We start from the raw sequence: 99,507 nt of genomic DNA on the forward strand, positions 1-99,507 counted from the left end.
TCGTGTGTCAGGTATGCGGATATAGCGCCAATGCCGATATCAACGGTGCACGTAACATTTTAGCGGCAGGACATGTCGTGCTTGCCTGTGGAGGGAGGGTGCAGTCAGGCCGCCCGTTGAAGCAGGAACCCACCGAGGCGAGTCAGGCCCCGGTCTGAACGCGGTAGGGATCCCCGTCTTTTAGGACGGGGAGGATGTCAAGAAAAGGATAGTAAACGCTATCAACGCCTTTTCCTTCAAAAAATTGTTCGGGGTCTTCAAACGATTCCAGTGGTGCATTCCAGGTCACTGGAAACATATAAGTCTTGTCTTGTACCAGACCGCCAGAATCATATTTTTTTCTAGGATCATTGCGGGTTCTTCCATCATTTTTAAATAACGAACTATGGCCCGCACTAAAAACTTCATCAACGTATTTTTTTAAAATCCACGGGGCTTCCATCCCCCAACCCGGCATCTGATAAATAATGCTATCCGCCCAAAGAAATTTATCCAGCATAAATCCATCGCAGGGAAATAACAAAAAATCCACGCCATGGCGTGGATTTTTTGGGTGCCCGAAGACAAAAGAAACGATTAAACGTTAAACAAGAAGTTCATGACATCACCATCTTTAACGATATATTCTTTTCCTTCTGCGCGCATCTTGCCGGCTTCTTTCGCGCCTTGCTCACCTTTGTAAGTGATAAAATCGTCAAACGCGATGGTTTGGGCACGGATAAAGCCTTTTTCAAAGTCAGTGTGGATCTTGCCCGCCGCCTGTGGAGCGGTTGCACCGACAGGAATAGTCCAGGCACGTACTTCTTTCACGCCCGCAGTAAAGTAGGTTTGCAGGTTCAGCAGTTGGTAGCCCGCGCGAATAACACGGTTCAGGCCCGGCTCTTCCAGCCCCAGCTCAGCCATGAATTCTTCACGGTCGGCATCTTCCAGTTCTGCGATATCCGCTTCAATGGCAGCACAAACAGGAACAACAACCGAACCTTCGTTTTCCGCAATGGCACGGACGGTATCAAGGTGTGGGTTATTCTCAAAGCCATCTTCATTGACGTTGGCAATGTACATGGTGGGTTTCAGGGTCAGGAAACTCAGGTAACGGATCACCGCTTTTTCTTCTGCGCTCAGGTCTAAAGCGCGCAGCATACCGGCTTGTTCAAGGTGAGGAAGGCATTTCTCCAAAACGTCCAGTTCTGCCTTGGCGTCTTTATCGCCACCTTTGGCTTTCTTCTGTACACGCTGGATGGCGCGTTCGCAGGTATCCAAATCAGACAGCGCCAGTTCGGTGTTGATAACATCAATGTCAGAAGCAGGATCAACCTGACCAGAAACGTGAATGATATTGTCGTTTTCAAAGCAGCGTACCACATGGCCGATAGCTTCTGTTTCACGGATGTTGGTCAGAAATTGGTTGCCCAGACCTTCACCTTTCGAAGCCCCTTTTACCAGACCCGCAATGTCCACGAATTCCATCGTGGTTGGCAGTATGCGCTGGGGTTTGACAATCTCAGCCAATTGGTCAAGACGTGGGTCTGGCATCGGCACAACGCCTGTGTTTGGCTCGATAGTGCAAAACGGGAAGTTTGCTGCTTCGATACCTGCTTTGGTCAGCGCATTGAATAATGTAGATTTCCCAACGTTAGGCAGGCCAACGATACCGCATTTGAATCCCATAAATTTATCACCTTAGATCACTTATAAACCAACGGACATATGCCTGTCGGTGAGTTATACAAAATTGGCGCCATTATACACGCAATAATCGGCTGTGCCACGCACTCCCAGCTAGGCGCTGGCTTTAAAGGCATGTAGGCGGTTAATCGCCTTGGACATACCATCTTTGATAAGGATGTCAGTACAGCGCAATGCTTCATCAATGGCATCGTCAATCAGTTTTTGCTCACTGGCAGGAGGCTTGCCAAGCACAAAACCCACGACTTTGCTCTTGTCACCCGGATGGCCGATACCAACACGCAAGCGATGAAAGTTGGGGTTATTGCCGAATTTATTTTGGATGTCTTTCAAACCATTATGACCGCCATTGCTGCCACCCAATTTCATTTTTGCCACGCCGGGCGGTAGGTCCAGTTCATCATGGGCCACCAGAATCTCGTCTGGTTGGATGCGGTAGAATCCTGCCAGGGCAAGGACTGATTTACCACTGAGGTTCATGAACGTCGCCGGTACTAGCAGGCGAATATCTTGCCCACTGACGTTGATGCGGGCGGTATAGCCAAAAAATTTACTCTCTTCTTTCAGAGACTGGTTATGGCGTTGTGCTAACAAATCGACAAACCATGCTCCGGCATTATGTCTGGTCTGTGCATATTCAGCTCCAGGATTTGCCAGGCCAACGATTAATTTTATGTTACTCACTGTTTAGATTCGCTTATTGGCAATAGAACAAAAGGGGGATAGTTTACCGATCTCAAGGCTTGAGTACAAAACTCATTAATCGTGTTCTTAATAAATCTTATTTCAATAAAATGTAAAATATTAGGTCTAAATTTATACAGCTTGTGATCAAGGCCGCAATAACCTTTTAAATTTAAAGGCTATAATCAATATACAAAGAAGATAGTGACTTTCGTGCTTTTGAGTTCGTGGTTTTTACGCATTGGCGTTCACAAAGCGTTCACAAAAAGTATTGGAGGTGGGTTATGGGACGTAAACAAGCGTTTATTTTCGGTAATATTCTCATGGGATTGGGAATGGCGGCGATGCTTATCAGTTTAGCTTATATATTATTCAGCCACATTTTCAATTTTGGGTATTCAGAATTACTTTCAGGCAGTGCATTAATGGGATTATTCCTCGGTGCATTTATTTGGCTGGCTGGCGCCAGTGTGGGTGGCCGGGAACAGGTTACTGACAAATATTGGTGGCTGAAAAATTACGATGCGCGTTATCGCCGTAAAAAACATCGGCATTCGTAATTATTTCATGGGGTCTTTGACATAACTTGTTTTAAATAAACTGTCTTAAATAGATTGTGTTACATAAATTGTTGCATGTAGACGTGCTTCACAGATAAAAATTCTTCAATGAGTAGAGAATAAGGCGGCAATGTATTACCGCCTTATTCTTGCTTGTTAATTTCCTTTCGCATTTTTCCCTCAGCTTACCCAAAGTTAGCTATCTCAAAAACTGACATTGAAACCGAAGCTGAAATTATAGTTATTATCCGGGGAATTGTCGCTTTTTTCATGTGATACGGCGGTGAATGCATGAAAATTATTGGTCAAATTGGCATTAACCCCAACCGTGTATTGAACGTGGTTTCTATCCTGTTTTTGTCCCGGTTGGACAAAACTGGTTTTGGTCCAATTGATTGCGCTGCGAACAGTATAGCTCTCGTCATCGAATTGATGATTGAACAGAATAGAGGCATAAGGATTGAAACGCCCCAATTGAGTATCCACCCGCCAACCGATAGAACCCACTTTGGAATTATAGCGCTGTTCTCCAAAATGCATGGACGTACTATTTTTGCCTGATTCACGATAGCCATTGATAGTTCCTTTGTCCCAGGCATACTGCACGATTGGGCTGGTGGACAAATAGGGGGTGACAGGGATATTCCAGCCTGCGGTAATATGGGCTCCCCACTGTTTACCTGTGGTTGAACCCGTCTCTCTGCGGGTGGCACTGCCAAGCTGGATGGCACGGGTCAGGCTGTCATAGTGGGTGCGTGAATAATGCAAATCACCATTCACCCAGCCGTTGTCATCGTAATTCCATTGTGTATAAGCTGTCACGACATGAGCCGTGGCTGAATAACTGAAATTAGAGGTTGCATCCTGTTCATTTCGATAACGTGAAAGGGTGACGCCTAATAGTAGATTATCAGTCAGTTGATAATCGCTACCCAATACGAGGGTCGTATTGTTATTGCCGGTATAACCGCCGAATACGCCTATTTTTCCTTGGGCATGATGGCCATTGCGAAGTTGTTGCAAATGTCCATCAAGTGAGCTGAGCGTGTTTGTGACGGGAATTCGATTGATAGAGTTTAAGGCTATCACTTGTAGCGGGGCGTTATAGATCGACATAATGTACTGACCGATTATCTTATGTGCCGCCGGTGTCGGGTGAAATTCATCAGAAAACAAGTATGACTGGCTGTTATCAAAATCGGGATCGGAAGAAGAGCAATGCATGGCAGCAAACAGGTCTGGTGGACAGGCATAGCCCAGAGTATTGGAGAAACCATAAATGGTGGGATTCTCAATCACTTCCCGTAATAAGCCGTTGATATCAGCACGCAGGATATTACCATCACCAAGCTGTTCGTCTTCCTTTCGGTTGAACTCATCAGAAAATTCGGAAGCCATTTTGCTATTTTTATTATAGGCATCAAGTAGTTGACGGTAAACTTCTTTCGCTTTATTGGGGTCTTGGGGAGAGTTTTTGTCGGCAATCTGTTTAAAAACGCCTTCGATAATTTTATTCCGGTATTCGTTATTTGGGGTAGGGTATTTGTTGATGGCTTGATGAACTTGTTTTATCGTATTATCGATCTCTTTCTTAGGTAGTCCTTTTTTTTCCAAAGCCGCCCGAAGTACGGCCTCTAAAATTTTTGGTGTTATACCCACATCGGGAACATTAGGTACAATGACCAATCCTGCCCCAGCCTTAAGAAGTTTATTGACCTGCGATGCGGCGTCGGCGGCGCCATAATTGATAAAATGTTCCTTGCCACCACTTGCAAACTGTTTCAGGGCATAGGCAATATTATTGCCCCCCACCCAATGTATGTACACACCATTAGGATCAGCCCGTCCAGAGTGAGCTTTCAGATAATCATCAAGTTGTTTTTCCGTGGAATTAACAAAAAAATCCGAGGGATCTCCTGCACCATTAGTCGTAGCCCCTCCATACGCATAATTAGTACCACCACGTTCAGATGGGATTAATTTTTTTCCAGTGAGTTTGTCTGCTATATACTCATCATAGAGTTCGGAGTCTTTTCCATCTGTTGTAAATCTCCCAATATTTCCCCCATCACTTAAACTATCACCAAAAACATAAACATTATTGTAGGCATGGACATGGGTAGTAAAACTTAATAAGCATGCTGCTGTGGCGGGGATTAAAAAAAGTGCTCTTTTCATTTTTTTCTCCGGGAAAAAATAGTTCGCTATTTTTATGTCAGCCCAACACCATGAATTAAAAATAAATTTTCTTATCTATATTATTTGGTTGCAGGCTGATTTCATCCTGATACTACTTTTGTCTACCTATATGGAAGTTCAACCTGATGTTAAAATGTGTCTGCGAATGCTCAATGGAGAGAAAATAAAAACGCAAGGCAGTAGGATGATTGCCTTGCGTTGCTTATCGAGGGTCTATTTCTGTTTTTTAGAAGGTCAATTTACATCGATTTATTGCGACAGAATTAGAAACTGGCGTTAATACCTAAACTGAAATTGTAGTTAGGATCTTGAGCACTGCCGTCATGACGAGTGACGGAAGCAAATCCACGCAGGTTATTGAAGAGTTTCGCGTTCACGCCGACGGTGTATTGGCGCCAGTTGGTGCTCTGTTTGCCACTCTCCTGCACAAAAGAAGTTTCGCTGGAATTAATCGCACCGCTCAGTTTATAGTGGGTATCACCAAATTGGTGATTGAACTGGATGGAGGCGTAAGGATTGAAGCGTCCCAGATGGGTATCCACCCGCCAGCCCACGGTTCCCACTTCAGACGTATAGTTTTGATCACCAAAATGCATGGAAGCGCTGCTGTTATCGGGTTCACGATAGCCATCAACTTCACCTTTGCTCCAGGCATACTGTACGATTGGGCTGGTGCTCAGATAGCTGGTGACAGGGATATCCCAACCTGCGGCAATACGCGCTCCCCATTGTTTACCTGTGGTTGAACCCGTTTCTCTGCGGGTGGCTTCACCAAGCTGGATGGAACGGGTCAGGCTATCATAGTGGGTACGTGAATAATGCAGGTCGCCACTCAGCCAGCCGTTGCGGTAGTAATTCCACAATGTGTAGGCTGTCAGAACATGGCCACGGCCTGCATAAGTGAAGTCAGCCGCCGGCGTGCGTTCATCTTTATAGTTAGAGTACATGCCACCCAACAGCAGGTTATCCAGCAACTGATAATCGCCACCCAGGGTAAAGGTTTTGTTCTGGCTGCCCGTGTAGCCACCAAAAATACCGATCTTACCCTGTTCATTGCCGCCGTTGCGCAGTTGTTGCAGGTGACCGTCAAGGGAAGAGAGCGCACTTTTAACCGGCGCACGGTTAACCTGATTCAGGGTCATGACCTGAAATGGCGCATTGTAAATAGAGACAATATATTGACCCATTATCTTGTGTCCCAACGGCGTTGGGTGGAAATCATCAGAGAATAGGAACTGTTTGTCTTTGGTAAATCCTGAATCGTTGGAGGAGCATTTATCGGCGCTTTTGCCTTGTTCACAGGCATAACCTAACGTGTTTTGGATGCCATAAATAGTCGGATTTTCTATAACTTCTTTCAGCAAGCCATTGATATCAGCGCGTAGGATATTGCCACCATGTTTGCTGATTTTTTTATCGACTAAATCGTTATAAGTGTTAGTGCGTTCTGAAGCCTCTTTGCTGATTTTTCCATAGCCTTCTGTGAGTTCTTTTTCAATCGCTTCAGCAGAAGCCCCCGGAATTAATTTCGCCCCTTTTTCTGCCAGCCCATGGAAAACTTTTTTTAATGCAAAATCACGCGCTGCCCCATTGGGGATTTCATATTTATTAATTTCTGCATGAATGCCTTGTAAAATAAGGTTGACATTATCTTCGGGGATACCTTTGCTTTTCAATCCTTCTTTTATCATGTTTTCCATCAGCTTAGGTGTTATTCCTACATTAGGAACGTTAGGCACGATAATCAGTCCGGCACCTTTTTCGATCAGTTCATTAATTTGATTGGCTGCTGCGGTCGCGCTGGTATTAACAATGTTATAACCCTGCCGAGGATCTTTCTGACCAGCAATGAGGGCGTAGGCAAGGTCATTACCACCTACCCAATGAATATAGATGGCATTGGAGTCGGCTTGCTGATCATGAGCATTCAGGTAGGCTTCTACTTGTTGTCTGGTATTTTTCCCGCCTTTAATGTATTCAAGAGCTGTCGCCCCACCCTGAGCATAGTTAGCACCATCCTTTATGCCTATGAGTTGACCAATATAGTCATAATATAACTTACTGGTTGTACCATCTGAGGTATATCTTGTTTTACCATCGGTCAGGCTATCACCGATATCCACGAGCTTGTCATAAGCATTGGCATTAGAAATGGCATTGATTGAAAGCGCTAACAGTGCAGGTGTGAATAAAAATGCCTTTTTCATTGGCATTCTCCTTAAGAAGTTGTTTTTGTTATTAATCAGCCTCTCGTCTCTGCATAAAAAGCATTCTGAGACGCTGAGTGTTTGGTTATTTAAGTCAATAAATATCAGGCAGTTAACTTCATGATCATGGCTGCCAGCAATTAAGTATGGTTCCCTGTTATCGATATTCCATGTTGCTGCTGATTTTTTATAAATAATGTGATGTCAGAATACCCAATGCTTGAAGACTTCCTAAAATAGTCTGATGAATACTCACTCGTAAGTTAGTAGATTCAGACTAAAAAGCGCTGACTTTATTTTTAATACTGGTTGCAAATATATTAGATAAATTTATTTTTCAAGTTAGGAGATAATACCTGTCTATTGATACAATTTTGTGACGCGAGAAAATGAAAAAACCTGTCGCCATCAGGTTTTCAGCAGGTTAGCAGCAACAATTCAATGACACCAGCATTGTGAAAGGGTTTGATAACTGGACGTACCAGATGGTTTGGCGTGTTGGTGAGAAATTAATTTCAGTCTGAATGTAAATTCATCATTTTTCTTTATTAAGAAAAATTCACGATAACTTAGTTAAATTGTTGATAATATTAATTATTAACTCAGTTTTTCTATTTATCGATGTTATTAGTTATTAATAAAATAGTAAACCAGGTATATAAAATAAACAGAAAACCCCGTTACTGCGGATGCAGTAACGGGGTTTTGCAAGCAATGCGTTATTTAATCATTTGAATAAGTTAGCGCTTAATATTTACGCTAAGGCTTAAACATTAGTGTTCAAACATCGCAGAGATGGACTCTTCATTGCTGATACGACGAATAGCTTCAGCAAGCATGCCAGACAGTGTCAAAGTACGCACTTTGTTCAACGCCTTGATCTCATCAGACAGAGGAATGGTGTCGCAGACAATAAATTCATCTATCACTGAGTTCTTGATGTTTTCTACTGCATTACCAGAGAAGATAGGGTGGGTAGCATAAGCAAACACCCGCTTCGCTCCGCGCTCTTTCAATGCTTCAGCCGCTTTGCACAGTGTGCCGCCTGTATCGATCATGTCATCAACCAGAACGCAATCGCGGCCAGCAACATCACCAATAATATGCATCACTTGAGAAACGTTTGCGCGTGGGCGACGCTTATCAATGATAGCCATATCGGTATCGTTCAGCAGCTTGGCAATCGCACGGGCACGGACAACACCGCCGATGTCTGGGGAAACAACGATAGGGTTTTCCAGATCTTGCTGGAGCATATCTTCCAGCAGGATTGGGCTACCAAATACATTATCAACCGGAACATCAAAGAAACCCTGGATCTGTTCGGCGTGCAGGTCAACCGTGAGAACACGGTCTACTCCAACGCTGGACAAAAAGTCCGCGACAACTTTGGCGGTGATAGGTACACGAGCTGAACGAACACGGCGATCCTGACGGGCATAACCGAAGTAAGGAATAACGGCAGTAATACGGCCAGCAGAAGCACGACGTAGCGCGTCAACCATAACGACTAATTCCATCAGGTTGTCGTTGGTTGGAGCACAGGTGGATTGGATGATGAAAACATCACCACCACGTACATTTTCATTGATTTGAACACTGACTTCACCGTCGCTGAAACGACCGACGGCAGCGTCTCCCAGGCTAGTGTACAGGCGGTTGGCAACACGTTGTGCTAGTTCAGGTGTAGCATTACCAGCAAAAAGCTTCATATCGGGCACGGGATAAACCTCAGGCTTGCGTCCAGAGAGATATTGTTGACCAATCAAACAAACATTGCTCATTGGGTCAATAACACGAGTATATCCCAGAGCGGAATGTATGCAACGGAGAAATGTTAACGCCACGCGCAACAAAGCCCTGCATCCACTCTGGGGCTAAATTTAACACCTTACGGGCTGATGCTTCGGATTCGAACTCGCCGAAAACACATGCACCAGTTCCGGTCAGGCGTGACGGTGCGTATTCTAGCAGCCATAAAAGAAGCTGTTCAACCTCACGAAAACGTTTTCTTGCAATTGGTTCACAATCATTTGCAAACGGTGCCTGTAATAATGCGGGCAGAGCACGAATCGGAGAATTTCTTTTTAATTCAGGATCTGTGAAGATTATCGGGGTTGCTATCTCAATTCCGGGGTGAGCGACCAAAAACCATTTCTCTTCCGGTGAGGCGGGCTGGAGTTTTTCCCCAATGCCTTCGGCGAAGGCTGCGTGACCTTTGACAAAGACGGGAACGTCAGCACCCAGACTGACTCCCAACTGCGCCAGTTCGTCATCGGACAGGTTAGCCTGCCAATGAGCGTTCAGGGCGACCAATATTGTTGCCGCATTGGAAGAACCGCCCCCCAAACCGCCCCCCATCGGCAGACATTTATCAATTTGAATGTCTGCCCCCAGACAGGGCGTTCCGGGTTGAGAACTTGCAGGGTGATTGTGTAATCTGCGCTTGTGTAATAAATGCGCCTGCAATAATCGGGCAGCACGCACGATCAAATTATCATCATGGGCTACGCCTGCAACCGGGGTCAGCAAACGGATCTGATTATCTTGGCGGGGGGTGATGGTTATTTCATCGCCATAATCCAGAAATTGGAACAAGGTTTGTAATTCGTGGTAGCCATCGGGACGCTGCCCTGTGATATACAAAAATAAATTCAATTTTGCCGGGGAAGGCCAGGTCAAAGTCATTATTGAGTCGTCCAGTTATCCATCTTTAGCTTTATGCGGTTTTTTCCTTGAGTCAGCTCCAGGCGATTGGGTAAGGCTGGGATCGTCGAGGTATCATATCCCTGATAATTGACCTGCCATCTTTCCCCTTTTTTTCGGTCACTGACGGATTTAAGCAGGTAATTGGCGTCGAGCTGAAAATCTTTGGCATCACCGGGCAAACCAATCATCCAACTTTTAAGATTATCCAGCGGGATATTCATATTGGTAAGCTGATAAATTAAAGATTCAGGGTCATCACTGAGGTACTTCTTACCATTATTGTCAGTGAGCTGAACGCTGTTTGGCTCAACGAATAATTCCAATTCTGTCGTACCCAAGGGATTTAGCAGCAGTAATTTATAATTGTCAGGTGAATATTGTTGCCAGAAAAAACGAGCATAAACTTTTTTTTCATCTGCCAGATAAGCAAAAGCGCCTCTGGTCTGGTAATGCTCCAGCTTTTGCAGTTGCTGTTTGCGGGCATGCCATTGCGGGCTATCCGCTGAACCGGTGCCTGTGAGCGGTTGTGTGACGGTACAGGCAGTCAGTAAGACACCGGAAAGGGGAAGCAGGCGGAAAAAAGAAAATATTTTCATACGGTAACCCTTGGCAATAGGAGAGTTTGACACTGGCAATTCATTGGGAAATTTTTTGAGCAATCTATTGGTAGAGGATGTGCCATCCAAGTTTATAATCAAGGGACTAATTTAGCGAAAATTTGGTAAGAATTCTCAAATAAATTATCGGATAACTGTCTGATTGACTTTTATTGCATTGACGCATCAAGTAAAATGCCCAGCCAATGAGAGTCCTTATGAAGGGTGTGAGTTTATGAGAATAGTTATTAATATCATCATGAATCTGATCCCCGTGATAACTCAACGCAGTTAACATGACTTTATTAGCACTGGGTATCAACCATAAAACAGCCCCTGTTTCTTTGCGTGAACGGGTGGCCTTTTCTCCTGACACGATAGGGCTTGCTCTTGATGACCTGCTCCAGCAACCGCTGGTGCGGGGTGGTGTCGTTTTGTCAACCTGCAATCGCACCGAACTTTATCTCAGTGTAGAACAGCAAGATAATTTTAAAGAGCAGTTAATTCATTGGCTATGCCGCTATCATCAGCTTAATCCTGAAGACGTGAAAGCCAGCCTCTATTGGCATTTAAATGATGATGCGGTCAGCCATTTGATGCGAGTCGCCAGTGGCCTCGATTCTCTTGTATTGGGAGAACCGCAGATTTTGGGGCAGGTGAAGAAAGCCTTCGCTGAGTCGCAAAATTACCAGTCTTTATCGGGTGAGCTGGAACGCTTGTTCCAAAAATCTTTCTCAGTGGCCAAACGGGTCAGAACAGAAACTGAAATTGGTGCCAATGCCGTTTCCGTGGCGTTTGCCGCCTGTACGCTTGCACGGCAAATTTTCGAATCTCTTTCTCAACTGACCATTTTGCTGGTGGGGGCAGGGGAAACGATTGAACTGGTCGCCCGTCACCTTAAAGAACACGGGGTGCATCACATGATGATTGCCAACCGTACCAAAGAGCGGGCGCAGATACTTGCCAGCGAAGTGAATGCGGAAGTCATTTCCCTGCCGGACATTGATACCCGGTTGGCTGAAGCCGATATTGTGATCAGCTCCACCGCCAGCCCATTGCCGATTATTGGAAAGGGAATGGTTGAACGGGCGTTGAAGTTACGCCGTAACCAGCCGATGTTGTTGGTAGATATTGCGGTTCCCCGTGATATTGAGCCGGATGTTGAAAAATTAAGTGATGTTTACCTGTACAGTGTTGATGACTTACAGGCCATCATCCAGCAAAACCTCGCCCAACGTAAAGCCGCAGCGGTGGTTGCAGAAGGGATTGTGCAACAAGAGAGCAGCCACTTCATGGATTGGTTGCGTTCTCAGGGGGCAGTTAATACAATTCGCGAATATCGAGAACAGGCAGAGAAAATCAGGGCTGAAATGACGGCAAAAGCATTGATGTCCATCAAGCAAGGGGCCGATGCTGAACAGGTCATTAACCAATTGACTCACCAATTGACGAATCGTCTGATTCACACACCGACTAAATCTCTCCAACAGGCCGCCAGTGATGGCGATTTGGAACGCCTGAATCTATTACGGGACAGCCTTGGGCTGGATCATAACTAACCCTATCCTAAATAAGGTCTGATATTACGAATGAAGCCTTCTATTGTCGCTAAATTGGAAGCATTGCAAGAACGCCATGAAGAAGTTTTGGCTCACCTCGGTGATGCGGAAGTGATCACTGATCAAGAGCGTTTTCGTGCATTATCAAAGGAATACGCTCAACTTACCGATGTGACCAACTGTTTTAAAGCCTGGAAAAGCGTGCAGGATGATATCGGAACAGCCGAGATGATGCTTGATGATCCCGAAATGCGGGAAATGGCGCAGGAAGAACTCAAAGACGCAAAAATTCGTAATGAAGAATTGGAACAGCAACTCCAGGTGCTGTTATTGCCTAAAGATCCGGATGATGAACGCAATTGTTTCCTCGAAGTCCGTGCCGGAACCGGTGGGGATGAAGCGGCCATATTTGCCGGGGATTTATTCCGCATGTATAGCCGTTATGCAGAATCCCGCCGTTGGAAAGTGGAGATCATGAGCGCCAGTGAGGGTGAACATGGTGGATACAAAGAAGTGATTGCGAAAGTTTCTGGTGAACACGTTTACGGTCACTTGAAATTTGAATCAGGTGGTCATCGCGTCCAGCGCGTACCGGAAACGGAATCTCAGGGACGTATTCATACCTCTGCCTGTACGGTCGCTATTCTGCCGGAAATTCCGGAAGCCGAATTACCGGACATCAGCCCCGGCGATTTGAAAATTGATACTTTTCGTTCTTCCGGCGCGGGTGGGCAGCACGTCAATACCACTGACTCTGCAATTCGGATTACCCACCTGCCAACAGGCATTGTCGTAGAGTGTCAGGATGAGCGTTCCCAACATAAAAACAAGGCCAAAGCGATGTCCGTGCTTGCTGCGCGCATCCGGGCTGCCGAGGCACGAAAACGTCAGGAAGCGGAGGCTTCTGAGCGCCGCAATCTGCTGGGTTCCGGCGACCGTTCAGATCGCAACCGTACCTATAACTTCCCACAAGGACGAGTGACCGATCACCGTATCAACCTGACGCTATACCGTCTTGAAGAAGTGATGGAAGGTAAACTGGATATGCTTATCCAGCCTATCATTACCGAATATCAGGCAGATCAGCTATCCGCATTGTCAGAGCAGGATTGATGAATTATCAACATTGGCTCCAACATGCGACCAGGCAGTTGACCGAAAGTGACAGTCCTAAACGTGATGCAGAAATCCTGCTGCAATATGTCACAGGGCGCTCCCGCACTTATTTAATCGCCTTCAATGAAACGCCTATTTCATCGGCAGAAGCTCATCAGCTTGATGCGTTGCTGGCGCGCCGCATTCAGGGGGAGCCGATCGCTTACATTGTGGGTGAGCGTGAATTCTGGTCGTTGTCGCTTGCCGTATCCCCCGCGACCTTGATCCCGCGTCCTGATACGGAGTGCCTGGTTGAAAAGGCACTGGAATTGTTACCTGATTTACCGGCACAGATTTTGGATCTGGGTACGGGAACCGGGGCAATTGCATTGGCTTTGGCCAGTGAACGACACGACTGTCACATAACCGGGGTAGATATTAACCCGGATGCCGTCGCATTGGCGAAACACAATGCTGAAAAAAATGCGGGAAAACTGTCTTTTCACAATGTGAATTTTTTGCAAAGTGCATGGTTTTCTGCGGTGGGAAACCGACAATTTGATATGATTGTCAGTAATCCTCCGTATATTGATGAACGTGATCCTCATCTGCGTACAGGCGATGTCAGGTTTGAACCGGCCACGGCATTGATTGCTGCCCAGAAAGGCATGGCAGACTTGCAGGCCATTGTGGAGCAGGCTTGCCGCTTCCTGTTACCAAACGGATGGCTATTATTGGAACATGGCTGGAAACAGGGGATCGTTGTCAGAAACCTATTTTTGGAAAACGGTTATCAACAGATAACGACTTTTCAGGATTATGGTGGTAACGAACGTATTACAGTAGGTCGATGGAATAAAGATGAAAACCATAGTTAATTATGAATTCAATAGTGCCTCCCTGATTGACGGTATTATTCTAATAACACGGGCCATTCGTCCTGATTTTCCTCAAACGTTGGTGACTGAACAGTTAGCTGCCTTGGTTGAAGAAGCCCGGCAGAAACTCGCCTCCATTACCGACACTAAAGTAAAATTGCAGTCATTATTGACACTTTTTTACCGCGAATGGAAATTCGGCGGGGCAAATGGGGTGTACTGCTTGTCTGATACCCTGTGGTTGGATAGTGTCCTGCGTTCACGCCAGGGCGCTCCCGTGGCGTTGGGGACCGTATTTTCACATATTGCTCAGGCGTTGGCTTTGCCAGTACAGCCGGTAATATTTCCGACACAGCTCATCTTGCGGATTGATTTAGTGGATGAACCTGTATGGTTTGTTAATCCCATGAATGGCGATACGCTGAACGAACATACACTGGATGTCTGGCTGAAAGGCAATATTGGCCCGACTATTCGTCTGGAAAAGAAAGACTTACAAGAAGCTGACAATATCAGTCTCGTGCGAAAAGTCACTGACACCATCAAAGTTTCTTTAATGGAAGAGAAAAAGATGGAACTGGCACTTAAGGCCAGTGAAATTGTGCTGATGTTTGACCCCGATGACCCGTATGAAATCCGCGACCGGGGGCTTATCTATGCGCAGCTCGATTGCAATCACATTGCTGTCTTGGATTTGAGTTATTTTGTGGAGCACTGCCCTGAGGACCCTATCTCAGAAATGATAAAAATGCAGATTAACTCCATTGAGCAGAGAATGATCGTCCTACATTAAATCGCATCATGAGACGAAATTTTTTTGCCCCTGATTTATTGTTATGGATACAGCAAATTTATTTGCCCTTAATTAAGAGAAGGTATAAGCATGCAACAGAAAGTGGTTAATATTGGTGACATCAAGGTCGCAAATGATCTGCCTTTTGTACTGTTTGGTGGTATGAATGTCCTTGAATCACGGGATTTGGCCATGCGTATTTGTGAGCATTATGTGACCGTAACGCAAAAACTGGGCATTCCTTATGTTTTCAAAGCCTCTTTTGATAAGGCTAACCGTTCTTCGATCAGTTCCTATCGCGGGCCGGGTTTGGAAGAGGGAATGAAAATCTTTCAGGAGCTGAAACAGACTTTCGGCGTAAAAATCATCACTGATGTGCATGAACCTGCGCAAGCCCAGCCGGTTGCGGATGTGGTTGATGTTATCCAGTTGCCCGCTTTCCTTGCCCGTCAGACCGATTTGGTTGAAGCGATGGCGAAAACAGGCGCCATTATCAACATCAAAAAGCCTCAGTTCGTCAGCCCGGGTCAAATGGGCAACATTGTCGAGAAATTCAAAGAAGGCGGCAACGATCAGGTGATCTTGTGTGACCGAGGCAGCAACTTTGGTTACGACAATCTGGTGGTTGACATGCTGGGCTTTGGTGTCATGAAACAAGCCACCCATGGCGCTCCGGTGATTTTCGACGTGACGCATTCATTGCAGTGCCGTGATCCGTTTGGTGCCGCTTCCGGTGGTCGCCGTGCACAAGTCTCTGAACTGGCTCGTGCGGGTATGGCGGTAGGGATTGCGGGTCTGTTCCTTGAATCTCACCCTGATCCAGAAAATGCGCGATGTGATGGTCCATCCGCATTGCCATTGGCAAAACTGGAGCCATTCCTGATGCAGATGAAAGCGATTGATGATGTGGTGAAAAATTTCCCGGAGCTGGATACCAGCAAATAATCACTGAATCTGTCGGGTTTTTCTGATAAACGGTTACAGGGTAAATGACCTGTAACCGTTTTTTGTTTCGCCGAAGTACTCAGGCTAAGCGGGATCTATTTCTTGCAACGCCTTGGATAAAGTGGCATAAAAACTCAATTGCCCTTCAATCGGTTCGATTTTGGCTCGTGCCAGTGTTTTCAAAGGCTGAAAGGAGATATCGCACACAACAATGTGTTTTTCTTGGCCCATCTCCCGGACAAAGCCCTGAAAGGCGTGCAGACCGCCCGCATCCAGAACCGGAACCGCATCCCACTGCATAACAATAGCTTGATAGTCGGCTCCTGTTTCTTTCAGTTCCGCAAAAATACGCTCTGCGGCGGCGAAAAACAGCGGGCCGTTAATGCGCACAACCAGCAAACCTTTATCATGACTCGTTGACGGAGAAAGGCTGATCCGCGTCATGTTGGCAATTTTGCGCATAAACAGGAGTGAGGCCAGCACAATGCCTATTGTGATTGCCACGACCATATCAAACAGAACCGTCAATGACAGGCACAGCAACATGACAATAATGTCGTCTTTGGGGGCACGACGGATTAAATCCACAACCTTATGGGCTTCACTCATATTCCACGCCACAATCAGCAAAATGGCTGACATTGCCGCCAGTGGGAGATAAGAGAGCATCGGGGCGAGAACCAACAGTGTCAATAATACCAGCAGAGAATGAACAACTGCCGCAATCGGAGAGGTCGCACCTGCCCGGACATTGGCGGCTGAACGGGCAATAGCGGCCGTTGCGGTGATCCCGCCAAAGAAAGGGGCGATAATATTACCCATGCCCTGACCCATCAATTCACTGTTGGAATGATGTTTTTTCCCCGTCATTCCATCCAGAATAACGGCACACAGCAGGGACTCAATCGCCCCCAACATGGCCATTGAAAAAGCAGCCGGCAACAGGGCGGATACGGTATCCCAGCTAATGTCAAAAGCATGGGTATCGGGCAAATTCCACGGCAGAACAAATTGAGGAAGAATGGGGGGAATTCCCTGACCGAGTGTCCCATCTTCCAGCGTATAGCTGAATGATGAACCAATGGTTGCCACATCATGACCCAACAGGTGCATGATCCCCATAACCCCCGTGCCTGCAATTAAAGCCGGTAAGTGACCCGGTAACTTCAATCCCAGTTTTGGCCAAAAAATCAATATCAGAAGCGTGGTTAAACCGATGAGTGTATCGCTGAGTTGCCATGAAGGAAGTGCCTGGGAGAGGGCAATCACCTTATTAATATAATTTTCCGGCACATGTTCCAGTTTCAGGCCGAAGAAATTCTGCACCTGCATGGTGGCGATAGTTATTGCGATCCCAGAAGTGAATCCCAGAGTGACAGACAGGGGGATGTATTCAATAAGCCGGCCAAAACGCGCCAATCCCATGACGAGCAAAATAATGCCTGACATAAAGGTGGCGATGAGCAGACCACTCAGGCCAAATTGCTGTGAAACCGGATAGAGGATCACCACAAAAGCTGCCGTTGGCCCGGAAACGCTGTAGCGAGATCCTCCGGTGATAGCAATGACAATCCCGGCAATGGCCGCAGTATACAGGCCATATTGTGGTGCAACACCACTGCCGATTGCCAGAGCCATTGCCAGCGGGATCGCAATAATTCCCACCGTGATCCCCGCAATCATGTCTTTGATAAAACGGTGAAAAGAGTAAGTTTCTTTCCAACAGGCGTCAATCAACGCACTAAATGGACGTATCCCCTTAATTTTACGACTATTCATTGAAATAAAAACCAAAAATAAGACATCAAAAGATGATCTGGAAAAGGAGATGCCAGCATATCGCGTTTGTCAGTTCAGAAAGGTGTTATATGTCATAAAGTTAACTAATAGATTAACGAAATTGTTTTTCCCATTGTGCAAGGACATCCCGGTGTGTCTGCCTGAACGTTACGTGGGGTCTGGCTTGACGCAATAGATTGATAACGTCGGCAATAGCATATTCAGGATGCTGTTTCAGCAACCATGCGGCCACAACCAGTGCACTACGGGACAATCCCAGTGTGCAATGAATGAACACCCCACCTTTTTGGTGCAGATTATCCAGCGTACAGACGGCGGATTCTAGTGCTTCAGGCATGATCGGCAGTAAATCGATTTGGGGCAGGCAAACATAATTTTCTGTATCGTCGTCTGGTCGCCGGTGCCACTCTGCTGTCATATCCAGCACACTGACCGTATGGGTTGATTGGATGGTTGATTTATGCGGCAAACAGCCAAGAATGATCCCTTCTGCGATTTGATTATAAGGTGCGCTTTTTCTCCGAAACCAAAGATAGGAGAACCAGGCACCCAATTGATAGGGTGCCATTAGCCAGCGCGCAGACAATGACATGCGGCCATCTGATTGCTTTTGAAACACTGAACTTCCCAATCCAGCGTAGCCGAGAGTGACCATCAATAATGATATGGCCGGCCACAACAGGAGCCAGAACGCGCCACCTAATCCACATGCCATGAGTGCAAAAAACAGGCTTCCCACAGCATAATAACCAACTAATTTTCTGGCATAGCTATCTTGGCTTGGCTGCCAGTGCCAGCGGTGTGAAATGGGCAGCAGGTAACTGATCACCACACCCACGGCAAAACCGGTAATCACATCAATAAAATGATGTTGCCAGGTCGTGAGAACCGATAACGCAATGAGGGCAGACCAGATATGCAGCAACCCGCGCCAATAACCGTGCAAGTGGGCTGAATAACGCAACCAGAGCAACCATAGCAGGATAATATGTAAGGAAGGGGCTTGGTTATACGGCAGATCAAACAGTTCCAGTTGATCGAATAACCAGCCAAAAACGCTGTCAGTCGCAGGACGGGAAAACGAAAATTTCAGCGGGAATAGCAGGAACCCAAGACAGGCAATCAGTGATGCTGTCACTAATCGCCAACCGTGAAACCATTGTTCACGGCGGCGGGTGCAGATAAACAGCGATACCCCGTAAAACACATCGATACTCCAGTAAGGAATAATCGTCCATGACCAGAAAGGGATCTGATGTTCCCAACCGAACACCATAACGTCCACATCGTCCCTTTGCGCCGTGAATTGATTGACTTGCCCATAGGTCATAAAAAAGAACGGCGCGAGAAACAACAGCCAGACAGCGGCGGTTAGCCACAAACGGGGGCGACTATCGTGGGGAAGTTTGGTCGGGTGTTTCATCCAGTTATTCTCAACGTTGGACTTTCTTGGCGATCGATACGGTGAAAATGCCCCAGTTATCCGTTAATTGGTACTGTTTCTCAAAACCGGCGGATTCTACCAGCGCATCCATTTCTCCCTGAGTCCGTCGGCGCATGACCCACGGCTGATTTTCCCGATGGCTGGGAAGAACACGGGCGATCACTTCAAGTTGTGGATGCCAGGGTTGCCCGGTATATATCAGGTAACCATTTTCTGCAATGGCCTCAGCAAGACCGCAGAGAGAATCCCTGATCAGCGTATTGTCGGGAAATAATTCATAAAGACCGGAAACAATGCCCAATGTTGGTGTTGGCGTAATGGAAGCAATGCTTTCAGCATTAAATGCATCGCCGATAACAAAACGGATTTTATCTGTGAGATTACGTTCTTCAATATACGCTTGCCCCTGACTGACATTGAGTTCGCTATAATCCCTTAACAAAACGGAATCAATTTTGCTGAAATCATTGATTGCATCAAGAACATAGCGCCCATGCCCGGCAGCGATATCAACAATATGAACGGGTTGGTTTTGTTGATGCAAATAACGAATGGCCTGACGGATTAATGTTTCCATATTGACCTTGCGTTGCCGTATGCCGCGCCAGCCAATGTTGCCCCTGAGATAGTGTTGATCCACGATACGCCCCCAGACTCCCCGGCCTTGTGGTTGATCGCGGTAGACATAATCCAGTGTGGAGCCGGAATCAAAACCTGTCTCAAGACCGAGGCGAATGCCTTCGGAAGCCTTGCCCCAGCGTGTACTCATCGCCTTGCGCATCAATTTATAGCTGAGGTTTTTGGGGCATAGACGGGGTAACGGAAGCATTAATTCACGAAATTCGTCAGCGGTATGGCTCCAGGTATCTTCATGGCGGTAATCATGTTGATGACGTGGGATTGCAAAAACGCGCTCAATAAAAGGACGTATTTTGTCGAAGACTAAATGGCGATCTTTTTCACCCAGCGTATCGTGGTAGAACCCTTCCATGACATGCTTCTCTTTAATCGGGGTATTCAGCCGCTGGTAAAATTGATGCTGCGGTTTATGGTGTACGACATAATCACTCCCAGAAATAACGAGTTGAGTTGGCAACGTTATGGCGCTGGCATCTTTTACCACGCGCTCTGAGGTTTGATAAAGTTCCAGCAGAATATTGACGGCAATCTCGCGAGTAATGAGTGGATCATTATCATAGGATGTAACGCGGGCTGCATCGTGAGTCAGGAATTTGGCTTTGACATAGGAATTGACAAAAAACATCCCCTGTACTTTTTGCATTAATCGCAAGCCTGCTACCGCAAAGGGGACATACAGTTTGATATCAAATGCAGGTGCGGCGAGGATCATCGCCCGGATTTTTGGCGCGTAATCATGTACCCAGGCAGACACCAATACTGCGCCGACACTTTGCCCAATCACCACAATATTCTCCATTGCGATGGCGTAATGGGCGGCAATAAATCTCACAAACTCATCGACATCACGAATCGACGTCCCCATTGATGGGCTATAACCTCGTGGCCCTTCTGTTTTCCCGTGTCCACGGGCATCCCATGCAAACATCGGCACATCAGGCAGAGCGAGTTCGTCAACAACATGTTGGATTCGCCCTGAGTGCTCATGACCACGGTGAAAAATGATAATGGCTTTCTCAGCCTTAGCCTGTTCTTGTGGCCAATAACGGTAAAACAGGGAAGCCGAATCTGATGTGGTGAAATAATGTTCTTCAGCAATCCGATGATTTGATGGCTGTGTTTTCGATAAATGAGTCATGTTAATGCCTTATTTGGACAGTGTTTTTTCAGCCAGCCTGATTTCACGTAAGGCTTTAACGATACGCTGATAGCACGTTATCAAGAGCAGAATGCTTATGAGAGGAAATAAATAGTGGCTCCAGCTCAAGGTGGAAGGGAAAATGGCAATCATCAAGCCATAAGTACCGAAGACAAAAGCCCGGTCACTTTTTCCCATTGGGCCGTCGTAGCGCCGTGATGCGCCAATGGTTTGCGCCAAAACGCCGATAAATTCTGTCAGGATAGTCAGAAATAAGATAATCAGCAGACCCGTACTACTGACATTAGGCAGAAAACAGAAGGGGAGATAGAGTGCGAGATCGGAAATGACATCCCCAAGCTCATTATAAATAGCCCCTAAATCAGATTGCTGGTGGTGTTCCCGTGCCAGCATTCCATCAATCGCATTCAGTGCCATGCGGATGAAAAGAACAACCGGCAACAACCCATAGAGAGCGAAAGAAGGAAACAGGCTTAATAATAAACCCACCGCGATTGATAAAAACATCGCTCCCAAGGTAACTTGGTTGGCGGTGATCCCCTGTTTGTGCAAAGAAATGACGATAGGACGTAACAGATCCTGAAAACGAGGTTTAAGATTATAGATGGTCATCTTGTCCTAAGTTCCTTATAGGTCAAATTATCATCATTATTAATAAAATAAAAAAGGTAAAAAGGCAACCCAATAAAGATAACTTATCTTGACGATCAAGAAATTATTGAATTAATTAATGTGTTATTAGAAGTGATGATAATCTTACGGGTTTTGGTGAACAGGTTGGTTAATATTAAGGATACAAGGCATTGTCCAGGGCACAACGTTTGTTATCTCTTATGGAGATTTTGCGCAGCTATCATTTTCCTGTACAGGGCAAAGTGTTAGCACAAAAATTAAACATCAGTTTAAGAACCGTTTATCGGGATATTGCCACCTTACAGTCTCAAGGTGCAATCATTGAAGGTGAAGCGGGCATCGGCTATGTTTTGCGACCGGGATTTGTCCTGCCACCACTGATGCTAACGCAAAATGAAATAGAAGCCTTAGCCTTGGGCGCAAGTTGGGTCGCCAAACGTGCAGACTCCCAGTTAAAAGCCTCCGCAAACAGCGCAGTAAACAAAATTGCGGCCGTCATCCCCGCAGAATTAAAGCAATTTTTGGAGACAAATTCATTATTAGTGGGGCCTGCTTCCACGAACATTCAGCCTTCCATTGATATTCCGCAAATACGGCGGGCAATCAGTCACCGGCATAAAATTACCTTCACGTATCTGGATCTGAAAGGCAATCATTCCAAAAGAACGATATGGCCATTTGCGTTGGGATATTTTGAAAATATCAGTATTGTCATTGCGTGGTGTGAATTACGGGAAGCACTCCGTCATTTCAGGTCGGATAGAATGAGCGATTTACAGATAGAAAAACAGTGTTATCCCCGTTCAAGACAGTCATTGCTGAAGGAATGGCGGGAAACAGAAAAAATACCCCATTAGTGACAATATGGCTGATGAAAGACTGCTGACAAAAACTGTCACACCGAATTGCTACCCTACGGGCACGTCATATTTCGAACCGCCATCTCACTGTGGGAGTTTTTCATGTTAACCCTAACTTTTTCGACATCGGTAAACGCAAAACCATCTCAAATCTGGGCACATTATATTGATTTTAATTTGCGGAAAAAATGGGAGATTGATCTCGAATATCTTGAATTTGAAGGTGAAATTAAAACCGGGCAATACGGCAGAATGGGATTAAAAGGCATGCCTGAGATCCGTTTTTATCTTGCGAAGATTGAAGTGAATAAAGCGTTCACCGATCAGGTTAATCTGCCACAAATGGGAATATTAACTTTTTGTCACCAAATTTTGACCGCTGAAAACAGCATGGCAAACCGCATTCAGGTTACGGTGACTTTTGAGCCTGAAGAGAGTATTCCGAATGCTCAGGTGGAACGTTTTTTTAAACAGGTGACAAAAGATCTGGTTGAAACGACATCACGGCTTAAAGCTGTTGTTGAAGCCAATCATATTGAAATAAATTGTTTTAAAACAAATGAAAAAATCGATTCCATCTTGGTTAAACCTAATCTTCAACTGATTTATGTCTCAGATATTGAGCGTTCTACGATTTTTTATAAAACACTTTTCAATGCTGAACCCCTTTTTTCCAGCCCCCGTTATGTGGCATTTTCTGCGGGTCAAGTGGCAATCTTTGCTATCTGGAGCGGAGGCATAAAGCCTGATAGCGCGGTTCCGCGTTTTTCTGAAATTGGCATTATGTTGCCGTCCAACGAAGACGTTGAGCAACTTTTTGAAAGATGGCAAAACAACCCAAACATTGAAATTAAGCAGGAACCTTATACTGACGTTTTTGGCCGCACTTTCCTGGTGAAAGATCCTGATGGTCATACTATTCGAGTGTGCCCCTTGGATTAAGGTCAATGAAGGAGATATTGTTTTATGTCCGTTGTTTTTTGATTTGCAGTCAACAAAAATTGCCCTTTGGAAGACGACGGATTGATATTAAGGGAGTGATTACATAGGTATAAATTGACGTTTATTTTATCTGGTTCAATGTATTCATTATATTGATAGCAAACAACATTTACTGATTGTAACTAATTCATATATAAATAGACATCTCATGAATAATGTTTTTATAGTGACTATGGTAAATAAATATGAATAATAGTATTTAATTTAAACTGTTATTCATATTGTGATCAATATGATAAGGGTAGATGACATGTCAATTTTAACTATTCTTAAAGGTACTCCTATCTGGGTTTGGATTTTATTTATTTTTCTCGTTAAACGGGGTTTCAATGCGTTATACGATAGGGAAATGAGAATTGAACGATTGTTTTTTATGCCAATAGTGTTTTTTATCTGGGCTGTTTATAACGTATTGAATGAGAAAATATATTTAACCCCTGCATTATCAATGCTTGCTCTGGGTATATTCGTGGGTGGTGTTATTGGATGGGGGCTATGGAGTCGTCAGCCCAGATTAAGAGCAGGAAGTAAGAGTGGTTTAATTATCCGATCAGGAACGCCTTTGACTTTGATCCTGATTCTTTTGGTTTTTATCGTTAAATTCATTATTTCTGTCATGTTGAATACGAGTTCTACACTATCACATTCTTTTAATTTTAATTTGCTGTTTGGTTTTGTCAGTGGCTTATCTGCCGGTGTTTTTTGGGGAGGAACTCTTAATTTATTTACTCATTATCATAAAAATAATTCAAAACAGATGCAGTGAGATAACGGTATGTTTGAGAACGGAATAAACGCAAAAAAGCCTGAACATGAGTTCAGGCTTTTTCACAAAATATGGCGGTGAGGGAGGGATTCGAACCCTCGATACGTTTTCACGTATACACACTTTCCAGGCGTGCTCCTTCAGCCTCTCGGACACCTCACCGAATTTTGTTGTTGCAGTATTCCATCGGAATATTTTCTGCAATATGCCAACCGTTTTTAATCGGTCAGACATTAAAAAAGCCTGAGCGTTTTGTTCAGGCTCTTTCATAGAATATGGCGGTGAGGGAGGGATTCGAACCCTCGATACGTTTTCACGTATACACACTTTCCAGGCGTGCTCCTTCAGCCTCTCGGACACCTCACCGTATTTTGTTGTTGCGGTCAATTAAATTGAATTCATCGCTGCAACGGGGCGCTACTATAGGGAAAAGCAGGGCGGGCGTCAACAGGCTTATAACGATTTTTTCCGGCTTTTTGACTGATTAGACAAATAAAAAACAATCTGTGTGCTTGGTAATCGGTTATGAAAGGGAAAGTGCTTTTTTTTTTTGCAACGGATCATCACAAATATGTTAAGCAGATAACATTATTAATATTTTCATCCCCGTCTTTCTACCGGACGCTTGCAACCTTTCGGCAATGGGTTAACCCTATCATAAAAACAAAAAGGAAAAAGATTTTATGAACATCATTTTTTTTCACCCTTCCTTTACTTTTAATGTTGATAAATGGCTCCAGGGAATACAGGCCAGATTACCTGAAGCCAACGTCCGGCAATGGGTTCATGGTGATGATGCCCCCGCTGATTATGCGCTGGTTTGGTTGCCACCCTATGAAATGTTAGCGGATCGTCAGGATATCAAAGGCATATTTTCACTCGGTGCGGGTGTGGATGCGGTCCTCAAACAAGAATTGGAAAATCCGGGTATGTTGCCTGCGGGGGTTCCATTAATACGCCTTGAAGATACGGGCATGGCCCGGCAGATGCAGGAATATGCTGTTGCTGCGGTTTTATACTATTTCCGTCGTATGGATGAATATAAACAATATCAGGGGCAGCGTGTGTGGAAGCCAATGGCTCCCCATCATCGAAAAGAATTTGTTATCGGCGTTTTAGGGGCAGGGGTTTTAGGGCGTAGCGTTATTGAAAAATTGCGGGAATTTGATTTCAAGGTTCGGTGCTGGAGCCGTCGCCCAAAACAAATCGATCAAGTGGAAAGTTTTTACGGAGAAGATCAACTAAGTGATTTTCTTTCTGAATGTAAAGTATTGATTAATATTCTGCCAGATACACCAGAAACGCAGGGTATCCTCAATTTTTCTTTGTTTAGTCAATTAAAATCAGGTTCCTATATCATTAATATGGCGCGGGGTGCCCAACTCGTCGAACAGGATTTATTGGTTGCCATTGATGCCGGCTTTGTGACGGGAGCAACACTTGATGTCTTTGTTAAAGAGCCATTGTCCGATCTTCATCCTTTCTGGACTCATCCCCGCATTAATATTACACCGCATATTGCGGCAATTACCCTTCCCGATGAGGCGATGGATGTCATCTGCGAAAATATCCGACGGATCGAAAAGGGTGAGGCACCCACCGGCCTTGTTGATATAGAGCGCGGTTATTAACAAGGTGCTTTACAGCAAGGCAGGCGATTAGGGACAATAACAGTTATTTATTGTTTAGGTGAGTTACTTGGATTGGATGAAGTCATGAACGAATTTTCTATTGTTTGCCGTATTTTGGGAACACTGTTTAACCGTGCACCACAAGATCCTGTTCTGCAACCTTTAATTACCATGATTGCTGAAGGGAAATTGAAACAGGCGTGGCCTTTGGAACAGGATGAAGGGTTGGATCGGTTACAGAAAAACAGCGAATTGTCGGTGATTGCAGCGGATTATCAATCTCTGTTTAGCGGAGCATCTGCGGACGTAGCGGTTTGTCGTTCTGATTATACTGATGAAAAGGAAAGTGAAGTCCGTCAGTTTTTAACGGAAAGGGGGATGCCGTTATCTGAAGCCCCGGTTGATCAATTCGGCTCTCTGTTGTTGGCGGCGTCATGGCTGGAAGATCAGGCGGCAGAAGACGAAGTTCAGGCGCAAATTACGTTGTTTGATGAGTACTTGCTGCCGTGGTGCGGGCAATTTCTCGGTAAAGTGGAAGCTCATGCAACCAGTGGTTTTTATCGGACGTTAGCGATTGTGACACGCGAAGCATTGCAAGCGTTGCGTGAAGAGCTTGAGTCTGCGTGACAATGTCACGTTATCGTTAAATGATGGGCAAAATAAAGGCAATTTATTAATTAATAAATTGCCTTTATTATATTATCGGTAATGAAAATTATTTATCAGTCAGACCGATAATCAATTGCCCGGGTTTAACTTCCAATCCTTTGGCTAATTTTGCCGCCGCCGCTTCCGCTTTGCTTTTTTCCGGATTCAGAACATAAACCGGATGAGTATCAAAAAATTCACTCAAAGACGTATTCAGATAAGGCATCAACGCCTTAACCGGAGCGGCGGCCTTTTCTGGGGTGGTCTGATAGTCTACAATTTCCAGCCCCTTAATGAAGATAGCCCCTTTTTCTGCATCAAATATCGGTTTCGCTCTCATCGTCAGTTTCATATCAGCCTGAATCGCTCCCAGCAAAGTGGTCAGTTGAACCTTGGCCTGAGTGGACAGTTCAATTTTTTCCGGATCCTGACGACCGACCTGACTGGTTAAATCACCCAACGTGATGTTGGCTTGAGCTACCCCTGAGATCTTGATTTGCTTCTGATAATGAACTTTTTTTAATAAATAGTCATTCAGTAAGCCTTCGCTGATGCTGACTTCCTTGAATTGATCACAGCCACTGATTAAACCGACCAGTACCAATACTGCCCCTAAGAAAAATCTTCTCATATTGTCTCCTTTTATTTTCAACGGGCAGATTTTACCTCATTTACTGCACAATTAATGTCTGTTGATAATGACGGGTTCGATCTTTTTCTGATTGAACTGGCGATGTAAAGCATAAATGGTGATTAAGCCCGCTAATCCCAGCAAAAGCCACGGCAATTGCGGTATATTCAGGTTCCGGCCCGTATCATAGAGCCATCCACCGCCGGTGTAACCGAATGCGCCACCCAGTGCCAGCCCCAATCGGCTGAATCCCATATAACTGCCACGAGCGCGTGGATCAGCCAGTGAAGCACTCAATGTTTCACGGGCCGGCTCTGCGGTTATCATGCCCAGATAAAATAAGCTGATTAAACCAAATAAGAGATGTAACTGGCTGACCCAACCGATGGGGAACATGCAGAGACTCATTAAAAACAGACCCGCCATCAAACGTTGTTCTTGCCGGAAATATTTTTCACTCCAGCGGGCGATAGGATAGAGCAGGGTCAGGGAAATCACCGCTTCAATGGCATACATCCACTTAACGGCCGCCGCAGTGCCGGAAATTTCATGGATAATGATCGGGAACATCAACATGACTTGAACTGATAAAATAAAATAACCGGTTAATGTCAGCACATAGTAAAAGAAGCGCCGATCTTTAATGACCCGCCTCATGCCCTCTTTGATCGGCGTGCGGATGGTTGAAATGCGGTATGCAGGTAAAAACCATGCATTAAATAAGGCGGTGAGTACAAATATGGCAGCCCCAATCCAGCAGACGATAGTGAAATCATATTGTAGCAACCAGCTTCCTATCAGCGCACCCACGACGGCTCCGGCACTATCCTGCATCAACAGCAGTGAGTAAAAACGCCCGCGTTCATGGGGGCGGGTCAGTTTAATGACCAATGCTGCCCTTGGGGGGTCGAAGAGCGTGCCCCCCAATCCCGACAAAACACAGGAAAGAAGCAGTATCCAAGGCTCAGAAGCGATTGCCATCAGGGCGAAACCCAGTGCCCGCAATAACATCCCCGAAACAATCATGGGCTTGGCCCCAAACTTGTCTGCGATAGCCCCACCAAAAATACCCAACCCTTGTTGTACTAACTGGCGCAGACCCAGCGCAAGGCCCACAATTACGGCGGCCCAGCCAAGTTGTTCGACGAAACGAATAGAAATTAAGGGAAAAACAACGAAAAAGCCTAAAACGACTAATAAATTATCGAATAAAAGAAAATATTTACCCAAGCTACGTGCTTGTGAAACTAATGACATTTTGCACCATTAAAATAGGAAAAATAAATATGATTTTTAGTTATTTTGGACTCAATTGGATCGTTAAGATAGGGGAGGTATAGATGATATTTTTTTATCGTAGGGGGGTGATAATCATTGCCATAACAGCTAAATTACTGAAGGGTTTTTCAAGATAAAGATCAGGAGAAAGCATGTTTGGTTATCGTTCGACGTCACCAAAAATTCGTTTTATCACGGATAGGATGGTCGTTCGTTTGGTGTATGAACGGGATGCTTATCGGTTGGCTGAATATTATGCAGAAAATAAAGATTTCCTTAAGCCGTGGGAGCCAGTAAGGGATAATAGCTTTTATCAACCTTCCGGCTGGACAAATCGACTGAACTCTATTGCCGAGTTACAAAGGCAGGAGGCGACATTTAATTTTTTATTATTGGATCTGGATGATAATGAAGTAATGGGCGTGGCCAATTTCACCAATATTATGCGTGGAGCATTCCATTCCTGCTACTTAGGCTATTCTTTAGGTGAAAAATGGCAGGGGCAAGGGTTAATGTATGAAGCATTGCAGCCGGCAATTCGCTATATGCAGCGCCATCAAAAAATGCATCGAATTATGGCTAACTATATGCCACATAACCATCGCAGTGGAAACCTGCTTAAGAAGCTGGGTTTTGAACAAGAAGGTTACGCCAAACACTACTTAATGATTGATGGTATTTGGCAAGATCATGTATTGACGGCGCTGACTGACGATTTATGGGGGAAGGTCAGTTTATGAATTTCTAGGAGAGCAGGGAAGCGCATGGAGGGTTTCTGATCCCGGTCTGGTTTGCAGATTGGAATTGTCCGTGAATTGGAATTGAAACTCACCTTGCACCAGAGATACCCGCAACTGATGATATTGCTCATCACGGGCACCGGCAGAAAGCAGTTGCTGGCTGATTTGCGGTAGCAGGGTATTTGTCAGGATAGCATCAACCATGCGCCCACCCGATTCAATTTCTGTACACCTGCTGACGATATGTTCTACCATTGCATCATCGAATGTGGCGGTAATGCCATGATTTTCCAATAGACGTTTTTTAATCCTGCCTAATTGTAGATGCACAATATTGGTCATCACTTCATTACTCAATGGATAGTAAGGAATGACCAGCAATCGCCCCAGCAGGGCGGCAGGAAACACGGTCAATAATGGCTTACGTAACAGCGTACTGAGTGTTTCTGGATCTGGAATATCGGGCACCGTGTCCTGTTGGATACAGAGTGAACTGACTAAATCAGCACCGACATTCGAGGTCAGGATAATGATGGTATTGCGGAAATCGATGTGGCGACCTTCACCATCTTCCATCCAGCCTTTGTCAAAGACCTGGAAGAAAATCTCATGGACATCGGGATGGGCTTTTTCTATTTCATCCAGCAATACCACGCTATAGGGGCGACGACGGACGGCTTCGGTCAACACCCCGCCTTCCCCATAACCGACGTAACCCGGAGGAGCACCTTTTAAGGTAGATACGGTGTGGGCTTCCTGAAATTCACTCATATTGATGGTGATCAGGTTCTGTTCGCCACCGTATAGCGTCTCTGCGAGGGCGAGGGCGGTTTCCGTTTTACCCACCCCAGAAGGGCCACATAACATGAACACACCGACAGGTTTGTTGGGATCATCCAGTTTGGCGCGTGAAGTGCGCACCCGTTTTGCAATTAACTCTAACCCATGATATTGACCAATGACACGTTGACTGAGTGTGTCAGCTAACTGTAATACGGCCTCAATTTCGTCTTTTACCATGCGGTTGAGGGGAATGCCTGTCCAGTCTGAAACCACCGAAGAAACCACGTTGTGGTCTACGGCAGCAAAGATGAGAGGTTCTTCTCCTTGTAATGCTTTTAATTGTTGCTGTAACTCCGACAGTTCAGCGTGCTTTGCTGCAAAATCTTCGTGTTGTTTTTTATGTACCTCATATTGCCCTTCGTGCATTTCGTATTGCCCTTCGTGCATTTCATATTGCCCTTCGTGCAATTGAGTGCGCAGATCAATGATTTTATCGATCAAGGCAAGCTCTTGTTCCCAGCGTTCTTGCAACTGGACGCGCTGTTCTTCTAAAGTCGATAGTTCACTGAAAATGGCTTCTGCACGGTGTTGATCGCCGATGCCCAGTTTGGATTCTCGTTCGGCAATCTCCCGTTCAATGTGCAATGCCTCTATGTGGTGACGGCAATTTTCCAGTTGTGGTGGCTCTGCATGTTGGCTGACGGCAACTCTGGCACATGCGGTATCCAGCAATGCCACCGCCTTGTCCGGCAACTGGCGGGCAGGGATATAGCGATGAGAAAGGTGTACAGCCGCTTCAACGGCTTCATCCAGCAAGAGCACATGGTGATGCTGCTCCAGGGCATGAACCAGACTGCGCAGCATCAGCAGTGCCTTGGCTTCATCGGGTTCATGAACCTGAACCACCTGAAAACGGCGGGTTAGGGCAGGATCTTTTTCAATATATTTTTTGTATTCAGACCAAGTGGTGGCACCCAGAGTGCGTAACTGACCGCGTGCCAACGCAGGTTTTAACAGGTTGGCGGCATCTCCGGTTCCTTGCTGCCCGCCCGCCCCGATTAAGGTATGGATTTCGTCAATGAACAGGATGATTGGAATGGGGCTGGATTGCACCTCGTCAATTACCTTACGTAAACGAGATTCGAACTCGCCTTTGACGCTGGCACCGGCCTGCAGCATCCCTATATCCAATAGCCAAAGCTGAACATTGCGTAAAGGGGGAGGCACTTCCCCTGACACAATCCTCAGCGCCAATCCCTCAATGACTGCGGTTTTTCCGACTCCGGCCTCACCTGTCAGTAACGGATTGTTTTGGCGGCGACGCATCAGAATATCAACGATCTGACGAATTTCTTCATCGCGCCCTGAAACGGGATCAATTTCCCCGTTGCGCGCGCGGGCTGTCAATTCTTGACCATATTGTTGTAGTGATGATGATGGCTGTAGTGATGATGGTAGCGATGCGGTTTCCTGTGTATTGATGAAGGGTGAAGTACTGGTCTGGGATTCATCGCTGTCGCTGCAAATTTCATTGAAATTATCGAGCAACGTATCTGCATTAATCCGGTCAAACTGGGGAGAAATGGCTCTCAGCGTATTGCGTAAGTTGAACGTTTTCAATAGGCCGATCAGTAAATGTGCACTGCGAATTTCATGAACGCCGAATTTAAGCGAACCATAGACCCAAGCGCGTTCTACCGCGTTATCAATATGTTCTGAAAGATCAGAGATGGCACTTGCCCCGCGTGGCAGGCGATCCAGCGCGGTCACAATATCATGGGTCAGTGTGGATTCATCCAGCGCAAAGTGACGGATAAGCTGCTGTAGGTCACTGTTTTGTTGCTGCATCAGTTGATGCAGCCAATGGACTAATTCGACATAAGGATTGCCGCGCAGTTTACAAAAGGTGGTGGCACTTTCCAAAGAGGTGAATAGAACACGGTTGAGTTTGCCAAAGAGCACAGAGCGACTGATTTCTGACATAGAGTATAATCCGTAGGCTATCGTTGACAGTGATTGCGTTTATGGGAATTCTGAGTGATAGAGCAGATCGCCGCGATGGGCGGGGTGTTCAATGTTACCCAGCCAGCTATTCAGACCCAATTTTGTCGGTTCTGATAGCTGAATGCCTTTCACATCAGACTGATGGAGTGTTAATCGGACATCCCATGCGTATTCGATCCCCAGATATTGATAAACCCAGTCACGCAATTGTTGTGATTTAGGCTCTCCCGGCAAAAACATGTTGTATTCAGCCAGGCTCAACGGGCCTAATTCAATGCGGAATTTATGTTGAATATCGTAGAGTGCGGTGCCTAAAAAGGCGGATTTGCCCAAACGGGGCATATTACGTCCTGCTTTTAATTGGGCCTGATCTTGTCTTTCTATTTTTAGCCATTGAGGAATATTCTGCACAATTTTCAGCGGAATATTGAAATAGCTGAAGAGTATTTTTTCCAACCCTTCTGCGCTATGTCCTTGGCGGGATAGATGCCCGGATAGTGAATAACGGGCATGATCACTAATCGTGTCTGTTTTTTGCTGGGCGGGCAGTCCCATCCCTGTCAGGCAGGCGAGATAATGGCAAAAGTGTTGATTATCCTGACGATCCAGAGAAACAGTGGGTTGGGCGTTAGCCCAAGCGCGATAGAACAGCAGGATGAGTCTATGGTGGAAAACATTGGTAAAGGCGTTCAGGGTCGCGTCTTGATAATTATATTGTCGGGCATAGGCATATTCGGTCAGATGTAAGGGTAATGGTCCATTGGGACCGAACAGACCAAAACTGTAAATTGACATGTCATGCAGTTTCGAGTTTTCCCGTGGTTTGACTTCCGCAATGGTGGAGGGGGCGAAAATCATGGACGCTTTTTGCCCTAACCGCAGGCGATCATATTTCGGCAATGGGGCAGACCCAAGCCTATAATATTCCCCGGATTGGGCATCTATGCGGCGTAGGGTTTGGAATAGATCGAATTTCCAGGGGGCCTGGGTGAGTTTCTGCCAAAAATCATCGGGTAAACGACAGATCCGATGAATGGAGAGGGATTTTTTTTGATTCATATGCATTTTTTGTCTTTCTATAGCAATTTATTGTTTATATCAATTTATTGTTACCCATACGCGCAGGCCAAAAACCGATATTGCCACGTTGCTGGCTATACAGGGTCATTTCAGTAAAAGAATTCATGGTGACCAGACGTGAGAAGAGCCTTTCCAGCACGCTGCCCAACAGCCACGGGCTGGTTCCTGCAAATTCTTGTTCATTCACTTCCAATCGAATGCTGACACCTCTGGCAAAGACGATCGGGCCGGGTTCAGGAACCCGTCGATAGATAGTTTTTAATGAACAATGACGAATGCCGTTAATCTGCCGGGTGATGGCCGGATCGGCCAGATTGGCGTACAGGCTCAACAATTGCCGTAGGGCCTGCGTGCCTTCCTCATCATCTTTGTCCATGAAATGGGAGTAGTTAAGTTGAAGTTGACTGATTAACTTCCATGAAGTTGAACCCTGTGCCAGCGCAGGGCGTGGCGCGGTTGGTCTTTTGAGAAACACAATTTTTTCGATGGGAATGGAATCCAGCATGGCAAAACTGTCGATATCTTGCTGGCGCAATATCGCCGATAGATCTCGGTTGGTGCACAGGGTATCGGCGATCAGAAATTTCAGTTTATTGGGCCATGGGGCATGTTGTTCATCAACAATAGAGACAAAGGTTTCTGTACCGATATAACTGGATCGGGTGCCGTAATGACGGGCATATTCAGATAAAATGCGGGGATCGCGCCGCAAAGAAAAATAAGCGCCATAGTTGCCTTTATCATCACTGAAAGTAGACCAAAAAGGTCTGAATGTTTGTGTCTCTTTGCGGGTATTATCAACGCCGTGCAGACGTTGTACCGAAAATATTTCGTAATCCAGAGGGCGGGTATTATCGACAACCAGATGATATTCATTGGAACTTTCTTCTAATGTGACTCGTTCAGTGACTTTGGGAAATAAATTAATCACAGGTGTGCTGTTTAAAGCCAAATAAGATGCATCAATCAGGCGTTCCAGATCGGCATCGACCTTCTTCAAAAGCAGTATCAATTCAAATTCATTCTCTTCTTCGGTCTGTTTCAGTAAAGATCCCATGCCACTGATACTGAAAAATTGAAAACGGGCCGGAAGAGCAAAATATTCCTGCAGTTGCCGGTAGCCACTGAAATTACGCGGATCGTTAGGTAACAATGATTGTTCATCCTCAAATCCCTCATGCTGTGGGAAGATATCAGGCAAAACCTGATATCTGGGATTATCGCCCAGCGTCTTGCATACAATGCCAACAGAATGCTCCATCATCAGTTCCAACAATTGCTGAGATTGAATATCCGGCCCTGAAAGGAAAAAGACCAGTTTGTTGAGATCCAGCTCATTGAGGAAGAATTTTTCCTTGCATTTGAGATGAATGCGCAGGGCACTGACAGCACCATATTGGTGAAGGTTTAATGCCACCAACGGAAGGTTGGCAGGAATTTTGCCAAGTTCAATATGTTGCAGGTGCAGGGGCTGTAAGGTGACATCCTGGGTTGTGGCATAGTGAAAAGTAATTCCCTCCTTTTTCAACGTCTGGCAGTGCATGATCGTTCCGCGCGGCACTAAAAATCCGTGGCTGATATCCCCTTTGCTGGTGTCAGGCTGGAGTTCAACGATCGCCATTGAAGGGGTCGGAGACAGATAATTGGGATACAGCATCTCCAGTAAATGTCCGGAAAAGTGCGGAAATTCCGCATCCATTTTCAATTGGATACGGGAAGTCAGAAACGCAAAACCTTCCATCAGACGTTCAACATAAGGATCGACAACGTCGATGCCATGCATGCCCAGACGATTGGCGACTTTAGGATAACGTTCGGCAAATTCTTTGCCCATTTCACGTAAATACACCAATTCGCGGTTGTAATACTCAAGTAGTTTACTGTCCATAACCCCTCCGGTCGTTTTTTTGGCCTAACGTTATCCGGCTTCTCTGATAGTGAAATAACCGTTTTCCAGATCTATATCACTGCGGAATAAGAATTCGAGTGGCCAGGGAACACACCACAAAAACCCTTTTATTTCTATGGATAAGGTGTTGTACAGCGTCAATGAATGGGTATCGGAAATACAATTCACTTCAAGTTCATCGGGTATGATACGGGGTTCGAATATATGAATGGCGTTAATGATTCTATATTGGATGTCTTCCCACTCTATTCCAGATAGGTATTTACCCGCCAAGGGAGTCACCCCAAAGTTATAAACTGAGCGGCGAATTTCCGAAAATGGGCTGAGATCTTGTTCCGATTCACTGTTGATACTATTGAGCAACCACTGTAAATCCCTCAAGACACTTTGTCGTAGGGTGCTGTGTGACAGAAGGCCGTTGTTAATCACCTCTTGTTGTTTATCAGGTTCATTATCGGTGAGTTTATCTAACAGAAAAGGCTGCATTCTATCTTTGGCAGTAACGCGTGCTGTGTTACTTCGGCTACGATAACCGCCATGCAGCAAAGTGATGTTGTCGTTCATGGGTTACCTATTGGTCGTCATAATGGTGGGGAGCGGTAATGAAAAAAGGGTGATAAGTAAACCCGATGTTATTTAGGGTTTCTGCCTTGGGCATTGTTATACCGGCTCACTTCTGCATCATAGGCTTGCAGGAAAGTTTCACCGAACAGAATAGAATCTTGTTCAGATTCACTGGCGGTTGTCAGGTAATATTGAGTGAGGTAATCCCACATTGAGGCTTTGTAGGTCGATGATAACGACAAACGCGGCAGGCAACCTTCGTCCCGGGCTTTTTGTTCAAGAACAGCGGGGTGGAATAAGTGCAATATATCTGCTGTGGTGGCACGCATCCCCGCAATTACACCCAATTGGTGAGCCTGCAATTCGTCCAGGATATCTTGGGTGGCCTGTTCCAGTGGCATAAACCCCGGCATATGCCCCCCAAATGCCAGCGCCAAAACAGACTGACCAGAAGGTAAAAGTTTAAAGGGATTACTGGTATCTGATTGAGTCTGGATCATGTCTGCATTGGCTTTATGCTTAAGCTGGTTACGTGAGGCATTGAGTAGCAGAATGCCTTGGGATAACTGACTGACCAGTCGCCCCAGTTGGTACATGTTGTGTTCATCAAATTGCAGTTTGTGAATACCTTTCAGCCCCATCCCCTCCAGCAAGGCCGCCAGTAGTTTCCCCCTCAATAGAGTTTCATCGTTTTGATGGTTATGTTGAGAATGGTTATGTTGAGAATGATGAGGGTGAGTTTCCTTGATGAAATTTTGTGCCTGACCGGGTTCCTGTCTGACCTTTTCGGGTTCGAAAAATGGGGGCAAAGAAGATGCCGGAGCCACAGGGGGTGTTTTAATCGGCGCTGGTGGTGTGGTTTTAACCGATGTGTTTTTAATCGATGTGTTTTTGATCGATGTGTTTTTGATCGATGTAGATACAACGTGCGGCTCAGAACTCAATTGGGGTTCAGGGCAGGTTGTACCATGATCCGGAGAACTCAAGGGTACGGCATTGTTCAGCATCATATCCAGAGGATCCCCCTTTTGGACATGTTGTGCAGGCTTGATATGCGGGTCAGCAAACAGCGTCAGTGGGTCAACCTCCTTTTTGTCATCATCTTGATTGCCATATTGTTCACGGCCTTGCAACCATTCACGGCCTTGCAATAAGGTCGTGGGGGTTTGGTCATTCAGAATATTTTCTTGTTGGAAAGCCGTATCTGAATTGAACATGGGAATGGGATCTGTAGTCCGTAATTGCAGGGCTTCAAGGCCGGTTGTCGCCTCAATCTGTGCCAATGGGTCAATCGGATTCCGCTCCTTATACTGTTGTCCTTCTGCCAGAGGGTGGTTATCGTTTAATTCCGGTGTTGCCTGATGCAAATTTGAGGGGGGCAATGTGCCGGGGGGAGTAAAAACCTGTTCAAGATTATCCCAAACTTCGTTGGGAATGTCTGATTTATTAGTCGTTGGCGGTTGTTCATTATGGGTAGCCGGAGGGGAAACCGGCGCGGGCGAACTCTGGTCAATATTCATGAGCTGAATCTGATAGTGACCGATACTCAGCCTATCCCCCTCGCGGATTTCAATCTGACGATCGGGAGCTAAGGGTATCATATTTAGCAAAACCTCAGAGGCTGAACCTTGATTATTGATCCGACATTCCCCATCAGCGGAGATGGATATAATGGCTTGTAATCGGGCAATAGCCAGCTCTTCATCGGGTAAACACCAGTTATTATCGATACTGCGGCCAATTGTGCCACCAGGAGGAAGAAAGTCATGGCTCAGTTGCGGTGGCTGGCTTGTACCCGTATTTTTCACAATGGTGAATCGCATAATTATGGATACCTGTTGTTGAGGGAATAACCTCCCAGAGAGCACCCTGGGGTTACCCTGAAGGAGGTTATTAGATATAGTTTAGCCGCCTTGATTGGAATAGGAATCCCAATCATAACTAACTTCAGCACCCTTGGCGCCAGAAGCAAACTCTTGAGAAAAATAACTTTCTTTATGTTTTTGAAAGGCAACGACGATTGAAGAATAAAAACCGCCTGCGCCGTAAGTTAAGATAGAGTCTGCGATGAGGGCATTTGTCAAAACCAATGAATACCAAGTTTCTTGTTTTCCTCCCTGACGACGGACATTCAGTGTCGCGCTTTTAATATGCGTTCCCTTGACGATATATTGACGCATGGTGATGGCTGATTTATCAAATAAAAGTTCCAGAGATAAACCAGAAACTTCTACAATACCCGCCCCTAATCCAGCGCCTTGCTTCTCGTGATTGATGCGGTTAGCCAATTGAAGTGAAAATGATTTAACCGCTGTCCACTCTTTGAATGTGCTATCACCTGATTCGCCTTTAATATCCGTAAAATTAATATATGCGTCGATACCTGCAGTAGACATATTTTGTCACCTTAATAGAATTGAATGAAATAACGGGTTCCAATAAATAAATATTGGGGTTATGCATAGAGATATATGCGTATTACGGTTTGAAGATTAGAAATGAGGGGTTGATGAGACTGAGTGGGATTTAATATTACGTTATGCTCCTTTTAATGAGGGAAGTTTTGAAACCAGGCGCAGAGAAACGGTCAAACCTTCCAGTTGGTAATGAGGGCGCAGGAAAAATTTAGCCTGATAATAGCCCGGATTGCTCTCTATTTCCTCTACCTGAACTTCGGCTGCCGCCAGCGGTTTTCTCGCTTTGGTTCCTTGTGATGAATTAACCGGATCGCCATCAACATAATTGGTGATCCAGGCATTAAGCCAACGCTCCATATCAGAGCGCTCTTGAAACGTCCCTATTTTGTCGCGCACGATACATTTCAGGTAATGCGCAAAACGGCAGCAGGCAAACAAGTAGGGAAGACGCGCGGCAAGGTTAGCATTAGCCGTGGCATCAGGATCATAGTATTCCGCTGGTTTTTGCAGTGACTGGGCACCAATAAAGGCCGCCATGTCGGTATTTTTGCGGTGCAATAACGGGATGAAACCATTCTTTGCCAACTCAGCTTCACGGCGGTCGCTAATGGCAATCTCGGTGGGGCATTTCATATCCACACCTCCATCATCAGATGGAAACGTGTAGCAAGGCAGATTTTCCACAATACCGCCGGATTCTACACCGCGAATCGCCGTACACCAGCCATACAGCTTAAAGGAGCGATTGATATTGACGGCCATGGCATACGCAGAATTTGACCACGTGTAATTATCGTGAGTCGGGCCGTCAGTGCTCTCCTCAAAATTGAAATTATCAACCGGATTAGTGAGAGCGCCGTAAGGTAAGCGGGAGAGAAAACGAGGCAGTGCCAATCCGATATAACGCACGTCTTCTGATTCGCGTAAACTGCGCCAGGAGGCATATTCCGTATTCTGGAAAATCTTGGTGAGATCCCTTGGATTGGCTAATTCCTGCCAGGATTCCATTTGCATGACGCTTGGCGAGGCCCCTGAAATGAATGGGCAGTGTGCTGCCGCGCTGATTTGAGCCATTTGGCGCAACAGTTCAACATCCGGTGCCGTATGGTCGAAATAATAATCTCCCACCAGACAACCGAAAGGTTCACCACCAAACTGACCATATTCCGCTTCATAGATTTTTTTGAACAGCGGGCTTTGATCCCAACTGATGCCCTTGAAACGTTTTAGTGTGTTGCTCAGTTCCTTTTTGGAAAGGCACATCACACGGATTTTCAACATTTCATCGGTTTCCGTGTTATTGATCAGATGATGCAAACCCCGCCAGGCCCCTTCCAGTGTCTGAAATTCCTCATGGTGCAAAATATGGTTCATCTGTTGTGATATTTTGGCATCAATTTCAGCAATCAATGACTGAATAGTCCGGTAGGTATCGCCAGAGACCGTCACCGTATTTTCCAGTGCCTGCTGGGCCAGCGTTTTCACCGCATCTTCAACGGCACTGCGTGTATGATCACTTTGCGGGCGAAATTCTTTACTCAGCAAAGTGCTCAGTTCATCAGGGGTATACTCTTTTGATGCCGGCTCTTGTTGAATGAGAGCGTCTTGTTCATTTATGCTCATCAATTACTCCTTATCATCTTCAGTGCTATCATCTTCAGTGCTCTCTTTTGAAGCGCTACCTTCGGGATTTGGAGTTTCCGCCAGTGATTTCAGTAGGGCGGGGTTTTGCAATATCTCGGAAATCAGTTGTTCCGCACCGCTTTTACCATCCATATAAGACAGCAGGTTTGCCAGTTGGGTACGGGCTTCCAGTAAATTAGCCAACGGCTCTATTCTTTCCGCTATGGCATCGGGTTGAAAATCGGCCATATTTTCGAACGATAACTCAACATTCAGTTTGCCATCCCCAGTCAGGGTATTATCAACCTGAAAAGCCACACGCGGCTTAATTGAGTTCATGCGTTCATCAAAGTTATCAATGTCAATTTCCAGAAATTTGCGATCGTTGACATCAGGCAAGGGTTCTAGAGGTTTTCCGGCCAAATCCGCGATGACTCCCATAACAAATGGCAATTGAACCACTTTTTCTGAGCCGTAAAGCTCTACATCGTATTCAATCTGTACTCTGGGAGCACGATTCCGGCCTATAAACTTTTGTCCGCTGGACTTCATGACACATTCTCCATCAAATAGGTAAATTAATATCTCTTCATCTTTCAACTAGCCGTTTTGTCACGGATATAAAGAGATGTGAGCAAATAAGTCAGTGAATTAAAACCAAGAGTGATTAATCCACACCAGAGTTGTTTGGGTCAGAGTTGCTTGGATTAAAATTGTTTGGATCAGAACCGTCCTGGCGACCAAAAATAACTTCGAGTTGATTTAAACTTTCTGGGGAAAGATCATGGATAATATTAATAAAATCACGGTCAATAAGCCGTTGAATGCGATCAATCATCATCGGCGCCGGATGGCTTGGTTCATGCTTGCGAAAATACATTTTGGCTTTTTCTAATAAAATGCGTGCTTCATCACGGTTATTGACCTCAGCGTCGAGCCAATGGAACGATGCCCCATTTCCCGCGTTGACGATGGGAGTTGTTGTTATTGATGATGATGAAGTTGTTTGTCCCACAGAGGAGTCCTGTTTGATAAGTGTTGCTGACCCCGGCAATTCTGCATGGGTAGAATTTTCTGGAATGCCCGGTTCCCGGGGATCGGATGCGGGGCAAAACCCAATAACTACATTTAACTGTTTCATGAACTGGGGCAATTCGGGGACGTGATTGTCAGATAAATGATGGCGAATAATATCCATCAGGGCGATAAGCTGTTCACGCAGGGTAATGATGGCCTTAATTTCAGGGGCATTGGCCTGTTGTTTTAATTCTTCTATTAATCGGGTGCGCCCACCCGTATAACCTTTGATTTCGCTGACTGAGCCATTAAGCAGTGAATAGACTTCCTGTAATGAGAGTTCACTCGACACACTTTTTAATATAATGGTACGTTGGGCTTTGATGGTACAAGGAGAGCCATCTTCAATGGTTGCCAGCATGTTCAGGCGCGGTAAAAGATCATATTCACCATTAAATTCCAATCTTGGCCACACGTCTTCCCAATAGTGCTTCAGACTCTGCCGAAGTAAATTCAGGCCATCAGCATAACCACACAATCCCCGAAGATTTAACCATGATTGAACCAGCGCGATGATGATACGGAGATCTTTGGTGCGGGAGAGGAGATGAATGGCCTGTTTTTCGACTTCTAACCAGTTGGGCGGCTCGGCCGGAATAAACACATCACCAAACTGTTGTTCTGGTTTTTCAATTAAGATTTGCTCTAATGCCAGAAATTCATCATCGTATTCGAGATTTTCCCCACAGGGAGACTCCGCACTGATTGGGGCAAGTAAGGTCGTAATATTCATGGTATCTTCAGCGTCTGTTCAGTTTGAAGTAAGGTGATTGATCGATTGATCATGCTGTTTTAAAAACCGTGGGATTGGGACAAACGAAAGCAGGGAGTTTAAACGGATTCAAAACACTGTTCGGGGTAAACTCCAGCAAAACAGTATGACCATTGATGTTAAACATGGCCCGTAAGCCCGTATTATCCGTCGCTGAATTCCCTGAGACGCGCTGTGCGTGATCCAGCAGTCGATTCAGCGCCCAGAAGCCAGAAGTCGATAAGTTCGACGTTGTGCCATCGCTTAAATTCAATTGGATACGAACCTGATTGGTTCTGGTCGGGCCGGGCCAGCTAATGAGCTGTGAAAGTTGAGGGCCGTGACTATATTGCAATTTCTGCCCATCGACATCCAATATCATGCTCAATATATCGTGATCCATGCTGATGGGGCGAACCATGACACGGAATAACGGCGAGGGTGTTCCACCCGTAAATAAAGTATCGCGGATAACCTGAGCCTGTTGGAAAGGTTGCAACAACGCCTCACCGCCTGGCAGGGGCTTCCCATTCACACCCGGCATAAACCGCCATTTTGGTTGGCTGGTATCTATCTTACCCACCAAATTTTTCTGGAAAAAACTCGCCATTAAACCCGTTTCAGGCGCGAACATCCGAGCCATATCATCAGGTTTGATATCCTGACGTGCTTTAGGCATTAACGGATAGCGATTATTGATGGCTTTATTACAAAAATCGCTGATTTCTGCTTTAAGCTGTTTACCGACTCTCTTCATATCACTGAGCTGGGTATCATGGCTGGCTCCAACCGCCAGTGAGGAGATCATGCTCTTGAACGGGATCGGCAGGAGTTCAGCGGCGGTTTGTAGCTGCGTGATAATATTATCGGGAGGGAATGGCATCCCGGTATTAATGGCATTTTGCACCGAAGTTAAATGCTGATATAACTGACTGACATCCTTTAAGATCGTATCAAAAGGGATATTTTTGTCTTTTGGATTGGTGGGGGTTGCCAAGTCGATAATTTGTGCAAAATGGTGTTCTATCTGTTGTTCTGGCTGCTGCTCTGGCGTAGGTTGGCTATTATTTGACAGTATTTGTTCGGCCGCTAATTGGGTTAATTTACCCGATTTATTTTTTACTGCGTTATTGAGTTTTTGCAGATCATGGCTGCTTTTATTATTCAATGTGACATTTTTGCTGATATTAATGAGCAGGCGACGCATTGGTGAGTCAAAAGAAGACAGCAAACGGGCGGTATTAATTCGTTGCTCTAAGTCAGAGATATTATTTAGACGAATATTAGTCAGAAATTTGTCCCAATGATAGATATAGTCGTTGATATAAAACTGCTTAACGGATGATTTGATTTCTTTATCTGTCCGCTTTCTCGCATAAGTGCCAAGTACCCAGCTATCTTGTGAGTATAAAGTCGCAAGAAACGTATTGAGATCCTGGTCAATCCCTTTCTGATAACCCGCAGGAGTAAACATTCCTGGTATATCGTTATTGGCCAATGTGTTATTGATCGATGTGTTATTGATCGATGCGTTATTGGCCGATGTATTGCTGGCGTATGAGAAAACTAATTCAGCCTGAGGGCCTGCAAGCATATTCAAATTGACAGGAATCAAACCGGGATCCTCCAGCAACTTATGTTTCAAATAGTTGTAGGCGCGTTGTGCGGGTGGCGTGCGGCTGATTAGTGCTTGTTTTTGCTCGACCAGACGCTCATCACGGATAAACGGTGACGTGACAGCTTGGTGATCCAGTAATTGGCCGATATGCCCATTCATTTGTTGAAACTGCTGTTGAGTTGCATCGGCTTTTAAATCAGTTTTCAAATATTGCATGACCCAGTGATGTAGAAACTGACCATCATAATGCTCAGGCTGATATAACATCTGATAGGCCTTTAGCGTAGAGTAAGTTTTCTCTATATCGTCGTCGTTATCATCATGCATTTGGTTAGTGATGAGTATGGCTATTTGTGGCAGTAGCAATTTTTGTAGCGTTTTTCTATAGAGAGACTGGCTTGCATGACTGATTTGTTCACCAGAATACAGCCCCATGCGATAAGACAGTGGGGGATCTTTTAAAGAAAAATCCGGGCTTTGATCTAAATGGGCCAGACTGTTTAAAATGGGAAGCAGGGCATAAACTGAACTGTTTTCCTTCAAATCCGAGCCTTGTTGCACAATCGCGGGAATTTTTGCCTGTACTTCCATCAGGTAATTATCATTGTTGTGGTAACTGGTCAGAAACGAATTGGTCACAAACACCAATATGGCCGCCAGAACAATATATCCGAATCCATTCCACAGGCGTTTGCGGTATACCCACCAACGGTTATAGCCAGCGATGCCCGCTTCCTGAAAAATGTTTTCCAGCAAATTCCGGATAAAATAAGTTTGGCGGGCGGGCTTCGGATGCCCAATATCGTTATTATTGCCCCATGACATCGAGTCACTGTCGTTATCGGTGGCTAATTGAAAGTCATGGTTAAATTTCCCCATCACATGGTCCAATGGGACTCCTTCCTGTGTTCCACTGGTGAAATACAGCCCTCGTGGGTAACAGGGGATTTCAAATCCCGATTTGGCGAATATTATGTCAAAATAATGGGCAATCAGTGGGCGTAAGGCCGCAAATTCTTGTGGAAACAGATAGCTTTCAGCACATTGCCGGGCAGTGTGTCCGTTTAAGAGAATATCAGGGAGTTCAGCCTCCAACCGTAATTGTAATTGGCTATATTGTTGTTCAAATATTTTATTCAGATCCCAATCAATATTTTTATCCCACGGAAAATTAAATCCCCAAATTTGCTCACGCAAAGTCTTGTCAAAATGGGCGAAATAAGCGCTGAATCCTTTGAGTAAATCGGTTTTAGTGATGATGATGTAGATTGGGAATTGTATTTTGAGCTGTTCATGCAATTCCGATAAACGTCTGCGCAGCATATAGGCTTGTTGATCCCGCGCTTCAGTGGATGGATTAAGTAAATCTTCCACACTGATGGCAATCATGATCCCATTGAGTGGCTGGCGTGGACGGTATTTCTTCAACAGCCGGATAAAAACTTTCCATTCCTTGGCATCTTGCGTGTGTCGATTATCCTGAATGATGTAGCGTCCTGTGATATCGAGCAGAATGGCATTATTGGCAAACCACCAGTTACAGTTGTCTCCATTTGGCCTATTTCCATTTTTTATATTTTCATTTTCCAGGTCTGCATTTTTCATATTATACAAAGCAGATTTTCTGAAATAGCCCGCCAATGGAAAATGGAGACCAGAATTTGCCAGTGCGGTTGTTTTACCTGACTGTGGGGCACCAATAACGAGATACCAAGGTAACTGATAGAGATATTGACGACTGAAAAAGTTTATCCAATGAGGTTTATGTTGATTCAGTAAGCCGGAAAAATAGGATTTTTTCAATAAACGAGCCGCATCAGAAAAACGCTCTTTCAATGTAAGATAGTGGACATCCTGTTTATTTTCTTCTTCATCCTTACCTATATTGAATTGGCTGGCCAGTTTTTTCTTGAACCATAATTGGTACAAGCGGGGGACTAACTGATTTAAAGACCAAATCAAAAACAGACAAAGGATGGTCATTACGCGGATCGAAATAAGTTTAAAGGGGACTGTATTACCGACAGAAATAACAGGACCAATAAACCAAATAACCAAAGAGATAACGGTGACTCCGAGGAAACTCCATGTCAATCGGCTGGTGATGATAGAAAGGAGTGCATTCAGCATGTCTTATTTTCCTTACATTTTTCCTTTACATCGTTTGACCTGCAGAAGGAATTAACAGCGTAATTTGGACTCGCCGGTTTTTGGCTCGATTGTTGGGAGTATTATTGGGAACTAAAGGGTCACGGGCGCCTTTTCCCTCAACGGTGATTCTTTCAGGATCATTGAGATAACGTTGAAGTTCTTTTTGTACCGATTCTGCTCTGGCCAGCGATAAAGCATAGTTAGATGAAAAAGAAGAATGGGAACCTATGGGAATATTATCGGTATATCCGACGATTAAAATCTTGCCTTTAAAATTATTCATTGCTTCAGCGATATTCCTGATGATATCCAAATAACGATCTTTGATCTGAACAGAACTGCTGGTGAACAAACCATCCCCCTGTAAGGTGATCGTGCTGCTGTCAGGCAGGTCGGTGACTGTTAATAATCCTGCGGCCACTTCATCTTCCAACAACCTACTCAGGTTCAGAACCGGGGGCTTGGGCGGCACATTTTGTTGACTAAGAGTCACATTTGGCAAATCAACTTGGTATATTTTCGCCAAAACCGGGTTGATGATGCCGTTTAATCGCCAACTCAGCCCGATATAGAGGAGGAACACTAAAAAACTGAGTAAGGCGATAGAGATCCATAGCGGTACGGAAAATCGCCAGGATTTACTTGGTACGGTGATGGCTTGTACTTTTGCTGACAGCTCTGCAGGGTAACTGCCCCGAATTGAACGGATTAACTGAAACAGGCGTTGTTTCACGGTTTCCAACTGGGTACGGCCATTATCGATAACCCGATAACGTCCCTCAAATCCCAGTTGGAGACAGAAGTTAATCAGTTCCAACAGAAATAGATGCTCTTTAGGGTGTTGTGATAATTTTGCCAGCAGTTGGAAGAATTTTTCTCCCCCCCAGGTTTCATTGTGAAACGTCACCAGCAACCCACTGGCAGACCAGACACCGCGAAGGCCCCAAGGTGTGAGTGCCGCCGCTTCATCCAATGCCGTGCATAAACAGTAGCGTGCGCCGATGATCACTTCATAGGGCAATTTGGCCTGCTGGCATACCACTTCAAAATGCCGGATCTCGTTGATTAATTGCTGGCGTAAATGCGCAGGATTAGGATGAACCATAGAATGCCGGATTTGGGGAATGGTATTCAGCAGTGGATTTGAAGCAGAAACCAAAGGGTTAAAATTGGCTTCACCGGCGAGCATGTTATGCTCAGTTTTCTGCTTTTCTTGCATTATCGGCTCCGTTACCGTGATTTTTCCTGATTACGGACAGCCCACAACTCTATGTTCAGACCAGGGAAGTCGCCTGCCAGATGTAATGCAAAGCCACTGGATTTCTCCATTTGCTTCCACAAATCACCTTCTTTTTCCAATTCGAAATAGACATAACCGGAATGCCAGGGGATCTGTCTGGGAACCGATGGCATGGCCCGCAGTGAAATACCGGGTAATTGCAATTGAACCAATTCACGTATGCGGTCAACCGGGGATATTTTCATCTGGGCCGGGAAATTGCTCATCAATACATCATTAGCCACGTCAGCATGGACGGCCAGAATAAAGCTGAACCTATGTATCATGTTGGAATCGGGTAATGTCGCTATGTTCAAACCGTGGGAATATTCTGTTAATGGCAACTGGATCGCATGTTCTTCCAGAATGATGGATAATCCGCGCCGCAGTTGGATCATCAGTTGGCTGAAACATTGTGTCAAATTGTCATGGTCGTAGAGAGGCAAGCTCTCTTCAGGTAAACGGTTTTGGGAGAACGTCGCCAACTCGGTAGCAAATTGCAGCCATTCACTGAATAACCGCTCTGGATGCAGCAATGACAGATGTTGCATATGGTTGACTTGACCGCAATAGCGATTCAAAAGTGACAGCAAGAGAAAATCCATGATTTCAGAATCATTGTAGCGTCCCAACTGTAACAAACGTTGGCTGATTTGTTGGCGGCGTTGTTCCAGCAAGCCCTGTATGTCGTTGATAAAACCTGAGACTTGCGGATTGGCCCGACAGTTGAGCAGGGGGGGAATAAACAGTGCGTCAAGGTGGAGTTTATTGTCACTGGTTTTATTCACGATATGCATGACGCTTAATGCCGTCCATTCCGGGGTCAAATCCGATTCCAGCATCAGGCGCAAACGCATTTTGCCGAATTGTATGGCCGCATTACCGACTGACATGGCATTGGCGTCATTGACTTCCACTTCAATACTGACAAAGCGTGCCAGAGAATCTTTTTGTTCACTGAAAATCACTTCTTCTTTTCCCCGCCGGAAAGCAGGCAACGCCAATACCACATTGATATTTGTCTGATTTTCGGTAATTTTCAACGTTGTCGGGGCATGGGCTGCATCAAAACTAAAGGGAGTTCCGTCAGGGAAAATGCCCTTGGCTGAAGAAAGTCTGACTTTACCTTGATTGAGCAGCTCCTGATCCCATTCGAGTGCCGAAAACCCCCAATAGTAAGGTGTTTGTGCGATCCCCCAGTCCCGGATATAGGCTTCCAGATAGTTTTCCGACTGTTGAAAATGGTGGGGACGTAAAAACATCCCTTCTGTCCAGATAACTTTTTCTGATCTATTCATTGTTTTCTTCATTTCCTGCTGTACAACTTAAGTCGCATTCTTTGATGAGAATTAAGCCATGGTTAGTGACCTTAACGCACACACGTAGTTCGTCAGGAGAAGAACGCCAGAACTGATATGACGAGGGTCTTTCAGGCCGGGGGACCGGAAATGAAATACGCCATTTCTTATCGCCCAATTGCCTGTACTCAGCAATAATTCCGATATAACGGGCTTCGGGAAGATTTTTTTCCACTAAGCAGTGTGTCGATTGGGAGGGGCGGATAAAGAATTGATCTTCATTTATCATTTTATCGCCTAATGTATTTTGGGCTTTGTCTTGTAGGGCAAAAAAATCAGCAGACATAAATTCTTCATCCGATTTCAATAAAATAATGTGCATTTTTAGTGGCGCTGAATCATTTATGCCAGCAGATGCCGTCTCGAAAATAATTTCATACGGGGGCAATTTTGCCGGTGGTGATGAACACCCGGCCATGACCATCAGAAACAGGGATAGGCATATTCCTTTCAACCCGCACATGATTGAATTCAACCTGTTGGTTGGGATTTTTTTTCTTAAGGATTTTCTTAATGTATCGTGTATTGTCATAACGTTCGCCAAGATATGTTTGGTATAACTGGCTGTTTATACGGCGAAAAAATAAAGAATTCAGGCGGCGGTAATAAGAATTTTTGTTTGGCTGGGCACAATGCGGGCGCCCACGGCATTAGTCGAATTTTGCAGGGTTGAACTCGACAAGCGGGTTGCGGGTAATCCTTTGATTAAGACAGAGTTGGCGCCCAGGGTATGACGGGAGGGACCCATGACAGTGCCGGAAGCCGCACCACAATTAATCCCGGCGTTATCTCCCGTTGTGATGGGAATGGTGGTTGCCAAATTATGTGCCGGACAACCGACAAACAGGATGTTGAGCGCATTACTGATGCCACTTGTGGCCTGTGCCATATTGGGATAAGGGATCGGTACTGATGACCAACCGATTGGCGTTAAGCAGACATCGGGAGTGGCCAGATCCATTCCACCCCCTTGCGTATTGGCAAACATAATCTCTTCTCCTCAGCCGATATGAATTTGTTCAGCATCAATTTTAGTGATTGCCTTGGCAGAAACGACGGTATTTTGGGCATGTAACCGCGCATAGCTTTCAGCTTGCATATCCAATTGACCGGCATGAACTTTCTCTGTTTGTGTTGTATGACGAAATAACCTATTGCTCAGTTGGGTGACGGTTTGCCAGAGCGATTCAAACTGGCTGCCCACCAAACGGACGGTCGATATCCATGCTGACAGGGATCTTCCACTGTATTGCATTTCATCAACGTGGCAGCTTCCCCTGTTGGCCGTGACAGTTAATTCATCGCCCTTCATGTTCAAATTGCCGTGGGATGTGATAGTCAGATCGCCGGGCACGCTGATTTCAGAGAGAGTTTGTGGTTCCATGCGTTCTAAGATGGCTAAAATCCAGAGTTGATCATCGATTTGTGTCATTAAAACCGTGTCTCCCAGAATGGGGGCCAATAGGCAACTGGCAGCCCGGCGGCAATGCCAACCCCGATTATTCTTGCTCTCCACCCTAAAATGGCCATCCTGAAGGAGTCTGACAATCTGTCCGGTCATCTGCTGCACAGGTTCGGTCGTCAGGGGAGGAACAAAAGGATATGAGGCAAGAGCATAAGAATGTTTCGTCATTTAGATTCTCCTGATTAAATCTTATTATGTTGCATACTCCACGCTTCAGCAGCGAATAGCTCAGGATCATTTTCCAGAATACCTTGGCGGTCAGAGAATAGGGTTCCAACCTGTTGCGCGCGATGAAAAAGTGTTCTCATAAAGTGAGCTGTGCGGAAATCACTGTGGTTGACGTTGGCATAGGAAAGGTCGGCATAAGTCATATTGCAACCCATAAATTGGGCGTTCTCGGCACGCACTTTGTGCATGATGGCCAGTGGAAGCTGACTGTGGCGGAAATCAGCAGATTCAAGGCAGGCACCGATAAAAATGGCCTGTTCAAACAGGCTGTTTTTGCAACAGGCGCGGGTTAAATCCGCTTCGGTAAATAACGCCTGAGTTGCATTGACATTGGAGAGTTGGGCATCCTGTAAAACCGCGCCTTTGAAATTGCAATGAGTTATTATGGCGTGATTGAAATTGGCTTTCTCAAGTTGGCTATGGGTGAATTGGCACGTGTTAATGATTTGTTTGTGGAAATTTTGTTCACGCAGGTCACATTCAAAAAAAATCACTTTGGTCAATTCACTGGCAGAAAAATCGGTTGTCCGTAAATCCTGATGAAGAAAAGTCACCAGAGATAAATAGCCATGACTCAATTTTACCTGCTCCATGGATGAGTCAAGAAAGGTGATGCGGTCAAGATGACTGTGGCTAAAATCAGCACATTGCAGGGCACAGGCTGAAAATAGTGTGCTGTTCTGTTTTGTCGCCGTAAATTGGGTTTTTTTTAAAACCGACTGATTGAATATATTGTTTATCAATGTGCTGTTATCGAAAATAGCCCGTCCCAGATGACACTGCTCAAACACGTTTTGCTCAAGGGTAGCCGAATTGAACGTGGCTTCTTCTATCTGGCATTGCGTAAAAATGGATTCTTTGAGTACCACATGGGAAAAATCGGCACCGGAAAAATCGACTTCGTTAAAGATCGCGCCAGATAAATCACGATGGGTCAGTGAGACGTTTTTCAGACTGACTTTTTCAATATTCTCACCTTGTTTGATTTTCTCCACTAATTCGTCTGCGGTGAGTAAGTTCATATCACGTCCTTATTCCGTTTAGGCAAAGTCTTGGTACGCTTAATATAAGCATCCGTAATGGACGTTGAATCACTGATGATGGATTGGGACATATCGGTACGGAATAGATTGGCTTCCCGTAAATCTGTATTGTTGAAGTTGCATTTCTGCATCATGGCGCTCATCAGATTGGCATTATTCAGCAAAGCCCCTTGGAAATTGGTTCTGATAAACAGGCTTTTTGCTGCATCAAGGTACTGCATATCAGCGAATTGGCAGTCGGCTTCACTGAGATCACTGTTATTCAGGGTCGCGGCATAAAATTTAGCCTTAACCAGCGGCATTTGGCGCAAGTTGCACTCTGTCAAGGTCGCATGGCTGAAATCGGCTTGATTAAGCTCACTGTCCATGGCAAATGCGCAGGTCAGTAATTTGGCTGAGAGAAACCGGCTCCCGTTTGCCTCCGTTTCCACCCATGTACAACTTTCCAGTTCGGCATGATCAAAAACCGCCTGTGCCAGCTTGCATTGAATAAAAGACACTTTATGCAGATTGGCATGGTTGAACTTAAGTGCAGGCAGTTCAAGCTCCATCAGCGTACAGTTTTTCCATTGTGAATAGGCGAAATCGCACTGGGTAATAAAGAGTTGTTGCAGGGATAGGCCGGTCAATATGGCCTGATGAAAGCGGCAACGATCAAACCGGGTTTCTTGCAGTTGTGTTTCTTCAAAACTGGCTGCCGAAAAGTCACTCTGCTCACATTTAGCCAGAACCAGACTGGCTTTATCCAGTCTGGCTCCACGTAGCGAAGCATGGCCAATCTCTGTTCTGGCGAGCATGGCTTCGCGGAAATCGGCATCATCCAGTTGGCAATGATTTAAACAGGCACTCTCCAACAAAGTTCGAGTGAAATTGGCTCCCCGCAGATCCATGCCGGACAAATCCGCGCCGGTAAAATCCATGCCACTGAAATCTCCCCCTTGCTGCATGATATTGTGTACGCGTTTTCGAATAATCTGTGACAGGCTGCCGGTTAAACGTAGGGCAGGGGCCTGTTGTTGGACTGAGAACAAGTACATGGTGTGTATTGATTGTTCCATTTGAGCCAGCGTTTGATCACTGAATCCCATTTTTTGTTGCTGTTGCCGTAAGGTATCCCGCATCCGATGCAGACTCTCCGGACCTCTGGCCTGAGTTTCCATCAACTTTTCAATATCAATACCTTGTTCTTTTGCCTTGGCCGTCATTTCTGCTTTTTTCAACCCTGCTTCAGCCTGTTTGTTGGCCGTATATTGTTCGAGTTTTTCCACAAATTCGGGTAATTCATCCAGCTTGGACGGGGAAGCAAAAGGGGGTTCTGTTTCTGCCGGGATCACAGTATTGATATCGATACCCTGTTTAGCCAATATTTCCTGTTGCTGTTCACGCAGGCGTCTTTCACGATTTTGAAAGTTGTTCTGTAACGGGGAATTTCTTTCTGGCTGTTCCGTATCCAGCCACGGACCGATAATTTCTTCCGGAATGAGATCTTTTTCCCGAAAGGCATACAGAGCGCCTTTTTCTTTATCCATGCGTTGCGCAAGAACATGCAGATAATGGCTCTCTGGGCGGGGCTTATCATGCAGTTCCAGTGCCGATATCATTTGCAGGACATCCTTGGCATCATCTTCATTCACTTGTGCGCTGCCATGCCAAATTAAGATCATTTGTTCCAGATGAGGAAAGAACCACACGGTGGTGTTGCGCATGACGACTTCTTCAAAAATCTCTTCATCAAGGCGTAACCGTTTGATAAAACAACGGGCGTTCCAGGAGGGTAACACGCCTTCCTGTAACGGTTTTTCCGGATGCATATTCCAAATCCGCCATTTGGCCTGTTCTGGCAGGGTAGCATTTTCCTCCCACCACTGATCCTTTGGCGCCGCATTGAATAACCGCCAATCGATATCATGGGAAAAACCGGGAAATTCGTTTTCCAACCATGCGTTATCGTATTTTTTTCCAATCCGGGTAAATCGGCATGGCCAGACAAAATCCAGGGGGCAAAAACTGGCCGGAGTGGGTACTTCCTGCTGTGAGGCTAAGTGACGTTGCGATATTAGCTGATTGTGCAGCGTTTCAATATTGGGCAGGCGGTGAATTTTCAGCCCATTTTCCAGATCTTCAGGAGTAAAGCCGATGCCGTGTGGATTATCCTGATAGTCTTGACCGCCAAAAGCCCGGCTCCAATCCAGGCGCATCTGTTCAAACGGCTGTGGCTTTGAAGGGCTATCATCCACCCAATAACGGTCGCCAAAAGCCACTAAGGTCTTTTCTAATTCCTCTATCTGAATACGGGCAAGACACGAAGTTTTATCTGCCTGATGGTGAGTGTAGGCATATCCGGTTGCCAAAAATTCAGCACAGGGTTTAGGCATGGCGAGATCGACAATGCCGTTACAGGTTTCCAGTTCACTTTCAGCAAGCTGCCAAAGTTCGGCTTCCGGGCGTACCCGTGGAGTTGAACCCATATCAACCAACGCCATCGCAGAGATCCCGAGATGATTTTTTTGCAACCAGCGATAAGGCCGATAAAGCATACTTAAACGCAGGGGTTTGATGATTTTCATTGAGATCCTGATAGAGAGAGTTATTAACTGAATAAAGTTAACTGACTGGAGCTTAGCAAGATCTGTGCTGCGGTAAAATAAGCTGCTACTTTTTCAAGTTTCACCTTTATATCTTTCAAAGATATTTCAGAAAGATCCTTAGACACTTTTTCGGCATAGAGCGATATACCCGTGACACTGCTATTCATACCAGTTAGGCTAAAGACGTTACCATTAATGGATTCTGCTGCTCCGGTAATACTAAAATTGTGTCCTGCAATGTTCTGTCTAGAGCCAAGCGTGTTAAAAATAGAAGCAGGGCACACTATTTCCACATTCGTATCGCTTTTTATCGTAATAAGGCTGGGACTTGAGATCAGGGTCGGACCGGTAATATTTTGTATCCAGCTTCCCTTAATGGTTGCGTTTAAATTTCCCTTAAGTGAGTAGGTATCTCCGCCGCTGATCTCAGTATTTCGCCCTTTTTTGATGGTTTCTTGCTGACCCGTTTTGACCGTTAATGTGTCTTTGCCGTCAATGGTCGTGTCATGGTTGGCTCTATAGGTAAAGTTGGCATCCCCGATCACGGTGTCTTGTTGTTGTTGCCTTATTTCAGTCGTGCGATTTCCATCAATAGTGACTTTTTTATCTTTTTCCACTGAGATATTCATGTCACGTTCAGCATGCAGATCGAATAACTCGTTATTTGGCTCATCATCTAAAAAGAGATAATTTGCCTGATCATGCTTACCGCCTTTCGTGTTTGACATAATGCCGGCCCGGGTTTCATGCTTGGGCAGCTCCCACGGGGGCATATTCTCATTATTGTAGGTACAGCCGATAACCAAAGGCTTATCCGGGTCGCCATTGACGAAACTAATAATCACTTCTTCGCCGACACGAGGAATCGATACACTGCCATAGCGCCAGCCAGCCCAATGGGTTGCAACACGTATCCAGCAGGAGCGGGTATCATCATGTTTATCATCCCTGTCCCAACGGAATTTCACCTTGATCCGACCGTATTTGTCAGTCCATACCTGTTTACCTTTGGGACCGGTGACCACGGCGGTTTCAAGGCCGGTGACCTTTGGCCACGGTGTCACGGCAGCCGGTTTCCAATGCGTGTTAGCGGGGATCGCTTCAAATTGAACGATATTTCCCTGTTTATCCGGCGTGTGGAAAAAATGGTGAGATGCATAAGACGCTTCATAAAGCGCATAGTGTACACCGATGATGAGGTAGTTGCCGTGGTTATCACCTTTGATATTATTGGGTAGCGATAGCGTGAAAGTATGGCCTGGCGCCATGCCCAGTACATTGCCTTTTCCATCAATCAGCTCACTTTTTGCCTCAAAGGCCTGTTGACGTACCTTGGCATAAAACTGCCCTTGCTCGTGTTCGACATAACGTCCGGGCCAGTTGAATATCTCAGTGTCACTAATGGAACTGGCAGGCGTCTGGGCGGTGGTAAATAATTTAGCCCTCGGTTTGCGGAAGTTGTAGTCATCAAGACTATAGCTATTGGGAATGGTGACGCTACAGACATTCCAATTATCAATATGTTCTGGTGAACTTTTTCTCGAATGACAGGCATTGATATATTTAATTTCTTTATAGCCGGGCATGGGCTGATGTGATTGAGGCGAGTCCACCAAAATCAGGGTATGGTTTGCCATATCATGTTTGAAATAGTAATAAATTCCCTCATGTTCCATCAGCCGGTGAATAAAGTCGAAGTCAGTTTCATTATGTTTGACGCAATATTCCCATGTGCGGTATTTTTCGGTTAATTGATTTTCAAAGAGAATGCCGGCTTTACTCAAGACTTCTGCCAGAATATCGGGCACGGTTTTATTTTGCCAAATACTGTAACCCATTCTTTGGTTCAACTCCCATAACTTGGGTCTTATGGTCGCGGTATATAAATAGAAATCTTCATCATCTTTGTTGAAGGGAGCATAGGCTATTTTTTCTATATAACCACTTAAATATCGTGGGGCTGTTGACTTGTTTTTTATTTCCACAGTCAGAATAGTATTATGGAGAGAGATGGGATCGGATAATTTCTTTTTACTTAATAACTGAACTTCAAACGCATAAGATTCTGATAACCTTTCTACTCCTACCAGCGATTTGAAATATAAAGATTTTCCGGACAACGAAGAGTGTGCAATAAACTGTCTTTCCATAAAATTTCCTTACTCTTACCTAATAGCTACCGCATATTCCTTGTTATTCAAGGAATAAACAAAAATTTGGCGCAATAATGTAGGGTGATGATTTCTCTGATAACCTGATAATAGTTAAGCATAAGGTTTATTATTTGTAATTATTGAGTGCGGTCTTGTTTATGGAATATATAAGTTTATTTTTATTGTTCAGAAGGGAGGCTACGTATCTATTTATTAAATAAGGTTTTTTAAAGACAGGATCTTTGTTTAAGAATAGTGGTATAAAAAATAGGTGTATTCAAGCCATTATTTTAGGATTTTAATTTATAACTAATTAATATTTATAATGTTAATTGGTGTGGGTGAAATTGGCGTGGGAAGTTGATCGTTTTGTGAGATAAATATTTTGAAGCGGATAGACAAAGTTTTTATCCATAAATTATTTTTTCCAAAAAACACTTGGCTTAAATAAAGTGTTAGTTATTTTAATGATTTGATTATCTTTTCCTGATGTAAGGTATAATTTATGGGTAATGATTATCAGCTCGAAAGTGTGCCGTGTTTGGCAAAACGGGATGAAGCCGGGTGAGTGAGTGCTGTCAACAAAGATGCTGCTTGAAGTATGATAGGCATATATTGAATTGATTTTGTTGGCCTAATCTCTTTACACCTTTTATTATGTTTATTTCATAAAAATCAATTTTAGAATAATACCATGAATTTACTCAAATCACTGGCTGCGGTCAGCTCAATGACGATGTTCTCTCGCGTTCTGGGCTTTATTCGTGATGCCATCATTGCCCGTATCTTTGGCGCTGGCGTGGCGACGGATGCTTTTTTCGTTGCTTTCAAACTTCCTAACCTGTTGCGCCGTATTTTTGCTGAGGGGGCTTTTTCGCAGGCATTTGTGCCTATTCTTGCGGAATATAAGAATCAGCAGGGGGATGAGGCCACCCGCACCTTTATCGCGTATGTATCAGGGATATTGACACTGATTTTGGCGATCGTCACGGTGATTGGGATAATTGCCGCGCCTTGGGTCATTTACGTGACTGCACCGGGTTTTACCGATACACCGGATAAATTTGCCTTAACCCGTGATCTGCTCAGAATTACTTTTCCCTACATCTTTTTGATCTCTCTGGCTTCTTTGGCGGGCGCGATCCTCAATACGTGGAATCGCTTTTCTGTGCCTGCTTTCGCGCCAACATTGCTCAATGTCAGTATGATCACCTTTTCGCTGTTTGTGGCGCCCTACTGTAATCCACCCGTGATGGCATTGGGCTGGGCAGTGATTGCCGGCGGTATTTTGCAGTTGGTTTATCAACTTCCTCACCTGAAAAAAATCGGTATGCTGGTATTGCCACGGGTTTCTTTCCGTGACAGCGGTGTGTGGCGGGTTATCCGCCAGATGGGGCCGGCTATTCTGGGGGTTTCAGTCAGCCAAATCTCATTAATCATTAATACCATTTTCGCTTCGTTTCTGGTTTCTGGCTCCGTTTCGTGGATGTATTACGCTGACCGTTTAATGGAGTTGCCTTCGGGTGTGCTGGGCGTGGCATTGGGAACCATTCTGCTGCCCTCATTGGCAAAAAGTTTTTCCAGTGGGGATCACGCGGAATACAGAAGGTTAATGGATTGGGGATTGCGCCTGTGTTTTTTATTGGCTTTGCCTTGTGCGGTGGCGTTGGGCATTTTGGCGAAACCCTTGACCGTGGCACTCTTTCAATACGGTAATTTTTCTGCCTTTGATGCAGAGATGACTCAACGGGCATTAATCGCTTACTGTTTTGGTCTGATGGGATTAATTGTGGTTAAAATTCTCGCGCCGGGTTTTTACGCCCGCCAGGATATTAAAACCCCGGTCAGGATTGCGATTGTCACCTTGATCTTAACGCAGTTAATGAATCTGGCTTTTATTGGTTCATTGAAACATGCCGGATTAGCACTTTCGATCGGTTTGGCGGCCTGTTTCAATGCCAGTATGCTCTACTGGCAATTGCGCAAGCGTGAAATTTTCAAGCCACTGGCCGGATGGGGCATCTTCCTGTTGAAACTGGTGGTGGCAATTGCGGTCATGGTTGGCGTATTGCTGACGATATTATGGTTTATGCCTGCCTGGGAACAGGGCAATATGGCCTTTCGCATGTTACGGTTGATGGGGGTTGTGATTGCAGGTGCCGGTAGTTATTTTGCGGCGCTGGCTTTGATGGGATTCAGGCTGAAAGATTTTGCCCAACGGGGATTATAGTGAGTGGTATTTAAAAAATAAGGGTGTTTGAAAAAAACATAGGTATTTAAAAAAAAGGTATTTGAAAAAATATCGTAAGTAGAAAAAACTGGCATGATTAAATCAAATCATGCCAGTTTGGAACCGGATAATTACATCCGTTCTACGGTTTGGATACCCAAAGTATCAAGACCTTGCTGCAAGGTTTTCGCTGTCAGCAGGGCCAATTTCAGACGGCTTTGGCGCAGTTCTTCGCTGTCGGCATTCAGGATTGGGCAATGTTCGTAGAAACCAGAGAACAGGCCAGCCAGATCGTACAGATAAGCGCACATCACATGAGGAGTGCCTTCGCGGGCAACGGTTGTGATGGTCTCTTCAAATTGCAACAAGCGGGTCGCCAGCGCCTGTTCGCGTTCTTCATTCAGAAGAACGGGATGTATCAGGCTGCTTTCATCCATTTCTGCGCGTTTGAAGATGGAGTTTACGCGGGTATAAGCATACTGCATATAAGGTGCGGTGTTACCCTCAAAGGCGAGCATGTTATCCCAGTCAAAAACATAGTCGGTAGTCCGGCTTTTCGAAAGATCGGCATATTTCACCGCACCAATCCCAACCGCGTTGACGATTTTTTTCAGTTCGTCTTCTGGCATATCCGGGTTTTTCCCACGGATCAGAGCGTCGGCACGTTCAATGGCTTCATCCAACAAATCAGACAGCCTGACTGTCCCTCCCGCACGGGTTTTGAATGGCTTGCCATCCTTGCCCAGCATCATGCCGAACATATGGTGTTCAAGTGACATGGATTCAGGGATATAACCCGCTTTGCGGACAATTGACCACGCCTGCATCAAGTGTTGATGTTGACGTGAATCAATGTAGTAGAGCACACGGTCGGCATGCAGAACTTCATGGCGATATTTGGCACAGGCAATATCCGTGGTGGTATAAAGGTAACCACCATCTTTTTTCTGGATGATAACCCCCATCGGTTCGCCATCTTTGTTCTTGTACTCATCAAGGTAAACCACGGTAGCGCCATCACTCTCAACGGCCAGCCCGCGCTGTTTCAGATCGGCAACAACGCCCGGCAGCATGTCGTTATACAGGCTTTCACCCATCACATCTTTTTCTGTCAGGGTGACGTTCAGGCGGTTATAGGTTTCCTGATTTTGTGACATGGTGATATCCACCAGTTTGCGCCACATTGCCCGGCAATATTCATCGCCACCTTGCAGTTTTACGACGTAATTGCGGGCACGAACGGCAAAATCTTCATCTTCATCGTAAGTTTTTTTCGCTTCACGATAGAATGCTTCTAAATCTGCCAGCGCCATTTCATCCGCATTTTCATTCTGGACTTTTTCCAGATAGGCAATCAGCATGCCGAATTGGGTTCCCCAGTCACCCAGATGGTTGGCCCGGATTACGTTGTGCCCCAAAAATTCCAGGGTACGTGCTGCGGCATCGCCAATGATGGTGGAGCGGATATGACCAATGTGCATCTGCTTGGCAACGTTGGGGGCGGAATAGTCGATAACAATGGTTTGCGGCTCAACGGGGGTGACACCCAGTTTCTTGTCTTTCAGCACTGTTTCGATATTGGCTGCAACCCAGGCTTTATCCAGAAAAATATTGATAAAACCCGGCCCTGCGATTTCGATTTTGCTGGCAATTCCTTGCAGATCCAGCAAACTGACGACTTTTTCTGCCAATTGTCGGGGAGGCATGCCCACTTTTTTAGCTGCCGCCATGACGCCATTTGCCTGATAGTCACCAAACTGGGCTTTTGCAGATTGACGAACGTGAGCTTCACTGTCGGCTGGAGCACCCGCCGCAATCAGCGACTGGCTGATTTTTTCTGAAAGAATGGCCTGAATATTCACCGTGTTACCTTAAGTTACGCACAAAAGTTCCTGCATTTGAATTATGCAAATACTTTCAAGCGTGTGGATTATGAGAAAATAACGGGTTTTATATCATATTCAGCATCCTGCATGCTACCATCCGCCGCCGCTGCGGGTATGACTTTTTATTTTCAGCTTGTCTTTCAGGCGATCCCCCGCTATTTCGATGGCAATCAGCCGTGTTTTCCCTCTCGGCCGGAAACCATTTTGACGATTTTTTGATGGGTATAAGATGACACATTTTTCAACGATTTCTGAATTGCAGGATCTGGTCGCTGATTTAAGCGCGTTTGAACAAAAATTAAGGCAGTTCAGCCAGCGTCTTGGTTTACATTTGGTCCAATATCCGGCCGATCATATTTCTTTGCGTTGCAATGACCCTTCGATGGCGGATCGCTGGCGCCAAGGTTTTCTGCAATGTGGTTCGCTGATGTCTGAAAATATCATTAATGGCCGCCCAATTTGTTTGTTTGATTTGGCACAGCCAATCACCTTACTTGGATGGCAAATTGAGTGTGTGGAGCTACCGTATCCGGGGAATAAACACTATGTTCATCAGGGGTGGGAGCATGTTGAACTTGTTCTGCCGGTCAAGCCGGAGCAACTTATGAATGAGGCCCATCAGTTGCTGCCTCATCCGCTGCCTGACGGTTTTCGGATCAAAGAGAGCTACCCCAGAGGCGATAAAGAAAGGTTACCCAATCCCACATTAGCGGTGACAGATGGTGAAATTACGATGAAATTTCATCCTTTTTCTCTTAAACAAATTATCAAAAGTGAGGTCTAGTCGGCAAAAATGACTTTTTTCTCCTGCGAATTCAGCAAAAAATTCTAACCTTGTGATTTCCAACAAGCCGTTAGAGAAAATTAATTGTCATAGTTAATAGATTCACTAATGAAATATTTGGGGGAAATATTAAGTGAGTTATTGGGTTTATTGGCACATTGATATCCGAGGGGCTTTGGATGATGAAGCTGGAAATTTGTTGTTATAGCATAAGTTGTGCATTAATTGCACAAAAAGCCGGCGCTGATCGGATTGAATTGAGCGCCAGCCCATCGGAAGGTGGTGTAACGCCCAGTTTTGGGGCGTTGCAGCAAGCATTACAGCAGATAGCGATTCCCGTTCATCCCATTGTGCGGCCAAGGGGAGGCGATTTCTGCTACAGCAACATGGATTTTGACGTCATGAAAAATGATGTTGCCCTTATGCGTGATCTGGGATTTCCCGGGGTTGTCTTTGGGGTTTTGAACGAGGAAGGCCATATCGATATGCTTCGCATGAGGCAATTGATGTCATTGTCAGGGAGAATGGCCGTGACTTTTCATCGCGCCTTTGATATGTGTTTTAATCCGCATGTTGCGTTGCAACAACTGACTGAACTCGGGGTACAGCGCATTTTAACTTCAGGCCAGCAGCAAAATGCGGAAATGGGCTTACCCCTGCTAAAAGAGTTGGTTCGAGCCAGCCAGGGACCCATTATTATGCCGGGGGCGGGTGTCAGGATGAGCAACATCAGCAAGTTTCTGGAAATTGGCGCGACGGAAATTCATAGTTCAGCCGGTAGGGTGGTGCCTTCTTCCATGAAATATCGTAAGGCTGGGGTGACGATGGGTTCGGACGATCGCGATGTAGATGAATATTCCCACTACAGTGTTGATGGTCAGTTAGTCGAATCGATGAAGGGAATGATTGGCCTGATCAACCGGAAACAGTAAAATATTAATGATTGAGGGTGTGAACTGTCAAAACAGGCAGTCCACACACCAAGGTTATCCTGATACGCCGTAAAAACCCTGTTATCCAATCAGCGCTTTTGCTTTAGCGCTTATATCTTCCAGTTCTGAAGAATTAACATGGCCTTTCTTTGTCACTTTTCTGGCTCGCCAATCAACGCATGTTACTTGGTCAGCTAAGGCGACACTGTCTTTAAAGCGGGGGGAGGATGTCATGGTTTCCGGGCAATAAGGACAGCCCGTAATGGCGCAGGGTAGCCTTCAATCGTTTTGTTGTGATCGTTTGGATCAAGAAAATCGACCAGCGATTCGGTCTTCATCCATTCTGTCTGACGTTGTTCATCCACGGTTGTAACCGCCTGATCGACAATCCTGACATCGTCAAAACCGCATTTTTCCAGCCAGACTTTCAGCATCTTGGCGGATGGAATAAAGTAGACATTCCGCATTTGGGCGTAACGCTCACCCGGAATAAGGCATTGGTGTTCATCACCTTCAATGACCAGGCTCTCTAAAACCAATTCACCACCGGAAATGAGCTGATTTTTCAGTTGCCACAGATGATCAAGGGGAGAGCGGCGATGATAGAGCACGCCCATTGAAAAGACCGTATCAAAGGCTTTTAGCTCAGGTAATTGCTCAATACCGAGTGGCAGAAGGTGGGCACGTTGATCGTTCCCCAGTAATTTCCTGACAGCTTCAAATTGGCAAAGGAAAAGTTGGGTAGGGTCGATACCCACGACCAATTGAGCACCTTCACCCACCATGCGCCACATGTGATAACCGCTGCCACAACCTACATCAAGCACGGTTTTGCCTGCTAAAGGCGAAATATGGGGAAGAACGCGATCCCATTTCCAATCAGAACGCCATTCAGTATCGATCTCAACGCCATACAGTGAATACGGCCCTTTGCGCCACGGCATCAATATTTTCAGGATGTTGCAGATCCGTGCTTTTTCGCCATCGGGTAATTCCGGTTCATGTCTGGCAATGACCCCATTTTTCAGGTCAATCCGGGATGGTTGAATTTCAGGCAGGTTTTCCAGATTCTTTACCCATGAACTGAACTGACCATGCAGCGCGGCTTTCTGCCAGTGGTTGAGTTGTGCAGGCAAGCATTCCAACCAATGATTCAAGTGATTTTTGGCAATCAATTGATAAAAATTACCGAAATCGATCATTGGTCAGCTCCTTTTATTGCCAACAACGAGCCAAAATTAAAGCATTGATACCAGACTTCAACATGCTGGAATCCGGCTTTTTTCAGGCGTGATTTATGGGTTTCAACGGAATCTGTCCGCATGACGTTTTCCAGCATACTGCGCTTCTGGCTGATCTCCAGCTCGCTGTATCCATTGGCTCGCTTGAAATCGTAGTGCATATTGAACAGTAATTCGCCCATTTGTTCATCTTCGAAATTGAATTTTTCAGACAGAACAAGCACACCACCGGGCTTTAATCCCGCATAAATTTTATCCAGCATGGTCTGCCGATCATCAGGATGCAGGAATTGTAAGGTGAAATTCAGTACGACCATTGAGGCGTTCTGAATGTCAGCATCAAGAATATCTTGTTCGAGCACCTCAACGGGGATGCTGGACTTGAAAGCGTCAATATGGCGGCGGCAGCGTTCAATCATTGCCGGTGAATTATCGACCGCAATGATACGGCAGCCCTCTGTCTTGCAATCATCGGCACTAATATCGGCACTAATGGCACGACGGATCGATAGTGTGGCTGCACCAAGGGAGCAGCCGAGGTCATAAATTTGACTGTCTGGCATGATAAAACGTTCTGCCAGCATACCTATCATGGAAATGATATTGGAGTAACCGGGAATGGAGCGTTTTACCATATCAGGAAAAACTTCGGCAACCCGTTCGTCGAAACTCCAGTCACCTAAATTGGCGATTGGAGCAGAGAACAGGCTGTCCCGTTGATTATGAGGATCTTGATTTGACATAACTGCATTGGTTTTGGAAACAATAAGAAGCTGCCATTCTAACAGAATGCGGGAAAAGGCAGAAAGGGGTAATCACAGAAAGGAAAAATCAATCGGGATCCTCAGGCGGCGACGGCAAAATGTGGCTACCGTCGCGCGGCGATTTGGGGGTATTTATGGCGGGCTGTTGGTGTATAAAGAGAAATTATATATAGAGAGAAAAAATTTGCTCCCAAGGCAAATAGTAAATATTAGTCATGATCATGATTAACATTGAGATATAGGTTGCCGCCATTCCCATACGCCGCCACTGTATCTCGCGATGACGCAGGCCAAAGTAGTGCAGCAACCTACCGGAAAGTAACACCAACCCACATATATGCAGCATCCAGACGGCGGCGCCATTCATCTCCATGACAATCAATAACAGCATAGAAATGGGAATATATTCAACCGCGTTACCATGAACCCGAATGGCGGTTTGTAATTCGTAAAAACCGCCATCGCCATAGGCTACCTGATATTGCGTTCTCAATTTGACGACATCCAGAGACAGCTTAATCAATAATAGTGCGCCCAATACGATATAAAGCGAGCTAACCATTTTTAACTCCATTGCCTAACCCAAAAAATGCCTAACCCAAAAAAACGGCCGAATGATGATAAACTTCAAAAAGCAAACTGTCGCTATAAATCATAGTATTTAATAATAAATCCTGTGAATGTTATCGGATAACAAAAAATTGTCTTGATAAGAACGGGGTTATGGCCTTATCTCTGGTTAGAATTTCCAGTATAATGGCTATCTTTTTTGACAATTCTTCTAAAAAGAACAATGCCAAAATTTCCGCAGCAGAAAGCATAACGAGCTGAGTAAAAGGATATTGTATGCGTACTAATTATTGTGGGCTGTTGAGCCTAGCCCATGAAGGCCAAAAAGTGACTCTTTGTGGATGGGTAAACCGTCGTCGTGATTTGGGTGGTCTGATATTTATTGATATGCGAGATCGCGAAGGTATCGTTCAGGTATTCTTTGATCCAGATCAGAAAGAGGCATTTGCTCAGGCTTCTGAACTGCGTAATGAATTCTGTGTCCAAATTACGGGGACAGTACGTGCACGTCCTGAAAGCCAAATCAATAAAGAGATGGCGACTGGCGAAGTTGAAGTTTTTGCAGACAGCCTGATGATTTTTAATCGTTCAGAGCCATTGCCGCTGGACAGCAATCAGAACAATAGCGAAGAGCAGCGTTTGAAATATCGCTATCTTGATTTGCGTCGCCCTGAAATGTCACAGCGCCTGAAAGCGCGTGCAAAAATCACCAGTTTTGTTCGCCGTTTTATGGATGATGCCGGTTTCCTTGATGTGGAAACCCCGATGCTGACCAAGGCAACACCAGAAGGTGCGCGTGACTACCTGGTGCCGAGCCGTGTCCATAAAGGCGAGTTTTATGCACTGCCGCAGTCTCCACAGCTTTTCAAACAATTGCTGATGATGTCCGGTTTCGACCGTTATTACCAGATTGTGAAATGCTTCCGTGATGAAGACTTGCGTGCCGACCGCCAACCTGAATTCACCCAGATCGACGTTGAAACTTCATTTATGAGCGCCGAACAAGTCCGCGAAATCATGGAAAAAATGATCCGTGAGCTGTGGCTTGATGTGCGGGGAGTTGATTTAGGTCATTTCCCCATCATGACATTCGAAGAAGCCATGCGTCGCTTTGGTTCAGATAAACCCGACCTGCGTAACCCGCTGGAGCTGGTGGATGTTGCTGATCTGGTCAAGGACGTGGCGTTTTCCGTTTTTGCCGAACCTGCAAACCATCCCAAAGGCCGTGTCGCTGCCCTCTGTGTCCCGGGTGGCGCCGAATTGAGCCGCAAACAAATTGATGAATACGGTAAATTTGTTGGCATCTATGGTGCGAAAGGGCTGGCATGGATGAAAGTGAACAACCGTGCGGCGGGCTTGGAAGGGGTACAAAGCCCGATAGCTAAATTCCTGTCAGCAGGGGTGGTTGAAGGTTTACTTTCCCGCACCCATGCGCAGGATGGTGATATTCTGTTCTTCGGTGCTGACAAGAAAAGTGTGGTCACTGATGCCCTGGGTGCACTGCGCCTGAAACTGGGCCGCGATTTGAACATCACGGATCTGGCGAGCTGGAAACCGCTTTGGGTTGTTGACTTTCCCATGTTTGAAGACAATGGCGATGGTGGCTTAACTGCCATGCACCATCCATTTACTTCTCCATGTGATATGTCAGCGGCTGAATTGGAAAGCAACCCGGAATCCGCTATCGCCAATGCCTATGACATGGTTATCAATGGCTATGAAGTGGGCGGTGGTTCTGTCCGTATCCACCGTAATGACATGCAGCAGTCTGTCTTCCGCATTCTGGGTATCAATGAACAGGAACAGCAGGAAAAATTCGGCTTCTTGCTGAATGCGTTGAAATACGGAACACCGCCACATGCGGGTCTGGCCTTTGGTTTGGATCGCCTCGTCATGTTGTTGACGGATACTGATAATATTCGCGATGTGATCGCGTTCCCGAAAACAACGGCGGCGGCATGTTTAATGACCGATGCACCAAGTCCGGCAAATCTGGCATCACTGGAAGAACTGGCCATTTCAGTTGTTAAAAAAGAGAGCGAATAATGGCTTATAAGCGCCCTGAATCTGTGCTGGTCATGATTTATGCCTTTAACAGCAAAAGGGTGCTGATGTTACAGAGACGGGATGACCCTGAATTTTGGCAATCTGTAACAGGTAGCCTCGAAGAGGGTGAAAAACCGAGGGAAGCGGCGTTGCGTGAAGTGCAGGAAGAGATAGGCATTGATATTATCACTGAAAATCTTGAACTGATGGATTGCCAACGCTGTCTTTATTATGAGATTTTTTCCCACCTACGACATCGATATGCCCCGGGGGTGACGCGAAATAAAGAACATTGGTTCTCTCTGGCGTTGCCTGAGGAGCGAGCGATTTTGCTGACTGAACATCTGGCTTATCAATGGTTGGCGGCTGAAGAAGCGGCTAAGTTGACGAAGTCATGGAGTAATCGGCAAGCAATTGAAGAATTTGTAATCTAAGTCTACAAGACGTTTTATCGGAGATATTTTCATGGCAGGTCATAGTAAATGGGCCAATACGAAACACCGCAAGGCTGCGCAGGATGCAAAACGCGGTAAGATTTTTACCAAAATTATCCGTGAGCTGGTCACGGCTGCGCGTTTGGGGGGCGGTGATCCCGACTCTAACCCACGTTTGCGTGCTGCTATCGATAAAGCGCTGTCCAATAACATGACTCGTGATACTTTGAACCGCGCGATTGCCCGTGGTGTTGGCAACGATGATGCCGATAACATGGAAACCATCATTTATGAAGGCTATGGCCCAGGCGGCACGGCGGTGATGGTTGAATGCTTGAGTGATAACCGTAACCGTACTGTTTCTGATGTTCGTCATGCGTTCACCAAAACAGGGGGTAACTTGGGTACAGATGGTTCCGTTTCTTATCTGTTTACCAAGAGAGGGGTTATCTCCTATGCACCGGGTCTGGATGAAGATGCTGTGATGGAAGCGGCGTTGGAAGCCGGCGCTGATGACGTTGAAACTTATGATGATGGGGCGATTGACGTCTATACTACTCCAGAAACGTTCGGTGATGTTAAAGATACACTGGATGCTGCCGGCTTCAAGGCGGATTCTGCTGAAGTCTCAATGATCCCATCCACCAAAGCCGAACTGGATGCAGAAACTGCACCTAAATTACTTCGTCTGATCGATATGCTTGAAGATTCTGACGACGTTCAAGAGGTTTATCATAATGGTGAAATCTCTGATGAGGTTGCAGCCCTGCTGTAATTTTCATTAGGATTCACAGCGTAGAGAAAGTGCTCCTTGCCTGATCTCAGGTATCAGGGCACTTTCTCTAACGTTTTATCCCATATCACAAGCGAATCTTTAGGTGAACAGTTCGATATGGCGATTATTCTGGGTATTGACCCCGGCTCCAGAGTCACGGGGTATGGCGTTATTCGCCAGCAGGGACGACAACTTATCTACCTCGGTAGCGGCTGTATTCGAACGAAAGTAGATGACCTGCCCACGCGTTTGCAGAGGATCTATGCCGGAGTTACCGAAATCATCACCCAATTCCAGCCGGATACTTTTGCGATAGAGCAGGTTTTTATGGCAAAAAATGCAGACTCAGCCTTGAAATTGGGTCAGGCGCGCGGTGTGGCGATTGTGGCCGCCGCAAATCAGTCCATTCCTGTATTTGAATATGCCGCCCGTCAGGTTAAACAGACGGTAGTGGGTACGGGGGCCGCTGAAAAAAGTCAGATTCAACATATGGTACGTTCGATGTTGAAATTGTCTGCCGAGCCGCAAGCCGATGCTGCTGATGCCTTGGCCATTGCCATTACACATTGTCATTTCAGTCAAAATTTACTGCGGGTCGGTGATGCCCGGCTAAATTTGACGCGAGGGCGTCTGAAATAGTTGAGGCTGGATATACGTCCAGCCTTTTTTGTGCTATAAGCTAGCGGAACGATTTATTTTTATTTTCAGGGGGTAAACAGTGATAGGGCGTTTGAGGGGAACCGTGTTGGAAAAGCAGCCACCGCTAGTTTTATTGGAAACTAACGGTGTCGGTTATGAAGTTCATATGCCAATGACCTGTTTTTATGAACTGCCTGAAATTGGTCAGGAAGCCATCCTATTTACCCAGTTTATTGTGCGTGAAGATGCACAGTTACTTTATGGGTTTAATGATAAGCAAGAGCGTGCGTTGTTCCGTGAACTGATTAAAGTGAATGGTGTCGGGCCGAAATTGGCCCTGGCGATCCTCTCTGGCATGTCCGCCCAGCAATTTGTCACTGCCATTGAACAAGAATCGATTGCATCATTAGTTAAGTTGCCGGGTGTCGGCAAAAAAACGGCTGAAAGGCTGGTGGTCGAAATGAAAGATCGCTTCAAGGGGCTGAACGGCGACCTGTTCAAACAAAGTAGTGACATTAATTTACCTGCTGCCATCAAACAGGCGAATTCTGACGCTGATATCGAAGCAGAAGCTGCGGCCGCGCTGGTTTCGCTGGGGTATAAACCACAGGAAGCCAGCCGGATGGTGAACAAAATCGCTAAACCGGGGGCAGATTGTGAAACCCTTATTCGAGAAGCGCTGCGTGCGGTTCTGTAATTGCAGGAGTTAAGTGATGATTGAAGCTGATCGTCTGGTTTCGGCAGAAGTTCTGCAAGATGATGAAGCGATTGACCGCGCTATTCGCCCCAGATTTCTGTCTGAATATGTTGGGCAACCCCATGTTTGTGAGCAGATGGAGATCTTTATTCAAGCCGCCCGCCAACGTAGTGAGGCACTGGATCATCTGCTGATATTCGGCCCCCCCGGATTGGGTAAAACTACGCTGGCAAATATTGTTGCGAATGAAATGAGGGTTAATCTTCGAACAACATCAGGGCCAGTATTGGAGAAAGCGGGAGATCTTGCCGCCATGTTGACCAATCTGGAGCCTCATGATGTGTTGTTCATTGATGAAATTCACCGTTTATCCCCCGTTGTGGAAGAAATTCTCTATCCCGCGATGGAAGACTATCAACTGGATATCATGATCGGGGAAGGGCCAGCCGCCCGCTCAATCAAGATTGATCTTCCCCCATTTACGTTGATTGGCGCTACCACGCGGGCGGGTTCTTTAACCTCACCTTTGCGCGATCGATTTGGCATCGTGCAACGTCTTGAATTTTATAACGTAGATGATTTGCAGAGCATCGTTTCCCGTAGCGCTCGTTACATGGGGCTGGATATCTCAGATGATGGGGCAAGACAAATTGCGATGCGTTCCCGGGGTACTCCCCGCATCACCAACCGCCTGCTGCGTCGGGTGCGTGATTTTGCTCAGGTAAAAGGTGATGGTTCAATCAGTGGGGACATTGCCGCTCAAGCCCTGGATATGCTGAATGTGGATTCAGCCGGGTTCGATTATCTTGACCGCAAATTACTGCTTGCCATTATTGATAAATTTATGGGTGGCCCTGTTGGGCTGGATAACTTGGCTGCCGCGATTGGTGAAGAGCGGGAAACTATCGAAGACGTATTGGAACCTTTCCTGATCCAGCAAGGATTTATTCAGCGGACACCACGAGGAAGAATTGCGACCAATCATGCTTATCGGCATTTTGGATTGAGCAAGGAAAGCGAATAATTACCATTCAAATATACCAGCTCAGGTTAATTGCCAAGAGCTGGACCTGCCTTGTGAATTGCGAAAAATTATTTTTAATAGTCTCTTCTAATATTTAAAATTAACTTTTTTTCTTAATGCTATTTTTATTTTTTAAGTTTATTATCTTATCAAGATAATATTTATTTTTGAAAATTTCATTTTTTAATTGTGTGTTTTTTAATGGTGGTATTTTTTTAATAATACTTATTTTTTTAATGGGGTTATTTATTTTAAAGGTTGTAAAATCAAACAATTTATTTACATTTTTATTCGTTGGTACTATATATTATGCCCTGGGGTTGATTGAGAAATGACTAAAATACACAGTATCATGCCTTCCTGTGAATCAAAGCGCATGTTTGTGATGATAAATTCCTATATAACTCTCTGGTGTCGATATGGAAGCTATTTTATTAAATCGGTTGCTAATGTATTGTGAGCATTTGACGTATACCCACAGCTAAGAGAGTATTAAAAAAGCACATGAGGAAGATGATATGTTCTTAAGTAAAGAATCGTTCTGTGATGAGGAGTGGAATGATCCTAAATTTCAACTACGTAACTTAATTAAGACATCTGAGGATTTGGAAAAATGGGTTGCATTGACTGATGGGGAAAAGAGAGCCATTGAAGCGGTTAAAGGGAAATATCTGTGGCAGAGTACGCCTTATTATGCTTCACTCATGGACAAATACGATGAAAATTGCCCAATTCGGTTGCAAACCATTCCACATTTAAAGGAAATGAGAGTAGAGGCGAACTCTGACAATGACCCGGTAGGAGATACTTCAAATCTTAAAACAGCCAGAGTGATCCATAAATACCCGAATCGCATTGTTTTACTCGTTTCTGATACTTGTCCTGTTTATTGCCGTCACTGTACCCGTAAATTTCATACAACAGATGTTAACGGAACCTATTTTGGCTCAGAGATTGCTGCATCATATGAAGAAGACTTCGCTTATATTGAAAACCATCCTGAAATTGACGATGTCCTCCTGACGGGCGGTGACCCTTTAATCCATTATGATAAATTTCTCGAAGCCATTATTAAAAGGCTGAGAGGTATAAGCCATATTAATATCATTCGCATCGGAACCCGTTACCCCGTATTTGCCCCCCAGCGAGTGACAGAAAAATTCTGCCAGATGTTGGAAAAGTATCACCCAATATGGGTTAACACCCATTTCAATCATCCTAAAGAAGTGACTGTAGAAGCGGCTGCTGCCTGTGACCGATTGTTGCGGCACGGTATTCCGGTGCAGAACCAGTCTGTTTTGTTAAAGGGGATCAATGACGATGTAGAAACGATGCGCTCATTGCTCAAAGCTCTCTTAAGGATTAGGGTTCGTCCTTATTATTTATACCATTGCGATAACGTATCGGGTGTTTCTCACTTCATGACCACTCTGGAGAAAGGGCAAGAGATTATGGATGCAATGGTCGGGTTTGAAACGGGTTTTAGCGTGCCTCAATATGTTGTCACAACCACATTAGGTAAATTGGCTGTTAATCAAAAATATATCACGACGCATGAAGATGGTCGCGTGATTGCGAAAAATTATAAACAGGACTGTTTAGATATTACTGAATACATCAAACCGCCGACGGTATTGAATTACAACGCTGATGAACAGAATGATAATAAAATCATTCCTTCTAATACTATCGATTAAGTATTGAAATATGCATAAAAAGAGATATTTATGATGATGCAAGAGAGCAAATTCTCATCCCGCATTGCAAATAGATCAAAAAACATTAATGCCTCAGTGACAGTAGGGCTGGCAGATATTGTTGCCAGGTTGAAAAATGAAGGTCGCAATATCATTGGGTTGAATGAAGGTGAGTTGGATTTTAGTACGAGTGCCACGATTGTCAATGAAACTATTCGCGCATTAATCGATGGGAAAACCCGTTATAGCTGGCTTAATGGAGAACTTAAATTAAAAGAGCGGATCTGCCAGAAAGCATTTGAAGACAATCGAATTAAGGCAACGCCTGAAAATATTATTGTCACCAATGGCTCCAAGCAAATTATTTATGAAATACTACAAACACTCATTGAACCCGGCGATGAAGTGATTATTCCTGTGCCCTGCTGGGCGACATATTCTGAAGCGGTAAAATTGGCCGGAGGGGAAACCGTTTTAGTTGAAAATATAGGTATGGATCTGGAGGTGGAAAAAATAAAACAGGCTGTCACTGAAAAGACCAAGCTCATCATTATTAATACACCTAATAATCCGACCGGCGCTGTTTATTCAAAAGCCGCATTACAAACATTATGTCAGTTTGTTAAAGGGAAACCGATCTTTGTATTATCTGATGAAGCCTATGAACAGATTGTATTTGATGCTGAACATCATAGTTTAGCGGCAATGGATGACAACGAATACATTATTACGGTACAAACATTTTCCAAAAGTTTTGCCATGACGGGATATCGTATTGGCTACATGATTGCCCATCCTGAATTAATCAGCAGAGTCTCTGATCTGCATGGACATATGACCGATAATGTTTGTACTTTCGCACAGTATGGTGCTATTGCCGCGCTTGAAATGCCGATGGATTTATATCAAGAAAGGCTGGAAATACTTAAACAACGACGGGATCTCTCATACCAATATGCTCAATCTCTTTTCGAGTGTGAGCGTCCTTATGGGGCGTTTTATTTATTCCCCAATGTTGAAAAATACCTCAATGAGTCTTGTCGCAACGCCACTCAATTATGCGAATATCTGCTCACACATGCAGGGGTTGCCCTGATCCCCGCTGAAGCCTGTCTTTATCACGGACATGTCCGTATTTCTTTTGCCGTATCAATGGAGGCTATCGAGCAGGGGTTTGAAAGGCTCGCGGCCGCATTGCGGTAATTTATGACAATGAGGATTAATCATGACGAACCCATTTATCCACTCAATTGAGCTGTCAATGTCAGAAATTGATGAGATTCAGGCTCTTATTGCGCAACTGCAAGAGCGTTATCACTCTACTGACGATCAAGGTTTTGTTCGCACTTTACCGGAGTGGGTCGAGTTATTACCCACCCGGTTGCGGATTGAAGTGAAAAAGTTCCGCCATCAGGGGCATCCCTTGGTTGTGATCAAGGGATACCCTGATATGTCCGAGAAAATGGGAGCCACACCAAACCATTGGAAGGATGTTTACAATACAAACAGCAACTATGACTATTACTGTTGTTTGATGTCGAGCTTATTCGGTGATGTGGTTGGCTTTTCTGACTTACAGGAAGGCAAATTGGTTCAGGAAATATTTCCAATCAAAAAGGACTCCGATAAACAATTGGGGACGGGTTCTGTGGACCTCTTGTTGCACACTGAAGATACCTCGCTGGATTACCGGGCCGATTACATTGGCTTTATGTGTATTCGCAACAACTATCGAATTCCAACCAGCGTATCAGTCCCGGATTTTGCAAAACTCAGCGCAAAAACCGTCACTCTTCTTAAGAAAAACACATTCCGCATTTTCAACGACCGTCCTTGTTTATCGAAAGAAGAGCGTGATGAAAATTATACCATCTGTCCTCTTCTCACGGGGGATGGAAAAGAGACTTATATGCGCTATGACCCTTTGTATCTGGATAAAGCGGCCCTTAATACCGAAGATCTTGAGGCTGTGGCGGAACTGGAGGCATTAACCGAGGCGACGGTATTTGATCTGGTTTTAACGCCCGGTGAAATTGCCTTTATTGATAATTACCGTTGTGCTCATGGTCGCAAAGCGTATCAACCCAGATTCGACGGCACTGACCGTTGGTTGAAACGCACCCAAATATTAACCAGATTACGTGATTTCAAATACCTGACTTTACCCGGACGAATTAATGTTCTGCCTTGACGCTGAGAGAGCGTTGGGCTTTTGTTTCCTTTCATTGTGAGCAAAGCCATTGTGGGTAAATCAATTGTGGGTAAATCAATTGTGGGTAAATCAATTGTGAGCAAACAGTCAGGTGAAGTTTCTGCGTTTAGCCTGAGGTCGTGATGGGTTTGTGTCATTTTTTTATTTGGCTTAAGTAAGAACATGCGTAAACAAAACAAAAATACAGGACATGATGATTTTGTCGAACAATGGCAAACCTGCCTCCAGGGTCTTGACACTGATCGTGTCCTTATCCTGGCATTACTGAAAAAAGCGCTTATTGATGTAGACGCAATACGATTTAACGACCTGCAATCTGGGCGTCAGTTGAATTGGCGTCAATTACTGTGCAGCGTTGTTCGTGTTTATCGTTACTTGTACGAACTGGAAGTGGATCGTGGACAGCGAGTGGTGACCATTTCGCATAATCGCTGGGAATTATTAGCCATTGAATTTGCCTGCCAGCTTAAAGGCGCTATTTATACCCCACTGTATGCCAATTATTCTGCGGAAATGATTGCTCACTGCCTGTCTCTGGCAGAACCCGCATTAGTCATTTCTGAAACTGCATTGCATGTGCAATCCTTGCCACAGAATTCTTCATGGCATGTCATGACATTGGAGCACTCTCCGGTTTTTACTGACTTTCCCACTATTGATCGCGACGATCGCGACATTTCCCTCCTGACACCCGGCAAAGCTGTTCATCATGAGGGAATGGGGGAAACGTTGTTGAGCCTGCTGACGGCCGATTTGCGCACAACACAGGCAGAACAGGCGTTTTGTTTAATGTTCACTTCCGGCTCCAGTGGGAAACCGAAAGGTGTATTGCTGAGTCAAGCCAATATTCTTTCACAGCAACACGCTCTGGAAAAATTGTGGCATTTCGAGGGGCCGCAATCTTTCCTTAGTTACTTGCCGTGGCACCATAGTTTTGGTGGATTGTTTGAAAAGTACACGGCTATCTTCAGTCAGGCGGTATTGCATATTGATAACAGTCGGGGCATGGATATTGCGCGGTTGTGCACCAATCTGAGTCAGTTAAAACCCACCCGATTTTTCAGCGTGCCAAAAATACTGACCGTGGTTGCCAATAAAATGAAGCAGTCAGCGGATTTTCATCACGCTGTGGCACCCTCATTGCAAATGATCTTTTCTGCCGCCTCTAAATTACCGGCAGACATCGAAGATTATTTCCATCGTTGTGATATTCAGGTTGTTGAAGGATGGGGGCTGACGGAGACAAGCCCATGCCTGACACTCAAAGGATTAGGCAGTAAAGAACCCAACAGCGTAGGCCGCCCTTTACCCGATGTCAATCTCCGTATTGATGAAGAGACAGGGGAAATTTTAGCCAAAGGGCCCAATATCATGCTGGGTTACTATGCTGATGAAGCCGCTACCCAGCGTTGTTTCAAACAGCACTGGTTCAGAACGGGCGATCTCGGCCAAATGGTTAATGGAGAGTTGGTGCTTTTGGGACGGTTGGATGCTGTGAAGAAACTGTCCAACGGAGAAAAAGTGTCTTGTGATGCCATTGAACGGAGCCTGTTTGAGAAAACCGATATGATCAGCCACGCCATTATTGAGGTTGAGCAAAGGCCATACGCCACGGCATTATTGTTTATCAATTCTGATCTTTGTCGTCAAAGATTCGGTGAAGACGGAACAACCCCGTTTTCATCGCGGCTGAGTGAACATATTTTACAGGTATTGCAACAGCACAATCGCCAGGTGACGGAAGATTCCCATAAACTGATAGCGGTTGCGCTCACCGAAACCTCTCTGTCCATGACCCAAGGTGAAGTGACCCCATCATTTAAAGTGTCACAGCGTACTGTGCGCGAAAATTATCACGCTGTGCTTGATGCCTTATATGATACGGATGAACCTTTCAACTTAAATCCGGCATGTCATTCGTTCCTGAAAATATCGGAAAATCATCGTGTTTCGCCTGTTTTTTCTCCGGTTACCATGTCCGCAGAGCCGATTAACTGGGAACAATTTGTTCATATCATCGGTCAGGTGAGAGGTCAAAAACTGTCAGGTGATGAGCTCCAGCGTTCCTTGCTGGATATGGGTTATAATTCATTAACGATCGTTCAATTAGCCGAAAGCCTAAGCCAGGCTATGGGGCAAGCCATTACGGAAGTCGATCTGTTTTCTTGTTCGTCAATCCATCAGCTTTGGCAAAAATTAAGCGTTCCGGCGCCGGGTAAACGTTCCCGCCCTGCCAGCCGTTCAGAACCGTTATCACCAAAAGAACATCATGGGAATGTGGCGATTATCGGCTACGCCGGGCGTTTTCCGGGAGCAGAGGACTGCGAACAACTGTGGGAAAACCTGCTTGCCGGTAAAAGCCTGTTTGGTCGTTATCCTGAGGATCGCCCCTTTATGGCTTCTCTGCAAGCGGAGTTTGAGTCTAAAGGCGTTCCATTGAACGGAGCATTTTGCAACGATATTCGTCAATTCAATCATCGCTTCTTCCAAATTAACCCTAAAGATGCCCGATTGATGGATCCGCAACACAGACTCTTATTGATGGTGACATGGGAAGCCATTGAACATGCCAATCTGAGTCTCAATGAATTGAAAGAAAGCCGAACGGGGGTATTTATCGGCATCAGCCAGAATGGTTACCGGCAATTATTGCAGGACCATCAATCTGAAACAGGAGGTTCAGGTTATCCGAGCAGTGCCATCAATAATCAAAACAGTGTGTGCGCCAATCGGCTATCGTACTTTCTGGATTTAAGGGGACCTTCGTTAATTGTTGATACCTTGTGTTCCTCTTCGTTGGTGGCATTGCATCAAGCGCGCCTGAGTATTGAAAGGGGGGAATGTGATACCGCCATTGTTGGCGGCGTTCACCTGCAATTGGACATGGCCCATTTCAGGGAAATGCAACAATTGGAAGTGCTATCCGATGATGGGATATGCCGCCCTTTTGATGCGGGGGCGAACGGAACTGTGCTGGGGGAAGGGGCTGGGGTGGTGATCCTTAAACGCCATGATCTTGCCCTTCGTGATAAAAATGATGTCAAGGCAAGTCTGCTGGCTTCTGAAGTTTATCATGGGGGGCGCAGTAACGGCATTACAGCCCCCGATCCACGTTCACAGCAACAGTTACTGGAACGGTGCTGGGCGAGTGCCGGTGTGAAAGCAAATGATATCGCTTATTTTGAAACTCATGGCACGGGGACTCGTTTGGGTGATCCGATTGAACTGGCCGGAATCAGTGCCTGTTTCGGTGATCAGAAAACACAGACACCCTGTTACCTTGGGGCCATCAAAGGCAATATTGGTCATCTTGAAGCCGCCGCCGGTATTGCCGGGCTGATCAAATTACTGCTGATTGACAAGTACAGAATAGCGCCCCCCGTGGCAGCATTTAGCCAACTGAACCCCCGTATTTCATTGGCAGAAGGCCAACTTGAGATCCCAACCACCCCGCAACCTCTGGCTGCGGAAAAAAACAGCTTAGTGGTCAGTGCATTCGGTATGGGGGGAACCGGTGCACATGTCATTATCAAAAGTCAGAGCGGAAGTCAGGGCAAAAAGAGACCTTCCGATGCAAAACAAATCAGCGAGACAGTGCCCTGTGTGTTGAGTGGATGTGATCAAACCCACCTACAGGCTATTGCCACGGATTTATTGGCTTATGTGCAACAGCAGGTGGCACAGCAGCAATTTGTTCTGACGCACTTTTGTCAGGCATTGGCCCAACGCACTGTGTTACTGGTTGTCTGTACGTTAGGCGTCAATAGCACTGACCAACTGATTGAGCAGTTGACTGCCATAGCCAGAGGAGAACCGGTTGGCTATCGTGCCAGTGAAAACGGTACGGCAACGATGGCACTGGTTTTTGCCGGGCAGGGAACCCAATCGGTAGCCATGGCCGCACAGTTGTACCGGCATAACAGGCAGTTTGCACAGTGGCTGGATTATATCGACCAATTATGTTCTGAAATTGCACAGGAAAACGGCCAACCCAAGCTGGAGGTCAAATCCCTGCTGATTGAGCCGATGGATGAACAGGTCATCAATCGTACCGAATTTGCACAGGTGATCTTGTTTGCTTTTGAGTATGCACTGTATCAATGTTTGCGCCCCGCCATCGGGCCTGTCGATATTCTGCTTGGTCATAGTCTGGGTGAATATGTCGCAGCCTGTATCGCCAATGTATTTTCATTGAAAGATGGGCTAAGGATAATCATAAAACGGGCTGAACTGATGGAAGCGAGCGATCCCAGTGGTGCCATGATGATGGTGAACGGTTCGGCGGAACAACTTGATGCCTTGATGGCAACAGACGCTGGGGTTGACGCGGGGATTGGAGGGCAGTGGCGTAATGATTTAACCCTCGCTGTCGAAAATAGCGCAACCAATACGATCATCAGTGGATCACGCAATACGCTTGAACATTTCCGGCAGCAATTGAATAAATCTGGTTTTCACGCCCGTTTTATCAATACTCATCGGGCATTCCATTCTCCGATGATGTCCAATGCAGCGCGAGAATTCGGATTGTTCCTCGCTGAAATCCCTCTTAAGGCAGCAGATGTGCCCATTTTGTCCAATCTGACGGGACAACCGGAAACCGACTGTTTCGCCACAGCAGAATATTGGCAACAGCATATGCTGGGCCGTGTCCTGTTCCGTCAGAATCTGGATAAATTAACCACGATGGCAGGGCTGAAGATCATTGAGATTGGCCCCAAAAGCATGGTCAGCGTATTACTCAATGAAATCCCACAATATCATCTTGCCTCCGCTTATTGTTGCTCTGAGAAAAGCCCGCAACTTAATTATTGCGGTTTGGTGGCCGTGATGGCCAGTGAACATCTGTCGGGTTCACCAAGAGATTGGCTGGCGATGTATGAACCGTTCACCTTCAAACCGGCTTTATTGCCAGCCAGAAAATTACTGACAGAAGCGTGCTGGTTTACGGAGTCGGCTTCTGTGTCACCGAGTGGCATAAAACAACCGCCAAAGGCTGTTGAACCTTTAAACCTGACTGAACGTGAGCCATTTTCTCTCATGCAGCAACAAATTGACTGTATGAACGCTGTCTTCCAAGCTCAATCAGAAATTATAAAAGGAATGTAACGTCATGACGCAACAACGGCCAAATGAAATTAAGCACGCTCTGCAAAGCTGGTTACAGGCTGAATTAACGAGTGAGCATGTGCCTACCGATACTGACTTTCTGGCGCTGGGTATAGAGTCCCTCACTTTGATTAGAATGAAAAACAATATTAAATCCCAATATGGTGTCGATATCGGTATTGGGAAGTTTTTTAAAGGATTGTCAACGATAGATAAAGTCGCCAGCTTTGTCAGTAAGCAGGCAGCGCCTGCCCCGGTTGACAAAGTTAACGATCAGCCACCAGCCATAGCCGTGCCACCGACGCCGGAGCCGGAGCCGCAGATCACGGTGAATGTCCGAAATGACTTAACACCTCCGCCAATATCGTTATCGCCCTCTGCTGCGCCTGCCGCGAGGATGTTCAACGAGCCAGTTGTTATTAATCATGAAGCGATCAGCCATGAAACGATCCATCGTGAAACTAAACAAGGTGTTGAGGCTAAACAAAGTATTATGGCGGCTCAGTTAAATGCCATGCAGCAATTGTTTCAACAGCAGTTGGCAGTATTACAACATATCGGGGGAGGAGGTGCTGTTTTTGCTGCGGGTCATCAAACACCGGCCGTTCAGCAGGCCGCCCCCTCATGCGCTCCGGCATCAAATGAGGCTTCACCTGAAAAAAATATTTCAACGAACAGGACTCCATCGGCGGAACAGCCAGCCGCAGGCTCACCCCATCTTCCCGAACGGCATCAGCCCACTGTCACTGAACCTTTGATATTGCCGGGTGAAAAGGCCAAATTTACCTACAAGCCGACTGCGCTTTCGAAGTCTGTGCAATGCGATGCGGAAACGACGGCATTCATTCAGCATTACAACGCGAAAACCCGCACATCAAAAACGACGGTTCAGAAGTACCGGAAAGTGCTGTGTGATAATCGCAATGCGCTTCAATTCAATAGTAAACTCAAAGAGTTGTGTTATCCGATTGTCGGGAAAACGGCAAAGGGGGCACATATTACTGATCTGGACGGCAACGTCTTTATCGATATTGCGATGGGATTTGGCGTCAACCTCTTTGGGCATAACCCCGATTTTATCCAGCAAGCCTTGCAAAAACGGCTTCATCACGGCTTTCATCTCGGCCCGGTTGATGAGTCGGGAATGGTCGTTGCCGATTTAATTTCCGAAATCGCAGGTGTTGAGCGAGTGTCTTTCACGAATTCAGGTACAGAAGCCATTATGCTCGCCTGCCGTTTGGCCAGAGCCGCCAGTGGGAAAAGAAAAATTGTTATCTTCAATAATGCCTACCATGGTCACTATACGGAAATTCTCTTTATGGGAGGAATGCGGCCGGGCGAGAAGTTTCCCCAATCCAGCGGCATTCCTGAAGATTTGGGGCAGGATGTTGTGGTGCTTAATTATGGTGAGCAACAAAGTCTGGACTATATCACGGCTCATGGGCATGAAATCGCGATGGTCATGGTTGAACCCATTCAATCGCGCAATATCAATCTACGGCCCAAATCTTTTATTCAGACGTTACGGAAAATCACGGCACAACAGCATGTGGTATTGCTATTTGACGAAATCATTACGGGTTTCCGTTATCACGCCAAAGGCGCGCAGCATTACTATCAGGTCAAAGCGGATTTAGTGACGTATGGAAAAGTCATCGGTGGGGGGGTGCCCGTTGGCGTTTTGGCGGGAGAGGCGGCCGTCATGGATTATCTGGATGGCGGTTTCTGGCAATTTGGTGATGCATCTTATCCGCCGAATGAAACCACGTTTTTCGCCGGTACGTTTTGTAAGCATCCTCTGGCTATGGCATCGGCAGAGGCAACGCTGTTGCAGATGAAAGCAATAGGACCTGCGTTACAAACTGATTTGAACGAGAGAACCACCCATTTTGTTAAACGGCTCAATGGCTTGTTCACCGCAGCAGAGTGCGGGATAGAAGTTGCGAATTTTGGTTCATTATTCAAGTTCAGCCAGAAGAAAACCCACGAACTGTTTTTCCATCATTTGTTGATGAACGGGGTCTATACTTGGGAAGGGCGTACCTGTTTCCTCTCCACTGCCCATGATGACAATGTGTTGAAGGCGTGTTTCGACGCTTTTGAAAAAACCATTGAAAGTCTTTCTGCTAAACCCCGTCCGCTGAATGCCTCCCCTGTAATATCGGAAACGCAATCGAAAACGCTGACGGACGCAACGGCAGCCGAGCCCAAGATGCAGAAGAATCTGGCAATGTCCAGTTGGTACGATCCTGCTGCATCAAAATCTTACAATGAGTTCGTCCAATGTGTGATTACAGACGGGTTGCAGCCGCAGCGTTTGAATAGCGCCATTGAGTATTTGTTTCATCGTCATCAACAGTTACGTCAGGTTTTTTGTCCTGAAACCTTTAAAACGGTAGCGGGAGCGTTTGACTATCGTGCCGCAATACGTACTGAACGGTTGGGCATTGATTCACCAACGTCGTTTTTTCAATGGCGGCAAACTTGTTTGGATGAAGCGTTCGTGCTCGATCGTGGGCCGATGTTCAGGGTACATGTGGCTCAGGTTGATTTATCCCGGCCATTATGGAATGAGACACCGTTGGCGCAGTACGCACTTAACCATAGCCGGGTGGACATGATATTTTTGGTTGCCCACCATACCATTGTTGATGGTGTCTCTTTGGATGTACTCATTGATGAACTGGTGGCCGTTTATCAGGGAGTCAACGATTTACCTCCGGCCTGGCAATATCATGATTATCTGAGCCGTCTGGCCGCGTTCAAAAAGACGCCGGACTTTATTCATCAGAAATCATTTTGGCATAAGTATCTGTCCGGCTGGCAGGCGGATTTGGCTAATTTACCGGCTCCCGCGCCTGCCGTGTTGACAGAAGAGGGGGAGGTGCTTTCCACCGGGGGGTTCTACCTCGATAAATTGCCGGCTGACTTGGCGGCCAACCTTTTGCGTTATGCCGCTGAACGCCGCGTAACGCCTTATATGTTGATGTATACCGTCTATTCTATTTTTCTGGGTACGATACTCAAACAATCCCAGTTTGTGATGTCCACGTCGGTGTCCGGGCGTAATTTTGATAACTTCGACAATCTGGTCGGTCTGACGACGGCCATGTTGCCCGTTCGGGTAAATATTCGGCACAATGAACAGCGTTTCAGCGAATATCTTGACCTTACCTGTGAGCAACTGCTGGATATTTTTTCCAGTCAGGATGTCACCGTTGAGGATCTGACGACGCAAAATTGCAGTTTGGGGCAGCGTTCGGAGATGTTGAATCGTTATCTTAATTACGATTTTAACTTCAGTCCCCGTAAACTTAAGATTAATGAGAGTGGCAGTTGGTCTCTATTGCTGGATAATCCCAAACGTTACATCGTCGGTCAATTGTCTTTGGATGTGTTTCAGAGTGAGCATGACCTCTATCTACACTGGGAATATGCGGCGCAGACTTACAGTGAGGCAAAAATCAAAACGCTGTCAGGTAAACTGAGCCAGTTGTTTAGCTATCTGATCAATTCCCCGGATCAGGATACACTGACGTTAGCTGATATTGTCACTTACCTGAACTCACTGGACACGCCCTCTATTGCCATTGGGCCCCTGCGGAAAGATTTTCTGGATAAAAATCCCATCCATGCTTTGTTTGAACAACGGGCTGCCGATGATCCACAGGCGTGTGCATTAGTGGATGTCAGTTTAACAGAGGGAATACGCTCACTTTCCTTTGACGAACTGAACCGACAGGCAAATGCGTTAGCGCACCGCTTACTGCACCAAGGATTACAGCCTGAGGAACCCGTTTTTGTCAGTGTACGCCGTGGTATTCCCTTGGCGATTTCGGTGTTGGCGGTACTGAAAGCGGGGGGTGTATATGTGCCTGTCGATAAAAAACTGCCTCTCACTCATGTCGAATTCCTGATTTCGGTACTGACTCCGCGATTCACCCTGATTGATGGGGATTATGGGGCGATGAATGAGGGGAATGAGATGAGGAACGACAAACTGATTTCGTTGCTGAAAACGCTCTCCCATACCCAACATTTCAACTTTTACGATGAAGAGGCGTTGTTGCGTCAATGTGACGTGACTGGGGAAAATACCGCGTTACTGAGAAACCCTGGAAAAGAAATACCTGCCGGGCAGACAGCCTACATTACCTGTACCTCAGGGAGCACCCAAAAGATTAACTGCGTGATGAATTCGCATGGTGCCATCGCGCACCACTGTTTGATGATGAAAGAATATCTGGCGATCCGCCCGGAAGATCGGATGCTTCAATTTACCGATTTATGTTGGGATATCGTCCTTGAAGAACTCTTCCCGGTTTGGGCAGCGGGGGGGCGGGTGGTGTTCCCCGGCGATTCACCTCCCAATACCTTTGCTGACTTCAATGAGTTACTGATTAAACAACAAGTGACGCTGGCTGACTTACCTGCGGCCTATTGGCAAGGATGGGTGGATAGTTTGCACGATCCCGCGATGGACTATCCGCCTCATTTACGGCGTCTGTTAGTCGGAACTGAAAAAGTTGATCCACAGACACTGAAGCAATGGCAACAGCTTGTGCCTGAGGGGGTTATTTTTTCCAATGCTTATGCTCAGACGGAAACCACCATTACCGCTACGGATTCGGTGATAACGTCTGATACACCGATAGGAAAAACCGTGCCGCTGGGTAAACCATTAGCCAATACCGGATTTTATGTGTTAGACGAATCAGGTCAACCTGTGCCGCGTGGCGAACCCGGTGAACTGTATATTGGGGGACCACTGGTATCTAAGGGCTATTACGGCAATCACGCGCTGACCGCAGCCAAATATGTGGCTGACCCCTATATTCCGGCTGAAGCCTGCGGCCATGACGCTCCATTAATGTACAAAACCGGTGATTTAGTCAGCATGGACGAACAGGGATGCCTGTCATTCCTTGGCCGTACTGATTTCCAGATTAAAGTACGTGGCTATCGAATTGAACCCACCCCGTTAGAAAGCGCCATGGGTCAATGGGAGGGGATAGAACAGGTTGTGTTTACCGCCAGCAATGTGATTGATCCGAGCATTCCGGCCGCAGAAACAAAATTACTCTGTTATGTAAAAACTCAGGCGGATGAGGTTGGGCAACAAGCGTTAAGTGAACAGATCCGACAATTTATCAGGCGCAATTTTGCACATTATATGCAGCCCCATTCGATTATATATCTGACTGAATTTCCTAAAACTGACAATGGCAAGGTTGCGATAAAGCAGTTTCCTTTGCAACAACATCATCGGCATAAAGAACAGGAAAAAAGATCTGTTCATCCGCCATCTCAGGGAGAACTTGGCAGTGCAGCAAGTCGTTTACTCATGGCGCATTTCGGACAACGTGAGCTGAATATGAACGAAAGTTTTTTGGCGTTGGGAGGAGATTCGTTAATCGCGATCAAGATCTTGTCTGCCCTGCAAAAAGAGCACGGTGTGACTCTCAAATTGCCGGAGTTTATGGCTCACAGAACATTAGCTGAACTTATCGCATGGATAGCGTCAGCGTTGGCGGTGAATGAAAAAAACATTGCAGACAGGGAAATGACTGGGGCACGGGCATTCGTATCAGACAGCCCCAGGCAGACGGCAGGGAGCAAAGAAAGACCGGTACTACAATCCCGCCGACGTAAAAAAAAGGGAATCGTTGCATGAAAGGCATACATGGATTCTATCCGCTTTGGATTGGCATAGCCGTGTCGATTTTTGGCAGCGAATTGACGGAGTTTGCTTTCGGGTTGTGGTTGCTTGAAAAACAAATGTCGGTCATGGCCTATACAAATATGTATTTAGTCTTAGTGCTGCCGGCTTTTTTATTGATGCCGTTAGTCGGTTATGTGATTGATCATTATGATAAACGCAAGGTGCTATTACTGACAGAAGGGATTGCGGGTCTGGCTCTGGCGATGGTGCTCGTGTTCAATCACTTCGGCTATATCAATACCATTGTGGTCTACCTCTATATCGCGCTGACCAGCGTGTTGACTGCGTTGCAAATTGATTGTTACAGCACTCTGGTTTTTCGGCTGGTGCCACCCTCTTCGCTCAATCGGGCGAATGCCTTGGGCAGTCTCAGCGATTCATTGCCACAAATGCTGGCCCCAATCATCGGCGCGTTTCTGTTTTCTCACTATGGCTTGGGACTGGTACTGACGGTTGATCTTCTCACCTTTATGGTGAGTGTATTTGCCGCAGCATTATTGTTCAGGGTCAGTTCTGTCCAGTTTCTGCCGCACGATGATGGCAACTTATCCAAGCTGAACTGGAAAGCCATCTTCCCTGATATGGGATGTATCCGATTGGTCAAGGCATCACCGGAAATGACGTATATGATCGGCTACACCTTTTTTAAAGCTATTCTGGTCGGGGGAACGTTAATCACGATTGTGCCTTATTTCACCACCTATTTTTCTGTCTCAGAAGCCGGTTACATGATGTCTATCGGTGGAGTGGCTATGGTGATAGTCAGCCTTATTTCGGCATGGAAGCCCACGCTATTGAGACATATGCCGCTATTGTTGCTGGAATTCTTGTTTGCGGCGGGTTTCGTGGTTTTGACGCAGGTAAAAAATATTTATGTCGCTGGAGTCTGTATTGCGATCAGCTTTATCACGATGCGGATAAGCATCATAAAAATGCAAACGTTATGGCAAACCACGGTGCCGAAAATATATCACGGACGGGTTTTTGCTCTGCGTAATCTGGTCAAGACATTCAGCAGTTTCATTATTTATCTCATCACTGGGATGGTCTTGGAAATCTTATTGGCTCAAGAGGTGGGGTGGGCGATTTGGGTGCAGGGTAACCCGATGGATCTTTATTTTATTGGGATCACCTTATTGATATTACCTCCCTTGCTGATGACGACCCAAAGATTGTTATTAGCGATAGGAGGGAAATAGGATGCTCAGGATAGGCATTATCGGTACAGGGGCTGTTGCGTGTTATTTAGCCCATCAATGTAAGAAACAAGGGTGTCAGGTTTTTTTACTCTCTTCACGAGGGATCAGAAACCAAGTGCTGCCTATCAGTCGAATACAGCTCAGTGATCATACAAACTCTGAGCGGGATGTGGGCGAAGATCTCGGCAGCATGATTATTGATGGCCATTTCACTGATTACGCCACGTTTCTGTCGAAAGAGTTCGATCAATTGTATGTCTGCAGCAAAACGGTCTCCAATCAACATATTTGTCAGCAATTGTCGCGCCATAAACATTGGCTCCGTGGCCCCGTTATCCTATTCCAAAACGGTTTTGCCACAGAACAGGCTTTTATTGACGAAGCATTGGGCGTCACGATCATTCGTGGTGTGCTCAATTTCTCAGTGGTCCAGCATGATATACAAAACCTGCGATTGATGTTCCTGAAAACCAGCTATCTTGGTGGCATCGAACCGTCTGAACAGGCAGACACTGATATTATGGCGGTTTTGGATTTACTCAATCGAGTCGGCATTCCCTTCGAAGGTTATGCCGATATTGCCCATAAAGTCTTTGCCAAAAATACGCTCAATGCGGCAGCTTCGGTATGTGGATTAATCCGTACCGGCGTACAGACAGCGATGCGCAATAAGAGCTCCCGATCCGTCATTCAATCGATCATTGACGAGTGTACGGTCATTGGTGAGAAAACCGGATATATCAAAGAGAGTGAAAAGTTCCGGCACCAGTCCATGGGGTACTTGATGTCAATTCCCGATTTTAATTCTTCTTTGGTGCTGGATGTTATTAATGGCAGAGAAACAGAGGCTGATACTCTGCTTGCGTCCTTTATCAAACTCAGCCAACGGGTCGATGTTGCGACCCCGAATCTGCATTTTGTTTATCGTTATTTCGATTTTTACAACAGGTATATAACCCAATCCCGGACATTCACGCAGACTATTCTGGTTGAAGGAGATGCTTAATGAGTGATACTACAGTCGATATGACCGCCCTGTTACTTGAAGGCGGTGAGGGTGTTCTGCAAAATGTATTTTCTCCTTATGCTGATTATTTCGTCGATATGATCGGCCAGCATAGTGCGCATATTTCGACTGAACCGGTTGGAATATATGAAAGTCAAGTCAACCACTATATCTGTCAGGATTATTTTCGTTACGAACAGCAAGAACTGTGGAAACGCATCCCGCAGTTTATCGCCCCCGGCCAAACATTGGAAAAAATAGGCGACTTTATCTCGGTTGATTATCCAGGCCGCGTTCCCATGATTGTCAGCAAAGTGGAGGATGATCGCTGTGCCGTATTTGAAAATGTCTGCCCGCATCGGGGAGCCAGGCTTGAATCTCATAAAGAGGGATGCAAAAAAGCGTTTGTTTGCCCTTATCACAGTTGGTCATTCAGCCATCAGGGACATTTGCTGGCTGCACGTTGGCGAGAGGTTTTTCCTGAAATACCTGAGCAATATCGTTCGCTTAATGCAATTAATGTTCAACAAAGATTCGGGATGTTGTGGCAAATGCCGGGCGAGCTTAATCCTGCACTTTCGCTGGAACATTGGTTTTCTGCTATTGACGATCAAATTTCGGCTATTGGTTTTGAACAGCATAAGTTGCTGAATTCCCGGGAGAGAATGGTCAATGCCAACTGGAAGTTACTGATTGAAAATTTTATTGAATATTATCATGTTCAGTCTCTGCACCGGAACAGTTTGGCGCCCACATTGAATGGTCAGCTTTATTCTCTGGATTCTTTTGCCCAGCACGGTCGGATCTTGACGCCACTGAAAAATCTGGCTCAAGTGCGCCAACAAACCCCCCATAAGACACGCCGGGAAATGGTTGCCACTTATTTATTGTTCCCGAACGTGATTATTGGGGTGCAGCCTTACCATGTGTTTGTCTCCTTTTACCACCCCGTATCGGTCAATCAAACCTGGTCGAAAACGTTCAATTTTATCCATAAAGCAGATGAAGTCATCAGTGAGGTCTGTCAGTTGGATGTGGAGTATCTGGCTGAGGCTTTGGAGGAGGACTATGAAGCGATTGAGCAAGTCCAAAGAAATTTGCAGACGTGTAACGCTCCGAGCCTGCTGTATGGGGAAGCCGAAGCGCTTATCGGCCAGTTACATCGCAATTTGGCAGCGATTCTGCATCAAAGTGGCAAGGAGGCAGGCCGGGTATGAATGAGATGAAAAATCAGCGGGGCGGGATTGTTGAGATTGATGAAGTCTTGGCATCTGCGGGTCAGCAAGACGTGTGGCTGGCAGAACAATTGACCGAAAAACAACTCTATATTGTGCCAGTGACCTACGAGTTAATCGGCCCGTTGGATCAGGGCAAGTTACTGGATGCGATTTCACACACGATACAAAGTAGTGAAGCATTTCGTACTGCATTTATCGAAGATGAACAGGGATTGGTTCAGCATATTTATCCTGAAATTGAATTACCCGTGACCGTGATTGATCTAGTTGGGCAAGCCCCTCGATTGGAGGAAAAAGAACGCCTGAAACTGGCCTTGACGTATTGCCAGCATAATTTGGAAACGCCATTTACGTTGAACCAGCCCGGACTGGCCCGCTTTTTATTGATTAGATTAGGAGAACAGAACCATATTCTGCATTTTTGTCTCCATCATCTGATTTGCGACAATGATTCCGTGGCATTGATCCTCAATCATATTTCTACTGCTTATGCCGGTGAACCGCTACCTTGTGATGATACTGGCGTTGATTCCTTTGAATATGCTGAATTTGCTGCCTGGCAGGATGAACTGCTGCGCGGCGGTTATTTAGCTGATGATAAAGCCTATTGGCTTCAGGAGTTGGTGGGGATAGATGGCCGGTTGGAACTGACTGTCGGGAACCCCATGCCGGCAAAAAGTGAACAAGGGGGGATGACCCGGCACCTGCTAGATCCTACTTTAGTCCGCTCGTTCAATCATTGTGCCTCGACTTTGGGTATTTCACCGGCACTGGCTTATTTCACCGTATATGCTTCGCTGTTGTATCGATTGACCGGCCAACAAACCATGGTGTTTGGTGTTCCGGCTTCCTTGCGGGATGATCAACGTTTGGAAAAAACGATAGGTTACTTTATCAATGTGCTACCGATTAAAGTGATATTTCATCCGCAAATCAGCTTTGCCGATATTGCCGCCCAGCTTAGCCGTCAGCTTTATAACGGCATTGAACACCAGCAATTTCCTTACAGCCATATCGTGCGCAGTGTCAGCGATGCACAACAGATATCTCAGGCACCTTTATTCAATGTGATGTACAACTATTTTGTGGGGCAGGGAGACTGGGCATTGCCCGGAACCCGTTCCCGTCAACATGAACTTGCCCCGATCGGGGGGAAATTTCCTTTGACGCTGTTTGTGATCCATCTCGTTGACACCGTAGAGGTATGTTTTGAATACCAATACAACCATGTTGTGGCGGATTACAGCGGAGTATTAAACGACAGTTATCAGCAATTATGTACCGCGATGAGCCGTGATGCTTCTCAGTCGGTTTTGGCGTTGCCGTTGTTGAATGAGCTAGACTATCAACGCCAGGTTCTGACATTTAATCAAACCGATGCCCCCTTTACGGGCGATTTCTGCCAGCATTTTTTCCATCAGTTGAACTCTGAGCCTGAGTTAATGGCGGTTGAATATTGGGTTGGATCACGTACCGAACAATTGAGCTACCAAAAACTATTCAACCTAAGCCAACGGGTGGCCGACGAATTACGCCGTCATATCATTACAGCAACAACAAGACAGGCTAAGGTCGTGATTTTTTCCGGCGCCAGCCCTCTGGCTTTGGCCACTATCGTTGCTTGTTTGATAGAGGGCATAATCTGGATACCCGTAGACGACCATTTGCCACTTAATCGCTTGTTGCTGATTATTGAAGATGCCTGTCCTGATGCCATCGTGGTAGAGAAAAGCAGGGGAGCGGGCAAAGCGGCGTCATTGACAGCAGCGCTGGCGCGTTTTAATACCCCCGTTATTGCGTTGTGCAACGAATGGGGAACGGAGAATGGCGGCAACATTCATCCCAACCCTTTAGTTTCCCGATGGGGATCTCCTGCAGACAATAATGACCTTTGCTACATGATTTATACCTCCGGTACGACGGGTAAGCCCAAAGGGGTTGAGGTTTATCGCAAGGGGCTGAACAACTATCTGAACTGGGCGGCACAAACCTACATGCCGCCGGGTGCCCGTGATTTTGCTGGGCTGGGCGTGCCAGTGACCACTTCTTTCGGATTTGATGCCTCTATTACCAGCTTGCTCCTGCCATTAATTACACGGGGGCACGTTATGCTTTTTGCAGGGCAGGACCGTCAGGATGGGGCATTACTGCGCTTACTTGAACTGAATAAGCCTTTGGGATTAATGAAAACGACGCCTTCGCAATTGGAACATCTGGCGTTAAATCTGGAGCAGAAGCAGACATCACTGGATATCAAAGTCATTGTGGTAGGTGGTGAACAGATGAGCCGCGCACATCTCGATTATCTTAAGACCATTGCCCCTGAAAGCGTCAGTTTTAATGAGTACGGACCAACAGAGACGGTTGTTGGTTGTTGCGTGGAACGGTTGAATATTGAGGGCGAAGAGACTCAAAGCCGTCAGGGGGGGCTACCGATAGGATCGCCCATTGCCAACACGCGGATGTATGTACTCAATGAACGGGGCTGTCATCAACCGCCAGGGGTGAGGGGTGAACTGTTCATCGGGGGTGAGGGGGTGGCTAAAGGATATTGGCAACGACCCGATTTAACCGCCTCTGCATTCATCGAAGATACCATCTCGAATGTTAAGGGGGGACGATTGTACAAAACGGGTGACCTGGCTTGTTTCACAAAAGAGAACAAACTGTTGTGCCTGGGGCGAAAAGACAAGCAGATCAAACTTCGGGGCTACCGGATTGAACCGGAAGAGATTGAATCATGGATTAAACAGGTTTCGGATATTGATAAGGCCGTCGTCGTCATTGAAAAACAGCCCCATGAGCGGCTCTGTGGCTATTTGGTCACGGCAGCCATGTTCACAGGCAATACCGGCCAACTCATTGATAAGGTGAAACAACATCTGCAAGGTCAATTGCCGAATTACATGATCCCAACACAGTGGCGGGTGATTGAATCAATCCCTTATACCATGAGCAATAAGATCGATACGGCTGCTTTACTGGCATTGGGGCAGAGCCCATGCTCTCCTGAGACAGCGGCGGGTGTGGAATTTGACTCCGATATCGCCAGACAAGTCTTGTCTCATTTCAGTGAGGCGCTAAATCGCCATGTTGTTTCGCAGGAAGATAATTTCTTTGAGCTAGGGGGAGATTCTCTGATGGCAGTACGTCTGCTGGCAAAAATTAACGTACATTTTGCCATCGACATTAAACTAAAAACCTTCTACCAGCGGGCATCCCTGATAAACCTGATTACGTTGGTGGAAGAGGGGCTAAATCCTGGCAAACCGCATATCGACGAGTGAGTTCAGAAATAGGAATACAGGAGCATAGTTTGGAAAACAACCGATTGTTCATTAGACCAAAATTGAGCAGTAGCCCGAAATTGAGGGTATTTTGCTTCCCCTATGCAGGAGGCTCGGCGAAGACTTATCTTGACTGGGCGGAACATTTCAGTGATGACATTGAAATTGTTGCTGTGCAACCACCGGGACGGGCAACTCGAATTGACGAAGCCCCCTATGAAAACGTGCATTCACTGGTCGATGAGTTAATGGCTTATGCTGCATTTATTACGCAGACTCCCTACGTTTTTATCGGACATAGTTTAGGATGCCGAGTGGCATTTGAACTTGCCTGTCAATTGCAATCCCTGACTTATCCCGCCCCGGTGCATTTCTTTGCATCAGGGTGTCCGGCACCGCATTTAAGGGATACTCATCCCAATACCTACGATTTACCCCATGAGGCGTTTATCCATGAGTTGCAAAAAATGAATGGGGCGACTGATGAAGTGCTATTGAATAACGAACTGATGGCGCTGATGCTACCTGTTTTAAGGGCAGATTTTAAAATGGCCGAAACCTATCGGGCAAAACGATTTATTTTAAAAAGCCCGATAACGGTTTTAAGTGGTGAATCTGATCCCGATATTAAACCCATCGAACTTTATGCCTGGTCAGAGTTATCCAGCGAAAACCTGACCATACAGTCTATTCCGGGGGATCATTTTTTTATCGATCAAAATAAAGAAAAGGTGATAAAGATTATGGCATCTTTACTGGAATCAATGTGACGGAAATTAATGTAATGGAAATCAATGTAATGGAAATCAATGTGCAGGCCGCTAAAAGTGCTTGCACATTGAAGTCGTAGGTTGAACGGCCAAGAACATACGGGGATAAATATCAGCTCTTTACCTTAGCCGTCAAACTCAGTGCAAATAATATGGCGGCACAAAGCACAACCGAAGGTCCGGCGGGTGTGTTATAAAATGCTGACAAGGTTAATCCCCCGGTGACAGCAAACATACCGACAAGGACGGCAAAAACGGCCATTTGCTCCGGTGTACGGGAGAAACGGCGCGCAGTGGCGGCAGGAATAATCAGCAGGGAAGTGATGATTAACGCCCCGACGAATTTCATGGCCAGGCCAATGGTCAGGGCGGTCACTAACATCAACAGAAAGCGCAGCCGCTGAATTTTAATGCCATCAACAAAGGCCAGATCTTGGCTGACTGTCATGGATAGCAGAGCACGCCACTGCCATGTCAGCAACCCGACAACAATGACGACACCCGTTGCAATCAGCCAGAGATCTTCATAAGTCACAGACAGCAGATCGCCAAATAAATAAGCCATCATGTCAACCCGTACACTGGTCATAAAACTGACAACGACTAAACCCAGCGATAGCGCACTATGAGCCAGAATCCCCAACAGGGTATCAACAGCCAATTGTGGGCGTTTTTCCAGCCAGACTAAAATAATGGCCAATATGAGTGTCACCGCGATAACGGCATAAAACGGGTTGACATTCAGTAAAAAACCAAATGCAACACCGAGCAATGATGCGTGCGCCAGTGTGTCACCAAAATAGGACATTCTGCGCCAAACCACAAAAGAACCCAGAGGGCCTGCGGCCATCGCCAATAAAATTCCGGCCAGCCAGCCGGGAAGCAATAATTCAATCATCGACGTGGTTCTCCACCGTTTTTAAAAATCACTTTCCCTTTCAGGTCATGATGATGATTGTGATGATGACGGTAAACGGCCAGTTGCTCCGCACCATGATGCCCAAACATGGCGATGAATTCTGGGTGCATTGAGACAACTTCCGGTGTGCCGGAACAGCAAATATGTTGATTAAGGCACAAAACTTCGTCTGTTTTCGCCATTACTAAGTGCAGGTCATGGGATACCATAAGTACAGCGCAGTTAAGTTCTGTTCTGATTTGATTGATTAAATCGTACAGCGCCAATTGACCATTGACGTCAACACCTTGTGTCGGCTCATCAAGAACCAAAAGCTGAGGGTGATTGAGTAAGGCTCTGGCGAGTAATACCCGCTGCGTTTCTCCACCTGACAGTTTTTGCATGGGTTGCTCCAATAAATGGGCAGCGTTGACCCGATTTAATACTGGCATGATATCTGCTGATTTCACGTTGGGTCTTAGCATCATGAAGCGCTTGACAGTCAGTGGCAGAGTGGGATCAAGGTTAAGTTTCTGTGGAACATAACCAATTTTCAACGCGGTAATATGTTCGATGGTGCCCGAAGAGGGCTGGACTAAACCAAGAACAACACGGACTAGCGTTGATTTTCCTGCTCCGTTTGGACCAATGAGCGTCAGAATTTTACCTTGTTTTAGATTGAACGAAATATTGTTCAGTACCTTGCGGTGGTTAAATTCAACCGTAATATTTTTTAGGGTGATCATATTTTTAGAGTGATCATAGTTGACATGTTAAAAGTGTCTTGCAGTATCATTGAAATGTTATAATATAACAAAATTCAATTTGCTGCAGGGAATATTCATATTATGTTACACAAACCACAGAAATACGTGCATAAGTTTTTTCCTAAGATCGCGTTGGCTACTGCGCTGGTGGCTGGAGTGAATGGCTTTGCACAGGCCGATGTTGTCACATCTATTCGTCCATTGGGTTTTATTGCTGCTGCCATTGCTGACGGTGTAACAAATACTCAAGTGCTTTTGCCTGATGGCGCTTCTCCACATGATTATGCTTTACGACCTCTGGATGTACAGAAGATCAATCAGGCGGATTTGGTTGTCTGGATTGGCCCGGATATGGAAACATTTTTGGCGAAGCCGATAGCGAAAATTGATCGAAACAAACAACTGGAATTGGCTAATTTACCCACAATAAAACCCTTGTTATTGAAAAATAGCGAAGATAATAATCACATAAGTGAATCGAATCAGCCTAAACATGAAACCGATCACGAACATCATCATCACGGTGAATATAATATGCATCTTTGGCTTTCTCCAGAGATTGCAGAGAAAGCGGCTCAGGCAATATATGATCAGCTCGTTGAGCAATACCCTCAACAAAAGCAACGGTTACAAGTAAACCTACGTAAATTCAATGGACAGCTCACGCAAACTGACAAGAATATTGCTAATATTTTAAATCCTGTACTTAAACAGGGGTATTTTGTTTTTCATGATGCGTATGGCTACTTTGAAAAACATTACAAATTAGCTCCACGAGGCGTTTTTACGGTTAATCCTGAAATACAGCCGGGAGCTAAAAAATTACACTATATACGAACACAATTGGTTGAGCAGAAAGTTAAATGTATTTTTGCTGAACCTCAATTCAGGCCAGCCGTCATTCATGCCGTAGCAAAAGGTACTGATGTCCGTATCGGAGTGCTTGATCCGTTGGGAAGCGGCATCGTATTGAGTAGGGACAGCTATATGAAATTTATAACTCAGTTGTCAAAGCAATACGCGAGCTGCCTGAATTAGTACAATAAGGAATTTTATTAGTGCAGCAAATAGCTAAAACGCTTGTTTTGGTATACAACAACCTGCCCAAGCCACATAAGTTCATGCTGGGTTCTTTGACGTTAGTTACGTTGGCTGTGGCGGTGTGGAGGCCGGTTGTTTACCATGATCGAGAGGAACGGACAGGTAACATTATTATCAGCACCCCCAGTAGTAGTAGCCTCCCTGATGCGACAGATGATGTGGCAGGGGATGTTAATGAGCAGTTCCCCGATGAAGGGATCGCAGATGAGGAAAGTGGCTCGGATGCCGCCGCAAATGTTCCCCATCAATATGTCGTTTCCAATGGTGACACTTTAAGCTCCATTTTGACTCAATTTGGTATTGATTCCTCTGATGTTGCGCTATTGGCAAACCAATACAAGGCATTGCGCAATTTGGGTATTGGTCAGTCATTGTCATGGTCCGTTGATGAAAATGGTAATTTGAAAACCCTGACGTGGGATATATCACGCCGTGAAACCCGCACTTATACCCGCGAAGGAGACACCTTCAACGAAGCGCAGGAATTCCAAAAAGGGGAATGGAAAAACAGTGTCATCGCAGGCACAGTCAATGGCAGCTTTAATGGCAGTGCGCTTACTGCCGGCTTGACCAGCAGCGAAGCCAGAGAAGTGACAAAAGCGCTGCAATGGCAAATAGATTTTCGCAAATTGCGCAAAGGTGATCGTTTTTCTGTGTTGATGTCCCGTGAAATGCTTGATGGCAAAAGTGAACAGAGCCAGTTGTTGGGGGTTCGCTTACAGAGTGGCGGAAATGATTATTACGCTTTCCGTTCTAATGACGGGCGTTTTTATGATAGTCATGCTTCAGGTCTGGAACGGGGTTTCCTGCGTTTTCCGACAACGAAACAATTCAGGGTCTCATCCCCTTTTAATCCACATCGCTTAAATCCGGTAACCGGGCGGATCACCGCACATAAAGGGATTGATTTTGCCATGCCGGTAGGAACTCCGGTTCTGGCGGTGGGTGATGGCGAAGTTATCGTCTCCAAGTTTGATGGCGCGGCAGGAAATTTCATCGCCATCAGGCACGGTCGCCAATACACGACTCGATATATGCACTTGAGAAAATTATTGGTAAAACCAGGCCAGAAAGTAAAACGAGGTGAGCGTATTGCGTTATCGGGAAATACCGGCCGTTCGACTGGCCCGCATTTACATTTTGAATTCTGGGATAACCAACAGCCGGTTAATCCACTCACGGCAAAATTGCCGCGTTCTGGTGGGTTAAGTGGTAAAGAGCGAGCCGAATATATAGCAATGGTTCAGGAGATGAAACCTAAATTATTGCTGGATTGAATGTGTTGATTCTTCGATTATAGACAGACATAAAAGCGGATGATTGCTATCATCCGCTTTTATGTTATTTTTTGTCGGAAACTTGCGTTTTGGAAGCGAGTGTTGGAATCATCAGAGTTGGCTCATGAATAAAGAGAAAAATACAGAGAGTAAAATGGGACATGTCCCTCGGTTTCATCGATCTTATTTGCATCCCCGTTATTGGGGGCTTTGGGCTGGCGTAGGTGTATTAGCGGGACTGGCTTATATCCCGGTGAAATGGCGTGACCCATTGCTGGCCAAGTTAGGTATTTGGGCGGGCAGAAAAGCAAAAAGTGCCCGTCGTAGGGCAAAAATCAACTTAATTTACTGTTTTCCTGAATTGACGGAACAGCAACGCGAAGACTTAATCGATCGCATGTTTGCCTCCGCACCTCAATCATTCGTCATGTTGGCGGAACTTTGCCTGAGAGGTGCAAAACCGACCCTTGAGCGTACTCGGTGGCATGGCGAAGACATTATTCAAACCCTGAAAGCCCAGAACAAGAATGTCATTTTTATGGTTCCCCATGGGTGGGCAATTGATATACCCGCTATGCTTTTGTCAGCACGTGGCTACAAAATATCAGGTATGTTTCACCATCAAAGCAATCCTGTGGCTGACTATTTATGGAATAAAGCACGCCAATACTTTGGTGGTCAATTGCATTCCCGTGACGCAGGAATTAAACCCTTTATTGCATCGATACGTGGGGGAGCTTGGGGGTATTATTTGCCTGATCAGGATCATGGCGAAGAACACAGCGAATTTGTCGATTTCTTTGCCACTTACAAAGCGACACTGCCTGCACTTGGGCGTTTAAAGAAAGTATGCCGCGCTGCGGTTGTCCCGTTATTTCCGGTTTATAACTGCCAAACCCATCAGTTGGATATTTATATTCGCCCACCCATGGACGACATAGCAGAGCAGGATGATGCTTATATTGCCCGCCGCATGAATCAGGAATTAGAAGAATTGGTTAAACCTAATCCTGAACAATATACCTGGATCTTAAAATTGCTCAAGACGCGCAAAGAAGGGGATATTGAGCCTTATAAAAGGACCGATCTTTAGTGATTAACCTGAATTTCGCTTAAAAAAGAAACCCAGTGCCTGAGATAGACTGAACGTTCTTATCAAAAAGAATAGGGTTGTTGAGTTACTCAGGCATGAGGGGTATTAGTTCAGATGAGATCTGACACTTCGATTTGAAAAGAAGAGAGTTACCCGCTTTGATTTAAGATTCATCACCTTTAATTAAAGCGGGTCTTATCAACCTTTTGTTGCGCTTCATATGGGCCAGCAAGGTATTACCTTGATTTATCGACCATCATGAGTTGCATTATGCTGTCCTTCTTGGGTTACTCGCTCCCTGCAGTTATTCTGATACACAATTACAATTTTTATTAATTTATATTAATTTGATCTCCTTGATCATAAGTAAAAAGGATATCTTCATTCTTATTCTGAGGGAATGTTATTTTGATAATAGGTATTAATGTACCGGTAGATTGATAAAAATCTTTTTGATCATGTTGCGCATCTTGTAACCCATCATTTTGATAAAAAAAGGCTTCTATCGGTAATTTCTCCGGAATATCTTGCTCCCAAGTCGCCAAAAGCAATTCATTGTTCGATGGTAAATCAATAAGAGAGCGAACTTTAATCGCTTGCATAAAGATATTTGCACTGCCATCACCAGTCACATCAAAACCACATTGAGCATCACGATTATTTGCGTAATAATTAACCCATTGTTCTGCTGTGGTAACATTTTGTTGTTGACAAGAACCTCTATTTTGATGCCCTAACGAAGAGCCACATCCTTTATCACTTCTATCATCTGTGTCTCCATCAATAGGAAAATAACAGAGAGCTTCAGGATTAACTTTAGGACTATCTATATTATCAAGATATGGGGAAAATATATAACCATTATGATGATTGCCGTATAATGCAATAACTTTAACATCAGATCTTAGATAAGAGAATGAAACACTTCCCCTGCTTTGAGACTTTGGGCTAGGGTTCCATGAGTGATATTTATTTGACGCAACAGTTCCCCTTATTAATACTCCTGAGCATAAAAATATCGGAAGTCCATCATCCCCACAGTATATTTGATTATCAAAATACCTTTGAGTGATTTTTTTTGCAACATCGTACCCGGTATCTGAATTAGCATTGGTGGTAGAAATAAAAAATGCCAATGTCATATACAGAAATAATTTAATCATTAATTTTATTCTTGCCATAATATCCACCTGTAAATTTTTAATTTCTGATGAGATTTATTAATGTTTTAAAGAGGCATTGGTTTATAGGGCACATAGATAATTCAAAAAATGATAATATCTATCAGTCGCAATATATTTGTTTTATTATGCACCAACATCTTATTAAAAATATTATACTTTATTTAAAGTGTGATAATGCTTATATAACTTGTCTTCATGCCTCAGAAAAATCATACTCTGTGCCTGATTCCTACTACATAATCAACCAGCACAGTTTGCCCGGAAGCCATACCGGTATAGATGGGGACAGTTACCTCTAAATTATCTAACCTATAATAATCTCCTTTTGTTAGTAGTGTGCCATTATTACCTGTAGTTTCTGGAACAGTTGGGAAATAATCCGGTAAACTGGATGATATTTTTTCAATATTTACAGTTGCTGTTTTAGATTGTGCACTATTATCCAATAGTGTTGCTACAGTATAATACCTTGGATAAGTTAATTAGTAATTTAAAATGTTGACCAGAGAAATCAATGTTGCCTTATTAGATAAGTCTGTTCCCATATCTGTTGTTACTGTCATTTTGGTTGATTTTTATTTTTATGTTATTATTTCAATAAATAATTATTTTATCCTCCATAATTTTATGAAATTTAATTTAAAATCCGATCTGTTTATTTTTTGGCAGTATCTTAGATTAAAATCATAAATGCAATACATACATTAAAAATGCAACTATATGTTAAAATGACCATTTTATGGTATACACACTCGCCTTTTATTGGTTATTTATTAATCTTCCGGCATTCTATAGGGTTCTGTCACATTAAATCCTTACCCAATATGATGTTATTTTTTTGATAGCGAACTTTGACGATGTCCCGGCATCCGAAATGCGTTCAAACGTTGACAAGAATTGGTTTGGCATTCAATCCTGATGGTCACTAAATCAAGGATAGCTCTTTAGTGATTAACCTGAATTTCGCTTAAAAAAGACACTCAATGCCTGAGATAGACTGAACGTTCTTATCAAAGAGAACACGATTGTTGAGCTATTCAGGCATGAGAAATTTTGACTGATTTTACTGCTTCATTGATGATTTTTTTAAAACCAATTCCTTTTTGTTATCACTAATAGAGAGGAAATACCATCATTGGTGGACAGGGAGATTTTGAAATAGACTTAAAAAAAACAGAATGTAATGATGATTACGGGACACAGATCCCATTTTATTAATGAATGGTTCAAATATTTCTTGCTGTTCAGTGATAACTATTTTGAATGACTCTAATTTGAATTTTCTAACTAATATTATAAGCAAGAATGGGTAAATGTCGCTCAGAATATGAAGTGTCGAGTAAAATTCTCAGCTATATAATAGAAATATTTTTGGAGTATTTGTATATGTCATTAAATTTTAGAGGATTTATTGGCTTTTTTATTTTGTTTTATATATTACTGATACCTCCTGCAATAGCTAATGCTTTAGCTGAGGGTAATATGAAAACAGCAAAGCCATATACTCATTCACAAAAAAACAACGATATTTCAGAAATTGATACGCCACATGTAGTGAGTAGTCATATTCAAACAATAAGCAATATTTTAACCTCTTCTCCTGCTGAATTGGCAGAACAAGCCAAATCCTACGCTTTGGGTAAATTTAACCGCACCGTCACTTCTGAAGCGCAAAAATGGCTCTCACAGTTT

Annotated in this window: 74 protein-coding genes, 2 tRNA genes and 2 pseudogenes; 36 read left to right on the top strand and 42 right to left on the bottom strand. The window is 45.4% G+C overall.

Annotation, left to right across the window (positions count from 1 at the left end):
- Positions 1-158, top strand: a pseudogene (locus Xbed_RS10965) (RNA-guided endonuclease InsQ/TnpB family protein); the annotation flags it as partial.
- Here the strand turns inward: Xbed_RS10965 and Xbed_RS10970 are convergent.
- The 3 genes and pseudogenes from Xbed_RS10970 to pth form a co-directional block, all read right to left on the bottom strand.
- Positions 143-496: pseudogene (locus Xbed_RS10970) on the bottom strand (NAD(P)H-dependent oxidoreductase); the annotation flags it as partial. The pseudogenes Xbed_RS10965 and Xbed_RS10970 overlap by 16 nt on opposite strands.
- Before the next feature lie 80 nt (positions 497-576).
- The gene (gene ychF / locus Xbed_RS10975; protein WP_086112971.1) at positions 577-1,668 is read right to left on the bottom strand and encodes a redox-regulated ATPase YchF; all 1,092 of its coding nucleotides are present in this window, start codon (positions 1,666-1,668) and stop codon (positions 577-579) included.
- Positions 1,669-1,779: 111 nt separating this feature from the next.
- Positions 1,780-2,370, bottom strand: coding sequence for an aminoacyl-tRNA hydrolase (pth, locus tag Xbed_RS10980; protein ID WP_086112972.1), 591 nt, complete (start codon positions 2,368-2,370; stop codon positions 1,780-1,782).
- Positions 2,371-2,654: 284 nt separating this feature from the next.
- On the opposite strand from pth, the gene ychH reads away from it, so the two are divergent.
- Complete coding sequence (gene ychH, locus Xbed_RS10985; RefSeq protein ID WP_086112973.1) at positions 2,655-2,930, top strand: stress-induced protein YchH; 276 nt, start codon at positions 2,655-2,657, stop codon at positions 2,928-2,930.
- Between the two features lie 204 nt (positions 2,931-3,134).
- On the opposite strand, the gene Xbed_RS10990 is transcribed toward ychH, so the two are convergent.
- The 5 genes from Xbed_RS10990 to lolB all read right to left on the bottom strand — a co-directional run bounded on the left by Xbed_RS10990 (position 3,135) and on the right by lolB (position 10,641).
- Entirely contained in the window at positions 3,135-5,108 is a 1,974-nt protein-coding gene (locus Xbed_RS10990) for an autotransporter outer membrane beta-barrel domain-containing protein (protein ID WP_086112974.1), read from the bottom strand.
- A gap of 284 nt (positions 5,109-5,392) precedes the next feature.
- A complete protein-coding gene (locus Xbed_RS10995) occupies positions 5,393-7,336 on the bottom strand; it encodes an autotransporter outer membrane beta-barrel domain-containing protein (protein WP_086112975.1) in 1,944 nt (647 codons plus the stop codon).
- Positions 7,337-8,109: 773 nt separating this feature from the next.
- Positions 8,110-9,057 (bottom strand): ribose-phosphate diphosphokinase, encoded by a 948-nt coding sequence (gene prs / locus Xbed_RS11000; protein WP_139837481.1) that lies wholly within the window; start codon positions 9,055-9,057, stop codon positions 8,110-8,112.
- 67 nt (positions 9,058-9,124) lie between these two features.
- A complete protein-coding gene (ispE, locus tag Xbed_RS11005) occupies positions 9,125-10,024 on the bottom strand; it encodes a 4-(cytidine 5'-diphospho)-2-C-methyl-D-erythritol kinase (protein WP_086112977.1) in 900 nt (299 codons plus the stop codon).
- Positions 10,024-10,641, bottom strand: coding sequence for a lipoprotein insertase outer membrane protein LolB (gene lolB, locus Xbed_RS11010; RefSeq protein ID WP_086112978.1), 618 nt, complete (start codon positions 10,639-10,641; stop codon positions 10,024-10,026). The genes ispE and lolB overlap by 1 nt, the downstream gene beginning before the upstream one ends.
- 296 nt (positions 10,642-10,937) lie before the next feature.
- On the opposite strand from lolB, the gene hemA reads away from it, so the two are divergent.
- The 5 genes from hemA (at position 10,938) to kdsA (ending at position 15,911) form a co-directional block, all read left to right on the top strand.
- Positions 10,938-12,200 carry a glutamyl-tRNA reductase gene (gene hemA / locus Xbed_RS11015; protein WP_086112979.1) on the top strand — a complete coding sequence of 421 codons (1,263 nt, stop codon included), beginning with the start codon at positions 10,938-10,940 and terminating at the stop codon, positions 12,198-12,200.
- Between the two features lie 30 nt (positions 12,201-12,230).
- Positions 12,231-13,313 carry a peptide chain release factor 1 gene (prfA, locus tag Xbed_RS11020; RefSeq protein WP_086112980.1) on the top strand — a complete coding sequence of 361 codons (1,083 nt, stop codon included), beginning with the start codon at positions 12,231-12,233 and terminating at the stop codon, positions 13,311-13,313.
- Positions 13,313-14,173, top strand: coding sequence for a peptide chain release factor N(5)-glutamine methyltransferase (gene prmC, locus Xbed_RS11025; RefSeq protein WP_086112981.1), 861 nt, complete (start codon positions 13,313-13,315; stop codon positions 14,171-14,173). Before prfA ends, prmC begins: the two co-directional genes overlap by 1 nt.
- Positions 14,157-14,966, top strand: a complete 810-nt coding sequence (gene sirB1, locus Xbed_RS11030; protein ID WP_086112982.1) for an invasion regulator SirB1 — start codon at positions 14,157-14,159, stop codon at positions 14,964-14,966. Before prmC ends, sirB1 begins: the two co-directional genes overlap by 17 nt.
- 90 nt (positions 14,967-15,056) lie before the next feature.
- Complete coding sequence (gene kdsA, locus Xbed_RS11035) at positions 15,057-15,911, top strand: 3-deoxy-8-phosphooctulonate synthase (protein ID WP_086112983.1); 855 nt, start codon at positions 15,057-15,059, stop codon at positions 15,909-15,911.
- An 84-nt stretch (positions 15,912-15,995) separates the two neighbouring features.
- On the opposite strand, the gene dauA is transcribed toward kdsA, so the two are convergent.
- The 4 genes from dauA to Xbed_RS11055 form a co-directional block, all read right to left on the bottom strand.
- On the bottom strand, positions 15,996-17,690 hold the full coding sequence (gene dauA / locus Xbed_RS11040; RefSeq protein WP_086112984.1) for a C4-dicarboxylic acid transporter DauA: 1,695 nt from the start codon (positions 17,688-17,690) through the stop codon (positions 15,996-15,998).
- A 112-nt stretch (positions 17,691-17,802) separates the two neighbouring features.
- The gene (locus Xbed_RS11045; protein WP_086112985.1) at positions 17,803-19,134 is read right to left on the bottom strand and encodes a phosphatase PAP2/dual specificity phosphatase family protein; all 1,332 of its coding nucleotides are present in this window, start codon (positions 19,132-19,134) and stop codon (positions 17,803-17,805) included.
- A 10-nt stretch (positions 19,135-19,144) separates the two neighbouring features.
- A complete protein-coding gene (locus Xbed_RS11050; protein ID WP_086112986.1) occupies positions 19,145-20,932 on the bottom strand; it encodes a bifunctional alpha/beta hydrolase/class I SAM-dependent methyltransferase in 1,788 nt (595 codons plus the stop codon).
- A 9-nt stretch (positions 20,933-20,941) separates the two neighbouring features.
- Complete coding sequence (locus Xbed_RS11055; RefSeq protein WP_086112987.1) at positions 20,942-21,565, bottom strand: CDP-alcohol phosphatidyltransferase family protein; 624 nt, start codon at positions 21,563-21,565, stop codon at positions 20,942-20,944.
- 191 nt (positions 21,566-21,756) lie between these two features.
- On the opposite strand from Xbed_RS11055, the gene Xbed_RS11060 reads away from it, so the two are divergent.
- The 3 genes from Xbed_RS11060 to Xbed_RS11070 all read left to right on the top strand — a co-directional run bounded on the left by Xbed_RS11060 (position 21,757) and on the right by Xbed_RS11070 (position 24,214).
- On the top strand, positions 21,757-22,443 hold the full coding sequence (locus Xbed_RS11060; RefSeq protein WP_086112988.1) for a helix-turn-helix transcriptional regulator: 687 nt from the start codon (positions 21,757-21,759) through the stop codon (positions 22,441-22,443).
- 105 nt (positions 22,444-22,548) lie between these two features.
- Positions 22,549-23,388, top strand: coding sequence for a VOC family protein (locus tag Xbed_RS20185; RefSeq protein ID WP_244182471.1), 840 nt, complete (start codon positions 22,549-22,551; stop codon positions 23,386-23,388).
- A 310-nt stretch (positions 23,389-23,698) separates the two neighbouring features.
- Complete coding sequence (locus tag Xbed_RS11070; RefSeq protein WP_086112989.1) at positions 23,699-24,214, top strand: DUF6622 family protein; 516 nt, start codon at positions 23,699-23,701, stop codon at positions 24,212-24,214.
- A 72-nt stretch (positions 24,215-24,286) separates the two neighbouring features.
- Here Xbed_RS11070 and Xbed_RS11075 read toward each other — a convergent pair.
- Together Xbed_RS11075 and Xbed_RS11080 are read right to left on the bottom strand one after the other, a co-directional pair.
- Positions 24,287-24,376: transfer RNA gene (locus Xbed_RS11075), tRNA-Ser, on the bottom strand.
- A 114-nt stretch (positions 24,377-24,490) separates the two neighbouring features.
- Positions 24,491-24,580 (bottom strand) — tRNA-Ser (locus tag Xbed_RS11080).
- A 317-nt stretch (positions 24,581-24,897) separates the two neighbouring features.
- On the opposite strand from Xbed_RS11080, the gene ghrA reads away from it, so the two are divergent.
- A complete protein-coding gene (ghrA, locus tag Xbed_RS11085) occupies positions 24,898-25,845 on the top strand; it encodes a glyoxylate/hydroxypyruvate reductase GhrA (RefSeq protein WP_086112990.1) in 948 nt (315 codons plus the stop codon).
- Between the two features lie 84 nt (positions 25,846-25,929).
- A complete protein-coding gene (locus Xbed_RS11090) occupies positions 25,930-26,472 on the top strand; it encodes a TorD/DmsD family molecular chaperone (protein ID WP_086112991.1) in 543 nt (180 codons plus the stop codon).
- Between the two features lie 88 nt (positions 26,473-26,560).
- Here the strand turns inward: Xbed_RS11090 and Xbed_RS11095 are convergent, their stop codons facing one another.
- Together Xbed_RS11095 and mdtH are read right to left on the bottom strand one after the other, a co-directional pair.
- A complete protein-coding gene (locus Xbed_RS11095; protein WP_086112992.1) occupies positions 26,561-27,124 on the bottom strand; it encodes a lipoprotein in 564 nt (187 codons plus the stop codon).
- A gap of 51 nt (positions 27,125-27,175) precedes the next feature.
- Positions 27,176-28,381 (bottom strand): multidrug efflux MFS transporter MdtH, encoded by a 1,206-nt coding sequence (mdtH, locus tag Xbed_RS11100; protein ID WP_086112993.1) that lies wholly within the window; start codon positions 28,379-28,381, stop codon positions 27,176-27,178.
- Positions 28,382-28,554: 173 nt separating this feature from the next.
- Between mdtH and rimJ the strand changes: the two genes are divergently transcribed.
- Positions 28,555-29,142, top strand: coding sequence for a ribosomal protein S5-alanine N-acetyltransferase (gene rimJ, locus Xbed_RS11105; protein ID WP_086112994.1), 588 nt, complete (start codon positions 28,555-28,557; stop codon positions 29,140-29,142).
- Here the strand turns inward: rimJ and tssH are convergent.
- The 18 genes from tssH to Xbed_RS11200 form a co-directional block, all read right to left on the bottom strand.
- On the bottom strand, positions 29,137-31,908 hold the full coding sequence (tssH, locus tag Xbed_RS11110) for a type VI secretion system ATPase TssH (protein ID WP_086112995.1): 2,772 nt from the start codon (positions 31,906-31,908) through the stop codon (positions 29,137-29,139). The two genes, rimJ and tssH, sit on opposite strands and share 6 nt — an antisense overlap.
- Before the next feature lie 39 nt (positions 31,909-31,947).
- Positions 31,948-32,994 carry a type VI secretion system baseplate subunit TssG gene (gene tssG, locus Xbed_RS11115; RefSeq protein WP_422641354.1) on the bottom strand — a complete coding sequence of 349 codons (1,047 nt, stop codon included), beginning with the start codon at positions 32,992-32,994 and terminating at the stop codon, positions 31,948-31,950.
- 28 nt (positions 32,995-33,022) lie between these two features.
- Positions 33,023-34,897, bottom strand: coding sequence for a type VI secretion system baseplate subunit TssF (tssF, locus tag Xbed_RS11120; RefSeq protein ID WP_086112996.1), 1,875 nt, complete (start codon positions 34,895-34,897; stop codon positions 33,023-33,025).
- A gap of 30 nt (positions 34,898-34,927) precedes the next feature.
- On the bottom strand, positions 34,928-35,482 hold the full coding sequence (locus Xbed_RS11125) for a type VI secretion system baseplate subunit TssE (protein ID WP_086112997.1): 555 nt from the start codon (positions 35,480-35,482) through the stop codon (positions 34,928-34,930).
- Positions 35,483-35,550: 68 nt separating this feature from the next.
- Positions 35,551-37,305 carry a type VI secretion system-associated FHA domain protein gene (locus tag Xbed_RS20190; protein ID WP_244182472.1) on the bottom strand — a complete coding sequence of 585 codons (1,755 nt, stop codon included), beginning with the start codon at positions 37,303-37,305 and terminating at the stop codon, positions 35,551-35,553.
- Between the two features lie 81 nt (positions 37,306-37,386).
- Positions 37,387-37,878, bottom strand: a complete 492-nt coding sequence (locus Xbed_RS11140) for an Hcp family type VI secretion system effector (protein ID WP_086112998.1) — start codon at positions 37,876-37,878, stop codon at positions 37,387-37,389.
- Positions 37,879-38,019: 141 nt separating this feature from the next.
- Positions 38,020-39,522: a type VI secretion system contractile sheath large subunit gene (tssC, locus tag Xbed_RS11145; protein ID WP_086112999.1), complete on the bottom strand. Its 1,503-nt coding sequence runs from the start codon at positions 39,520-39,522 to the stop codon at positions 38,020-38,022.
- A 3-nt stretch (positions 39,523-39,525) separates the two neighbouring features.
- Positions 39,526-40,074, bottom strand: coding sequence for a type VI secretion system contractile sheath small subunit (gene tssB, locus Xbed_RS11150; protein ID WP_086113000.1), 549 nt, complete (start codon positions 40,072-40,074; stop codon positions 39,526-39,528).
- 115 nt (positions 40,075-40,189) lie between these two features.
- The gene (tssA, locus tag Xbed_RS11155) at positions 40,190-41,332 is read right to left on the bottom strand and encodes a type VI secretion system protein TssA (RefSeq protein ID WP_086113001.1); all 1,143 of its coding nucleotides are present in this window, start codon (positions 41,330-41,332) and stop codon (positions 40,190-40,192) included.
- A 49-nt stretch (positions 41,333-41,381) separates the two neighbouring features.
- Complete coding sequence (gene tssM / locus Xbed_RS11160; protein WP_086113002.1) at positions 41,382-45,098, bottom strand: type VI secretion system membrane subunit TssM; 3,717 nt, start codon at positions 45,096-45,098, stop codon at positions 41,382-41,384.
- 25 nt (positions 45,099-45,123) lie between these two features.
- Complete coding sequence (locus tag Xbed_RS11165) at positions 45,124-46,338, bottom strand: DotU family type VI secretion system protein (RefSeq protein ID WP_086113003.1); 1,215 nt, start codon at positions 46,336-46,338, stop codon at positions 45,124-45,126.
- A gap of 11 nt (positions 46,339-46,349) precedes the next feature.
- Positions 46,350-47,696, bottom strand: a complete 1,347-nt coding sequence (tssK, locus tag Xbed_RS11170) for a type VI secretion system baseplate subunit TssK (protein WP_086113004.1) — start codon at positions 47,694-47,696, stop codon at positions 46,350-46,352.
- Positions 47,689-48,219 (bottom strand): type VI secretion system lipoprotein TssJ, encoded by a 531-nt coding sequence (tssJ, locus tag Xbed_RS11175; protein WP_086113005.1) that lies wholly within the window; start codon positions 48,217-48,219, stop codon positions 47,689-47,691. Before tssJ ends, tssK begins: the two co-directional genes overlap by 8 nt.
- 129 nt (positions 48,220-48,348) lie before the next feature.
- A complete protein-coding gene (locus Xbed_RS11180; protein WP_086113006.1) occupies positions 48,349-48,744 on the bottom strand; it encodes a DUF4150 domain-containing protein in 396 nt (131 codons plus the stop codon).
- A 12-nt stretch (positions 48,745-48,756) separates the two neighbouring features.
- Positions 48,757-49,389, bottom strand: a complete 633-nt coding sequence (locus Xbed_RS11185) for a DUF3540 domain-containing protein (protein ID WP_086113007.1) — start codon at positions 49,387-49,389, stop codon at positions 48,757-48,759.
- Positions 49,390-49,403: 14 nt separating this feature from the next.
- Positions 49,404-50,471, bottom strand: coding sequence for a pentapeptide repeat-containing protein (locus Xbed_RS11190; protein ID WP_086113008.1), 1,068 nt, complete (start codon positions 50,469-50,471; stop codon positions 49,404-49,406).
- A complete protein-coding gene (locus Xbed_RS11195; RefSeq protein WP_086113009.1) occupies positions 50,468-53,059 on the bottom strand; it encodes a DUF2169 family type VI secretion system accessory protein in 2,592 nt (863 codons plus the stop codon). Before Xbed_RS11195 ends, Xbed_RS11190 begins: the two co-directional genes overlap by 4 nt.
- 23 nt (positions 53,060-53,082) lie before the next feature.
- A complete protein-coding gene (locus Xbed_RS11200; RefSeq protein ID WP_086113010.1) occupies positions 53,083-55,230 on the bottom strand; it encodes a type VI secretion system Vgr family protein in 2,148 nt (715 codons plus the stop codon).
- 697 nt (positions 55,231-55,927) lie between these two features.
- On the opposite strand from Xbed_RS11200, the gene murJ reads away from it, so the two are divergent.
- Positions 55,928-57,463, top strand: a complete 1,536-nt coding sequence (gene murJ, locus Xbed_RS11205) for a murein biosynthesis integral membrane protein MurJ (RefSeq protein ID WP_086113011.1) — start codon at positions 55,928-55,930, stop codon at positions 57,461-57,463.
- Positions 57,464-57,594: 131 nt separating this feature from the next.
- Here murJ and argS read toward each other — a convergent pair whose 3' ends face one another.
- A complete protein-coding gene (gene argS / locus Xbed_RS11210; protein WP_086113012.1) occupies positions 57,595-59,325 on the bottom strand; it encodes an arginine--tRNA ligase in 1,731 nt (576 codons plus the stop codon).
- A gap of 253 nt (positions 59,326-59,578) precedes the next feature.
- On the opposite strand from argS, the gene Xbed_RS11215 reads away from it, so the two are divergent.
- The gene (locus Xbed_RS11215) at positions 59,579-60,133 is read left to right on the top strand and encodes a VOC family protein (RefSeq protein WP_086113013.1); all 555 of its coding nucleotides are present in this window, start codon (positions 59,579-59,581) and stop codon (positions 60,131-60,133) included.
- A gap of 179 nt (positions 60,134-60,312) precedes the next feature.
- Positions 60,313-61,065 carry a copper homeostasis protein CutC gene (gene cutC, locus Xbed_RS11220; protein WP_086113014.1) on the top strand — a complete coding sequence of 251 codons (753 nt, stop codon included), beginning with the start codon at positions 60,313-60,315 and terminating at the stop codon, positions 61,063-61,065.
- Positions 61,066-61,295: 230 nt separating this feature from the next.
- Here cutC and cmoB read toward each other — a convergent pair whose 3' ends face one another.
- The 3 genes from cmoB to Xbed_RS11240 all read right to left on the bottom strand — a co-directional run bounded on the left by cmoB (position 61,296) and on the right by Xbed_RS11240 (position 63,632).
- On the bottom strand, positions 61,296-62,267 hold the full coding sequence (gene cmoB, locus Xbed_RS11230) for a tRNA 5-methoxyuridine(34)/uridine 5-oxyacetic acid(34) synthase CmoB (RefSeq protein ID WP_086113015.1): 972 nt from the start codon (positions 62,265-62,267) through the stop codon (positions 61,296-61,298).
- Positions 62,264-63,049 carry a carboxy-S-adenosyl-L-methionine synthase CmoA gene (cmoA, locus tag Xbed_RS11235; protein ID WP_086113016.1) on the bottom strand — a complete coding sequence of 262 codons (786 nt, stop codon included), beginning with the start codon at positions 63,047-63,049 and terminating at the stop codon, positions 62,264-62,266. Before cmoA ends, cmoB begins: the two co-directional genes overlap by 4 nt.
- Before the next feature lie 184 nt (positions 63,050-63,233).
- Positions 63,234-63,632 (bottom strand): MAPEG family protein, encoded by a 399-nt coding sequence (locus Xbed_RS11240; RefSeq protein WP_086113017.1) that lies wholly within the window; start codon positions 63,630-63,632, stop codon positions 63,234-63,236.
- 284 nt (positions 63,633-63,916) lie between these two features.
- Between Xbed_RS11240 and aspS the strand changes: the two genes are divergently transcribed.
- The 16 genes from aspS (at position 63,917) to Xbed_RS11320 (ending at position 91,495) form a co-directional block, all read left to right on the top strand.
- On the top strand, positions 63,917-65,686 hold the full coding sequence (gene aspS / locus Xbed_RS11245) for an aspartate--tRNA ligase (protein WP_086113018.1): 1,770 nt from the start codon (positions 63,917-63,919) through the stop codon (positions 65,684-65,686).
- The gene (gene nudB / locus Xbed_RS11250) at positions 65,686-66,120 is read left to right on the top strand and encodes a dihydroneopterin triphosphate diphosphatase (RefSeq protein WP_086113019.1); all 435 of its coding nucleotides are present in this window, start codon (positions 65,686-65,688) and stop codon (positions 66,118-66,120) included. The genes aspS and nudB overlap by 1 nt, the downstream gene beginning before the upstream one ends.
- Before the next feature lie 31 nt (positions 66,121-66,151).
- Positions 66,152-66,895, top strand: a complete 744-nt coding sequence (locus Xbed_RS11255; RefSeq protein WP_086113020.1) for a YebC/PmpR family DNA-binding transcriptional regulator — start codon at positions 66,152-66,154, stop codon at positions 66,893-66,895.
- A 117-nt stretch (positions 66,896-67,012) separates the two neighbouring features.
- Positions 67,013-67,534 (top strand): crossover junction endodeoxyribonuclease RuvC, encoded by a 522-nt coding sequence (ruvC, locus tag Xbed_RS11260; protein ID WP_086113021.1) that lies wholly within the window; start codon positions 67,013-67,015, stop codon positions 67,532-67,534.
- A gap of 79 nt (positions 67,535-67,613) precedes the next feature.
- Positions 67,614-68,231, top strand: coding sequence for a Holliday junction branch migration protein RuvA (gene ruvA / locus Xbed_RS11265; protein WP_086113022.1), 618 nt, complete (start codon positions 67,614-67,616; stop codon positions 68,229-68,231).
- 16 nt (positions 68,232-68,247) lie between these two features.
- Positions 68,248-69,255, top strand: coding sequence for a Holliday junction branch migration DNA helicase RuvB (ruvB, locus tag Xbed_RS11270; RefSeq protein ID WP_086113023.1), 1,008 nt, complete (start codon positions 68,248-68,250; stop codon positions 69,253-69,255).
- Positions 69,256-69,773: 518 nt separating this feature from the next.
- On the top strand, positions 69,774-70,952 hold the full coding sequence (gene blsG / locus Xbed_RS11275; RefSeq protein WP_086113024.1) for an arginine 2,3-aminomutase: 1,179 nt from the start codon (positions 69,774-69,776) through the stop codon (positions 70,950-70,952).
- A 30-nt stretch (positions 70,953-70,982) separates the two neighbouring features.
- Positions 70,983-72,155 carry a pyridoxal phosphate-dependent aminotransferase gene (locus tag Xbed_RS11280; RefSeq protein WP_244182474.1) on the top strand — a complete coding sequence of 391 codons (1,173 nt, stop codon included), beginning with the start codon at positions 70,983-70,985 and terminating at the stop codon, positions 72,153-72,155.
- 22 nt (positions 72,156-72,177) lie between these two features.
- Positions 72,178-73,143 (top strand): TauD/TfdA family dioxygenase, encoded by a 966-nt coding sequence (locus Xbed_RS11285; RefSeq protein ID WP_086113025.1) that lies wholly within the window; start codon positions 72,178-72,180, stop codon positions 73,141-73,143.
- A 183-nt stretch (positions 73,144-73,326) separates the two neighbouring features.
- Positions 73,327-78,273, top strand: a complete 4,947-nt coding sequence (locus Xbed_RS11290; RefSeq protein ID WP_086113026.1) for a type I polyketide synthase — start codon at positions 73,327-73,329, stop codon at positions 78,271-78,273.
- A 4-nt stretch (positions 78,274-78,277) separates the two neighbouring features.
- A complete protein-coding gene (locus Xbed_RS11295) occupies positions 78,278-83,947 on the top strand; it encodes an aminotransferase class III-fold pyridoxal phosphate-dependent enzyme (RefSeq protein ID WP_086113027.1) in 5,670 nt (1,889 codons plus the stop codon).
- Entirely contained in the window at positions 83,944-85,194 is a 1,251-nt protein-coding gene (locus tag Xbed_RS11300; protein WP_086113028.1) for an MFS transporter, read from the top strand. Before Xbed_RS11295 ends, Xbed_RS11300 begins: the two co-directional genes overlap by 4 nt.
- 1 nt (position 85,195) lies before the next feature.
- Positions 85,196-86,200 (top strand): ketopantoate reductase family protein, encoded by a 1,005-nt coding sequence (locus Xbed_RS11305; RefSeq protein WP_086113029.1) that lies wholly within the window; start codon positions 85,196-85,198, stop codon positions 86,198-86,200.
- Positions 86,200-87,417, top strand: a complete 1,218-nt coding sequence (locus Xbed_RS11310; protein ID WP_086113030.1) for an aromatic ring-hydroxylating oxygenase subunit alpha — start codon at positions 86,200-86,202, stop codon at positions 87,415-87,417. Before Xbed_RS11305 ends, Xbed_RS11310 begins: the two co-directional genes overlap by 1 nt.
- On the top strand, positions 87,414-90,725 hold the full coding sequence (locus tag Xbed_RS11315) for a non-ribosomal peptide synthetase (RefSeq protein ID WP_086113031.1): 3,312 nt from the start codon (positions 87,414-87,416) through the stop codon (positions 90,723-90,725). The genes Xbed_RS11310 and Xbed_RS11315 overlap by 4 nt, the downstream gene beginning before the upstream one ends.
- Positions 90,726-90,754: 29 nt before the next feature.
- On the top strand, positions 90,755-91,495 hold the full coding sequence (locus tag Xbed_RS11320; protein WP_086113032.1) for a thioesterase II family protein: 741 nt from the start codon (positions 90,755-90,757) through the stop codon (positions 91,493-91,495).
- Positions 91,496-91,607: 112 nt separating this feature from the next.
- Here the strand turns inward: Xbed_RS11320 and znuB are convergent, their stop codons facing one another.
- Positions 91,608-92,393, bottom strand: a complete 786-nt coding sequence (gene znuB / locus Xbed_RS11325; RefSeq protein ID WP_086113033.1) for a zinc ABC transporter permease subunit ZnuB — start codon at positions 92,391-92,393, stop codon at positions 91,608-91,610.
- Complete coding sequence (gene znuC / locus Xbed_RS11330; protein ID WP_086113034.1) at positions 92,390-93,139, bottom strand: zinc ABC transporter ATP-binding protein ZnuC; 750 nt, start codon at positions 93,137-93,139, stop codon at positions 92,390-92,392. The genes znuB and znuC overlap by 4 nt, the downstream gene beginning before the upstream one ends.
- A gap of 102 nt (positions 93,140-93,241) precedes the next feature.
- Here znuC and znuA point away from each other — a divergent pair, with 102 nt between their 5' ends.
- From znuA to lpxM, 3 genes are all read left to right on the top strand, one after another.
- On the top strand, positions 93,242-94,198 hold the full coding sequence (gene znuA / locus Xbed_RS11335; protein ID WP_086113035.1) for a zinc ABC transporter substrate-binding protein ZnuA: 957 nt from the start codon (positions 93,242-93,244) through the stop codon (positions 94,196-94,198).
- Positions 94,199-94,218: 20 nt separating this feature from the next.
- Positions 94,219-95,538: a murein DD-endopeptidase MepM gene (gene mepM / locus Xbed_RS11340; RefSeq protein WP_086113036.1), complete on the top strand. Its 1,320-nt coding sequence runs from the start codon at positions 94,219-94,221 to the stop codon at positions 95,536-95,538.
- Between the two features lie 124 nt (positions 95,539-95,662).
- Positions 95,663-96,631: a lauroyl-Kdo(2)-lipid IV(A) myristoyltransferase gene (lpxM, locus tag Xbed_RS11345; protein ID WP_086113037.1), complete on the top strand. Its 969-nt coding sequence runs from the start codon at positions 95,663-95,665 to the stop codon at positions 96,629-96,631.
- 332 nt (positions 96,632-96,963) lie between these two features.
- Here the strand turns inward: lpxM and Xbed_RS11350 are convergent, their stop codons facing one another.
- Positions 96,964-97,812 (bottom strand): hypothetical protein, encoded by an 849-nt coding sequence (locus tag Xbed_RS11350; protein ID WP_086113038.1) that lies wholly within the window; start codon positions 97,810-97,812, stop codon positions 96,964-96,966.
- A gap of 212 nt (positions 97,813-98,024) precedes the next feature.
- Positions 98,025-98,261 (bottom strand): hypothetical protein, encoded by a 237-nt coding sequence (locus tag Xbed_RS19420; RefSeq protein WP_139837482.1) that lies wholly within the window; start codon positions 98,259-98,261, stop codon positions 98,025-98,027.
- Between the two features lie 940 nt (positions 98,262-99,201).
- Here Xbed_RS19420 and Xbed_RS11360 point away from each other — a divergent pair.
- Positions 99,202-99,507: hypothetical protein (locus tag Xbed_RS11360; RefSeq protein WP_139837483.1), on the top strand; the 306-nt coding region annotated here is incomplete at its 3' end.

The sequence above is a fragment of the Xenorhabdus beddingii genome (genome assembly GCF_002127545.1).
GTDB classification, from domain to species: domain Bacteria; phylum Pseudomonadota; class Gammaproteobacteria; order Enterobacterales; family Enterobacteriaceae; genus Xenorhabdus; species Xenorhabdus beddingii.

Bases quoted from the DNA above. Each gene is read 5' to 3' on its own strand.
- Xbed_RS11280 (WP_244182474.1), top strand. From the start codon at position 70,983: ATGATGATGCAAGAGAGCAAATTCTCATCCCGCATTGCAAATAGATCA.
- lolB (WP_086112978.1), bottom strand. From the start codon at position 10,641: ATGAAAATATTTTCTTTTTTCCGCCTGCTTCCCCTTTCCGGTGTCTTA.
- cmoA (WP_086113016.1), bottom strand. From the start codon at position 63,049: ATGTCAAATCAAGATCCTCATAATCAACGGGACAGCCTGTTCTCTGCT.
- mdtH (WP_086112993.1), bottom strand. From the start codon at position 28,381: ATGTCATTAGTTTCACAAGCACGTAGCTTGGGTAAATATTTTCTTTTA.
- Xbed_RS11295 (WP_086113027.1), top strand. From the start codon at position 78,278: ATGACGCAACAACGGCCAAATGAAATTAAGCACGCTCTGCAAAGCTGG.
- lpxM (WP_086113037.1), top strand. From the start codon at position 95,663: ATGAATAAAGAGAAAAATACAGAGAGTAAAATGGGACATGTCCCTCGG.
- Xbed_RS11180 (WP_086113006.1), bottom strand. From the start codon at position 48,744: ATGTTTGCCAATACGCAAGGGGGTGGAATGGATCTGGCCACTCCCGAT.
- blsG (WP_086113024.1), top strand. From the start codon at position 69,774: ATGTTCTTAAGTAAAGAATCGTTCTGTGATGAGGAGTGGAATGATCCT.
- ispE (WP_086112977.1), bottom strand. From the start codon at position 10,024: ATGACTTTGACCTGGCCTTCCCCGGCAAAATTGAATTTATTTTTGTAT.
- Xbed_RS11215 (WP_086113013.1), top strand. From the start codon at position 59,579: ATGACACATTTTTCAACGATTTCTGAATTGCAGGATCTGGTCGCTGAT.
- tssB (WP_086113000.1), bottom strand. From the start codon at position 40,074: ATGAAGTCCAGCGGACAAAAGTTTATAGGCCGGAATCGTGCTCCCAGA.
- Xbed_RS11070 (WP_086112989.1), top strand. From the start codon at position 23,699: ATGTCAATTTTAACTATTCTTAAAGGTACTCCTATCTGGGTTTGGATT.
- znuC (WP_086113034.1), bottom strand. From the start codon at position 93,139: ATGATCACCCTAAAAAATATTACGGTTGAATTTAACCACCGCAAGGTA.
- cutC (WP_086113014.1), top strand. From the start codon at position 60,313: ATGATGAAGCTGGAAATTTGTTGTTATAGCATAAGTTGTGCATTAATT.
- kdsA (WP_086112983.1), top strand. From the start codon at position 15,057: ATGCAACAGAAAGTGGTTAATATTGGTGACATCAAGGTCGCAAATGAT.
- Xbed_RS11055 (WP_086112987.1), bottom strand. From the start codon at position 21,565: ATGACCATCTATAATCTTAAACCTCGTTTTCAGGATCTGTTACGTCCT.
- Xbed_RS11090 (WP_086112991.1), top strand. From the start codon at position 25,930: ATGAACGAATTTTCTATTGTTTGCCGTATTTTGGGAACACTGTTTAAC.
- prmC (WP_086112981.1), top strand. From the start codon at position 13,313: ATGAATTATCAACATTGGCTCCAACATGCGACCAGGCAGTTGACCGAA.
- znuA (WP_086113035.1), top strand. From the start codon at position 93,242: ATGTTACACAAACCACAGAAATACGTGCATAAGTTTTTTCCTAAGATC.
- Xbed_RS11095 (WP_086112992.1), bottom strand. From the start codon at position 27,124: ATGAGAAGATTTTTCTTAGGGGCAGTATTGGTACTGGTCGGTTTAATC.
- rimJ (WP_086112994.1), top strand. From the start codon at position 28,555: ATGTTTGGTTATCGTTCGACGTCACCAAAAATTCGTTTTATCACGGAT.
- cmoB (WP_086113015.1), bottom strand. From the start codon at position 62,267: ATGATCGATTTCGGTAATTTTTATCAATTGATTGCCAAAAATCACTTG.
- Xbed_RS11290 (WP_086113026.1), top strand. From the start codon at position 73,327: ATGCGTAAACAAAACAAAAATACAGGACATGATGATTTTGTCGAACAA.
- Xbed_RS11165 (WP_086113003.1), bottom strand. From the start codon at position 46,338: ATGCAAGAAAAGCAGAAAACTGAGCATAACATGCTCGCCGGTGAAGCC.
- dauA (WP_086112984.1), bottom strand. From the start codon at position 17,690: ATGAATAGTCGTAAAATTAAGGGGATACGTCCATTTAGTGCGTTGATT.
- Xbed_RS11285 (WP_086113025.1), top strand. From the start codon at position 72,178: ATGACGAACCCATTTATCCACTCAATTGAGCTGTCAATGTCAGAAATT.
- tssG (WP_422641354.1), bottom strand. From the start codon at position 32,994: ATGCATATGAATCAAAAAAAATCCCTCTCCATTCATCGGATCTGTCGT.
- Xbed_RS20190 (WP_244182472.1), bottom strand. From the start codon at position 37,305: ATGCGATTCACCATTGTGAAAAATACGGGTACAAGCCAGCCACCGCAA.
- Xbed_RS11195 (WP_086113009.1), bottom strand. From the start codon at position 53,059: ATGAAAATCATCAAACCCCTGCGTTTAAGTATGCTTTATCGGCCTTAT.
- Xbed_RS11140 (WP_086112998.1), bottom strand. From the start codon at position 37,878: ATGTCTACTGCAGGTATCGACGCATATATTAATTTTACGGATATTAAA.
- Xbed_RS10990 (WP_086112974.1), bottom strand. From the start codon at position 5,108: ATGAAAAGAGCACTTTTTTTAATCCCCGCCACAGCAGCATGCTTATTA.
- Xbed_RS11305 (WP_086113029.1), top strand. From the start codon at position 85,196: ATGCTCAGGATAGGCATTATCGGTACAGGGGCTGTTGCGTGTTATTTA.
- Xbed_RS11050 (WP_086112986.1), bottom strand. From the start codon at position 20,932: ATGACTCATTTATCGAAAACACAGCCATCAAATCATCGGATTGCTGAA.
- tssH (WP_086112995.1), bottom strand. From the start codon at position 31,908: ATGTCAGAAATCAGTCGCTCTGTGCTCTTTGGCAAACTCAACCGTGTT.
- Xbed_RS20185 (WP_244182471.1), top strand. From the start codon at position 22,549: ATGTTAACCCTAACTTTTTCGACATCGGTAAACGCAAAACCATCTCAA.
- nudB (WP_086113019.1), top strand. From the start codon at position 65,686: ATGGCTTATAAGCGCCCTGAATCTGTGCTGGTCATGATTTATGCCTTT.
- Xbed_RS11200 (WP_086113010.1), bottom strand. From the start codon at position 55,230: ATGGAAAGACAGTTTATTGCACACTCTTCGTTGTCCGGAAAATCTTTA.
- hemA (WP_086112979.1), top strand. From the start codon at position 10,938: ATGACTTTATTAGCACTGGGTATCAACCATAAAACAGCCCCTGTTTCT.
- ruvB (WP_086113023.1), top strand. From the start codon at position 68,248: ATGATTGAAGCTGATCGTCTGGTTTCGGCAGAAGTTCTGCAAGATGAT.
- Xbed_RS11255 (WP_086113020.1), top strand. From the start codon at position 66,152: ATGGCAGGTCATAGTAAATGGGCCAATACGAAACACCGCAAGGCTGCG.
- tssF (WP_086112996.1), bottom strand. From the start codon at position 34,897: ATGGACAGTAAACTACTTGAGTATTACAACCGCGAATTGGTGTATTTA.
- Xbed_RS11350 (WP_086113038.1), bottom strand. From the start codon at position 97,812: ATGGCAAGAATAAAATTAATGATTAAATTATTTCTGTATATGACATTG.
- tssA (WP_086113001.1), bottom strand. From the start codon at position 41,332: ATGAATATTACGACCTTACTTGCCCCAATCAGTGCGGAGTCTCCCTGT.
- ruvC (WP_086113021.1), top strand. From the start codon at position 67,013: ATGGCGATTATTCTGGGTATTGACCCCGGCTCCAGAGTCACGGGGTAT.
- ychH (WP_086112973.1), top strand. From the start codon at position 2,655: ATGGGACGTAAACAAGCGTTTATTTTCGGTAATATTCTCATGGGATTG.
- Xbed_RS11190 (WP_086113008.1), bottom strand. From the start codon at position 50,471: ATGAACTTACTCACCGCAGACGAATTAGTGGAGAAAATCAAACAAGGT.
- Xbed_RS11185 (WP_086113007.1), bottom strand. From the start codon at position 49,389: ATGACGAAACATTCTTATGCTCTTGCCTCATATCCTTTTGTTCCTCCC.
- Xbed_RS11045 (WP_086112985.1), bottom strand. From the start codon at position 19,134: ATGAAACACCCGACCAAACTTCCCCACGATAGTCGCCCCCGTTTGTGG.
- aspS (WP_086113018.1), top strand. From the start codon at position 63,917: ATGCGTACTAATTATTGTGGGCTGTTGAGCCTAGCCCATGAAGGCCAA.
- Xbed_RS11240 (WP_086113017.1), bottom strand. From the start codon at position 63,632: ATGGTTAGCTCGCTTTATATCGTATTGGGCGCACTATTATTGATTAAG.
- Xbed_RS11125 (WP_086112997.1), bottom strand. From the start codon at position 35,482: ATGAACGACAACATCACTTTGCTGCATGGCGGTTATCGTAGCCGAAGT.
- tssC (WP_086112999.1), bottom strand. From the start codon at position 39,522: ATGAGCATAAATGAACAAGACGCTCTCATTCAACAAGAGCCGGCATCA.
- sirB1 (WP_086112982.1), top strand. From the start codon at position 14,157: ATGAAAACCATAGTTAATTATGAATTCAATAGTGCCTCCCTGATTGAC.
- tssJ (WP_086113005.1), bottom strand. From the start codon at position 48,219: ATGTGCGGGTTGAAAGGAATATGCCTATCCCTGTTTCTGATGGTCATG.
- Xbed_RS11310 (WP_086113030.1), top strand. From the start codon at position 86,200: ATGAGTGATACTACAGTCGATATGACCGCCCTGTTACTTGAAGGCGGT.
- tssM (WP_086113002.1), bottom strand. From the start codon at position 45,098: ATGCTGAATGCACTCCTTTCTATCATCACCAGCCGATTGACATGGAGT.
- murJ (WP_086113011.1), top strand. From the start codon at position 55,928: ATGAATTTACTCAAATCACTGGCTGCGGTCAGCTCAATGACGATGTTC.
- Xbed_RS10995 (WP_086112975.1), bottom strand. From the start codon at position 7,336: ATGAAAAAGGCATTTTTATTCACACCTGCACTGTTAGCGCTTTCAATC.
- Xbed_RS11300 (WP_086113028.1), top strand. From the start codon at position 83,944: ATGAAAGGCATACATGGATTCTATCCGCTTTGGATTGGCATAGCCGTG.
- Xbed_RS11315 (WP_086113031.1), top strand. From the start codon at position 87,414: ATGAATGAGATGAAAAATCAGCGGGGCGGGATTGTTGAGATTGATGAA.
- ychF (WP_086112971.1), bottom strand. From the start codon at position 1,668: ATGGGATTCAAATGCGGTATCGTTGGCCTGCCTAACGTTGGGAAATCT.
- tssK (WP_086113004.1), bottom strand. From the start codon at position 47,696: ATGAATAGATCAGAAAAAGTTATCTGGACAGAAGGGATGTTTTTACGT.
- ghrA (WP_086112990.1), top strand. From the start codon at position 24,898: ATGAACATCATTTTTTTTCACCCTTCCTTTACTTTTAATGTTGATAAA.
- prfA (WP_086112980.1), top strand. From the start codon at position 12,231: ATGAAGCCTTCTATTGTCGCTAAATTGGAAGCATTGCAAGAACGCCAT.
- znuB (WP_086113033.1), bottom strand. From the start codon at position 92,393: ATGATTGAATTATTGCTTCCCGGCTGGCTGGCCGGAATTTTATTGGCG.